Consider the following 115,343-nt stretch of genomic DNA (forward strand, 5'->3'; position numbering starts at 1 on the left):
TGTCTCAGTCCCAGTGTGGCCGATCACCCTCTCAGGTCGGCTACGCATCGTCGCCTTGGTGAGCCGTTACCCCACCAACTAGCTAATGCGCCGCAGGCCCATCCCCAAGTGACAGATTGCTCCGTCTTTCCAGTTTCCTTCAGGCGAAGAAAACAACTATTCGGTATTAGCTACCGTTTCCGGTAGTTGTCCCAAACTTGAGGGCAGGTTGCCTACGTGTTACTCACCCGTCCGCCGCTAACCATCAGAGAAGCAAGCTYCTCTTCAAGTCCGCTCGACTTGCATGTATTAGGCATGCCGCCAGCGTTCGTCCTGAGCCAGGATCAAACTCTCCAATAAAGTATTGAAAAGAGCGATAAGCTCATTTTGAATCTGACGAGATTAAAATCTCATTTGTGCTCCAGTCGATTCAAGCCAAGGCTTGTTTCAAACTTTCGCGTTCATTCTGCAAGCAGAATGTTTACTCACTCGTTGTTCAGTTTTCAAAGATCAAACTTGTTTCGTTATTGCTTGTGTTTCCCGTGTCAACCGTGTGTTTCAGCGGCGACTTAAATAATATATCATATGGCTGAATCTAATGCAACAGTTTTTTTCATTTCTTTTCTTTTAGTAGTTTTGCATTAGCTAAAGCTATATATCCGTTCCCTAGCTTGTCCTATTATAATAGGAGGCTTATAGGGTACAAATAGTTTAACACATTTATGAAAGGGTTTACAATATCTTCTCTATAAAATGCTTTCCATATCCCTAAAAATTCTATCTCCGTTATGCGAAACTCATTGTTCACTCAGAGTTAGTGAGAAGCCAGCTCTCTATTACAGAGCTGGCTTCCCGCTAATATTACAGTCACCTTACTTTGTCATCAATCGCAGTCCTCTGGTTAGTTTTGTATCCATGGATTGCGGCGCTTTTTATTTGATTTCCGTTGGTTGGAAGTAGTTACACCCTCTCTGGATGTTTTCCCTGACACGGATACCTTGGATTTGTTCTTCAGAGGAGCCTTGCTTGTTCTGCGTTTTGTGGCTGTCGCCTTATTCCCGGTTTGCTTGGATTTCGCCTCCGAATCTGATCCAACCTCTTCAATGGCTACCTGACTTAAGTTAGCATCTTCACGTCCCCCCTTTTTGCCACCCGTGCCTAGCCCTTGAGGGGGATACATTTCACCAAATGCTCCAAGCGGGGATGGCGGAACCATGTTCTGTGTAGGATACGGATTCTGATATGCATACTCGATAGGCTGGTTTGGCATCGTTGATGTAGACATTTCAGGTGGCATACCATACGAAGGACCGTACATGTTCATGTTCCAAGCCGGATCCTGATAACCATGAGAAGGATAAGTATAATGAGGGACATGAGTATGTGAGCCACATCCGCATGGAGGATACGGAAGCATCGAGTATGGAGATATGAAAGGTGGCTGATGATTCATATGACTTGGTGCTGCATACGTTGGAAATGGACTATTCACTTCACCAGCTGGTGCAATCGGAAATGAGTTGTTTTGCATTTCTGCGGACAGATTTGGCATAACGTTATTGTGATTATAGCTCTGCTCCGCACCAGTCCACGGGCTGTTAGTCATTTCACTGCCACTGTAAGGACTAACTTCCGAAATCCCTGGAAACGACGCATTGTTACTCACTTCTGCCGTATACATGTCTTGCTGAATACCATACACCTCTTGTGCAGGAACCGGAATTTGGACATAAGGATGTTCCGCAGGCGCATGATGCAACTTGTTACCACAACCACAAGGCTTTTTCGTTGCAGGTGCAACTTCAGTTGGAGACTTTGTATTAGGCATTACAGGCAAAGGCATAATTTCAGGTGAAAGATTAGGCATCGTGTATTTCTTGGATTCCGCAACAGGTTTAACTTGAACTTCGGGTTTAACCTCTTCTTTTTTTGGCGTTTCCTTTTCGGGTTTCACTTCAGGAAGCTCTGGCAACTGCGGCAGTACCTCCAGTTCAGGCTTCACATTCGGCTTTTCTGGCTTAGCTGGTGGTGGAGCAGGTACTGGAACTGGAACCTCTGATACCGGAGCAGGAGGAGTTGGTGCAACTGGAGCAGGTTGTTCCGGTTCTTTGACTCCCGTGTATTCCTTACCTTCAGGTGACAATTTTTCATTTGCAGCAATGTTGCTGGCACCTGAATTAGACATCGTGTTTCCTTGTGCATGCATCGAGGGAATGTAGACCGTTTCCCCCACCAGAAGAGCATTCGGATTTTTCAACTGTGGATTGGCATTGATCATATCTTTTAAAGGAACTCCCCAGGCCTGTGCCAACTTCCATAACGAATCTCCTTGCTGAACCTTGTGACTGTGGAGCACACCCTCCGGCTTCGGTGTTACTGGCTCTGCAGGGATTTTGACCTTCATGCCAATATCCAGCTTGTCGGGATTTGTGATTTGCGGATTAGCCGCAATCAATTTGTCCAGCGCAACATTGTATTTTTGGGACAGCAGATATAATGTGTCGCCTTTTTTCACCATGTGTATTTTCACAGGGAACTAACCTCCTAGACGTCATACTTGGGCAGTACATTCGCCCATACCGTTACTACATCCTATGCAGAAACCGGGCTAATGACATCAACTAAACAAAAAAAATCCTCCTGTCTCTAAAATCCCCATACACCAGGTATGCTGAATTTTATCGAACTAGGAGAATTTTCTGTTCCCTATGCTATGCAATTCTAACTTAAGATTCCCACACTTTATAACCATCTTTGTCAACAATCTGACGGAATGCTTCCAGCAGTCTCAGCGTTACCGGACCTGCTACACCCGTACCAATTGTTCTTCCATCCACTTCATATGCAGCGATAACTTCTGCAGCTGTCCCGGTGAAAAAGACTTCATCTGCGATATACACATCATGCAGGGTGAATGGCACTTCTTTTAATTCAAGCTCCAGTTCACCACATAGATCGATAATAGCTTGACGTGTAATCCCTTCAAGCGCACCCAGATAACAAGGCGGCGTGTACACTACACCATTTTTGATGATGAAGATATTATCACTTGAACCCTCAGTAACGTAACCTTGGGAATTCAACATAATCGCTTCTCCAGCACCTGAATAGTTAGACTGAATTTTAACCAGGATGTTATTCAGATAGTTCAATGATTTAATTTTCGGATTCAAGGCGTCCGGGATGTTCCGGCGTTGGGATACGGACACTGCTTTCAACCCGGTAAGATACGCTTCCTCAGGATAAATCGCTAATTGCTCCACGATGATAATTACGGATGCCTTGGGGCAACGAAGCGGGTCCAAACCAAGATTACCAGGGCCACGTGATACAATAAGACGAATATAACCATTACGCATATCATTGCGGCGCACTGTTTCAGCCATCACTTCCAGCATCTCATCCATGGACAACGGGATGTTCAAACTGATGGATTTTGCCGAATCATACAAACGATCCAAGTGGGCTTTACATCTGAAAATATTTCCGTTATAGATCCGAATACCTTCAAAAATCCCGTCTCCATACAAAAACCCATGATCATATACCGAAACGGTTGCGTTCTCTTTGGTCACATATTGACCATCCAAATAGATCCATTGTTCTGCCACCGATGACTGCACCTCCATAAAATATCCAATTCCCTATACTCCGAAACGTTAATAACCCGTCCATTGTACACCAAATGACAAGCCCTTACTTGTTCATTATACCCAGAATTATGACAACCTTCTAACATTCACAACCATCATACAGGTCGATTACCTCGAAGGATATGTATAACAAGGATAGCTACCAAGAACGCGCACCTGACAATTCAATGCCTCAATCTCAGCCATGGCTGCGGTAAGCAACACCGAATCGACCGTTTCCACAACATCAATGTAGAAATAGTAACTGCCCAATCGTTTCTTCGTTGGACGAGATTCGAGACGGGTCAAATTCAGCTTCCGCCAGGCAAATGCCGACAATACCTGATGCAACGCTCCCGGTGCATCTTCTGGCAATGTCACGAGCAAGCTGGTTTTCACATGATCCGGTTCACGAGGAATGTCCACCGGTTCATGGCCGATGAGCACAAAACGGGTATAGTTGTTGTCATGATCTGTAACGCGTTCAGCCATAATGTCCAGACCATGCTTCTGAGCAGCAAGCTTGGTACCAATGGCTACCCAGCCTTTACCCGGATTTTTCTTCACAATTTCTACAGCTTCGGCTGTACTGTTCACACCTTCAAGGTCCGCCCCAGGCGAATGCAGCCGAATAAAATTCTGACACTGCGGAATAGCCACAGGATGAGACATGATCTTGGTAATTTTACTAAAATCATACTCGCCGCTCTCCGTCTTAAATTCCGAGCCATGTCCAATGACATTCTGGATGGATGGGTATACCCACTCCGCTTGCATTGGAATGTCGACTTCATTCACAAGCCAGTCCATATGAAGGCTAACGGAACCTTCAATTGTATTTTCCATCGGAATGACACTGTATTGTGTTTTTCCACTATCTGTTGCTCGAAAAACATCCGAAATCAGCTTGAAGTGTTGCAGATCTAACGGTCCACCGTTAAATAGGAAATCAATCGCTTCATGAGAAACTGAGCCTTCAGGTAATACCGCAATTCGTTTCATGCTTTAACTTCCCCTTTGATTCTGTCCAGAAAAGGACGTTCTTCTTGATCAGGCAGCACGGTTACACCGTCCAAATCCGGATCGAGCCATAGTGCAGAAGCAGATATGCCCTCCCGCTCCATGGTGTCCAGCAAATATTGTTCCAATTCCGCTTTGCGGGTGTCATGACGATCTACCAAGGTTAATACGGTCGGTCCAGCTCCGCTCAGGGCAGCTCCCAACGCTCCATGATCGACAGCATGTTCTAATATCTCAGCCATGCCTGGCACCAATGATGCCCGGTACGGTTGGTGAATTCGGTCTGACATCGCCTTCTGAATCATATCCAGTCGCCCACTCGCCAAAGCGGCAACGAGCAGTGAGGATCTGCTAATGTTATGCACTACATCAGACATGCCAAATTGCTCTGGAATCACATTCCTCGCTTTGGAAGTAGACAGCTGGAATTCAGGTATAATAACCAATGCCTGCAAATCCTGGTGTGGTTCAATACGAATATGATCTACCCGCACACCATCCCATGCAGCCGTAATAATACCGCCATATAGAGATGCACCCACATTATCAGGATGCTTCTCGAGGGATGTGGCCATATCCAGAAGTTTCGCATCCGATAAAGGAGTACCAATTAATGCATTCGCTGCCGCCAGTGCACCAACGATGGCTGATGCACTACTTCCAAGTCCACGCGTAAGTGGAATATCGGAATACATGGAAATCTCCAATTCAGGTACGGACACCCCAGCTTCATCGAATACCATCTGTGCGACTTCGTAAATCAAATTCGATTTATCCGTAGGCAGGCCTGTCAAATGATCGCCGTGAAGATGAAATGTGGTCTGCTCGGCAGGTTTCATCTCCAACCAGGCATACAGAGACAATGCCATGCCCAGAGTATCAAACCCCGGACCGAGATTGGCTGTGCTTGCAGGTATTTTTACGGTTACCCTTTCACGCAAACTCATACAGATTGCTGCTCCAATTGTGCAATGGCCGCCATTACTGCTTCTTCCGTATCTTCAACAACAAGCGGCTCAGTCGCTACTGTTTTGATCGCAATATTCGGATCTTTCAGGCCATTGCCTGTCAGTACACAAACTACAGTCTCTCCGCCTTTAAAGTACCCTTCACTCTTCAGTTTGTATACACCGGCAAGGGAAGCCGCAGAAGCAGGTTCAGCAAAAATCCCTTCGCGAGATGCAAGCGTACGATACGCTGTCAGGATCTGTTCATCCGTTACATAGTTAATCTGTCCACCAGATTCCTCAGCTGCAGCAACAGCCGTTTTCCAGCTCGCCGGATTACCGATTCGGATCGCTGTTGCTACTGTTTCAGGCTCAAGAATCGGTTCACCTTTGACAATAGCCATTGCACCTTCGGCTTCGAAACCAACCATGCGTGGCAGCGTGTTGGATTTACCAGCCTCTTTATATTCTTTGAACCCTTTCCAATACGCCGAGATATTCCCCGCATTACCGACTGGAATAGCCAGAACGTCAGGCGCTTCGCCCAGTTGTTCAATTACTTCAAACGCTGCTGTCTTCTGTCCTTCAATCCGGAACGGATTCACAGAGTTTACAAGCGTGATCGGATGTTTGGCTGTGATCTCACGCACAATCTCCAGTGCACGGTCAAAGTTACCATTGATCGCAATCACTTTGGCACCATAGATCATGGCTTGGGCCAGTTTACCCAGTGCAATGTTGTTATTCGGGATCAACACGATACAATTAAGGCCACCACGTGCGGCGTAGGCCGCTGCAGCTGCTGACGTATTACCTGTGGATGCACACATGATCGTACGGCTGCCCTCTTCCATCGCTTTGGCAACAGCCATAACCATACCGCGGTCTTTGAAAGATCCCGTAGGGTTCAAACCTTCATACTTGAAGTATACATTTAAGCCGAGTTCCTCGGACAGATTCTCTGCATGAATCAACGGTGTATTACCTTCCTGAAGCGTAAGCAGGGGTGTATTTTCATTAACTGGAAGGTGCTCTCTGTACGTTTGCAAAAGTCCTTGATATCTCATTGTGGGTAAACTCCTTTATGTTTTAATAATCTGATATGATGACCTGATGATACGGATATAATTAACTTGTACTATAACTGAAATAATGGAGATGCAGTTGGGGTACGGACAATTATCCTTCGACCCGGTATACACTCTTAATGCGGCGAATGACGCTGAGCGATTCAAAATGTTTTAACACTTTATCCATGCTTGCCTTACTTGCATTATGCGTAACGATAATGATCTCAGCATCCGGGTTGTGTTCATTCGGCTGTTGAACAACCGACGCCAGACTGACATCATATTCTGCGAAAATTTGTGTAATTTGTGCCAATACACCGGCTTTGTCATCTACGTGCAGCAAAATAAAGTTTTTCGACACGATCTGCTCGTCGCTTTGCATTCGCTTCTGCTTATAAGGCACAATTGCTTTAAGACCGTTCACGCCAAGTTTGAGGTTTTTGGTAACCGCGACAATGTCAGCTACTACAGAAGTTGCCGTTGGCAGTTCTCCCGCCCCCGCACCGTAGAACATGGTCTCCCCTACAGCTTCACCGTGTACATATACTGCGTTGAACACACCGTTGACTGAAGCAATAGGGTGATTCTGTCTAACCATTGTCGGCTGTACGCTAATCGTGATCTCATCGTCAATCCGGTCCGCGATACCAAGTAACTTCATCTCATAGCCCAGTCTTCTGGCATACGTTATGTCTTCACGGGTAACGGAGGATATCCCTTTAACAGTTACATCCTTCAACTCCACATTGGTGCGGAAACCCAGTGTGCTCAAGATCGCCATTTTGCGAGCTGCATCAAGTCCTTCCACATCGGAGGTTGGATCCGATTCAGCGTATCCCAGCGCCTGTGCCTCGGCCAGCACTTCTTCATAGGATGCACCTTCCTGACTCATTTTGGTCAGAATGAAGTTCGTTGTTCCGTTCACAATCCCCATAATGCGAGTAATCCGGTCGGAAGAGAAACCCTCAATTAACGTACGAATGATTGGAATCCCTCCAGCAACACTCGCCTCATAGAACACATCACATTGCTTTTCCTGAGCCTTCGCCAAAATCTCTGTACCATGCAGTGCCATGAGATCTTTGTTCGCTGTTACGATATGCTTCCCACGTTCCAACGCTTCAAGAATATACTCCTTCGTCTGATCAATGCCGCCCATGACTTCAACGATGACATCAATATCCGGATGACGAATGACTTCCCAAGGATCTTCAGTGAGCTTGGCACGGTCTACAGCAATAACACGTTCTTTCTCTGTATTTTTCACTGCGATCTTCTCAATGACAATCGGTGATCCAACCTGACTGCTCAGATCCTCCTGATTCCCTTCCACAATGCGAACGACTCCCGTTCCGACAGTCCCCAGACCCAACAATCCGACTTTTACTGGTTTCACTAACGATCTACCCCCTAATGTCTACTCTTGTCTGTCAGTCCTGTATGTTAAAGCCTAATTAACCTTGGCCTACAATACGCGTGCGTCTTACTCCAGGCATATCTTGCATTCGATCCAGCATTTCACCAATTTCGCCATGAAGATGTGTCGTTTCCACTGAAATGACAACATTGGCTCTTCCCTGAAGCGGTATACTCTGATTAATCGTGAGCACGTTGGCTCCATAACCAGCTACATGTCCAAGCACACGAGACAAGATCCCTGACTGATGCTCCAGATCAATAGAGATCGTTACAATTCTCTCGCGCTCAAGCTGGTTGATCAGATGAATTCCATCCTTGTACTTGTAAAAGGCACTCCGGCTTAATCCGACCTGTTCAACCGCCTCATGCACTGTTTTAACATCACCAGAAGCCAGTAGTTCTTTTACCTGCATGGTCTTCACCACAGCCTCTGGTAAAATATCTTCCCGTACTAAGTAATAGCGTTCGTTCACAGAACGTCCTCTCCTCAAAGACTCATGTATTCATATAGTGGACATTATATAGGATCTATGACAAAAGGGCAATACATGACATGCCTATTTTTTGAAATACGTTCCTCACAGTATACAAGGTTATGCCTCTCCCATGTCAGGAAAAAACAAAAAAACGCAGAGTTGCGGGTCAACTTCCCACTTCTCTGCGTCTGTATATCAATCTGTCTCTCCGCGGAAAACGGCTACTTAGTAGTAACTGCTGCCTTCCACAAATTCGAATTCAAAGTCTCCAATACGCACGATGGTGCCTTCTACAGCTCCACGCTTACGCAACTCTGCGTCCACACCCATATAACGCATTGTACGTGCGAGTTTCAATATAGCTTCATGCGAGTTCAATTGCATCCGTTTCATCATGCGATCAATCTTGGCACTTTCGACAACGAACATTTCATTCTCACGCACAATGCGGAAACCATCGTCCTCTTTTTTGTCCAAGCTGTACACTTTACGTTCGGATACGTCTGCTACCTCTTCAACCACTGGCTCGTCCGGAATCTGATCCAGCATATCAGCAGCACGATACAAGAGCTCTTGAATCCCTTTACGAGTCAGAGATGAAATAGGCATTACTTCAATATCCGGTTGCACCTCACGAACTTGCTGCAAAAATTGCTCCAGGTTTGCTTCGGAGTCCGGCATATCCATTTTATTGGCTGCTACAACCTGCGGTCTCTCAGCCAAAAGCGGATTGTACAGTTTCAGTTCATCATTAATTTTCTGCCAGTCTTCAAATGGATCGCGTCCTTCTGAACCCGACATGTCCACCACATGAATAATAATACGGGTACGCTCGACATGACGTAAAAACTCATGTCCCAGTCCGATTCCTTCATGTGCGCCTTCAATCAGACCAGGCAAATCGGCCATAACGAAGCTTCGGCCTTCTCCTACACCAACTACACCCAGGTTCGGTGTAATGGTTGTGAAATGATATGCACCGATCTTTGGCTTGGCTGACGAAACGACAGAAAGCAATGTGGATTTCCCGACACTCGGGAAACCAACCAGACCAACATCTGCCATCACTTTTAGCTCTAATACGATATAACGCTCCTGGCCTTCTTCACCATTCTCGGCAAGTTCAGGCGCAGGATTGTTCGGTGTGGCAAATCGGATGTTACCCCGACCACCACGACCACCACGAGCAATAACAACTTGTTGACCGTGACGTGTCATATCCGCCAGTACTTCTCCACTGTCTTCATCCAGAATGACAGTTCCTGGTGGAATGCGCACAATCATGTTCTCAGCGTTTGCACCGTGCTGACTTTTATTACGTCCCTTCTCACCACGTGGGGCCTTGAAGTGACGCTGGTAACGGAAATCCATCAACGTCCGCAAACCTTCATCCACGCGGAAAATGATGTCAGCTCCTCTGCCTCCATCGCCCCCGGCAGGTCCGCCGTTTGGTACATACTTCTCACGACGGAACGAAATAATTCCGTCGCCTCCGTCTCCGGCTTTTACATAAATCTTCGCTTTATCTACAAACATTGGTTAACCCCTTCTTCCTATATTCCACACGGCATTCTGAATTGTATAAACGTATCCTCAGACGGAAACTGCTCCGTTCTGACTTTTTTTCCTTTGAGTACGGCAGTAAGCTGCCGCAGTGTTTCCGGATCGGGTGTTTGATCCCCATCCAGTCGGACAACCACATCTCCATGATCCTGTCCGAAGTTCAAGGTCAGTTTGCGAACCTCTCCCCAAGAAGACCGGCCGCCGCCATATTGATAGGCCCTGATTGCATCCGCAATCGCCCCGGTAAGTGACTCGCCATCCTCGGGAGAGACCAGAGCACTAAGCTGCAACTCATCTTCTATTTCCACATGCAATTCCAGCGCCATTCCACTGGCCCGAAAAGATTGAAGATAAAATACGAGGGAGGGAATACCCAATCTGGAGATCCGACTCTCTTCCGTAACCCGCTCTTTTATTCTTTCCACACATTGCAAGGATTTATCAAGTTTGCCCAGCCGAAGATATCCATATAACACCTGAAGGTCGTTCATCCAGTCGTGTCGATGATGATTTAATGAAGCAATTGCTGTCTTTTCCATGGATTGTATGATGGTTCTGCGTTCCGCCTCCGCCTGTTTCTTCATCGCATTCACAGAAATGAACAATACTGCGACGGACCACAATGCGCATACGACGCTTGAGATCATCGCCGGATACAACATAACGAAAACCAAAGGAATCAGAAGTGAACATGCCGCAATCCACGGCACTCTTTTCCAAGATTTCATGGCTTCTCCCCGTTCTACAAAACTCGGTTGGTCTACACCCACCGTATCCAAGTATAACATGTCTTTTCTGCCAGTTCATTACCGAATAACCGTTGAATACAAAAAACCTTCGGCAAAAATGCCGAAGGCTCCTTAGGCGGAATGCCGATATTACGCTTCTACTGCTGCTGCTACAGGAGCAACATTAACAGGATAGATGCTTACTTTTTTGCGATCGCGTCCCCAACGTTCGAATTTTACAACGCCGTCGATTTTCGCGAACAAAGTGTCATCTTTACCGATGCCAACGTTAGTTCCTGGGTGAATTTTCGTTCCGCGTTGGCGAACGAGAATGCTACCACCAGTTACAGTTTGACCATCAGCACGTTTAACACCCAGACGTTGAGCATTACTGTCACGTCCGTTCTTCGTGGAACCTACACCTTTTTTCGATGCGAATAACTGAAGATTTAATTTCAACATGATTGGTTGTCCTCCTTCTTTGCTTATTTGAATTGCTGTATTTTAATATACTTCCCGTATGACTCTGCAATATTAGAGAGCATAACCACCATGGATTCGAGTAACAATTGCACCTGGGACCAGGTTTCCCCTCTCTCTAACAAAGGTAAAGAACCGCTTAAAAAGCCATTCTTCATCTTGGCATCCATTTCGACACCGGTCAATGTTTCAATCGAGTTCACCGTACCCACTGTAACAGCGGATACCCCGGCACATACGATGTCTTCTCCCCGCTTGGCAAAATTAGCATGCCCTTCGATGGAAAAGCGTTCGATGCTCCCGTCCTCATCACGAAAGATTTGAACGATAATCACTTATCGCACCTTCTTTACGCTTTGATTGTTTCGATAGTTACTTTAGTGTACGGTTGACGGTGACCTTGCTTCACATGGTAGTTCTTTTTAGGTTTGTATTTGTATACGATAACCTTTTGTCCTTTGCCATGTTTCTCCACTTTAGCCGTTACAGTAGCTCCAGAAATCAATGGTGTACCTGCTGTCAAACCTTGATCGTTAGATACAGCCAGGACACGGTCGAACGTTACGCTTTCGCCATCGTTCGCAGTCAATTTCTCGATGAACAGAACATCGCCCTCTTGGACTTTGTACTGTTTGCCGCCTGTTTCAATAATTGCGTACATTTGCCTTGCACCTCCTCATGTCTCAGACTCGCCCGTTCTCAGGTGACAGCCTCCTTGCGGAACTGTTCTTATACCCGGCCAGTGCGGTTACAGCATGTGCAAGACCAATAGGCTAAACACATACTTGAAGATTATATCACGCAATATATCAAAAATCAATGCAAAGGTGAAATATATCTTTTTCCCGTTCCATGACAGGAAGAACACGGCTCCACATAAGGCAACGTACTTTCTTCCCGCACTTTCTTACGGGTAAGTTCGAGCAACCCCAGCTTGGTCCAACCCATTACAAACGCTTTGGTCCGATCCTTCTTGAGCTCACCCTCCAAGGTTGACGCGACTTCATGCCGATTCGAGGCTTCCTCCATATCAATGAAGTCAACAATAATCATGCCACCGATATCCCGCAGACGCATCAGACGGGCGATCTCCACTGCTGCCTGCATGTTGGTCTCCGTCACGGTTTCTTCCAGACTGTCACCGCCAGCTCCAGTATATTTGCCTGTGTTCACATCCACTACAGTCAGAGCTTCAGTATGATCAATGACAATATATCCGCCCCCGGGCAGCCAGACTTTACGGGCAAAATCCTTGTTCAACTGTTCCTGCACACCATAGGCAGCAAAGATGGATTCTGTTCCCCGATACACCTGTACTTTGGGTTGATGACCAGGACTAATCTCTTCCAGCAATGCTTTTACCTCACGGGCTTGTCCTTCACTATCGGTGATGACCTCATCACTGCCTGGCGTGTACACATCTCTGATGATTCGCTGCACCATGCTATGATCCCGATGCAAGAGGCTTGGCGAAGGCAGACTGTCCGCTTTTTCACGAATCAGGTACCACTGCGCGCGTAATGTTTCCAAGTCCGACTTGATGGCTTCATGCTGTTCTTCTCCAGATACGGTTCGAATAATAAGTCCTTCTTCATCCCGCCTCAGTTGTTCCCCAAGTGCCTTAAGACGAGAACGATCCCCTTCACGGGCAATTTTCTTGGATACCGCTACATAGTCGGCAACAGGCATGTAGACAAGCCAGCGGCCCGGAAGTGAATAATGAGTCGTCACCCGGGCTCCCTTGCCTCCTACCGGTTCTTTCAGAACCTGAACAATGACTTCCTGACCTGGACGAAGCAACTCCGAGATGGAAGGCTTCACCTTAGGTTGCTTCTCCAGATGGGGATGTAACACATCGTCCACATACAGAAACGCATTCTTTTTCTGACCGATATCCACAAAAGCAGCCTGCATACCCGGTAACACATTAACTACCCGTCCCTTGAAAAAGGAACCCAACAGTCCACGCTCGCGTGTACGCTCTGCCGTAAATTCCACAGCTTTGCCTTCTTCCAGAAGCGCCATTTGCATGAGGTTTTGTTCATTATGTACGATCATCTGTTTCATGGCTTCACCTCTAGAAGACAATTCAATTCATCCACATCCATTTCAGCTCTCTTTATAATTCTCATTGTACATGTATTAACCCATTTCAGAACAGGTCCACCAGAACGCTACAATTTATCGTCATTTTGTTGAAAATAGGAACCGATAATGCGTTGTTCAGGCAATACAGCCATAATTCGTCCCTGTCTGTTCATCACGTATACCATATGGTATCTTTCTCTCTTTAATAGACGCAAAATAGTGTCCAAAGGTTTCGCTGGAAATGAGATTATTGGCTGCGCCAAACTGCCAGTAGCCGCGTGACGAGTGAACGCACCCTCTCGATTCATGAGAAAACGAATAAAGCGATAAGGCACATTTCGGTAATCCGTCAGGTTGGAATAGAACAAAAAAAGGCCGATTAACAGAATGTTTAACGGTAAGCCGTAGTCCCCAGTAAACCATCGGCTGATCGCATACAAAACAACCCCTACGCTACACAGGATGCTAATTCTGTAAGTCCACATTAATGTTGTATAGTACGGTGCCCACAGACTAACAAGTGCCTGAACAATTTTACCTCCGTCCAGAGGAAGTACAGGCAGCAGATTAAAGAGGGCGATGAGCAGGTTCCCCTGAATGATATAATTGAGAAAAACCGGATCGCCCAGATGGCCATACTGCAACAGCAAAACCACACCAACCATCAGCATGTTTTGTAATGGACCCGCCAGAGCAATCATGATTTCCCGATAGGCCGTGATTGTACCTCCATCTTCAATAACCGCCACTCCTCCAAAAGGAAGCATCTGGATCGACAAGACACGATAGCCCAGAAGGGCCGCCGCCGCAGCATGTCCACATTCATGAATGAATACGATGGCAAACAGCGTAATAAGTTCAATGAAATGTCCAGTCAGGAGGGAGGCCATCATGATAATTACAAAAAACGGATGAAACGTAATACGGACTCCCCACACCCTAATCAAGGGCAACAACTTCCGCTGGGTCTACGTACTCCTCACCCTCTTTGACCGCAAAATAGAGCGTGGCCGGTTGTTCACCACCCGTAGTAGCCTTGAGACTGCCCACTGGATTCCCCGCTTCCACCCAATCATTCACGTTCACTTCACTTTCGTTCAGCCGACCGTATATTGCCGTGACATTGCCTGTATGTTGGATCACAACTGTGAATCCACTTGCTGCATCTCCGATAACCTCCATGACACGTCCAGCATCCGAACTTGCGACCTGTACAAGTTCTGCACCTGCGGCATCCGGAACGATCTCAATTCCCTTCATGCTCAGCGCGAATGGCTGAACCACTGTTCCTGAGATTGGTTTACCGAGTAACTGTCGAATGCCCGAACCGTTGACAGCATCCGTCGTATGTCCAAGAACAGGCAGAAACGAAGGCGTTCCTCCAAAATGCCGTTCATACCATGCTGCTGCAGAGGCAAAATCCATATCTCGATGGAGTGCATCGGCAATGACTGTTTTGGGAGATGTCGTCCACGATGTATCTAATTGAAACAGACCCCATACTCCGCCAAATATCAAAGCACTAATGACCGTTCGTTTTAAAAGTGACTTGAACAGGTTGAATCTCGAATGCCCCCCTGGAACGAAATGACCATTCTCTTTTTTCCACAACCATTCTGGGTCTCTTTCTTGTATCCCTTCACTAGACGCAAACGGTTTCCGGTGCATGATCTCATTCTTGTCCTTGTCCAACAGTGAACCTACTTTTTGCTCCTGTAAGACCTCCACAGTGGCACCATCCATCAGTCGTCGAATGCGTTCTTCTCGTCTCTGCTTGATTCTGAGTTTCGTGTTCATGGAATATCCTCCCGCCGAGGCTTGTTTACTACATCCTATGAAGAGGTGGATGATAATATGAACAAGCCTGTCAGCAGATAACAAAAAAGCCGGGCTATGGCCACGGCTGTCATGTATTTAGGTTATGAATAAGTTCGTTTAACGAGTTAACCCATTCCGAAGAACTTTTTGAAGCGAGAAAAAGCACCCTTTTTCTGCTCCAGCTGCATTAATGGGACCGTATCTCCCAGAATGCGTCGTGCGATATTACGATAGGCAATCGCCGCAAGTGAATCTGGATTCATGACCGTAGGTTCTCCTGAATTGGCAGCTTTGATGACCAGTTCATCATCAGGCACGATGCCAATCAGGTCAATATTAAGTACTTGTAAAATACCATCGATATCTAACATGTCACCCGATTTGACCATATTATTGCGAATTCGATTCACCACCAGCTTGGGTGATTGAATGTGTGAACTCTCCAGCAAGCCGATGACACGATCCGCATCACGTACTGCAGCATTTTCCGGTGTAGTGACCACGATGGCCTGATCTGCTCCTGCTACCGCATTTTTGAAACCCTGCTCAATCCCTGCGGGGCAATCAATAATGACGTACTCAAAATCTTTTTTCAATTCAAGAATAATATCCTTCACCTGTTCTGGTGACACCGAGTTTTTGTCTCTCGTCTGCGCCGCAGGCAACATGTATAATTCTTCGAAACGCTTGTCTTTGACCAAAGCCTGATTCAGACGGCAGCGGCCGTCTGCAACGTCGCACAGATCGTAAATAATACGGTTTTCGAGTCCCATCACGACATCCAAATTACGAAGGCCGATATCGGTATCTACCAGACAAACCTTTTTGCCGAGCAGCGCCAGCGCTGTCCCGATGTTTGCCGAGGTGGTTGTTTTACCCACGCCGCCTTTACCCGAAGTGATCACGATCGCCTCTCCCATGAGCTACACTCCTTTAAACACATTAAAATCTCGGCGTAACCGAACGATATTGCTCATTTTGTCTATCTGCATCTGATTGTCCTGTAAGTAAGCAAATTCCATTCCGGTCTCTCGGCTCTCCCATTCATCGGGAGGACGACTGATGATATCCGCAATCCGTAGCTGCGTCGGTGCAAATACCGAAGCAGCAATGATTGCTTCCTCGTCCCCGCCAATTCCGGCATGAGCCATACCTCTGAGTGAACCCAACACATATATATCTCCGGTACACGTCACTGTGCCCCCCGGATTGATATCCCCAAGAAACAGGAGATTTCCTTCATGATGAAGCACCTGACCTGAACGCACCATACCACACATGGTTACAATCGGCGGCGGTCCTTTAACCTCCGGTTGGAGTGCAGGTGAGTCGATGGATCGAATAAGCAGATTCCCTTTTTGTTTCAATATATCGAGAATTGCTTCTTTCTGGCCCTCTGTCACTTCGCGGGCACCCAACTTGATATCCACATGAACAATCGGTCCGGTCAAAATATTTTGATGGCTGTGTTCCAGCTTATAGCGGAGCTCATAGAGCAATTCCTCGAATTCACATTGATCGTCCAACAGGAAAACCAGGCCGTCTCGGATGCCTTTAATCGTTACGTGATTCGATTTTACCGTCATAAGCCTGTCCCTCCCATCTCATTACATTTCGTGCCCGGGGCCCCAAGTTCCTGCTTTGCGCTCCATAAATGTATTTAGGAAGCTTCTTCTGTCTTGCTCCGTCTCTTGCCGATCCGCTCCAGTTGTTTCCGAAGCGGGACATATATGATCAAGGCAAACACAAAATGAATGAACAAATTAGGAATCATGTATTCAATCAACGCCCAGTCAAAGGTCACGTGGTTAAGTTGGAAGAGCTTGTACAGGAAGAATAGCATGGTGTCATTCAGCAGACTTCCCAAAATGACAACCGATACCATAACCGGCAGTGGTGCACGAGGTGCTTGAAAAATGAGTCCCATCATGTATGCCGATAATCCCATCGAAAATCCATAAGGTCCAATCATCTCGCCGTAGAATACAACGTCATGCAATAGTCCAAAAAATATACCGAGCACTAGTGCCGTGTGTCGATGATGATATACAGCGATAAACAAAATGACGATATAGACTAGATTGGCAGAAATACGCATCTGCCAGCCAGAAGGAATGAGCAGCGGCAAAATCGTGCCTTCCGCAATGAACAAAACGAATAACAACAGGAACAAGACTTGCTTGCGCGTCACCATTATTCTTTTACCTCAGGCGGGATAATGACAATCAGCTCTTTCCAATCAAGGAAACTTGCATATGGCTCAATTGTAGCTGTTTTGGTTAAACCATACTCACTTTTCTCGACACTCTTCACTTCACCAATTCGCATATACTTCGGAAAATTGTTAATAATTCCGGAGGAAATGATCTCATCACCCTTTTGGATGTTAGAATCCTCTGAGATTTTGGTCATCTTGAGCATGCCCGTCTTAGGATCATAACTCTCAATCATACCAAACACTTTTTCCTTACCTACTGCCGTTGCTGCAATGGCATTGGATGTTGGATCATTGGCGTCCATGGACGTTAACAGATTAACTGTTGATGTATAGGAGCTGACATGACTAATCACGCCGACCAGCCCTTCCTGCGAGGTTACAGCCATACCCGGCTTTATTCCCGCATTTTCACCGATATCAATGTTAATGGTTCTGCTGTTTGGATCTGAATTGGCACTGATAACCTGAGCAATTCGTGAACCGTAATTATACCGATTCTTCTGTTCTTCGGTGAAATTGAGCGCTTTCTGAAGCTGCTCATTCACTTGCTCCATATCATTGTACTTCAGGCGATCCCGGGTATAGTGCCCCATCGCGATGCGAAGCTCTTCATTCTCATCATATACCGTACGCATGTTCGCTACATCTTTGAAAAAGCCCGCTACATAAGAAGCGGGCTTGTAAAATACGTATTGTACAAATCCAACTGAATCCTTCAGGAATTTCTCCGGCCAGGATAGAGTGGTTCGCGGACTGAGCGTAAAGCCCATTAACGCGATAAATGTAACAAGGCCCACCAGCAAAACAAAAAGTCTTTTGTTGCCTAGCAGTTTAAACAGTTCGAACACCCTCTAACATCCATATTCTCTTCCGAGCCATGCCCGGCGGGGAGACTGTCAGACCTGTAGTCCCTGCGAGAATATCAGCCGATCCTCCCCTGTTAAGCGGGTAATAGCTCATCCCCGGGGTTAACCGGGTCCTCTATAAAGATATCTTGCCACTTAGTCGCTATGCCAAGTTAGGCAAATACCGATTAACGTTTGGAACGAACTGCCGAACTGCTTCTGCTTTTGAACAAATGAATATTCTCTAGCGCTTTACCTGTTCCGATCGCTACACAATCCAACGGGTTCTCAGCCACAATGACAGGCATTCCTGTCTCACCAGCCAGAAGCTTGTCCAGATTGCGCAGAAGCGCCCCACCACCTGTAAGAACGATCCCACGATCCATGATATCGGCCGCAAGTTCAGGTGGGCATTTTTCGAGCGTTACTTTTACCGCTTCAACAATTGCATTCACCGTATCAGCCAATGCTTCGCTGATCTCGTCCGAAGTAATCGTAATGGTCTTCGGCAGACCTGTAACGAGGTCACGTCCACGAATTTCCATCGTTTCTACTTGCTCCAATGGCATGGCTGATCCGATGTCCATCTTCAACTGCTCTGATGTACGCTCACCGATCATCAGATTGTATTGGCGTTTGATGTACTGGATAACGGATTCATCCATCTCGTCACCTGCTACGCGAACCGAACGGCTCGTAACAATACCACCAAGAGAGATAACAGCCACTTCCGTTGTACCGCCACCAATATCGACAACCATACTACCTGTTGGTTCCCATACAGGCAGATCTGCACCAATTGCAGCTGCAAAAGGCTCTTCAATTGTATAGGCTTCACGTGCTCCAGCCTGTTTCGTTGCATCCTCAACCGCACGTTGTTCTACTGCCGTGATCCCGGATGGTACACATACCATCACGTTTGGATGACGTTGGAACATGGAGCGTTGTTTCTGTGCCTCACGGATGAAATATTTGATCATTGTTGCCGTTGTATCAAAGTCAGCGATAACGCCATCTTTCATTGGACGAATGGCACGAATATTACCTGGTGTACGTCCAATCATTTTTTTGGCGGCTTCACCTACTGCCTCAATGCTTTTTGTATCTGTGCGTATAGCGACAACCGAAGGTTCGCGCACCACAATTCCTTTTCCTCGTACATAAACCAACGTATTTGCTGTCCCCAAGTCAATACCCAAATCTTTCGTAAAACCACCAAACATAACATAATCTCCTTTTCTGCCTCATATAGCCGCTCTATTCTGATCCAGAGCGTGATAATTTCATTCCCACGTAAGACGTGGAGCTAATATTCGCATTTGTTTTTTTTGCAATTGTAAAGTGAACCTATCTTTTACGGACAACGCCGTTAACATTCATAGGAAAACATCAACGCCAACCATTATATTATACTAAGCCCTTCTCCTTCAAACTTACGTACGTTCCATCTCCGATAATAATATGATCAAGCACGTCAATGCCAACAATAGCACCTGCTTCAATCAGTCTCTTGGTTATTTGGATATCCTCCGGACTGGGCGTAGGATCACCGCTCGGATGGTTGTGTGCGCACACAATAGATGCGCTGCTGCATTTGATGGCAGCCCGGAACACTTCACGCGGATGTACAATCGAAGCGTTAAGGCTGCCCATGGAGAGTGTTTCCTGGGCAATAATATGATTTTTGCTATTCAGAAAGAGACACACAAAATGTTCTTTTTGCAAGTAACGCAATTGTTCGATCAGGATATCAGCTGCATCACGCGGTGTACGAATTGAAGTCGACTGTGTGAGTCTGCTCTTGGCAATTCGATGCCCCAGCTCAATGCCAGCTTTCAATTGTACAGCCTTGGCATTGCCGATCCCTTTCATCGCAGTCAATTCTTCCAGACTCAAATCCATTAACGAACGAATGCCACCCGTTTCGGTCAGAATCCGCTGTGCCATATGCACCGCGGATTCCTGTCTTGTGCCTGTTCGAAGTAAAATTGCCAGCAATTCAGCATGGCTTAAAGCGCCCGCCCCGTATTCCATCATGCGTTCTCTCGGGCGTTCTTCCTGGGGGATGTCGCGCATCATGTATTGAGGCGACTCCATATGTTCCCTCTTTTCATTTCACAACATCTGGCTTCTTTCATGCTCGTGGCAACACATGTACGCCGAACCCGTCCAACATATCACTTAGCAAGGATAGCGGCAGGCCAACCACATTAAAATAACATCCTTCAATACGGTCGATCAGTGAAGCGCCAATGCCCTGAATAGCATAAGATCCCGCCTTATCCGAAGGCTCACCTGTCTTCACATAAGCACGGATGGTTGCATCCGACAGTTCTTTCATTGTGACATCGGTCTGGCGGTAATGAACTAACGACTGTCCATTGCCCGCATCAATACAGGCGACTCCGGTAAACACCCGATGTACACGGCCCTGCAGCCGGGATAACATACGTTCAGCATCCGCTTCGTCTACGGGTTTGCCCAGAATCTCACCATCCAGAACAACAACGGTGTCACTACCAACAATAATGGCTTCCTGCTCGCGGCCTTCAAGCCCGCGATACACGGCAAGCGCCTTGCGCAAAGCAAGCTCCTGTACCGTCTGTTCAGGGGTCCACTCTGGTGGTGTATCCTCATTGGCATGACTTGGTATTACATCAAACGCTAGGTGGAGTGATGCGATCAGTTCTTTGCGCCGAGGCGATGTGGAGGCCAGAATAATAGGGCGCTGTTGAGTGTTATCCAAAATGAACGGCTCCTTATGCCACGGCAACATCCTGTCCGGATCACGATAATAGATGTCACTGGATTAATTTTTTTCGTCATAACTCGTCATTCTCCTACAGTCTGCGATACAGCCACACAGCGGCAATCATACCGATCAGACTCAGAAGGCTCATTTGAAATTGAAGTGAAATATCATAACTGATAATATCAAGATCAGCCTGCGGTGACCAACGTATGGTCGTGGCTTTCGTAAGAAAGGCTACTGCCTTAACAGGCTGCAGTGCCTTGGCGATCCACGCTCCGGCCATCCAGCCGAGCAGCAGAAACAGCAATAACATGCCGAAGTTTTTTTTCATCGGTAATCTTCCCTCGCCATTTTTTGACACCCACATTATTATACGGGGTTTTGTACGTCAATACAAACACAAATCCGGCAAGGGGAACTATTTCCAGTTCCTTGCCGGATGGGTATTTCCAAGCGTTGTTATGGGAAAGAGCATGTTACTGCTTAATCGCTTCGAGCCATTTTTTCTGCTGTAGTACATATTCCATCAGATCGGACTGCACGGACCACATGTGCACATCATCCGGGTTCTTGTTGTACTCTGCAATAGCCGTTATTGCATCGTTCATTGATTTCTCCATTCCACCAACAATAGGTTGTACCTCCGCAGTCAGGCCGGGTGAGAGGCTATTTAAGCCGGTTAACCATGACTGGTGCTTATTCTGAATCGCGGCCATCGTTTCTGCAGAGACTGCTGTCGGTGCGGATTGTCCCAACTGCTGAATGGACAAGGTAGACAATTGTTCGACCAGTGCAGAACTGTTTGTGAAGAAAAGCTGCACATCCTCTTGCTTGCCACCGAATATAGCCGGATTGATCTCAGGGTTCACAATCTCCTTGACATACAGTTCGACTCCCTGAGATTTTAGCCTGGAGCTAAGTAGCTTGGCCTCTTCACGATCAGCCGAAATGCCTGCATATACTCGATTGCCATCTTCAGGATCAGACCCTGCGGCTATACCTGCCTGAGCCAGCTCAAGCTTGGCCTGCTCAGCTCGTTCAGGAGAACTGAACACACCGTATTGAAGTGCATAATACGTGCTACCAGTCGCCGCTGTCTGTTGCTGCTGCGCTGTACTTGCAGCCCCCTCCTGACCGGTCACTGTGGAAACTGCCTGATTGGCGGGCAGAAGATCGTCTGGCTTGACGGCGCCTTCTTTATTAAAAAATGAAAGAATAACCATGCCAAAAAGTGCTCCGGTAACAAGGGCCCCAGTGACAGAACCAATCATTTTCCAGCCCCTTGGAGGGCGATTGCGCTTATAGGAATAGTTCTCGGAATCTGCAAGCCAGTCGTGGCCCTGATCATCTTGGGCATTAGACAGATGGCGAGGCCCTTCCTCCGGATCTTCTGAATAATTATCATAACCGTAGCCGGAACGGTTCCCCAAATAATGGGGTTCATCCAGGTTCAAGTTCGAATCAGGGCTCACCCGCTCGTCAGGTTCAGGTACAGTAGAGCTGGTCAGCACCGTCTCTCCCCAGTCTCCGGGGATATCCTCAGGCGTCCATGATGGGGTTGTATCCATCTGCTTAGGCGTTAGCGGTTGATTATGCGGTAATTCTTCACTTAACGTCACCAATGGACTGGACGCGGAACTCCTCTTGTTTCCAGGCTTGTCCGACTCATGATCCCCGAAGCGAAACGTCATTCTAGCATTGCTCACCCGTACCCTCTCCTTTGTCCCATTTATATCAGCTATATGCAGAGAAGGTAGAATACATTCCAAATAACGCAAAAAAACGCCTGCTTCATATCGAAGACAGGCATTTTCTCAAATGATTTATTTCAAGCCTTTGGCAAGGGTATCGCCGACTTTCCAGATATCACCCGCACCCATCGTAATCACCAGGTCTCCTGGTTGCAAACGATGCTGCAGATCAGCTACAACTTCTTCTTTCGTAGGAAGGTACCGTGCAGATGCATTACTGTTTTGAACGATTAGTTCAACCAGTTTGGCTGAGGTTACCCCTTCGATCTGTTTTTCGCCCGCAGGAGAATAGATATCCGTAATAAGCACCTCATCCGCTTCCGCGAAAGCACGACTGAACGCATCCAACAGGAAGAACGTACGCGTATAACGCTGTGGCTGGAATACCGCAATAATGCGTTTGCCTGTTGCTTTGGCTGCACTAATGGTCGCTTCAATCTCAGTCGGGTGATGCGCATAATCATCGATGATCAGCATATCACGCGCCTCGCCCAATACCTGGAATCTGCGTTTGGCTCCGTGGAATTGGATGATCGCTGCCACAATCTTCTCAAATGGAATACCTGCTTCCAGACAGGTGATCACAGTAGCCATCGCATTATAAACGTTATGCTTACCTGGCACTGATAATTCCACCGTGCCCATAGCAGCACCCTGATGATTCATCGTGAAGGAGATACGGCGATCACCCAGTACAATATCCGTTGCCGTATAATCCGCAGCACGATCAATACCATAGGTTGTAATCCGTGACTTGAGTTCTGGCAAAATCGCTTGAACATTCTCGTCGTCAGAGCACACAATGGCTGTTCCTTCCGGACGAATCTGGCTCAGGAACTGCACATAAGCCTTTTTGAGCTCCTCAAAATCACTGTTGTAATTCTCCAGATGATCTGCCTCAATATTGGTTACAATACCGAGCCATGGATGGTACTGCAAAAATGAGCCATCGCTCTCGTCCGCCTCAGCGACTACCCAGTCGCCCTGGCCCGCCTTGGCGTTGGTGCCCACATTCATGATCTCTCCGCCAATGATATATGTCGGATCCGTATCACATTTATCCATAACCAGTGCAATCATGGATGAGGTGGTTGTTTTACCGTGAGCTCCAGCCACAGCCACACCTTTACGTTCGTTCAACAAACGCGCAAGCATCTGGGAACGATGCAGAATTGGAATGTTCAGCTCTGCAGCCGCTACCCGTTCCACATTATCAGCAGGCGCTGCCGTAGAGTATACAACCAGGTCTGCTCCAGTGACGTGCTCTGCCGTATGTCCGATATATATTTTCGCTCCCTTGGCTGCCAACTTCTCGGTCAACTCCTGTGAAGCGACATCCGATCCGGTAACGGTGTATCCCATTTCCAACATAACTCTTGCGATGGCACTCATGCCATATCCGCCAATCCCTATAAAATGAACGTGTTCCGATGTATTTAACAAAACTTTCACCAACCTTTTTCAGAATCGGTTTGATGCAAAAGGGCTGCCCGCACATCCGCAATCAGGTACAGTGTGCCGGAGACCACCCCCAGATCTTCCGCTTCCGTCCGTGACTTCAATAGATCAAGTGCCTTTGCCCATTCGGGCTCGACGATGATTTCCAGTTCCTTCTTCGCAATGGCGGGACGTACCCGTTCGACAATCTGCAGCAATTCGGCTGCATCCATTTTGCGTCGGAAATCTGGCTCGGTCAGGATCAGCGTATCCACTAGTGGCAGTATATGCTGCAAATACGCTTCGTGATGCTTATTTGCCAACATACCCATCATCAAAATTAACTTGTTGTGAGGATAGACTTCCGTAATGCTCTTGGCCAGTGACTCTGCCCCTTCCGGATTATGTGCTCCATCGAGCACAATTCGGGGTTCATCGACGACTTTTTCGAATCTTCCCGCCCAGAAAGCATTCTCCAGTCCAAGTGCAATATCGTTGTCATCCAGCATAAATGCCATGTATTGTCTAAGCAATTCAAGCACCATCAGTGCGGCTGCAGCATTGTCACATTGATGTGAGCCCTGCATGCGTATGCGAACGTCCAGATCACGAAACGGGCCGGAAAAATGAAAAGATTGTCCGCTCTCATTACTGTCCAGTCGATGATAAGAGAATTTTTCTCCAGCCAAATACAGGCTTGATTGAAGCTGCTGTGCTTTCTCCTGAATCACTTTCACAGCTTCGGGTTGCGTCGCGCAGGTCACAACGGGTACTCCCGGCTTGATAATGCCTGCCTTTTCTCCAGCAATCTGCTCAATCGTATCTCCAAGCACATCCGTGTGATCCATACCAATGTTGGTGATGACGGACACAACAGGCGAAACAATATTCGTTACGTCCATCCTTCCCCCCAGCCCCGTCTCCCATACCACAACATCAGGGTAGCACTCTTCTGCATAATACAGAAGCGCGAGAGCCGTAGACACCTCAAACATCGTTGGGGAACCAAGCGGAGTAGATGCCATTTCCATAACCAGCGGGCGCAGACGGTTAGAGATCTTCAACAGAGTCTCTTCCGGAATATCCTCGCCGTTGTATTGAAAACGGTTCGTAAACTTGGTGATATAAGGCGACGTAAAGGTACCCACATCATATCCAGCCTGAAGAAGCACTGACGTCAAAAAAGCGCAAGTCGAACCTTTGCCGTTCGTTCCCGCGACATGAATAAATTTGAGACGCTGGTGAGGATTGCCTAACATAGACATCAGACTCTCGATTCGTTCCAATCCAGGTCGGATGCCAAAAGGAATAAGGCCATTGATCCAGTCCACGGCCTCGTTATACGTAAGTAAAGGAGCTGCTGCATCTGTCCCGTCTAATTCCGTCATCTGATTCACCTTCGGTCCCGAGTTTGAGTGAAAAAAGCGGCCGGATGGCATAATGGCTCTCCATCCGACCCAAATATATTAACCTTTCAGTTCCTTGATTCGTGCAATCACTTTATCCCGTTTATCGGAATAGTCTGCTTGCTTGGCGCGCTCTTCCTCAATAACCTTGGCAGGCGCTTTGGCAACAAAGCCTTGATTCGACAGCTTTTTCTCCACACGGAGTACTTCGCCCTCAAGGTTCTGTAACTCTTTCTCCAGGCGAGCCACTTCCTGTTCGATATCAATAAGACCAGCCAGCGGCAAGTATAGTTCTGCCCCTGTGATGATTGCAGTCATCGCCTTATCCGGGGAGCTTAGATCCAGCCCACTATCGAACTCGGACGTGTTACAGAAACGTTTGATGTAATGACTGTTACGTTCGATGATGCTGGACGCTTCAGGGCTATTTGCTTTTACCATCAATTCGATTTTTTTGCTCATAGGCACGTTCACTTCTGCACGAATGTTCCGAACTGCACGAATGGTATCCATGAGCAGGTTCATCTCGGCAACAGCCTCTGGGTTCTCAAAAGCAGGATCATATACCGGCCATGCTGCCAACGTAATCGTCTCACCTTCATGCGGCAGGTGCTGCCAGATCTCTTCGGAGATGTATGGCATAAACGGATGAATCAGGCGCATGGTCTGATCCAGCACATAAGCCAGCACGGATTGTGTTTTCTTCTTGGCAACCGGATCTTCCCCATAGAAGGACAGTTTAGCAAACTCAATGTACCAGTCACACAGGTCATCCCAGATAAAGTTATACAGCACACGACCCGTTTCCCCAAATTCATACGCTTCGATTAGACGCGTAATATCGCGGGAAGTTTCGTTCAGACGGTGCAAAATCCAATAATCCGCTGTACCAAGCTCTCCGCTGATGTCGCGATCCTCATAGGTGAATCCTTCCAGATTCATCAATGCAAAGCGCGAAGCATTCCAGATCTTGTTGGCAAAATTACGAGCCTGCTCCACCCGTTCCCAACGGAAACGGAGATCCTGCCCTGGCGTGCTGCTGGTTGAGATCATGTAACGCATTGCATCCGCGCCATATTTCTCAATCACATCCAGCGGATCTACACCGTTGCCCAGTGATTTGGACATTTTGCGTCCATCTGCATCACGAACAAGACCATGCATCAGCACATCCTTGAACGGAATCTCATCCGTGAATTCCAGTGCAGTGAAAATCATACGTGCAACCCAGAAATATATGATGTCATACCCTGTCACAAGTACACTTGTCGGATAATAACGTTTCAGGTCTTCCGTATCTTCCGGCCAGCCTAGTGTGGAGAATGGCCATAAGCCGGAGCTAAACCAAGTATCGAGTACATCGTCATCCTGTCTGAGCTTGCGTCCAGCATTTTCTGGCAGCGTAGTCGGATCTTCAGCAGATACGATGATTTCACCCGTTTCCTCATCATACCAAGCAGGAATACGATGTCCCCACCACAGTTGACGGGAAATACACCAGTCACGAACGTTCTCGATCCAGTTCAGATAGGTTTTCTCGAAACGGTCTGGAACAAAATTAACCCCTTCGCCGCTCTGTTGTTTCTTGATCGCTCTCTCTGCAAGTGGCTTCATCTCAACAAACCACTGGGTAGACAGATACGGTTCAACAACAGCGCCGGTACGTTCACTGTGTCCAACCTGATGCGTGTGATCCTCGATGTTGATCAATACACCTTGCTCTTTCATATCAGCAACAATCTGCTTGCGGCATTCACTGCGATCCAGTCCCTGATACTTACCAGCTTCTGCATTCATTGTGCCGCTCTCATCCATTACCGTAATCTGAGGCAGATCATGACGAAGACCTACTTCAAAGTCATTCGGATCATGCGCAGGCGTGATTTTAACTGCACCACTTCCAAACTCTTTATCCACATAATCATCAGCGATAATTGGAATTTCTCGTCCAATGATAGGCAGTACAAGTACTTTACCAATCATATCTACATAGCGCTCATCCTTCGGATGAACAGCGACTGCTGTATCACCCAGCATCGTTTCAGGACGCGTTGTTGCCACGGTAACGTAGCCACTTCCATCTTTGAGCGGGTAACGCAGATGGTACAAGTGACCCTGAACTTCTTTATATTCAACCTCAATGTCGGACAGAGCTGTCCGGTTCACCGGGTCCCAGTTAATAATGCGTTTGCCTCGGTAAATAAGGCCTTTTTCATACAGTTGAACAAATACTTTGCGAACCGCTTGGGACAGACCTTCATCCAGCGTAAAACGTTCACGTGAGTAGTCAAGTGACAAACCCATTTTGCCCCATTGCTGACGAATGGTCGTGGCATATTGATCTTTCCAATCCCATACTTTCTCCAGAAACTTCTCGCGTCCCAGATCATAACGGGTCAGACCTTCTTCACGCAGCTTCTGCTCCACTTTGGTTTGGGTAGCAATACCTGCATGGTCGGAACCTGGAAGCCACAGTGCATCATAACCCTGCATACGTTTGGTGCGGATCAGAATATCCTGTAATGTAAAGTCGAGCGCATGCCCGATGTGCAGCATCCCGGTCACATTTGGGGGTGGAATTACAATCGTATACGGCTCGGCATCTTTACGTTGACCGGCTTTGAAATATCCGCGCTCCATCCAGGTGGAGTACCATTTGTCCTCTGCCGCTTTAGGATCGTAAGTGGTCGGCATTTCTGTTGCAGCTGATTTTTTTTCCTCAGACATGTGTCCATTCCTCCGTTACTTCATCTTCATCATCTTCGCCAAAAAAACAAAAAAAACCTTTCATCCATCAAAGGACGAAAGGTTAGCTTTCGCGGTACCACCTTTGTTTCACGCCGACAGCAAGATAGACTTCACCCTCTGTACATGACGTGACACTTCAAGCAGATAACGGCTGCTACCGGCCCATCCTACCTCAGAAATAAATGACGATACATCTCATTCATCCCTTGTATTCAAACAGGCAACTCCCGGGCGACTTCGATCAGTTGGTTCCTGCGGAATCTCACAGCGTTGCGATTCCACTCTCTGAAAGGTCATACTGTCTACTACTCCCGTTCCACGTTGTTCTTCAAAAAACCTACACACATCATACCTTGCTCGTGCGCGATAGTCAACCTGACAACAGCGGATAAAGTGCGCTGGAATGCAGGTTTAGGGCAAATCATGCAAAAACCCGCAATCCTCAAGGGGATCACGGGTCGTAACGAAGGCTTTAACTACGGATTAAGGGATGTACAATATCTGACCTTCTTCCACAACTTGTTCAGATAATCGGTTATACAACTGAAGTTCCCTTGTGCTCAATTGGTATCGATCTGCAATGGCATCCAGTGTGTCTTCCCGCTGGACGATACACAGTTTCACCTTACGGAATGGCGTCTGGTCCACGATCGTTCCCAGGAACAGATTCTTCCATTCCACATCCTCTGGTGCATACGTTTCTTCCTGTATCACACCAGATGGAACCTCTTCGCCTCTCTCCACTTCAACTTCGCGTGCTGATCTGCCAGAGGATAACAAGGAAGAGATACCCACACCCTCCTCTTGTCGTGGTGCAGATTCCTTTTTGCTGCCAAAAGCAACCTTCATCTCCGGCTTGTCTTCCGTCTCAGCCACAGGTTCAGGAACAAATGCTTCGTTCTGCACAAACTCATCTACCCCAGTCGCTTCAAAAGACGGACGTTCTTCCTCTGCGTTGCCTGCTTCGGACGAACCGAATACACCTTGCCAGTTCTCCGCCTGTGGTTCAACCGGAACATCAACTGCCTGATTCTCCTGCTGAGGTACAGATCTCGCTGATTCGAAATGCCATACATCCGGTGCGTCCGGTACATCTGGTGCTGCAAACTCATTAGATGATTGAGCAGTAGGCTCTGGGACTCCTTGATCTGAATTTCTAGGCTCCTCAGGCAATGCATCCCCAGAAGGCTCGGACCACGCTAAAGACTCTTCTTCCAGAGGCAGCACTGGTTCCGACTCAGGGTAAGAAGCTAACCGATCAGCGGTCTCAGCCATAAATGACGAGATCGGAGAAGGTTCGCTGTATTGCTCATGGGATGCCAATTCATCTCCATTCTCTGTCAGAGATGCGGGATCTTCGTCTGTATCAGGTTGTCTGTTTTCGTTAGCATACTCCGCACTTTGCTCCTCAGATTGAAGTGACTCGGCCGATGATAAGTTCGCATATTCCTGATGATATTCCGGGGCACCATATGCAAGTTCTGCTGCATTCGCAAGTCTCTCTTCCTCACTCCGCTGGAGCAGATACTCTTGTGCAAATGTGTTGGGGTCGCTACCTGTCTGTTCTGCTTCATCGGAATTGTTGGATTGCTGAGCATCCGGTGAGTGGACTACCGTAAATTCATCTGCTGACCACACTTGTGGCTCTTCAACAGGAAAGCCCTCGATGCCTCGCAGCGACAACACGCCAGTAATATTCAGACTACGATTGGATAACAGATCCACGTCAAAATTTTCGATCTCGATGGAAATATCCTCAATCGATCTGACCCGGTTCAGCGGCACTGTGATCTCCACGGGAATGAAATGTTTGAGCTCCTCAGAAGCCTCATTTTCTCCTCTGTACGCACCTGTTAATAAAAGATGCCCTCTCAAGGTGGCATGATCATCCTGCCCTATGACTTGAATGCGCGGGTATAGTTCAATTTCCTCCAATTCCTCAATCGCAGGGACTCCCTCAGACAAATGAACGCGCTCATAAATATCGAACCGCAAACCATAAGGTTGATTCAACAAAGGTGGCGTCCTCCTTTCGGCATATGTTCACCATGATCCTTCTCATGGGACTGATCCATGGTCCAAATCCTTCGTTACCCCATCTATATGCCTTGAATGAGATGAGCATGCCACCTTTTGAAAAACCTTGCTATATATGTTCAACTCAGGGTTATTTACACTGTCACTCCAATGACAGAACAACCTTCTGATCAACTGTTATCCCCAGATTTTTTCATTCCTCTTTATAAAAGAGAAAATCCGGGGATAGCTTATGCTTCCAAAGCAGCTTTCTTTCAGAAAGCTTTTAGGCGAACGCGTTGCTTCTTCTGGTTGTTTCTGTCCTTTCCGTTTTCGTGTAAATAGTTAGTCGAACTTAAATAGTGTATTAGTAAGCCACCTCACGCTCTGCCAATTGTGTAAAATCGGACGGCCAAGGGTCATTCACTTCAATCATGGCTCCAGTTAACGGGTGGTTAAACTTCAGCACTTCTCCGTGAAGCGCCTGCCGACCAATGGCATCCGCTTTTCCTCCATACAACTCATCACCGATGAGCGGATGTCCCGCGTAACTCAGATGTACACGAATTTGGTGTGTTCGTCCTGTATCCAGCTTCAATCGTACAAGGGTTGCTCGTTCCCACACTTCGACGATCTCCACATGAGTAACAGCTTCTTGACCACCTTCCGAGACACGTCTGCGCTGTTTGTGATGTCTGTCTTTGCCAATTGGAGCATCAATTTTGTGCAGTTCACGGGATAGTTGCCCCCCTGCAATGGCTACATAATGGCGATCAATCTCTTTGTGACGCATCGCTTCATCCAGTTTGGCGAGGGCAAAAGCATTTTTGGCATACAGGACAGGTCCGGTTGTATCCTCATCCAGTCGATGAACATGGCGTACGCTCGCCTGTATTCCGTTCATCTCATAATAGGAGGCAACCACATGATCCAGCGTGATGGCCTGATCAGCCCGGCTTCCATCCGGATGCAGTTTCATGCCTGCCGGTTTGTGCATAACCAGACAGAAATCATCCTCATACAAGACCTCGACCTCAGCCCAGCGTGGCTCAACATCGATTGGCTGGGACGCAAAAAGGGCCAGCCGAAGCCGGTCCCCTGCGAGTTGTATTCCACGGTTTGCTTTAAGCTGACGTAACAATTTCTCTGGAAACTGAAGCTCAGACAATAGCCATTGCTCAGCAGCCATCTGTTTGTCCGTGCTGCCTGTTACGGCTTTGCCTGGCATCAGCTCAAGCCATTCCCCGCGGCGTTTCCAACTTTTGATCGTCATAGCGATTGAAGAGCTTTACGATTCGCCTCGATCGTATCGTCAATATCCTGCTCCGTGTGCACACCAGAGACAAACATGCCTTCGTATTGCGAAGGCGCAACACTCACACCTTGATCAATCATGGCCGCAAAATAACGACGGAATTGATCCAGATTGCTTTCTTTGGCAATATCATAATTGGTTACTGGAACGGCACTGAAGAATGGACAAACCATGGAACCCACACGGTTAATGGTTATCGCGACACCCGTCTCAGCTGCATTTTTCTCGAATCCTGCTTGCAAACGTGCAGACAGTGTCTCCAGACGGTCATAGACCTCTGGTGTTAACAATTTGAGCGTGGTATACCCTGCGGCCATAGCCAGCGGATTTCCGCTTAGTGTACCTGCTTGATAGATCGGTCCCGTAGGGGCAATCTGTTCCATCAGATCCCGGCGACCACCATAAGCACCAACCGGGAGTCCGCCACCGATAACTTTCCCCAGACAAGTCAGGTCAGGTGTAACCCCATACCGTCCCTGGGCACAGTTCAACCCTACACGGAAACCGGTCATGACTTCGTCAAAAATAAGCAGGCTGCCATATTGCGTCGTCAAACTGCGCAAGCCTTCAAGGAAACCGGAAGCCGGAGGTACAACCCCCATGTTACCCGCCACAGGTTCCACAATAACAGCGGCCAGTTCTTCACCATAACGTTCAAAAGCAAGCGTCACGGACTCTAGATCGTTATAAGGTACCGTAATGGTATTCACAGCTACGCCTTCAGGCACACCTGGGCTATCTGGCAGCCCCAGCGTTGCAACACCTGAACCAGCCTTGATCAGCAAGCTGTCCGCATGTCCATGATATGATCCTTCAAACTTCAGAATTTTACTGCGTCCGGTTACCCCGCGTGCCAGTCGAATGGCACTCATGGTTGCTTCCGTACCGGAATTAACCATCCGCACGATATCGATGGAAGGTACACGCTCACAGACCAGTTTCGCCATCTCGGTCTCCAGCAAGGTAGGTGCACCAAAGCTTGTTCCTTTAAGGGCTGTCTCACGCAAAGCTTCTACAACGTCAGGGTGTGCATGTCCCATGATAAGCGGACCCCACGATCCTACATAGTCAATAAAAACATTGCCATCAATATCGTAGATTTTGGACCCTTCGCCGCGCTCCGCATAGATCGGAGTAAGTCCCACCGATTTGAATGCGCGCACAGGGCTGTTCACCCCCCCGGGTATGTACTGCTTAGCTTCCTCAAACGCGCTGCGTGAGCGCTCATCATTACGACGATTACCTTGTTGTGCAGTCATGAGTATCCTCCTTAATGTAATTTATTTTATTTCTCAGCCAACCAGCGAGAAGCGTCTTTTCCGTAGTAGGTAATGATCATATCTGCACCTGCGCGTTTCATGCTGAGCAGGATTTCCATGGCTACTTTTTTCTCATCGATCCAGCCTTGAATCGCCGCCGCCTTAACCATGGCATACTCGCCACTTACATTATAGGCAACAAGCGGAAGATCAAATTGATCCTTGATGGTGCGCATAACATCCAGATAGGAAAGGGATGGTTTAACCATCAACATGTCCGCTCCTTCCAGCACATCCGTTTCGGCTTCACGCAAAGCTTCACGTGCATTGGCCGGGTCCATCTGATACGACTTGCGGTCCCCAAATTGTGGCGTTGAATCTGCTGCCTCGCGGAAAGGACCATAGAAAGCCGACGCATATTTGACAGAGTAGGACATGATCGGAATGTGACTGAATCCATTTTCATCCAGCCCGGCACGGATCGCTTGTACAAATCCATCCATCATGTTGGATGGCGCAATAATGTCCGCTCCTGCTTTGGCTTGGGACACTGCCGTTTGCACGAGCAGATCAAGTGATTCGTCATTTAACACATCACCGCAGATGTGACCGTCAATCTCCACGGTGTGTACCATACCGCAGTGACCGTGATCCGTAAATTCACACAGACAAGTATCTGCAACAACCAGCAGCTCTGGATACCACGATTTGATTAATCTCGTCGCTTCCTGCACAATGCCATCTTCAGCGAAACCAGATGAACCCACACTGTCTTTGGTCTCCGGAATACCGAACAATAACACGGCTGGAATTCCCAACTCGGCAATTTCTGTTACTTCTTCCTGAAGACGATCCAGCGAGAAGCGGAATACCCCAGGCATGGATTTGATTTCGGATTTGACATTTTCTCCATACGTTACATAAATCGGTTGAATAAAATCATCCACGGTTAGATGGGTCTCTCTGACCATATTGCGAATAGCTGTGGATTGGCGTAAACGGCGATGCCGTACAATTGGAAAACTCATACGTGTAAAACCTCCCTGAAAGTGTAATAGAGCAAAAAGGGAAGCGCGCTGGTATCCTATCGAATTCAGCACGCTTCATATGTCAACATATTACATGTGTATTAATTCCGAAGAACGCCTTCCTTGGTGCTTGTCCGTTTCCAGTCGCATAGAACTGTGATCAAGCTATCCATCGTAGCTTCCTCTGCCATGAGAGTAACCTTTAGTCCAGCGGCTTCTGCGGTCTTCGCTGTAACCGGTCCGATACATGCAACCTCCACATCTTTCAATAAAGGCAGTGGATCTTGCAACCCCATACGTTTCAACATACTCATGAAGTTGGTAACCGTCGATGAACTTGTAAAGGTCACTGCATGAATACCGCCTTCTTCAAGCAGCTTGAGCAGTTCATCATCATCTTCACCCGCGAGGATCGTATCATAGATGATGGCTTCGGTGACTTGAAGCCCCCGTTCTCTCAGCTGGTCACGTAACCACGTACGTGCAAGATCACCGTGCGGAAGCAGTACTTTCTGACCTTCCTTCAATTCACTTTCAAAAGCCTCAAGCATGCCTTCGGCCTGGAAAGGACCTTTGACAACCTCTGCAACGATACCATGTTTGCGCAAAGCATCTGCTGTGGAAGGTCCTACGGCAGCAATTCTTGCTTGATGAATCGAGCGAATATCCTTGCCTTCCTGTTCCAGGTGGCGGAAGAAAAACTCCACGCCGTTCACACTTGTGAAAAACACCCAGTCATAGGTATTTAAAGCACTGAAGGCTTCTTTGACACTTTGCTGCGCAGATTCACTGGAAGGCATGACCGTCTCAATGACCGGAAACTCATACGGTTCGCCGCCAAGTTCCTCAATGCGATTCACCAGTTCACTCGCCTGACTGCGAGCACGGGTCACCAGAATTCGTTTGCCAAACAGCGGCAGCGCCTCTGCCCATTTCAACTGTTCCCGTTGATTCACGACATCCCCCACCACAATAACAGCAGGCGGTTGGAAATTGGCTGCGATCACTTTTGCTTCTATATCTTCAAGGGTACCTGTAATGGTATCCTGTTCCGCTCGTGTTCCCCAACGAATCAGAGCTACTGGTGTTTGCGCTGGACGACCATGACGAATCAACTGTTCGCTGATATAGCCAATTTTGGCAACACCCATCATAAATACAAGTGTGCCCGTTGCATTCGTCACTTTATCCCAATGGATGCTGCGATCGAGCTTGTCCGGACTTTCATGCCCCGTAATAATAGAGATAGAGGACGCATAGTCACGGTGTGTCACGGGAATTCCGGCATACGCAGGTACACTTATCGCAGCTGTTACCCCAGGCACGATCTCAAACGGAATCCCATTTTTGTGCAGCAAATCCGCCTCTTCGCCCACGCGTCCAAAGATAGTCGGATCGCCACCCTTAAGCCGAACCACAACCTTGCCTTCCAGGGCCAGATCAACCAACAGTTGATTGATCTCTTCCTGTTTCATCGTATGCCGATCCGGGCGCTTACCCACGTAAATCTTGACTGCGCCGGGTTTCATTTGTTTCAACAATCTCGGACTTGCCAAACGATCATAGACTACAGCATCGGCTTTACCGATGGATTCCCACCCTTTTACCGTAATCAGCTTTGCATCCCCAGGACCTGCCCCTACCAAAAAGACCTTTCCCACCATGTCTTCATCCCCTAACTTCTGCCAGTATCTGCTCTGCTCCCCGTTCAATCAATCTCCAAGCCACTTCTTCTCCCAGACGAACCGGGTCTTTGCCAGTCAGAGCTTCCTTAAGAATCAGTCCACCATCCGGTGTACCGACCATACCTGTTAATTGTAACGTGTTTTCGCCATTCAGGGAATCTGCATCTTGCTGAGGCAGCCATACCGCATGAGCACCAATCGGAACCTGACAGCCCCCATTCAATACACTGAGAAAACGGCGTTCCGCCTGCACAGGAAATGCTGTCTCGGGATCATTATACAGCTGCAACAAGTGCAACAGTTCTTCATCGTCTTCACGACATTCGATACCAAGCGCACCCTGGCCCACAGCCGGAAGGCAAGCCGTTTCGGTCAAGTACTCGGTAATCCGGTCTTCCCAGCCCATCCGGTACAACCCTGCAGCAGCCAGAATAATCGCATCTAGGCCTTCGGTCTCCAGCTTCCGCAGGCGGGAATCGATATTGCCGCGAAGCGATTCCAATTGCAAATCTGGACGATATGCTTTCAATTGACTGGACCGGCGCAGACTGCTTGTCCCAACTCTTGCGCCTTCTGGCAGTTGATCCAGCGTAAGTCCACCATTGGAAATCAGCGCATCCCTTGGATCTGCACGGCGGGGAACAGCGCCATTGATTAATCCTTCGGGTAACTCGGAGGGCATATCCTTCATGCTATGCACAGCCATATCAATGGTACGATCAAGCATCGCCTGTTCAATCTCTTTGACAAACAACCCTTTGCCTCCCACTTTTGACAACGTTACATCCAGAATGAGATCTCCCTTTGTAACAATCTTATGTACTTCAAAGTCAAAAGCTAATCCTTCCCGCTCACAAATGTCGCGTAAATCCTGAATAACATGGCCTGTCTGGGTTAGCGCAAGCGCGCTCTGTCTACTTCCAACTTTAATTGTACGCATATCTATACTTCCTCCTGATTACGGGATATCCAGTCCCCGATTTCTTCTTCGGTCCACCACCGGAAATGGCCTGTACGAATATCTTCTAATATGTGCATTTCAGTTAACTGCCGAAGCAACGTACTTCTGAGACTAGAAGAAGATACGCGTGACTTCACTTCGGTCCTCATCTGGTGCAAAAACTCAAGGTACGTCTCATACTCATCACCGAACTGTCGTTCGAGTGTGGCACGTATCTCAGCAGCTGCTGCCGGCCCCGCTCCTGCTGTGGATATCGCTATGCTTAATCTTCCACGCCTGACCACGCTTGGCGTAATAAAGCTGCTGTGCTCCGAAGACATCGCGTCATTCACCAATATGCCCGCATCCTCAGCCTCCCGAACCACAGTTGAATTGACCTCTGACCGATCAGTCGCTGCATATACGAGAAAGGCCCCCCGCAAATCTCCATTGCGGTAGGACCGGTCTATCCATTGAATTCGGGATTCATGATGCAGTTGTTTTAATACGGGAGTAAGCTCCGGACTAATGACTGTAATCAGTGCCTCGGCATGCAGCAACCCCTTAATTTTACGCTCGGCAACACGTCCACCACCAACCACGCAGCACTTCTTGCCTGAAGTATTCACAAATATTGGCGTGTAACGCTCCATCCCCTTCACTCTCCCGTCCAACGATGAAACGCTGAATACGCATTGGATAAAAAACTCACAATGACCAATCCGTATCCGATCAGTGTCCATCTTGCCATGATCATCGTAGAGAATTGTTTCCTTCTCTTGAATACGAAGTAACCAACGTAGATGGCTATAGCAAGACCTGTAGCAATAACTTTGAGATCCAAGAGCAAGATCCATCGTCTTTCCGCCACAATGGATAATACGGCAAGCATTACAGAAACACCCAGGAGCGGTGTTCCAATCAACGTAGCACCATCCATATACTTACCGATCACTTCCAGGCTCGGCAGCCGTCGCATCGTATCATTCCACTTTTTTTTCTTCAACTTATGGTGCAAGAACAGATATAACAAGGCAAATACCGTAGCAACAGTTAACGCCGCAAAACCAAGATTCGCCAAGGTGATATGCATGATGAGTAATCCATGTACCGTTTGCCAGCTATGCAGTGATATCTCTCCGGCCGTAAACCACAGTCGGTTTAATACCGTAACGGAAAAACCTACAACATTCAGCAACAAAATCACAAATTCGGAACGCTGGATACGAGTCATGACGAGAGACATCAACACAATACTGAATGAAAATATAAACAAAAAATCAAAGGTGGTGTAGATGGGAAAATGGCCTTCAGTCCACATGCGCAAAATGACATGCGTTACCTGCAGTCCCCCAACAACGACAAGAAACCCTGTGCCTGTCCGCTTCGCCCCCGCATTGCGTCGAATGCAGTCCGAGAAATAGAACAGTAGGCTCAGGGCATACATATAGATTAGAGCTTCATAGACTTGTTCAGCAAGGGTCAAGCTGCCCACCCGCCTTATACGCCTGCCGGAGCATAAGCCGGCACGGGGTCTTGCCGGTTTTCGTTAAGGTGAGCGGCTGGTTTTGCCAAAGCTGTGGCATCACTCTGACTCACTTTTTCAGCAGCCATCTCTACTGCATCTTCCAGAGCGAAAATCTGAGTAAACATGCGCAGAGCTTCGTCACCTTGCTTCGTGCCTGCCATTTCCTTAATCCGATTAATCGGATCTGTCGTCATTTGATTCACAATACTCTTGGTCAAACGACGAATGACTTTACGCTGATGTTCATCGAGCTCAGGCAGTTTATTAAACAGGCTATCCATCGTTTCTTCATGAATGGAGACACCTTTTTCCTGCAAAGCGCGAATAACGGGACGAACACCCAACGTTTTGAGCCAGTGGTAATAATCTTCCATCTCAAGCTCAATCATTCTCTCAATTTTGGCAGCTTCCACCTTACGCATCTCCAGGTTGCTCTCCACGATTCCTTCCAGATCATCAATGTCATAGAGAAATACGTTGGATAATTCCCCAATCGCCGGATCAATATCGCGCGGAACCGCAATATCAATCAGGAACAATGGACGAGATTGACGACGCTTCATGCTCTCCCGTACCACTGCCGCATCCATGACATAACGTTCAGCTCCAGTGGAACTAATCACAATGTCAACTTCATTAAGTCGATCTAATGCTTGTTCCATTGTACAAGGTGTTCCCCGAAATTTGGCTGCCAATTCTTCGGCTCTTGCGAGCGTACGATTCGCCACGATGACTTCGGATGCCCCGTTGGCATAAAGATGTTTTACGGTTAGTTCACTCATCTTGCCGGCACCCAATATGAGCACCTTCTTGTCTGTGAACATGCCAAAGATCCTCTTACCGAGTTCAACAGCAGCATAACTGACAGATACGGCGCTCTCCCCAATGGAAGTCTCCGAATGTGCCCGTTTGCCCAGCGTAACTGCCTGTTTGAACAGCATATTAAACCAGGTACCTGTTGATTTCTCTTCCTGCGCTTTAAGAAAAGCCTGTTTCACCTGTCCGAGAATCTGAGTCTCACCAATGACCATGGAATCCAGTCCGCAGATCACACGGAACAAATGGCGCATGGCTTGGTCATCTTCATATATATATAAGTGTTGCGTAAATTCTTCCCGTGGTACATTAAACCATTGTTCCATGAATGTTCGAATAAAATAACCACACATGTGAAGACGGTCCACCACAACATACAACTCGGTACGGTTACATGTGGCTACGATTACACCTTCCAATACACTCTTGGTCAGCTTGAGCTGCTGCAGCGCTTCAGACAAGTCCTTTTCTGCAAATGTGAATCGTTCCCTAACCTCTACAGGCGCCGTGCGATAATTCAAACCAACGACAACGATGTGCATTGCAAGTTCACCTGCCTAATAAATTTCCAATCAAAGTGCTTACTGCATATGTCTATCCATTTATGATTGACATGGTTAATTATATCACACATCATAGCCTTGACCGGGTCATTTTTATGAAATGTTTATGAAATCACCATGTTCATCATCATATGCACTGTCATTTATTGTAGTGTCTCACCAAAGTTCACCGTTATGCGTTAAAAAGTGTCGATTATGAATATTCATAATGATATGGACATTTAAAACAAATAGCCATGGAATGATTCCATGGCTATTAAAGTTTGGGAGGTTATGCGTCCATCCCGATATGTGAACATTGTGTATGCAATATACTTTTTATTTAAACCCGTTCTGTCTGGTTGTTCATCTCTGGTGTTTCAACTTGCAATTCGCCCAATCCACGTATCAGCTTCTTTGCATACGTTTTTTCAGGCTTTAATACGGATACCAGGTAGTCAATGGCCAGCTGTGGGTCAACGGTATCCCCACAAGTGTAACAATCAATCGCTGCAAAACCTCTCTCAGGATACGTATGAATGGAGAGATGGCTCTCAGACAAGAGTACAAGTACGGTCGCTCCCTGTGGGTCAAACTGCTTGGACTGCACCGACATTACTGTCGCACCACATGCCTCCGCTGCTTCAACCATTTGGGCTTGCAAGTACTCCGCATTGTTCAGTAGATTAAAGTCGACACCCCAAGTATCAACAGCAACGTGTCTTCCGAAAGTTGAATATTCCACCCTTCGGTTCCCCCTTCCTAGGAATAAAATGTTTGAAAAATTTCATCCGCTAGGACCTACGTCATTCACTTCCCGAGGGAAAAATCTCTCGCAACATATAATGTCCTGAGTGAATCCTGGTTCCTATATTGTTTTCAACGAGATTAAAAATAACATTGAATTAGAGTGAAATCAACCCTTTTCCAGAAGATTGTAAAATAAATATTTTCAGTTCGGCATATTCGATCTCACATCAAAAAATCCCCCTGAAACCTCCGCATTGGCAAGTACCACTGCCCGGAAGAAACAAGGGAATCCATTACATTCTTATACGTGTATAAACATACACTTTCAGGTCAATAAGCTTCAAGCTCAAATAACCGTTTTTGATAACGAACAAGAGTCTCATCAATCTGATGAAGCTGATCAGCAGTCGCATCTTTTCTAGTGTCCAGCAGTGAATCAATCTCGGCATACACACGTTTGATTTCGCGTTCTACATCTCTGGCCTGGAACAGATGTTGCAATTCAAGCAACGTATTTTTGTATTCGTAGATCACTCGGGTGTTCTCCCCGGTTTTCTCCACAATTTTGCGGACAGTGCCTTGAGCATAAACATACGTCATGGTGAACCCTTTATATATCCGATGAACGACCCCGTCGCCCTTAAAAGTCATAAAGAGCTTACGGACAACGTTGGTCAGATGCAGATTCACCAGGCGGCAAGATAACTCACAGATATAAAATCCTTCTATGCGGTCAAAAGGGAAATGAACCTCTTCTCCACTTACATCCCCCAGCACAACCTCTTGACATCCATTGTCCAACACCTTAACCCGATGATGGAGTCGGCCGTCTTCTGTCATGCGCAAAAACTGATGCATCTGGGGTTCTGACAATTTCATAGTGGCCTTAACATACTCTGTGGCTAACCGCTGAGCCATACAAATCTCCCCAATTCTTTCCCGATTGTTTTGCCTTCCTGCACATGTAGCAGTAATCTCAAAATTCTTCAGGCCGGCAAAGCCGGTATTTTTGGTACTGTTGGCAACATGCACCTATGCTCATTATACACTACCCTAATGCTATTTTTCTCCAGACCCAGATCATGAATTCTCACGAAATCCCATAAAAAACCGGATTAGTCTTGATCTCATCAAAGATTCACTTAACATGCTCACTTTCCCGCACTAAAACAGTATACTATCTCGGTTATCCGTTAATTTCGTTGTTTTCTTCCTCTTCAGAAGTACCCTCTGCATCCAGCACTGGTGCATACTTATCTATGCGGGCATGGCGGGTAATGATGTCCCATAACTCTTCTTTTCCCAATCCCTCTTCGGATGAAAACGGTACAAACAGATCCCCTGAACGAAGACCTAGCGATTCCTTAATGACTTTGATATGTTTGGCTCTGCGCGTTTTGGGAATCTTGTCCATCTTGGTTGCTACAACTACCAAAGGCAATCCATTATGACGAAGCCACTCGTTCATCATCTTGTCATCCTTGGATGGCTCATGTCTCATATCAACCATCTGCATAACCAGTTTCAATTCCTCACGTCCGAGCAAGTATTTCTCCATCATTTTACCCCAGGCAAAGCGTTGCTCTTTGGAAACTTTAGCGTAGCCATATCCCGGGAAATCGACGAAGTAGAGATCCTGATTAATTTTATAATAGTTGAGCTGCTGTGTCTTACCCGGTGTTGAGCTCGTCCGAGCCAAATTTTTGCGATTGATCAAACGGTTGATCAGGGAAGATTTCCCCACATTGGAACGTCCCGCCAAAGCAATCTCTGGCAGACCGTCATCGGGGTATTGTTCAGGCCGAACGGCACTGATAATAAATTCAGATTGATTTACTTTCATATTGTATCTTTCCTCTCTTGAACGCCTTTGCTATGCATAACCTACTGATGGTATTATGCCATGGATTGTTCTATCATACCAAAAAAACCGTTCCAGCGGACGCCGAAGCCTCCGCAGAACGGTCTACTCTTCATACGAACCTTTCGGATACGTGGATTACAGGTGAATTCCTGCCTGCTCAACAAGTGCATGCTGCAATACCTGATCCATATGGGCTACTGGGACAAACTCCACATCTTCCTTGATGCTGTCTGGAATGTCACGCAGGTCCCGTTCGTTATCCTTAGGCAATAATATTTTTTTATAGCCGGCACGATGGGCTGCCAGTGATTTCTCTTTCAAACCACCAATCGGCAACACACGTCCACGCAGCGTTATTTCGCCAGTCATGGCGATATCCTTAGACACATGTTTGTTCGTCAGGGCTGAGATTAACGCTGTTGCCATCGTAATCCCGGCAGATGGACCATCCTTCGGAATCGCTCCTTCCGGAACGTGAATATGAATATCGTTCTTCTCATGGAAATCAGGCGAGATACCAAGCTGCGTCGCTTTGGAACGAGTGTAACTGAATGCGGCTTGTGCCGATTCCTTCATGACATCCCCCAGTTTACCTGTAAGAGTCAATTTACCTGTTCCAGGCACAACAGTCACTTCAATGACAAGGGTATCTCCGCCTACTTCAGTCCACGCCAGACCCGTTACGGTACCAATCTGATCTTCCAGTTCGGCCATGCCATAACGGAACTTGCCAGGTCCAAGGTAGTCTTTGATCTCATCTGATGTGATGTTAATCTGACCTTCCACACCAGAGACGATATTCTTGGCAGCTTTCCGGCACAACGAAGCCATCTGCTGTTCCAGATTACGCACACCTGACTCCCGTGTATATTCACGAATTACACGCAATAACGCGTCATCCGGGATTTCCAGTTGCTCTTCTTCCAGACCATGGTCCTGCTTCTGTTTGGGCAACAAATAGTTTTTCGCAATTTGCAGCTTCTCCAGCTCCGTGTAACCAGGGATGTTGAGCATTTCCATCCGATCCAGCAATGGACGCGGAATATTGTGTACCGTGTTGGCAGTTGTTATAAACATAACGTTGGATAAGTCAAACGGCAATTCCACAAAATGATCACTAAACGTATTGTTCTGTTCCGGATCAAGGACTTCAAGTAACGCTGCGGAAGGGTCTCCGCGGAAATCTGAAGCCATCTTATCAATCTCGTCCAGCAGGAATACCGGATTAAGTGAACCCGCCGTTTTCATCCCCTGAATGATACGTCCAGGCATGGCTCCTACATAGGTGCGTCGGTGGCCACGAATCTCGGCTTCATCGCGCACGCCGCCAAGAGAGATTCTTACAAACTCCCGCCCCAGCGATCTCGCGATTGAACGGGCAAGTGATGTTTTACCAACCCCTGGAGGTCCAACCAGACAGAGAATTGGCCCTTTGAGCTTCTTGACGAGCTTCTGGACCGCCAGATATTCAAGCACACGTTCTTTGGGCTTTTCCAATCCGTAATGATCTGCATTGAGCACATCCTCGGCTTTTTGGATATCCAGATCATCTGCTGTCATCTGGCTCCAAGGAAGGCCGAGCAGCCAATCCACGTAGTTGCGAATGACTCCGCCCTCGGCTGAACTTGCAGGCATCTTCTCCAGTCGATCAATTTCTTTCTCAACCTTTTCTTTCACCTTGTCCGGCAAGCCGAGTTCTTCCATCTGCGTGCGAAGTTCCTCGACCTCACCCGCACGGCCTTCTTTTTCACCCAGTTCTTTCTGGATCGCTTTCATCTGCTCGCGCAAATAATATTCCTTTTGCGTTTTCTCCATCTGTTTCTTCACACGTTGGCTGATCTTGCGTTCAAGCTCCAGCACTTCGCGCTCATTGTTCAGGATATCCAGCAATTTCTCCAGACGTTCCCGAACGTCGATGGTCTCCAGAATTTCCTGTTTATCCTTGATCTTCAAGGACAGGTGACTCGTGATGACATCGGCCAGACGCCCTGGTTCTTCGATGTCAGACACCGCTGCGAGTGTCTCTGGTGTCACTTTTTTGGACAGATTAATATAATTCTCGAACTGGTTCAGAACGGTACGCATCAAGGCATCCGTCTCCGGATGGGTATTCTCCTCTTCAGGCAGCTCTTTTGCCAGCACTTCATAATATTCCTCGTTGTCCGTATATTCAATAATTTCAGCCCGTTCCAAGCCTTCCACGAGTACACGAATCGTACCGTTAGGAAGCTTCAGCATCTGTCTGACCTTGGCCACGGTTCCGATTCTGAAAATGTCCTCTTGTGTTGGTTCTTCAATATTTACTTCGGCTTGGGAACATAGGAGAATCAAATGTTCTTCTACCATCGCTTTTTCTAAAGCCTTGACCGATTTCTCCCGGCCCACATCGAGATGCAGTACCATACTCGGGTAGACGAGAAGTCCTCTTAAAGGCAGTAAAGGAAAACGACGACCTTTCGCTTTGCTCGGTCCCATCGCTTTCGCACCTCCAATGGCTCTCAGGTTGTAGTCATTCATTATTCTATCAAATGTTCACATAAAAAACCAATTGAAGGGAAGCGTTTAGCAGCTTCCCGAATCTGTAACCTGTCCTGGACGAGGCACGTCAGCACGCAAATAGGAAGCGGATGCCGGTGGAAAAATCTCCGGTGCAGGTGTAACTGCCTCTTCTGCAAGCTTCGTCTGTTCCATCTGTTGTGATTCCGGAACCCAAGCGAACACTTCACGGAATACGTCCTGTACCGTATCTACCGGGATAACGCGCAAGCCATCCAGATTCTCGAAAATGGACTGCCAGTTCTCCGCGGGAATAATAACCGTCTTCGCTCCCGCCTGAAAAGCAGCCTCCACCTTGGCCAGCACGCCACCAATTGGCTTAACCCGACCATGAATACTGATCTCGCCAGTCATCGCTGTCTCATGATCCACAGGGCGCCCCTGAATGGCTGATGTAATGGCAGTCGCCATGGCAATCCCGGCTGATGGACCATCAATAGGCGTCCCACCTGGGAAATTCACGTGTAAATCGTAATCATTCGGACGAATACCCATGGCTTTTAATACGGTTAACACATTTTCAACCGATCCTTTAGCCATACTTTTTCGCCGGAGTGTACGCGAACCGCCTCCAATCTCTTCTTCATCCACAACGCCTGTAATGTTGATTCGGCCTTGATCTTTAAGAGCCGGAACAGCAGACACTTCGATTTCCAAAATGGTCCCCATATTGGGTCCGTATACCGCCAAGCCGTTAACAAACCCCACCTGTGGCTGTGAAGGGACCTTCCGGTCAGGCCGTGGCTGAATCTGGCTGCTACCAGCCACCCACTCTACATCGGACGCCTGAAGCGTCTCACGCTTCTCTGTCAGCGCAAGTCCAGCAGCCAGCTGGATGATATTGACCGCTTCACGTCCATTGGTTGCATATCGCTTGACCACATCAACGGCATCCGGACATGGACTGAACCCTATTTTCTGAACAGCATCTTCTGCAATTCGTCCAATCTCTTCAGGCAACAAAGGACGGAAATAAACTTCCATGCATCGCGAACGCAAGGCCGGTGGCAGTTCATGAGGGGAACGTGTCGTTGCTCCAACAAGGCGGAAATCGGCCGGCAGGCCATTTTGAAAAATATCGTGGATATAAGCAGGAGTATGCGTGTCTTCCGAGTTATAGTACGCACTCTCCAAAAACACCTTGCGATCCTCCAACACTTTCAACAGCTTATTCATCTGAATCGAATGCAATTCACCAATTTCATCAATAAACAGCATTCCCCCATGCGCTTTCGTCACAGCGCCCGGTTTCGGTTGGGGAATACCCGCAACGCCCATGGCTCCTGCTCCCTGATATATCGGATCATGAACCGAACCAATTAAGGGGTCCGCAATACCACGTTCATCAAAACGGGCTGTTGTTGCATCCAGCTCGGTGAATTTCGCGTCTGGTTTGAAAGGAGAAGTTGGATTCTTCTTGGCCTCTTCCAGCACAACCCTTGCGGCAGCTGTCTTCCCGACTCCGGGAGGGCCATAAATGATAACATGTTGCGGATTAGCACTGCATAATGCAGCTTTAAGGGCACGCAACCCATCCTTTTGCCCAACAATATCGTTAATGGTCGCGGGACGTGTCTTCTCCGACAGCGGCTTGGTGAGTGAAATCGAACGCAGCTTGCGCAGCTTCTCCAGTTCCTTGCGAGATTCACGCTCAACGGCACTGCGGTTTGTTTTCTGGCCACGCAGCAGGTTCCAGAAATACAAACCAATCACCACTCCAAAAAATAACTGAATCAACATTATGAACATTCCGAAATCACCCATGTCTCAACATCCTCCTTCTGTCCCTATTCTCATATGAGATCATGCTAATACTTGGTAGTATAGCCTTTTCAACGAGACGTAAACGGGCAATGCAGAATTTGTATACGAGAATATAAAAAGCCCGCCATCGCTGGCGAGCTTTTGTAGTAACAAGATATGAATCAATCAGTGCGAACGACCAGGAATAACACCTGTCTCTTCGTAGGCTTCGACGATTTTGTCGATCTCTTTTTTCAATTCCTCAACCATAATTTCTTCAGGCACTTTACGGATCATCTTGCCGTGACGGAACAAGAGACCTTCTCCACGAGCACCGGCAATCCCGATATCCGCTTCTTTAGCCTCACCTGGACCATTAACCGCACAACCCAACACCGATACTTTAATCGGCACCTTAAGTTTGGAGATATACTCTTCCACTTCGTTAGCAATGGAGAACAAGTCGATATCCAAACGTCCACATGTTGGGCAGGAGATCAAAGTAGCTGCATTCGTAATGAGTCCAAATGTTTTGAGCAGATCACGAGCGACTTTAATTTCTTCTACCGGGTCCGCACTCAGTGAGATCCGCATCGTAGAACCAATACCCATGGACAACAGGGCTCCCATACCTGCAGAGCTTTTGATCGTACCGGAGAACAGTGTACCTGCTTCGGTAATCCCCAGATGCAACGGATACGGAATAATTTGAGCTGCTTTGGTATAAGCCTCAATTGCCATCGGCACATCCGATGCTTTGAGAGACACGATGATATCATGGAAATCAAGCTCTTCCAAAATACCAATGTGATACAATGCACTTTCTACCATAGCATCTGCCGTAGGATACCCATACTTCTCAAGAAGATGGTTTTCCAGAGAGCCTGCATTTACTCCGATCCGGATCGGAATACCGCGGTCTTTACAAGCCTTAACCACTTCTTCCACTTTAGCACGTTTACCGATGTTTCCTGGATTAATCCGTACTTTATCAATGCCGTTCTCAATCGCAAGTAAAGCCAGCTTATAGTTGAAATGAATGTCCGCTACGAGCGGTATATTAATGCGTTTCTTGATTTCCTTGATGGCTGCGGCAGCTTCCTCATTATTCACCGTAACACGTACAATTTGACAGCCCGCTTCTTCCAGTCGCAGAATCTCTGCAACCGTTGCTTCAACATCTGCCGTTTTGGTTGTACACATACTTTGGATAATGACTTCGTTACTGCCACCGATCGTTACGTTTCCCACTTTCACGGGACGTGTATCCTGTCTTAAATACATGAGTGATTTCTCTCCCCACAACGTCAAAGCTCCACCCTGACAGAGACATGAATTCGCCTTCTGCCAAAGTGGAGAACTGACAAGTCTATATTTCAGAGTTCAACGGGATTCCCGGCCACATTTAGGCGCTTTCTTCCTGCTTATCGTCCTTTGATTGGCTTAGTTCAGGCACAACTCTTTTCTCAACAACTTCTTCAGTAATGACACAATTCGTAACATCTTCACGTGAAGGCACTTCATACATGATTTCAAGCATGATGCCTTCAATGATGGCACGTAATCCACGTGCACCTGTGTTACGTTTAATTGCTTCTTTTGCAATCGCGAGCAATGCAGCTGGTTCGAATACCAGATTCACATTATCCAGCTCAAGCAATTTTTGGTACTGTTTGGTAAGCGCATTTTTTGGTTCGGACAGAATCCGTACCAACGTATCTTCATCCAGCGGCTCCAAAGTGGAGATGACTGGCAGACGGCCTACAAACTCCGGAATCAGACCAAATTTCAGCAAATCTTCCGGCAATACCATGCCCAGGTATTCACCTGGTTTCAGATCTTTTTGCTCAGAAACGGTATTGAAGCCAATGACTTTTTTACCGATCCGGCGTTTGATCATTTGCTCCAGACCATCAAAGGCACCGCCACAAATGAACAGGATGTTCGTTGTATCAATCTGAATGAATTCTTGATGAGGGTGTTTACGACCACCTTGTGGTGGTACAGAAGCCACAGTTCCTTCAAGAATTTTCAAGAGAGCCTGTTGCACACCTTCGCCCGATACATCACGAGTAATGGATGGGTTTTCGGATTTACGCGCTACTTTATCAATCTCATCGATATAAATAATGCCACGCTCTGCTTTTTCCACATCATAATCAGCAGCTTGGATCAGTTTGAGCAAGATGTTCTCTACATCCTCACCCACATAACCTGCTTCTGTTAATGACGTAGCATCCGCAATAGCAAAAGGTACATTCAAAATTTTTGCCATCGTTTGTGCAAGCAACGTTTTACCAGAACCCGTAGGTCCTAACAGCAAAATGTTACTCTTCGACAATTCAACGTCTTCAATCTTGCTTTGTGTGTTGATCCGTTTGTAGTGATTATACACCGCAACAGACAATGATTTTTTCGCTTGTTCCTGTCCAATAACATATTGATCCAGAATATTACGAATTTCTTTTGGTTTTGGAATATCTTTGAGGTCTATTTCTTCATCATGACCGAGTTCTTCCTCAACGATTTCGGTGCAAAGTTCGATACATTCATCACAAATGTACACGCCTGGTCCAGCGACCAACTTGCGTACCTGCTCCTGAGATTTACCGCAAAAAGAGCATTTCAGTTGCCCTTTCTCATCGTTAAATTTAAACATGAAACCACCCCTTTAGGAATTGATCGGTCTACTGAGCACCTGGTCAATAATGCCGTACGTCTTAGCTTCTTCAGCGCTCATGAAGAAGTCACGGTCTGTATCCCGCTCAATTTTCTCAAGAGGTTGACCCGTACGATCGACGTATATTTGATTCAGTTTCTGACGTGTTTTAATAATCCATTCTGCGTGTATCTTAATATCCGCAGCCTGTCCTTGAATACCGCCAAGCGGCTGATGAATCATTACTTCGCTGTTCGTCAGCGCATATCTCTTGCCAGGTGCACCGGCTGTTAGCAATAACGAGCCCATGCTTGCTGCCATCCCTACGCAAATGGTAGATACATCCGGCTTGATAAATTGCATCGTATCGTATATACCCATCCCTGCGGTGACAGAACCACCAGGTGAGTTAATGTACAAGCTGATATCCTTCTCAGGATCGTCGGCTGCCAAAAACAAAAGCTGTGCTATGACAAGATTGGCTACATCGTCATCAATCGCACTGGTTAGAAAGATAATGCGATCTTTCAGCAAACGTGAATATATATCGTAAGACCGCTCGCCTCGATTGGTTTGTTCTATAACCATTGGCACCAGACTCATGAGACCAACCTCTTTTCTACATGTAATTAGACATAGGCCACCTGTAAAGCAAACCCAAATTCATTCTAACACTTTCCTGTGACAATGTCATTTTTCACAAGAGGGGTCAGACATCAGTTTGATTACTTTTTTAGCCTGATCATATTTAACCATGTTTTCTATGTATGTGCAAATTGAAGCCATCCTATGCCGTCTTGCCGTTTTTTATTTGCATGAAGTACATAGGTATGTAAAAAGTGTACACCGATCAATAAAATTAGTGTTCATCCATATAATTACTTCATTTTCTATAAAATGGATGTCATAATTTAAAAATAAGGCACGCAATAATTCACGTGCCTTATCGTTTATTCAACTGACAAGATGATAACAGCTTGTCTTATTTTTCGTCAGCTTCTGCAACAACTTCTTCAGCTGGAGCTTCAACTGGTTCAACAACTGTGCTGTTCTCAACAAGAACATCAATCGTTTTACGCAGTTTAACTTCATCGCGAAGGCTGTCCAGGGAACCATTACCTTCGAGGATGCCACGGATCTCATCAGCAGGACGCTTGTAAGATTCAGCCATTTTCTCGAGTTCTTGGTTCACTTCTTCGTCAGATACTTCAATGTTTTCCGCTTTACCTACAGCTTCAAGCACCAGGTTGTTGCGAACACGTTTGGAAGCATCTTCTTGCATTTGTCCTCTCAGGTCAGCTTGAGTCTGGCCGGAGAAGCTCAGGAACATTTCAAGGTTCATACCTTGGTTACGCAGACGGTTGTCGAAATCACGCATCATGTTTTGTACTTCGCTGTCAACCATTGCAGCCGGAATGTCCACTTCAGCGTTCTCAGCCACTTTTTCTACAACTGCATTTTCTTGTGCAGCTTTGGCTTCGTCAGCTTTACGGGATTCCAATTGTGTTTTCAGGTCAGCTTTGTACTCTTCAAGTGTGTCGAATTCGCTAACATCTTTAGCAAACTCATCATCCAATGCAGGAAGCTGTTTGCGCTTGATTTCGTGAATTTTCACTTTGAATACCGCTTGTTTGCCAGCAAGTTCTGCTGCATGGTAGCTCTCTGGGAAAGTCACTTCTACGTCTTTGAAGTCACCTGTGGACAGACCCACAACTTGCTCTTCAAATCCAGGAATGAATGTGTTGGAACCCAGTTCCAGGGAATAACGTTCAGCTTGTCCACCTTCGAAAGGTACACCATCAACGGAACCGTCGAAGTCGATTACTGCAACGTCGCCGTTAGCAGCGGAACCTTCGTCGATTACAACGAGTTCAGCGTGACGTTGTTGAAGACGCTCAAGTTCTTCAGCCACTTCTGCATCCGTTACTTCACCTTTTGCTACAGCAACTTCGATTCCTTTGTACTCACCCAGAGTCACTTCAGGTTTCACAGTTACTTTCGCTTTGAACTTGAATGTTTGTCCTTTAGCGAATTGTTCAACATCTACGTCAGGACGATCAACCGGGAAAATATCCGTTTGGTCGATTGCTTCTGTATAAGCTTCAGGAAGCAAAATGTCGATTGCTTCTTGATAAAGGCTCTCTACACCAAAACGTGCTTCGAAGATGGAACGTGGTACTTTACCTTTACGGAATCCAGGTACGTTTGCTTGTTTAACCACTTTATTAAAAGCTTTGTCGAGTGCTGCAGTTACACGATCCGCATTCACTTCAACCTCAAGAACCCCAAGGTTCTTCTCTATCTTTTCCCAAGTTGCTTTCATTGTATACTTTCCCCTCCAAAATTCACATGTTCACGTAGGCAATCACGTACAAAATAACCATTTTAGTATAAACAAGATTAGATTCTTTTTCAAGGGGAATCCCTTGATACAGTTTAAGGAAAACGTTTCCGGCCTCGATTAGCCGTCCAAACCGGCAGATACAAACTGCTTCATGGAACGATAAGCCTGCTCCAGGCGAAAGCGCATCGCGCCTGTCACAGCATACATTGAGCGTGTATTCTCCTCATCATGCGAACCACCAAGACTGTCTGCAACGGTCATATGTAGAGCTGCTGCCCATATATCTGTCATGGAATCATTTTCTTCCAGCATTGATATATAATCGCGGGTTCCATACACCGCCATGACATATTGTATCCACAGTTCCTGGGCAAAATAAAAGAGCGTAGGTTCATGAACCTCCGTCTGATCTGCCACTCGTTCCAGAATCTGAACAATTTGGAGCGGGAACTCCTCTGGTTTAAGAGGCACGGTATCGATCTCGACTTCAACCTGCTCTTCGCCTCTCGTAAACAGGATCATACCTTGAACACCTCGGCGACGCAAGGTCTGCAGCACCCGGAATTGAAGCAGAGGGTGAAGCGACTTGTCTTTTAACCAACTCGTAAGTGCCTCGTCAATCTTCGGCAGATCCAGATAGGCCAACTGCTCCAAAGCCAGCATCGTCTGTTCGGACAGCGGCTCCTCCATTACTGTGCGAAGCATCTTATCTGCATAGCCATCATCCTGTTCAAGCTTCATTCGAGCATGATGCCGTGCCATGTCTTCCTCACTAATCTCTTCTTCCTCTTCTCGTTCTTCGAGAACGGCAGGCGAGGTTTCTTCATACTGAGGGAACGCTGCCTGAAGCCATTCGAGCAGGGCCCGCCATTCATCATAGTGGCGCTCTTCCTGTCCCTGACATTGCAGCAAAAAGTGAAGCAATTTCATCGCTTCACCATACCGTTCATTTTCAAGCATAACTGTCAATTGAATCTGGTAATAGTCCAGCGTCTTAGGAAACAGCACAATATTGTTGTTATGCTCGGTTTCCGGGGTCGTGGATTCCTTAATGGGAGCACCTCCTCTATATCCTGAATCTCCAGTTGGAATCAACCTAAATAGATGTATATATTAAAACGATTGTCGATCTATTTTTGAGTTCTCCTGATATTCTAACATAACCTTAAATATAATGAAAAACACGTTACTGCCGCCAAATATCATATACGAAAAACAGTTTAAAATAAAATGCTTGATATTCCTGTATGCATATGATAAAATCAGTTTTGCTTGAAAAAATTCATGTCTCAGTAGCTCAGCTGGATAGAGCAACGCCCTTCTAAGGCGTCGGTCGGGGGTTCGAATCCCTCCTGGGACGTAAAAAGAAAACTTCCTTCGGGAAGTTTTTTTTGCGTTCTGGGGATGAGAACCCCAATGGTTCGTCGGAGCATTCGCTTCGGTAGCTCTACTTCGCAGTCTCGACTAGAAGGAGAGTATCCCTCCTGGGACGTAAAAAAGAAAACTTCCTTCGGGAAGTTTTTTTTGCGTTCTGGGGATGAGAATCCCAACGGTTCGTCGGAGCATTCGCTTCGTTAGCACCACTTCGCAGTCTCGACTGCAAGGAGAGTATCCCTCCTGGGACGTAAAAAGAAAACTTCCTTCGGGAAGTTTTTTTTGCGTTCTGGGGATGAGAATCCCAACGGTTCGTCGGAGCATTCGCTTCGGTAGTTCGGTACCTGCTGTGTCGCTGCATTGGAACGTTTGATTCGTTCATTATATGGACGATATGTTGCAGTATCGAAGATCTAACGAATCTAGGAAACTCTATTCCCCCCAAAAATTCAGCATCATGGAATTCTAAGAATCTTAGAGAGCTTATTTCACCATTCCGGGGGATTAACTCACTCAGATTGCAGTAAGTTACCTGATTAACGTTGCTGAGGTTCATTAGAATCTGAACATAGTGGTTATCCGTTCTATAAGACCTCTTCGATTCGTTAGAGTTTGTCAGGTCCAGATGGTCCGAGTCCCGCGTTCTTGTGGGTGCTTTTTTTCATTTCATTGCTCAATGTTGACATAGAATGTTATGCTTGCGGGGTGGATAATGTAACAATCCATACATATCAACTTCTTAGGAAACAGGAGATTTTATCAATGTCATCTTCAGTACAGCAGCACTCGTCCATCCATGCCGAGGAAGAACATTCTTCGACATCCAAAAGATTCGGCCTGTTATTAGCAGGCATTATCGTTATCGCCGCTACCATGAGGTCACCGATCACAGCAACCGGACCTGTAGTGGAGATGATCCGCTCAGATACAGGTATCGGCCATACGATGGCCGGGCTTTTGACCTCACTACCTTTGCTTGCCTTTGCAGCAGTCTCTCCTTTTGCACCACGTCTTGCCAAACGGTTAGGACTCGAATCTGCTCTACTATTGGCTGTTATCATCGTGACCATTGGAGTGGCCTTGCGCTTGTTGCCTTCCGTTCTCTCCTTATATACTGGAACCGCAATATTGGGATGCGGCATTGCATTAAGCAACGTGCTTTTGCCAAGTTTAATCAAACGTGATTTTCCATTGCGGGTGGGTATCGTCACTGGATTATACTCTGTATCCATGAACATATTTGGCGCCATCGCCTCAGGTGTGAGTGTACCCTTATCCGGAGCTACATCTATGGGTTGGCGCGCTTCGTTAGGTATGTGGGCCCTGTTGTCCATACTTGCACTTCTCTTGTGGCTCCCCCAGATCGCCGCAGGACGCCAGCGGATGTTATATGTTACCTCCCGGAGCGAAGGGGCACCCGTGCGTCTAAGGACCTCTAAACTAGCCTGGTTCATTACTTTATTTATGGGTCTGCAATCTCTAATATTCTATACGACGATTACCTGGCTTCCCGAGATTCTCGCTGAGCAAGGATTCAACCCCACTTCAGCAGGGTGGATGCTCTCCTTGATGCAGATGGTTAGTGTACCGGCTACCTTTATCGTTCCGATCCTCGCAGGCCGAACGCGAGATCAGCGTGTTCTAACCGCGATAACGTGCTCTTCTTTGATTGTCGGGTATGCATTATTGTTAAGTGGCATCGGTTCGCTCGTTACCATCGGCGTCACGTTGGCAGGAATAGGTGGTGGAGCTTCGTTTGGACTGGTAACCATGTTCTTCGTCCTACGCACAAACGATGCCAGACAAGCTGCCAGCCTGTCCGGTATGGCTCAGTCCTTCGGATATATGCTCGCGGCAGTGGGACCTCTACTGTTCGGCATGCTTCATGACTGGACAAAAGGATGGACCCTTCCGTTGCTCATACAGGTCATTCTAGCCATTGCTCTACTAATTGCAGGGCTTCAAGCCAGTAAAAATCGAATGATCGGTTAGTCATACCATTCATTTATAAAAACAAAACGGCCTCCATCCTGAAAATCAGGATGGAGGCCGTTTATGCATAGTACAATTCCTTCATTAATTTAATCAGTCTCAATGAGGAGGAACTTACTTCACTTTTACCTTAATCGTGTCTGTACTGGTAACTCCAGCTGCGTTAATTAACTCGGCCCGATACGTATACGTACCCGATTTTTTCCCGGACAGTGTAGTCACGGCACTTTGCGGAAGAGGTGTTACTGCACGGAGTTCTTGCGTGTCGATCAACTTATCATTTTCATAGAGACGATACTCTGTAGCGTTGGTCCCCCACCACAGGTTCATGGTCACTTTATAGTTGCCATCGCCATCCCAGTTATCATGAGAGAGAACTGCTTTGCCTGGCGTTGCGTTGGTCACCCGAACAGTCAACGTCTGACTCCGTGTTGTTCCCTTGTCGTTAGTTAGCTCGGCCACATACGTATATGTGCCATTGGCTTTGCCCGTGATCTTCGTCTGAGCAAACTGCGCCCAAGGCGCGTTGTAAGTCAACTTCTGCGTATCAACCAAAACTCCGTCCTCATATAACTTGTAGCTAGTTCCGTTCTCGCCCCACCACAGGTTCATTGTAACGATATACGAGCCCTCTGGCAGGCCGTTACCTATCCAGTTATTGTGAGACAATACAGGCGTACCTGGCGCCTTGGTAGCCGGAGTTTCAGGTTCGGTCTCCACGGCTTCCAACTTCAGTACCGTATTGGCTGTACCCGAAAGCCCCTGTTGGTCTTTTACCGTAAGTTCAACGGCATACTCGCCTGCTTCAAATCCTTCTAAAGGAAGGCTAAAGGTGGCATCAGCTTGTACTTCAAAGACTCCCTCTTTATAAACCGAACCATCCTCTTTTTTCACAACATACGTTGCTTCCAGAGAAGCTGCCGGATCTAACGTGATGTCCCATCCGCTGGCAAGCGCAGGAGCAACACGGAAGTACAAATCTTCCACGCTACCATTAAGGACAGCAGACTCATCCGCTTTGAACTCCAATGTTTCTGGTGCAGTTACAGCCGGAGCTGTCTTTTTCACCAAAAATGGCGAAGTGTCTTCCTTATAGGTTTTGCCGTCCGTACCAATGGTAGTGATATCAACGGTGTATAAACCATCCGGAATCTCTGTCACTTCATCGGTTGTGTAATCCGCATATGTGCCGTTCCAAGCAAGATTGTATCTTGTATTTGCATTGAAGTTATAATAGTTACCGAAAATGGAGCCGATATAACCATCTTGATAATATCCACCTTCCGGATCAAGACCATCAAAAATCTCAATCAGGGCAAATGTCATCGGATTGTAGAATTCCATCGCTACATTAAGGGCATCCAACGTACCATCAGCCTTCAATGGATAGTGGAATGGATTTTTTTCAGTGCCTTTTACAGTTTCAATATATTTAACTCCACTCAACGTAACGTTGAAATGAGCAACATATGGCACAGTAAACGTATTGGTTCCGTTCGAAAGCTCAATGTATCCTTGTGCTTCTGTAGTCGCAGTAACCCCTCGTGGAACGGTGATTGTTACTGCAAGTTCTTCCTCACCATTCAGTGTGAAGGAACTTTTGTCTACTGCAACAGATACACCAGCGACATTACGAGTAGGATTCACATTTACGGTGTAATCCCCACCACTACCATTCAACGCCTCAACTTTAATCGTTTTGGTGATCGTCTTTTCATCTGTGCTCAGGAAATTACCGTAGTTGATGCTTCCGGTGATATTCTCCTTTTCAACAACAGCGCCACTTTCGGTGTATTGAGTTACATCAAGCACTTTGACAAAAGCAGCAGGATCGATGGTGTTCACAGCCTGAATGCGGCCAGCACCTTGATCAAATACATCAAACTTGGTTGTATCCAGCACTTTACTATTGTTCATGAGCGCAACTTTGATATCAAATGGCGTCCAGTCCGGATGCTTCTCAATCAACAGTGCAATCAACCCTGCTACATGAGGTGTAGCCATACTTGTACCTGATTTACGATCATAAGCTTGTGCGTAATCTGCGTCTGGCTCATCCTTGCCGTAGGCAGGAATCGTAGACAGAATGCTTGTACCTGGTGCAACAATATCCGGTTTGATGTCCAGCGTTACCTTGGCAGGTCCACGTGAACTGGATGAATTCATCTCATCGCCCGGAGTTTGAGAACGTTCAAAATCACTAAAGCTCACTTCAACGGCTTGTCCTGCGTCTAGATCAGCCTTGATAACCTCTCCATCTTCTTTGGACATGCTCAGTGTTGGAATGAGTTCAAAGTTATCGCCCAGACTTACACCGATTGGACCCGGGATGTTGTTATATACGATAACAGCCACGGCTCCAGCCGCTTTGGCATTGGCGATTTTCTCTACAAATGCGAGTTCACCACGCTGTATTAATGCCACTTTACCTGTAAAATCCTTACCTTCAAAATCAGTTGGCTTACCCAGTGCTGCAAATTCAAGCTCATATTTCCCTGTCAAAACAGTTTCAGGATCTGCTGACAGGCTCCATCCCATCAGATCCAGACGGTAAACCGACTCTGTAACAGCCAGTGGAGTTTCAGTTGGAGCAATTACAGACTCTTCTTCCACAGGAGCAGCTTCAGGAGCAGCTTCAACCGGTGCAGAAGGCGATGCAGATGGCGTATTTTCTTCAGTTGCAGTTTCTTCTACATTCGAAACTCCAGCTTCGTCAGAAACCACATCCTCCACAGTTGCTGCACTTTCTTCAGTAGCAGTTGCGGGTACACCTTGCTCTGATCCTTCAGACTCATCTGTTCCAGGTGCCGTCCCCAGTTCAGGAGATGGTTCAACCTCTGGCACCGGTTGTTGTTCAGGCAGGGTCTCTTCGCCTTCTTCACCAATCCAGAAGTGAGTATCCGCTGTAATAAGCTGACTAGGGCCTGTAGAGTTACCTACCGTAATAGCCATGGCAGACGCACCCGGAGAACCGAGTGTATACCGGTTGGGTCCGTCATTGCCACTGGCAACTACTGCTGTCACACCAGACAACATCGCATTATTCAGGGCTACCGAGGTAATATAACTTGGATCGTTAGCGGCATTCCCCAAAGAGAGATTAATTATATCCATGCCATCTTCAACGGAACGATCAATTCCGCCGAGCACCCATGAGGTTTGACCACTACCATACGGCCCAAGTACACGGTATGCATAGATATCTGCTTCAGGAGCAACGCCAACAATCCCGTAATCCCCTGCTTCACGAGCAGCAATGGTACCGGCTACGTGCGTACCGTGGGATGTGTAAAAGGCACTTCCCCTTTCGTTAAACTCAGGTTCCCCTGAACTTTTCCATTCTTGATATGTCGCTTCATACGGATCATTGTCGTTACCAACAAAGTCCCATCCGCCTTTGTAAGCTTCCTGCAAATTAGGATGTTCATAGTCAATCCCTGTATCGATGACACCCACTTTGATGCCATTTCCTTTGTAACCCAGATCCCATACTTCAGGTGCACCAATAAAAGGCGCAGTGTCTTTCATGTACGGGTTCACTTCATCTGTCTCAGGCGCTATTGTAAATTCAAGGTCAGGATATACGCTGACCACGCCAGGTATTTGAAGCAATTGTCCCACTTGGTTTCCTTTAAGCTCAATCGCTACACCATTTAGGGCATATGCATATTCTTCCAATACTTCATGTTTGATTTTCTTCTGAGTGAGGCTATGTACAAATGACTGTTGTTGTTGCTCAACTTGAGTCACAGCCTTTGTTTCCATAGAGGAGGTAAAAGATTTTCCGGAGAGGGTTGATTCACCTTGCGCTACTGCAACAGGTTTATTGGAAAGCTCAACGATCACTCGGGTGTTCTCTCCACCCAGGCCTTCCAAGCTTTTATCCAAAAATGGATCTGCGGCAAGTTTGGCTTCCCGTCCTGCCAGAATCTCTCTCCATTGTTTGGCTTCGGCTGTACTGGGTAAGTTCTCAAGCTGAATAACTGAATCTGCGGGAGCGGCTCCAGCCGCGGGGAGAATAATGGAAAAGACCATCAGAACACTTAATAACGTGGATATCAATCGTTTACTCAAGGCTTTGCCCCTCCTTTTAAATGTGAATACCTCACCACATGATGGGTTCCTGCTGTTCGCACGTACTGCAATACGCACTCCAATTTCACCACCTATCTGCAAGAAGATTGACCCTTGGTAAATTATTCTATCAAAATACCACATTTTCCTTCTAAATACTTACAAAAATGATATAAAAATTACTTATATGGGTCTTGAGTATGATAAAAATTTCAACTTGTAATTATTTGTCGTTTGAATATTTCATTTTTAAAATAATGCATCAAAAAAAAGACCAAGTGCCTCTTTATCAGAAAGAGATTCTTGGTATACAGGTGAAGTTTTTTAGTGCACAAAAGCTAAATGTAATTCGTTTAACATCAATAAATATCACAAAAATCAACTTCATTCTGGCTTCACGGCTTCAATACGCAGACGCTTGTAATCTGCATACAGAGCATCATCTTTCCAAAGGTAAGGCATCACGATTTGACTGGTTTCATGGCATATTTTTTGTATCTCATCATGACTGAAACCTTCAAAATAGTCTCCTCCAAAATGAGCCAACCAGCCTACTATACCCTGCTCACCATCTTCCAATCTGGTAGGACGGTCATAGTGATAGGCATGACGCACCAGAAATCCGCCTTGTTCTAAAATATGGCTATATTCTCCGATCGACGGAAAATACCAAGGATTACGTTCAGAAGCAAGAATGCCCGTGTTTCGCTCGATAACCTCTTCTAATGCGTTCACAATAGTCTGCACGTTTCCTTTACCACCGAATTCTGCTACAAATCGCCCCCCGGGCTTCAAAGATTTCCATATACTATCCACCACTAATCTCGGACTTCGCATCCAGTGCAGGGCTGCATTGGAGAAGACGGCATCATACAGTCTATTCGTCTCAAACTGATGACCGTCTCCTTCCACGAACTCGATTCCAGAGAATTTCTCCCTCGCACGGCGAATCATGTCCGGCGATGCATCCATACCCATAACTTCAGCTTCGGCCAGAGAAATCTCATACGTCAAATCCCCCGTCCCGCAACCCAGATCAAGAATGTATTCCACTTTTTGGGGTTGAAGCCAAGAGATCAGGTTTTTGCCATATCCGGAGACAAAAGCCAGTTTATTGTCATACTCATCTGCTTGCCATTGATTTAATGATTTCATGGATACCACCGTCACTTTCGTTATTGATATCCTCATTGTGGCATAGAATTGTTTATTATTTAAATATATAAATTCTATATTATTTATAGGTATAACCAATAAATGAATTTTCCCCTGAACGCAAAAAAAACTTCCCGAAGGAAGTTTTCTTTTTTACGTCCCAGGAGGGTTACTCTCCTTCCAGTCGAGACTGCGAAGTGGTGCTAACGAAGCGAATGCTCCAACGAACCATTGGGGTTCTCATCCCCTGAACGCAAAAAAAACTTCCCGAAGGAAGTTTTCTTTTTTACGTCCCAGGAGGGATTCGAACCCCCGACCGACGCCTTAGAAGGGCGTTGCTCTATCCAGCTGAGCTACTGAGACAAATATGTATAATAAATTTTCGGCGCGGTTCTTATTATACTCTGATTTCTATATTTTTCAATAGTTTTATAAAAAAATTAATAATTATACTTAAATGCGAGTTCAAAAGGCATCTTCATAATCAACAGCGGATTTTTTGAACAACCTCTATACATGTACTTTACCGTATAATTCTCATACTCCAGTCTCTTTAAGAATATGATAGCTTGAACCAGGTTATATTGAGGAGATTGGGACATTTAGAGCAACATTAACATAAGACATTTTCAATGTCAGAATTGCTGGGTAATCTTTTGCATACATACATTTCAATGATGCATTGAAGGAGTGAATCGTCATGAGACAACTTTTATCTGCCCTATCCTACTTTAGTATTTTCTTTGCCCCGTTCCTATTTCCGATCATCGTATGGATTGTTGCCAAGGATGCATACATTGAGGGACATGCCAAACGCGCCTTATTCTCACATGTATTCCCCTTTCTTGCTGCCATTCCGCTATTTTATTTCTTCGTGACTGCACATAGCCTGGGTTCCGCCGTCGGCTTTGTCATTCTGTTCTTTGTGATCTACGGATTAAGCTTTGTATACAATGTGGTCAAAGGGATTCAAGTGCTGCGTGAGTACGCTTGATCACATCTCACCTGAATCTGACCTCGCATGACAAAACCCGCCCTTCAACAACGGCGGGTTTTTCCAGTCACAGATGCAGTCACAACAACCAGCAACACCAATAGATCACTGTCTAGTATGCACAACATTGAATTCGATCCCGCTATCAACACTTGTGTTGCAGGAACGTTCCACCTGTTAAGCCTTCCCGATTAGATAACGCTGAAGCGTTGGACCAAGCAAACCAAAAGCAAACAACTCATTTTGAAACTGAGCCTTGTCTTCCTCCACTGTCATACCTTCGCTGTTCTCAAATGCGGTTTCTGTCGCCTCTTCAAACGCGGTATGCATATTATTGTTATACCAGTCGATCGCTGAATCAGAGTGATTGCGTACAATCCGAACGACTTCCAGTGAATTTCCAGGTTGAGTAGAGGCTACGTATACAAGTAATGACGGATCTCCTGCATTTCCAGGCTGCACTTCCACTTCTGCACAGGATAATCCGTCTACCTCGGTTAATCTGCGTATTTTAGCATCTTGAATGGCATACATTGCTCATCGCGCTCCTTTTCCTTTGTGCTTATCAAGTAGTTTGTTCAATCTGGTATCGTGTCTCTGGTGTGCCTAATCGGTAAATCTCCCGATACACCTGCTGTAATATCGTTTCATACGCCCGGTTAACGGACTCCTCCGGTGTATCTGGCCATGGGAATACCATGCCAGGAAAGGCCTCTTCCTCCTTTTCCTGCATGAGGTTCAGCAGTCCCAGTAATTGCTCCGCTTCCTGCGGCGTTGCCTGAATGATCCATTCATACGATGTTACCGACGGATCCGGAATAACGGAGCGGCCCATGACAGACACATAATACTTCATACTGTCCATTGCATGTTCTCTCCTTCACAGGCATGTTGAGGCCGTTGTCCCTAGAACTAGTTTCCGAAGAGGACAGACATTTTATGCCTGCATTCGGCATATATTTGTTACGACTTCTGACGAAAAAGACAACATTTGCTGGTTGCCCGTAATTAGCAGCCATACGGATGAATGACTCGACCAAGAAAGGATGAACAAACCATGTGCGGTATTACCGGCTTCATACAGTGGAATCGGGATCTGACCCAGGAATCAGAGCTGCTGGTCCGTATGACGGATAGCTTGTCGAACCGGGGGCCCGACGCTTCAGGTACATGGATCTCCAATCCTTGTGCCTTTGGACATCGGCGTCTTAGTGTAATGGACCCCGAGAACGGGGCACAACCCATGCATGCGTTACAGGGAGATACCTCCTATACCGTCGTGTATAACGGAGAACTATACAATGCACCCGAGTTGAAAAAGGAATTACTCCAGCGGGGGCATCAGTTCCGCACGCAATGTGATACGGAAGTGTTGCTCGCCTCTTATATTGAGTGGGGACCGGCATGCGTTGACCGGTTTAACGGTATTTTCGCTTTTGCCATATGGGATGGGGGACGCGAACAGGTTTTTATGGCACGAGATCGCCTTGGTGTGAAACCTCTGTTTTACAGTAATGCAAAAGACATACTTGTATTCGGCTCCGAGCCCAAAGCTCTGCTCATTCACCCCGATGTGGAAGCGGCTGTTGGCCCGGAAGGATTGGCCGAAGTGTTTATCGTAGGACCTGCACGGACACCAGGACACGGCGTGTACTCTTCACTGAGCGAACTCAAGCCGGCACACGCGTTGATCTATAACCGAAACGGGATCCGAACCTATGCCTATTGGAAACTGGAAAGTCAGCATCACGAACATAACCTGGAGGAGACGGCAGCCGAGGTGCGAACGCTCTTGCAAGATACACTGGAGCGCCAGTTGGCTTCGGATGTTCCCGTATGCTCTCTTTTATCGGGGGGACTGGACTCCAGTGCATTATCAGCATTAGCCGTGGATTATTACAACCGGACCGGGCAAGGCCAAGTCAGTACGTATTCTGTCGATTATGTGGATAACGCCAAGCATTTCCAGGCGCATTCCTTTCAGCCGGGTGCAGATGGACCCTGGATTAAGCGAATGGTGGATGAACTCAAGACCGATCATCACTGGATTGAGATCGAGAACGGAGAACTGGTTCATGCACTGACACAGGCCATGCTAGTAAGAGATCTGCCAGGCATGGCAGATGTAGACTCCTCGCTCTATCTGTTCTGTAAAGAGATCAAAAAAGGGGCCACGGTTGCCATTTCAGGCGAAGCAGCGGATGAAGTGTTTGGCGGTTACCCCTGGTTTCATCGAGAAGATATGCTGAACTCCGGTACGTTTCCGTGGTCTGTAGCACCTGATATGCGAGCAGCGCTATTATCCCCGGATATTCGGGAATGGATTCGGCCACTCGACTATTTGGCAGACCGTTATTCCGATGCAGTGGCTGAAGTGCCTCTTCTGGATGGGGAAACGGGTAAAGATGCACAAATGCGGGTGATGTCCTACCTGAACATTACACGTTTCATGCCTACACTTCTGGATCGCAAAGATCGGATGAGTATGGGGGCTGGGTTGGAAGTGCGGGTTCCATACTGTGACCATCGCCTGATTCAATATGTGTTTAATATCCCTTGGGAAATGAAAATAACGGGTGGGCGGGAAAAAGGTATTCTGCGTAAAGCACTCGAAGGTGTCCTGCCTGACGATGTGTTATATCGCAAAAAGAGTCCATACCCGAAAACACATAATCCGCAATATCTGGCCGCGGTTAAACAACAGGTGCTTGACATACTGGACGATCCAACCTCGCCAATTTTGCCTTTAATCGACAAAACCCAGATTCGTAACTTAGCTTCTTCTCCAGATGCGGCATCCAATCTCCCGTGGTTCGGGCAATTGATGTCTGGTCCACAACTGTTCGCATATCTGACGCAGATCAATACCTGGTTGCGGACGTATAAAGTCGCTATTCGTTAACCTACCTTATCCTTGCTGCACATTGTTTCTTTATCATGACCAAAAAGGGTGCCCAGACAGCGGTTAGCTGTATGGACACCCTTTATTATACGAAAGGCTATATGCACCTACGCCCAACCTTCACCCACACTTTCTCTCAAGCCGGAGTTTCATTCAACTTTGAATTGACGGACAGTCTGTTGCAACTGCTCTGCCATGGACGAGAGATCATTGGCTGCAGAAGCGATCTCCTGCATTGCAGACAACTGTTCCTCTGAAGAAGCACTCACCTCTTCCGTTCCCGCAGCTCCACTTTCCGTCACTTCCATAATGGTTTTCATGGAAATACTAATCTGCTCTACACCTGCTGACATCTGCTCGATTGAAGCAGAGACTTCTTGTGTTTGACCCGCTACATTACCAACCGCTTCCCGAATTTCATTAAATGTAGCACCTGCTTGGTGAACAAGTTCAATTCCCCCTTGCACCTCTGCCGTGACTAAACTCATGGATTGAGCAGCGTTCCGCATCCCTTTCTCCATGGCTGCCACCAAAGGGACAATCTGTTCCGCTGAACGTGCTGATTGTTCAGATAGTTTACGAACTTCTGTTGCTACAACCTGGAACCCTCTTCCATGTTCACCAGCTCTAGCAGCCTCAATTGCAGCGTTAAGGGATAAAAGATTGGTCTGAGCCGATATTTCAGAGATGCTATCCACCATTTTCACAATATCCCGAGAGTGTCTGCTTAATTCTTCAATAACTGCCGACAAACCTGAGACCGTATCATGTATGGAATTCATCTGTCCTACAGCGGATTCAACGGACTCACTTCCAGATACCGTCTTCGCTGAAACTTTCGTCGCTTCCTCGGACATATTCAAGGTGTTCACCGTAACCTGCTGGAAACCTGTCGTTAACTCATTCATCGTCTGGAATCCGTCACTGACCATCCGAACCTGATTATCCATACCCGTCGCAATCTCCCCCATCGTGATGGCCACTTGTTCCGTGGCGGTTGATGTCTGCTCCGTACTTGCGGTCAGTTCCTCCGAAGAAGCAGCTACGTGTTCTGCGCTATTGCCAACCTGATGAATAAGTGTACGCAGATTCCGGGACATGATATTGAAGGCTTGGGCAAGATCACCAATCTCATCCTTGTTACGAACCGCAATGGGTTCACCAGTCAGATCCCCGTCCGCAATGCGACTCGCGGCTTGAGCAACTGCAGCAACAGGCAAGGAGATCAGTCTGCCAATGATGAACGCTACGAGTGTTCCGATCAGAATGGAGGCGACTCCAATAATAGTAATCCAACGAAGAACTTGAGCAATCTGAAGATTGGCATTCACAATGCCAGTATTCATGGAGTCTTGTTGGTGTTTCTCCATATTATTGACAATGGCTTCAAACTCACCGATCAGATCTGGAGCTGTATCCTGCATTAATCTGGTGATCTCGCTGTTATTCCCCTGTCTTGTCAGTGTCATAATATTCTGAGCAAATTCATAGTACTTACTCATCGCTTCATCTGATTGGGTTAGGTAGTCTTTCATGCTCTGACTTGTAACCGTTGATTGTAATTCCTTGCTTAACGCTATGTAATCTTCATATGCCTTATTGAATTCATCCTCGTTAACGTCATTATCTTCCATCACAAAATTCCTCAAAGCAATCTGTTGTGATTTAAGATCTATCGTCATATTTTTGATGAGCAGTAGTTTGCTTGTTCTATTATTAATTAATTCTGTATACGTTTTCTCAATGGATACAAATTGGGTATAGGCTATAATCGTTACAGCCACCAGTAACAACAATACAGATGAGAATCCCAAGAGTAATTTTCGGCTAATCGATATTCTTTTCATGTTTATTCCCCCGAAAGTTAAAATAAAGTACATGGTGTTTCCTACTTTTGCATCTGGCCTCCCATAGGAATTATTAAGTCTTTAGACCCATTTTTAAATATATACAGCGACTATAGATGCCCATACAATTTGAATAAAGGTCTTTGTTCCTAAGATCACTAACCCAATAACTATGAAATTTGAACCATGAAAAACTTATGAAATATTTTCAGGAATTTTCAAAGGAATTCAAGACTTATCCAAGAGAAAACAAATTCACCTTCCACACGAAGATACAAAAAATACACCTCCATTATGGCGTGTTCAAACCACTGTGGTTTGTTTCACGTTCACTCCGAAGATGTACTTTATGCCGATCAATATCGTTTGTGAGCAATGAAGCTCATTCACTCATAATTCTGTTCAAAAAATTGCATTCGATTAAGGAATCAGGACCGGATTACGCTCCAGCAGCCCACTACCAAATGTTTCTCTGAAGGGTGAATCCTCCATATGAATATAGCCGATGTAACAGCCACATTTTTTCATGCGACAAGGCCGATCCTCGGCCAAAGCTTGCAGACCATCGCGATACAGATGCCCAATGATCCGGCGATCCTTGTAACACCGCTTCACATGCCCTGACCCTTGTACATAAAATACTTCCGAACCGGCAGCACAACGTTTGCCCAAACTCTCATAGTCCTGCAGATTACCTTCAAAAAGCGGATCAAGCCCACGTAAAAACTGAATTTCCTCCGGCGTGTAATACTTGGGCCGATCTTTGAATGCATTAACCCACATATACACATCATCCGGCAAAGCCTGTCTCATGGACTCAATAGCGGAAAAAGCACTACGAAGTCCTACAGTACCGACACTAAAAGCAAGCCCCATCTGACGCAGGGTCAGACATTGTTTTACAAAAGAAGCCTCTTTTGTCTCACGAGGATGATACGTCGCCCAAAAAGCTGATTTATTGGCATCCAGCTCCTTCGCCCAATCCAGCTTGACGGACAGGTTGGTTTGGATCGCAACTTTATCCACATGTGGCATATGTGACAGCTCAACCATAGCTTCCCGATACCAGCGTCGTACCAACGCTTCACCATAAGGATTGAAGAAAATGGAGAAGCGGTGACCTTCGTCTTCCTGCGCCTTAACCCAATTCACAAATTGACGCAATTGTTGTTCATCCACTTCCAGCGTCTCTTTGGAATCGACGGTTTTGCTAAAAGGGCAGTATGGACAGTCGTAATTGCAGGAAGACAACTTGCCGCGATAATATAACGTCGCTCTCATGAGAAAACAAACCCTTCCATCTGTTCACGAATTTCGGCGGATATAAGCCAATCTCCAATTGCATCGGAGTAACCCAGTCCTTCTTCTGTCAGACGTAATACGCGTTCGCCTTCCTCCAGTTCAACCCGTCCCATATCTTCCGTAAACAACTCGCTAAGCCAAGGATAATCGGACATCACATCGGTACCGAAGCGCTCTTGGTAGTCAGACAATGTTAATCCCTCCCGATGCAGCAAGGCTTTCAAAATAAAGCGACGTCTCTGTTCCTCACGGCTTAACACGATACCATAATCCGCCACATCGTAGCGCTCAGTCGCCACATAATCGGCAATGATGCTCTGTGTGGCCTTGTAACTCACGCCGTATTTGGATGCATAGTGTACTTCACTCGTATAAGAGCGTGCGCCGCATCCCAGACCAACCATGCCCTCCTCCTGACAGCTATAAGGCAGAAGCACTTTGGAGGACGACTGTTCCTTGGCAAATCTGCGCATCGAATATTGCACATAACCTTTGCTTTTCAATGTCTCACGTGCAGCTATATACAGCTCCATCCGAATGTCAGGTCCCTGACGGCGAATATCATCAGGCTTCACGATTGTATTTTCCCGTGTATACAAGGGATAGATAAAGATTTCGCCCGGTTCGTAGGCCAGCACTCTTTCCACTGAATAGATCCACGATTCCACCGTTTGTCCTGGCAGACCATAGATCAGATCCAGATTTAACAATGGGAAATCATACCGAGATAGCTTCTCAAGCGCTCGTTCGACCTCCTGCGGTTTTTGTGGACGATAGATGGCAGATGCTTCAGCTTCAATGAAACTCTGGATGCCCATACTAATACGATCAACACTTCGCTCCTTCATAATGGCCAGCTTGGCGTCCGTAACGGTATCCGGCGACGTTTCCACCGAAATCGATGCTTGCGCAGGGTCCAGCCCCATCACATGTTCAGCAATATCAAACAGACGATTCAACTGAACCTCATTTAGTAATGTAGGCGTTCCTCCACCAATCGCGAACCGGGAATACGGTCTTCGAGATGTAATGGGTGCCCACTGCTTCGCCTGACGTTCCAGCGCATCTACATAACGTTCATGCGTATCATCCCGTCGATCCGGCAGGGTGAACAGATTACAGAATCCGCAACGAGCAGCGCAGAAAGGAATGTGCATATATAAAAAATACGTATCGGTATTTTCTCGTTCCCACATTGGTCCCAGCGGCAGTGGTGGGTCAAGCTCCCGATATGCGGTCTTGTGCGGGTATGAGTATAAATACGAACGATAAGGGAATGCGAGTACTTCACGAAGACCTGTAGTCGTTGTATTGGATCCGGACTGATCGGAATGGCCTGTTGTCATGGGTTGTGAATGATTGTCCATCGGTCTCCTCCTGTCTCCGGTTGTTATCATCATCATAAGATTAATACGTTAAGAGCAATACGTTCTATACTAAAAATTCACGGTATGGCACCGTCCAGACGACATCATGCGCGAGCCGGTGTCCTTGATACCCATCTTCACCGTAAGCTGTACCATGATCGGAAAAAGCTAAACAAAAGGCAGGCCGGACGCGTTTCCTCATTGCCTCGAACAATGGCCCAAGTGCCTCATCCACATATCGAAGTGCAGCCCGCTGAGTCTCTACCGAGTCCTCCCTGGCACCTTCTACAAAGTACTTATTGGGACCGTGAATGGCAGACACGTTCAAGAACATAAATATCTTTTCATCCAGCGGCGTCTGTTCAAGCAGCTTTAATGCATGCTGTACCTGATGTTCTGTCGATTTGGGATTGGTTACCCCAAAGTTCATTCGCCAGTAGCTCTGTTGGAAATAGCCGGGCAATACTTTCGCAAGCGGGTTTTTTTTCGTAAAAAAAATGACGCCGCCAATACAGATGGTACGATAACCTTCAGCTGCGAACCCGGATACGATATCCGGTGTATCAAACAGCCAGGTATGCGGATGTGTCTTGAGTCCGGTATTCCGGGAATGGAACAATCTTACATGAGATGCCTTATCCGTATTGGCAGGAGTGGGCATAAAACCACCAAAAAAAGCATGGTGCGCCGCATATGTAAAACTGCCCGGGGTATGACGCTTCTCCCATGGACCCGAACCACACAGATTGGGACAATTCGCCTCTTCCAGCTTGGCTACGTCATATCGTAACGTGTCCAAGGTAATCATTAACAGATCATGGGAGCCTACAATGGTGTTCATATCAGGCATGTTGAATAGGCTCCTTTCGTAAAAGTTCCATTTCCCACTCATAGGTTCCGAGGCCATGATGCTCAACCCTGTATAACAGATCTCCAAACGGATTCACATCCAGCACATAGGCACGCGGATTCGAACCACTCGTAAGCATCACATCAATTCCGGCTGACCACGAGTTGGGAAATGATGACATGGCTGCCTGCGCTGCCGTCCGAACCAGCGACATCCGCTGTTCATCCAGACCAGCTTCAGCAGGCAACATACGTTCATTGCGCAGATGCAGATTGGTTATAGGGGTACGACTTAGTCGCATAATCGCATGGCCTGCCTGTCCACCCGCAACCAGTTGGCGAATATCATAGGCCCGCTGATCAAACGTGGCTTTGGGCATCCACCGTTCAATCTGTGCGCCTTCTGCACATAACCAGTTCATTAACGCAGCAACCTCGCCATTACGGGTATACTTGCGTAAACGTCCTTCATTATAAAAAATTGTCTTGCCTTGCGCCTGTTCCATTCCCATCGTCGTTATGGCGATTTCGTCACCCGTACGTGGGTTAATCTGATACGCGACAACACCTGAGGCACCCGAACCGCACGCAAGCTTCACAAATACACGGTTCATACCGGCCGATTGCATCGCTGTACGCAAGTCAGTGTAACTTCGAATCGGCTGTGAAGACTGGAGTGCAGGAGGTACATTAACCCCCTGAGAGTATAGATGCTGCTGACATGTTCTCTTGTCAAACATCAATTGAATGTCAGCAGGATCATTCATGAATCGAACTTCAGGCCATATTTCCCGAGTCTCACGGCCGATTCGATCCAGACATGCTTTCCAGCCGCGGAACCACTGAGCAGGGGCATGGATTCTTCCCCACTCCTGTTCCAGCGCAAGTACCTGCTCTGCTGAGAATGCCTCTGTTCCCATTTCATCTGTTAAGCATGACGTAGCGTTTATAACTCCAAGGAATAACAATTCACGTTCTACTTCCCAATCCTCACCAGGAGCATCAATCCGAACGAGGGGCACAGGTAGATTGGAATCTACTATATCAACGATCGTTCGCCCCTGTCTCCAGTTCTGGAGCAATTGGGCATAAGGCAATACAACGGCAGGTTTCATCCCTAATCTATGCCTGGCCTCTTGCATCCCTTGCGTTCGCCGATTATGGGGATTTCCGATCAATAATAATGGCTGCTCTCGATCAAAATCAGGGACATCATCTGATTGATGCAGACTTTCAACTATTTTCGTAAAACCTGACATCTTCTACTCCGTTAACGACGGGTAACGCCAGTCATCCTCATCACTTTGTTGCTGGTCGCTAACATCTACGGATATACCCGATTGGTTCCAGCGACGGATCATTTCATCGGTCATGTAATGGTAACTTAGATCGAGATGTTTCAGCTGCTTGATCTTGTCACTGGCAAGTAACGCCTCTGCCCCTTCATCGGACAACGTTCCTTGCGATAGATCCAGTACTTCAAGTTGCTCCAGAATAGATGCTTCAGCTGCTGCTTTCGCAATCTCATCCTGAATTTCACTGTCTTTCAGACCCAAGTACACCAGCTTTGGAAATAATCCTTTTTCTAACAAAGGCAGTACATCTTCAAGTGATCCATCGAAGCCATAATTATCGACGCCCAGAAATAATTCCAGTTTACGCAATTCAGGCAATTTGGCATGGGTGATCGAAGATAACACTTCTTTCGGGAGACCGCCACAGATAATAATCAATTCTTCAAGCTTGGCATGCTGGAGCGGTTCCAGACTAAGGCCGCTACTGCCCTTGATCGAGAATGATGTTAATTCTGGAAAGGCGCCCAATAAGGGAGTAAGATTCGTCTGAATAATCCACGACACTTCACATTCTTCGAATCCCATATCCCCGATGAACAGTTTCTTCAATGACGGAAAGCTTGAAGCCGACTCGATGAGTGTGCTCATGAACTCTTGAGGTGAGCTCTCATAAGCCTGTCCCCAATCTCCGATGACCAGACTTTCCAGTGAGCCGGCCTCAGGTTTAGCGGCCAAATCCTTAATTAATTTTTCCATACGAATGCCGTCCTCATAATCATCGTAGGATACAACAAGCTTCACTTCTTGCATGGGCAATTCCCTCCGTTTTAGGTTCATATATGATTCGTTATTTTGAATGTTAACCCATACTACACATAGCTTGCAACTTCTTCCAACTCCAGTCCCAATGGGATTCCCAATCATGCAACGTGAAGCATTTCTTATGTAGGTACAGGAACATACGTTCTGTAATAAAGTCGCGGAAATAGCCCCCATCATTAGGTATATCGAAGGAGCTTACCTAACCCCATTTGACAACTTCAATTCATATAAAAAAAGCGTTAATGGCCGGTGAATCATCCCATCGGAATGCTCCTGTCCTTCCATTAACGCCTTGATGTTCGCATCTGATTAAACTAAATCAAAAAGTCTCGTTTCGACTCATCCTTCAAGTCTGGATACGAGCGCTCTCAGCGCATGACCACGGTGGCTAATCGCCTGCTTTTGCTCCAGTGTCAGCTCTGCCATTGTCATCTCGTATTCAGGTACATAGAACAGTGGGTCATATCCAAAACCGCCAGCACCTGCAGCTTCAGCCGTGATCCAGCCTTCCGCAGTGCCTTCTGCTTCATATTTGTCTCCGGTTGTCGGATCGTACAGTACCAATGCACAGACGAATCGAGCGGGACTGAGGAGCGGCTGCTCGGTGTCCTCACCGGATTTCAACGATTCCAGCGTCTCCAGCAACTTCGCATTATTTTGTGCATCCGTTGCTCCTTCGCCTGCATATCTCGCTGAATATACTCCTGGCTCGCCGTCCAGCAGATCTACGCAAAGTCCTGAATCGTCTGCCAGAACGGGCAAACCAAGCGCATCACCAACCGCTTTGGCTTTCTTCCAGGCATTCTCCGCAAACGTTACACCGTCTTCCACCACATCCGGCAGCTCCGGGTAGTCAAACATACTCTTGACCTCTTTGCCAAGCGGTGCAAAAGCATGAGCGAATTCACGGACTTTACCCGCATTGCGGGTTGCGACAATGAGGATCGGGCTGTCCAAGCTCATCTTACGCTTCCCCTAATCCACGTGCGCCAATCTTAAGCGCAATCGGTCCGAGTACTTCTTTTTGACGCTCGATCATCTCCAAAATTCCCTGCTCGCCCAGTTCCAGCATTGCGTTCAGCTCACGGCGATCAAATGGAGCTTCCTCACCTGTTCCCTGCAGCTCAACGTATTTACCGCCGCCTGTCATCACCAGGTTCATATCCACCTTGGCTTTGGAATCTTCATCATAGTTCAGATCCAGTACAGGCTGTTCACCAACAACGCCCACACTTACCGCAGCAATGAAATCCGTAATCGGGAATACTTGCAGTTTGTGTTGTTGGGAAATCTTGTTCACCGCAAGCGCCAGCGCTACAAACGCACCGGTAATGGATGTTGTGCGTGTGCCTCCATCGGCTTGAATAACATCACAGTCCAGCGTAATGGTACGCTCACCAAGTGCCTGCAAATTGACCACTGAGCGCAGTGCCCGGCCAATCAGACGCTGGATTTCCATGGTGCGACCAGTTAATTTGCCGCGATTGGCTTCACGTTGGTTCCGGGTGTGTGTTGCACGTGGCAGCATGGAATATTCCGCTGTTACCCAACCTTTCCCTTGCCCTTTCATAAAGGGAGGAACACGTTCCTCCACTGTAGCTGTACAGATCACCTTTGTATCTCCAACTTCAATCAGTACAGAGCCCTCGGCGTATTTATTCGTGTTCACTGTTAAATTCAGCGGGCGCAGCTGTTCGCTGTTTCGTCCGTTTGATCTCATTTTTTCTGCCTCCTACGACTTAAGCATCCTGTAATGTTGAACTTATTCACACTTTTAGAGATTGTTCAAAAAGCTCGCTTTTGATTACGAAAGATGCCTTAAGGCATCATCAGCATCGAATATGGAATTCAGCCGAAATGTCCGTTGCTCACGTAGTTTGCCTACGCTCCGCTACTCCATTTCTAGCTTCATCCCATCTTCTCGGTACTGAAAACCGATCTTTTTGAACACTTATTTTTACGAATCCCTTATATTTTACCAAAGAGTTCGGTTAAAAGCATCCTTATGCATTCTGCGTTCATTAAATCGGAATTTCGTTGATATATTCAGGCTTGGAAACAGGCGCACTATAATCCCGGTTGTCGTCACCCTTGACCGTTTTTTGGCCGTTCCATTCGATCTGCACTTTGGCATCCTTGCTGGCTGTATTCTCCGCAGTCGTTAATACGACAGACTGTAATAACTCACTTGGTACGATATCCCCTTCGGCAAACATATCATCTTTCAAGGCAACCGTTACTGTGCCATCCTCGGCCGTTTTGACCGATTGCAGCTCTGTTCCGCCTGTCATGACTTCTTCCAGTTCGCCGCCTTTGTCAGGTCCCTTGATCAGCTCATTCAATGCTGCCTGCACCCGATCTTCGCCAGGGGTAACGAGACGTGTAACTGGAACATAATATTGGATGCCTGCTGGTGAAGCTGCTGAGAAATAGACCGTGACCGGACTGCTGTTTGCCACCAATGTATCACCCAGATCCAGATTGATTCCCACAGCCCGATTCAGCGGTTCAGGCAACGGCGTGCTGTTCACCGGCATTTGTGTTAACTTTTTGCCATCCACCCAGATCTGCACATTCTCCACATCAGGAGTTCCCGTCAATGTCCAGGTAACAGCTTCTAGCATTTTCCGTTCTTCCTTCGCATCATACTTGGCAAAATTACCCGAGAACTCAACGACCGCCAGCTTGTCATCCGCGTGAATCGTTACATTCTGTACAACCGTTCCCTGCGGGAGAACGCCCTGGAATCCTTCTGGCAACATACCCGCGTAGGCCCCGCCTGTGACAAGTGTATCCAGTGCTGTCTTGGGACTGCTGGCATCTGTTCCAGAAGGAAGAGTCAGGGATACCGGAGCGAGCAGTCCCTGCTGGTCTTGCAGATATACTGTCGTTAACGGGAACGTTGTGAGTGCCCCATTCCCTTCGGCTGCCTGAATCATGGCTGCTTCCTGAATGGGCGGTGGCGGATCAACAGCTTCGGAAGACTGGGCTCCAAACATGCCACAACCTGACAACACCATAGGAATGCTCAGCAGCGCAGCTGCCGATACCGTACGCAAAGATTGGATCTTTCTCATGATCACGTTCCCCCTCATCATTTTTACAGTTTGTACTACCATGTATACGAGCCTTTGTCCAAAAAATAACTAAAAGATAAAAGCTTCGCTGAAAAGTTATACGTTTGATGATCTTAAAGAAACGTAAAACCGGTTAATACGTATTAGGAAGCAAGAGTAGGGACATTGCTAACTTCAGAGGAGGAATCGCCCATGGAACATCCTGAGCAAGAAAAAATCCCTTACAGCCTGAATAGCCGCAAGGTCGCGGAGGCAACTAGGGAATGGCTGCATAAGCGGGGCGTCACGATCCCTGAGATCGCAGAACTGGTCATGTTATTGCAGAAAAAATATTACCCAGGTCTTACGATGGAAGAATGTATCGAAAATGTGGAGATGGTTCTACGCAAACGTGAGGTACAGAACGCTGTCCTGACCGGGATTCAGCTTGATATTCTGGCAGAACAGGGACAGCTCATATCTCCTTTGCAGGAGATGATTGAGAACGATGAAGGACTATATGGTGTGGATGAGATTTTGGCGTTCTCCATCGTCAATGTATATGGCAGCATCGGATTTACGAATTATGGTTATGTGGACAAGCTGAAACCAGGGGTGCTCGAACGACTGAATGACAAGAGCCTGGGCCCTGTCCATACCTTCTTCGATGATATTGTCGGTGCGATTGCATCGGCAGCGAGCAGTCGGATCGCCCATCGCAAACAATCCGAGCTTGAAGAAGCACTGGGAGAAAAACCTGTCAGCGATGACACGGTATAACACGTAACTCGTTTCATATCTGAAATCATGTGGGACAATGGACATGTGTGTGGATGCTTATTGAAATAACTGTTTATGAAAAAAGCGGCCTGATGGCCGCTTCTTTTGCATGTGTACCATGATAATTGGATGATCCACATATTATTATTTCAGATGTTTAGGTCGTACCGTTCCTGCCAGACCATAACCTTCAACCCACTTCTGCTCGGCAGCTGGCTCAGATGATGTCCATTTCGGTCCAATCGTGATTTCGGGGCCTTTGCGCTCTCGTAACATGCCACGCAGCACGGTGATTCCGATTATGCTGAGTCCCGTAAATACATACATCATCCGCAGGATGATATTACCAGCATCTGATCCCGTTACCATGCCGTGAACCAGCAGACCAATGAACACCGGATAGGACAGCATATGGAACAAGAACCACCATTTGCGGCCCAACTTGCTCCGCAGGTCACTGGATAATAGGACGATCACTAATCCGTAGAAGGATAACGTTCCCAGACCACTGCCAATCGGATGCACGGAGGCGGTAAAAGGAATCAGAAGTTCTCCCCAGGTAAATGGGCTGTAATGATCAATATATAACGTTAACGCATGCACGAGTCCAAGTCCGAAGGCAAGCCAGGTCGTTCGTGTATGCCATTTGAACATGGCCGCTTTTGGTTTGCCTTTGGCCATCGGCATCCCTTGAGCAATGCCCAGAAATACACCAGCAAAGAGCAGCACATAAGCAGCAATTCCACTAATTCGAATGATATTCCACGTCGGCAGGTAATCTACAATCCATTGTGCCATAACCGGCTCCCCCATATCTGTTCGACTTGTCCCCCGTTTAAATCAGACTGAAGCGATGATCCGGATCAAAACCGGGCCAGTGCTCAGCGAGCGTATCCGTATTTCCTCTAAAATAAGTGCTTCCATCCTGTGTTATCCACAGGACGTCATGCCGATCATAATGTCGGTTTAACCAACTCACTGCCTCGGCACTCCCCATAATGCAGACCGTCTTGGCAATAATCTCGCATTGCGACGCATGCTGTCCCAAAACGGTACACTGCAGCACATCCGTATCCGCCGGATCCATCGTCCGGGGATCAATGAGATGATGCGCAAGGCTTCCGTCTGAATTATGCCATTGTCTATGCGAAATACCCGAAGTGGCAACAGCTCCTCGCTGTAAGCGAACCGTACCTGACGCATCCCCCTGGCCTTGCAAAGGATCTGCTACTTTCAAGGTCCACTGGGGATAGTCCGGTGTACCCCATACCTGAATATCTCCACCCGCGTTAATTAAGCCCGCCGGGATATGCAATGTTCGCTGCAACCAGCCCGCAATGCGCTCCACCGCCCATCCCTTAACGATCCCTCCCAGATCCAACTCAGCTCCAGGGTCCAGATGAACCATCCGGCTACCTTCCCGCTGAATCCATCCCGGACGACTGTGGTCATGCCCATCTTCCATCATTCCTGAACTTTCAGGTGTTCTTGTTCGCAAAATGCGCTCAAGCAGCGGACGTTGCGGTTGTCGTTGTTGCACCTTCTCGAAGCTTATATCATATCCCGAAGCCTGAAGAGCCTGCGAGATACCCGGTTGGAAAATTCCTTCAGTCAGTCCAATATATCCATAGGCCAGACTCAGCACTTCATCCATCGCAGCGGAGATGGGTATCCATCCGGTTGCATGATTCAGACGATTCAGTTCACTGTCTGCCACAAATCTGCTAAAGCGCTGCTCTTGCGTCTCAAACCAATTCTTCACCAAGGTTGCTGCATGTTCAGCTTCTTCCTGCCCAGCGGACAACTGCACTTCAACATCCGTGTTCATTGCACGGAATTGAAACCGGAGCGGACGAACGACTTGCTCTGTGCGGCTCATGATGCACCTGTGCGTGACTGATAGCTGCCACTGCTGGTTCCGGAATCTGAATCCTGATTATGTTGGCTGATACGTTCAGAATCTGAGTAACTTCTCTCGTTACTCATGCTCTGATCAGGCCATGCAGATTGTGTACTATCGGATGTACCATTATATTGACTATCATCATTATCATTGTCCTGCGTATTCCAGTTGTTGCTGTCCGTTGTGCTGTTGATCCATTCATCCATCACATCATCATGCGTATCCACTTGGCTTGAAGCAGTAACGCTTGTATCTGTGCCATTCGCTGCTGCATAGGCCACATCAAAGGCATCCGAAGTTCTTACATATTGAAAGAGTGCAGCCACGGTCAACGTTGCTGCCGCTGAAGCTTGCCATTTTCTCCATTGATTCTGTTTTCTTCTGTTCATCGCTCTTCCCTGCTTTCTTTAGGGTGTGTCTCAAGACACCCCTAGCGAAGTTCATAGTTGTATGATAGACGCGCTGGCTTAAAAATAGATGAATGAACTGTTAAGAGAGGCTAAAAAGACCCCGAACAGGTGAGTTTCCTGTCCCGAGTCTCTATATAAGATCGCATTATCATTTCATATCGATATCAATTATTCCATTTAGATTTGAAAATAGAACGTACCATCCGATTGCTGCACTTGCTTCACTACTTCGCGTCGAATTAACTCCTGCAAATGAGCCAACGTCTCACTCATGGCAAACCTTAGTTGATGGGTACCAAGCCGATTGCCAAACATGTGTACACAGATGTCATACGCATTCGCTGGTGACTCCTGCATTCGATCCGCCAGCTTCTGAAGTCGTTCCTCATGGTGTGCGAGCAGTTGAACGGTCCGTTCGTTGAATGTGGAAAACGGATTCCGATGCCCCGGATATGCCTGCTTGACGTTCAGCTCCCCGAGACGTTGCAATCCTTCCATATAAGACAATAATGGCTGAGGGTCACTGCCAGGTTGCAGACTGATATTCGGTGAAATCTGTGGCAAAACTGCATCTCCGCATAGTATCTCCATGGACTCCGGCGCATAAAAGGATAAATGGCCTGGAGCATGTCCACCCGTCTCTACAGCAACCCAACGTCTCCCGCCCATACCGAGCCACTCGCCATCTTCAATGGGTGTCACATTCGGAAGTGGCGTGATCTGCGAAGTAAATGTCTTCATATGTTCATATATCTGTTCAGTCTTGTCTTCCGGCATACCATGACGACTATAATAATCAGGTAATATTGTATTAATGTGTGAATCAGGTCCCCACATATAATCGGCTTCTTCGCGTGAGCGTGTGGACATTCGAACGGGTGCCCCCGTCATCTGTTGCATCCAACCCGACAACCCAAGATGATCGGGGTGATGGTGGGTCAGTACAATTTGACGAATATCACCAAAGGTCAGGCCGAGATCTGCCAGCGCTTCATTCCACTCCTGTTCTGTTTCCAAATTGCGCGGTCCCGGATCTATAATCGTTATCTTTCCATCCGGTTCTGATAATACATAACTATTCACCCATCGCAAGGGAAACGACATGCTGATCTTGACCCGGTATATGCCCTCTGTCATGGACATCTCTTCTGTTCGCTTCATGTTATCCCCCTTCCTGACGATCTCTGTTCACTCCACAGGACGACGACCAACAAAAATCATGCGTGGAGAAGTCTGCTCGTCATATTTCTCTTCATCATAGCCGCCGTGAACCTGATCCACCCGGAGCCCGGCTGCACTTAACATCTGACTCAGTTGATCCCGTGTGTACAACTTCACACGCTCCTGATATACCCGCGGTTCATGTCCGGATGCGGTATCGGTAATGCGAATTTCCTTTTGCACAAATCCATCTTCAATCTTGCGAAATTCCTCAATTCGCTGCCCTTCATCCTCTCGGACAGAGTGCGGCACCAGATGACGAGTCACATAAGCCGTATTCATAAAATCAATAATATAGCTGCCACCCGGGCGAAGCATGCGATGAATGGCACGTAATACTTTCAGTTGTTCTCCGTCCTCCAGGAAATAACCAAACGATGTGAACAGATTAACTACGGCATCAAAGCCACCTTTCAGTGGGAGTTCACGCATGTCCGCAAGACACCACGATACTCGGTGTTCAGTGTCCATTAGACGCGCTTCGCGTAAAAGCACATCGGACAGATCAACTCCGGTCACTCGCAATCCTGCATCAGCAAGTGCCATGGAGTGCCGTCCCATACCGCAGCATAGATCCAATACTTCAGCATTAGGCTTAAGCTTCAACCAATTGATCATTTTATGTACTTCCTGATAGGCACCGTGCACATCCCTGTGCTTGTATACGAGAAGATAATCTTCTCCAAAACTCTTTTCATACCATTCCGTCATCCATTCTCGCCCTCCACATGGTCACTGATCCTCTCTCTGTAGTACGCTTTTGTTACAGGTCTGATCATCTCCCCTAGCTTTAATGTATTGTAACGTCTTTATTCTGCAAACTCAAAAAAATTCCGGTACATTGCCTACATTGAAGAGCCAAAATGTACACGATATAATGTTAGACATACGCCCGCAAATCGGTTAATTATAAGAGGTTGTTCAAAAAGCAACAGGAGGTGTTCTTATGATTCACATCGGACTTACCGGATGGGGGGATCAGGAAGATCTCTATCCGAACCGTACCAAAGCCAAAGACAAGCTCAGTCTATACGGACAATACTTCTCCACCGTGGAGGTGGATAGTTCCTTCTACGCCGTACAGCCGCGGGATCGCATGGCTCGATGGGCCGCAGAGACGCCCGAATCCTTTGCTTTTATCATCAAAGCCTATCAGGGGATGACCGGGCATCTGCGAGGCAAACCCTACTTTTCCAGTACGTCGGAGATGTATAAAGCTTTTCGAGAATCACTGGAACCCGTCATAGAAGCAGGCAAAATGCAGGCAGCCTTATTTCAATATCCGCCCTGGTTCGAATGTAGTAAGGACAATGTGAAAGAGCTTCGTGAAGTGAAACTTCGAATGGAGGGTATTCCTTGCGCCCTCGAATTCCGCCATCGCAGCTGGTACGAAGATGGCATGCGTGAGCGAACGCTTGCGTTCATGAAGGAGCAAGGCTGGATTCACAGCGTTTGTGATGAACCTCAGGCGGGTTTAGGTTCCATTCCCATCGTGCCCCAGGCCACGGATTCGGACATGACACTGGTTCGCATGCATGGACGCAATGTGTCCGGCTGGCATCAGAATGGTGCACCCAATTGGCGCGAGACCCGTTACTTGTACCGTTACAACAAGGAAGAGCTGTTGGAGTGGAAAGGGTATCTGGAGCAATTGCAGGAGCAGAGCAAGGACGTATATGTTATTTTTAACAACAACTCCGGAGGCGATGCAGCGGCGAATGCACAGATGATGATGGACCTGCTGGACCTGCCAATGAAGCCTTTTCCTGACCGTACTGAACCGGAGAAGGAAGAAGGACCGGAGCAGTTGGAATTATTTTAATGCTTGCTAAAAACAGAGTTATTCATATTATTGGGTAAAGGTAAGTGTATTTATCATTGCTATTATGCAGATCGGAATTATAATCAGGTAAAAGCGGCAAGCCCAGGGGCATGCCGCTTTCTTTAGCTGGTACTCAACCTATAGAAAGCTATCCACATACATCCGTTCCGTTGCGTCAAACTTCAGCGCTGCGCGGCCGTAACCGAAGAATCGATGGACGCCTTGCGAAGCTGCTGGTTCATTCTATGCGCTTCAATGCCTGCTAAAAGCACAATGCCAATCCCATGGGTGTCGTTCAGATTCCACCCCAGATCATCACGATAATACAAGGCGGTAAACGAGTACCCGGAACCCCGGCATACCCCATATACATTGCCCTTATAGTCAATTGACAAGCGTGTCATGCCTTCCCATCCTTTGCGTACCGCCTCCAAATAAGGCTCCGGCTGTTCCAGCCATCCTTCCCGAATACCACGGGCATAAGCGTAGATGAACATGGATGTGCAGGAGGTTTCTTCATACGAATCCGGGCGGTTCAGCACCTGATGCCAAAGCCCATTTTCCCCTTGCAACGCCAGATAACCTTGACTTAGATCACGATAGAAACGTAACAGTTCCGGCCGCTTCACATGATCATGTGGCAAGATGGTTAACAATTCGGTCAATGAAAAGAGCACCCACCCGTTCCCGCGTCCCCATGGAATACCTGTTGCCCGACCACGCACAAAATCGTACACATGGGACATGATCTGTTGTTCGGGAAGGTAGAGGTATTTACGGAACATCAGGAACTGATTGATCGCATCATCCCAGTACGCGCTATCTCCTGTCAACTGACCATAACGCATTAGAAAAGGTGTACTCATGTACAAGTCATCACACCACATCGTCTCCTGACGCATCTCCCCACTGCCGCGAACCCGGTAAAAGGCACCATCCTCCAGACGTTCCTGCTCATCCGTTATGTAACCCGCAATCCGATCCGCGGTATCTCTTCCACCACGAATATCGCCCAACTCCATCGCAGCAAGCAGCGTAGATCCGAACGAACCACAATCATCCAGACTGTCGATGGCAGACAGTTGATTATTGATTCCTGCCGCCCCGTACCCTTCCCGATCCCACAGACCATAGCGGTCGAATGAAGTACTCAGTTCAATATGTTGCCGAACATACTGAATGTAATCATCCCGTCCCAAATCCTGTCCTGTCTGGAGCAGTCCAAGCAGGGTAACACCAAGCGGATAATTCCACTTCCCGTAATGTGTATTCTCCAGGTAAGGACGAACATGGGTATCTGGAAGATCTACCCGCCAATAGACACCTTGTGCGCCATCATCAAACACGGTATCTGTTCGCACGATGTCGGTGTGGGATGGCTCAGCGCCGGGAGCAAACACACCTGTGTACAGCCAGGGGTCAGAGCACCCCGCAACCGGATGAGGTGATTTTAGTCTCCAGCCTGTGGAACCCGAACTTTCGTCCTCTTCCAACGTGAATCCCCAGAAGCCACCTTGTGCCTGGATTTCACCTTTCACGACTAGATCCCATGAACCGTAATGGCGCGGGAGTTCAACGTGAAAGTTACCGCTACCTCCAGCAAAGTATACTTCCTTGCCACCCACATACAGAGTCAAAGCACTATCATGACGGCCTATTAAAATAATTGGCGTTGATCCTGGCAAGGTTACATCCAGTTTGGACCATGCGTAGGCCACTGCCGGTTGTTCATTACCAAAGATTCGAGCAAATGAACCCTTACTCTGTTCCTCCCCCGTCCAGCTCCTGCGTGGATACCAGGTAAGACCTGTTTCTTCTTCCGTCATGCCGTTACGAGGAAGAGACAATACAGGTTCATCGACAGGTTCTGAATATAACCAGCCTTCCTGACCCTGACGAACTGTCCCAGGAGTAAGGAAGTGCAGCGGGAAATTTTTGAATGAGGCTGTTCCGTAGATCCCGCCGAATCCGACTTCTGTTTTGACAAAACACAGCAACACATCATTCCAACCATAGTTCACGGAGATCGGAATCTGGGTTCTTCGCTCGGGAAATAATTCCTGCAACAACTCCGACTTGAATACCTCTTCGCCGTTCACATAGATCGTCACTGGACTATAACAGTTCAGGCCTGTATTTAACGTTGCATTCTGCTCGCTCCATAACTTGCCCCATATATACACGTACTGCCCTGCACGCGCCTCTGCACATTTCTCATTCAGATTCAGGTCGTAGCGATAATCCCCCAGCCTGCGAAAACCTTCCTGATGATAAGCTCTGAACAAAAAGGAATGTTGCGGATGATCGCCAATATAACGCTGAGCCACCGTAGTCAATATATCCGGAATTGAATCGTACACCTTGCCTGCAATCGCCTCGTTCTCATGAAAATAACGAATGATCGTCAGCTCCCTTCCTTATACCTTGATTCGTTCGCTTAGCCGCAATGTCTCCCCACCCTGCACTTCAATCACCTGCTGATCAGCCGTGAACCAAACCGGGATGGCAGACGGATTGTGGATGATGGATCGATCGGCCGAACACTCCAGTCGTTGCACGGCTTTCCAATAGGCAATCACTTCGATGTTCGTGGCGTACCAGATGTCGTTCCTGCCACCAATCCGCTCACCAAACTGTTCGATAATCTCCCAGTTGTCGTTATCATTGAACTCATAACTGTGGCCCCAGACGTAGAGTAATAGTGGTGTACCTGTTTTGGAATGTTGGATAAAACGTTCAGCATGCCCCGCCAGATCATGGTTATGATGACAGGTCGGATGCCATTCAAGCGGCCGGTCTGGCAGTGTGTATCTGCCATGAGATTCAACGGTACGAGCATAATCGATGCCGAGCCACGCCAGCTTTGTACTTAACGCACGGTCGTACCCTCCATTGGGATAAGCCATGCCTCGAACCGGATAACCGACAAGCTGCTCCAACGCTTTTCGGTCCTCGATAATCTCTTCGGTCAATAATTCATTCGGAACATAAGGCAGCGTAGGGTGAGTAACGGTATGAACGGCTACTTCATGTCCGGCGTAGAGTTCTGCAACTTCTCCTGGATCAATGCGGCCTGGAGTGCCTAGCGTACCCGAGTTCAGATTAAATGTTCCCCGCAGTCCATACCGATTACAGATCTCCACCAGTCTTCGATCATGAATCACTCCATCGTCATAACTGAGCGTCAGCGCTTTCATCACACCACCTGGATAACGGTCAAACTGAATTCGATGTCCCATCCCCTATTTCCACTCCTTTATCCGAATACTTCAGCAGGTACATGACCTGCATCCTGTAATCGATGATGTTCTGAATCAAAATACGTGCCTTCCAGCAAACCAATCAATGTGTTGGTAATCCGCACCTCAATGTCGTTATCCCCAGGACGCAAACATGAGGCATCTCCCTTCCAACGATACGGAGACCAGCATCTTACCCCCAGGCTATGTCCGTTTACCCGCACTTCCACCACATCCTGCACACGCCAATCGCTAAATTCCAGTTCAAACGAGGTAACTTCTTCCCCAGGCTCATCCAGCCAGACGGTGCGTTTATAACTCATCTCCCCGGCAAAATGAGGATACAGCGGCTGAGGTTCAGGTCCGATGCGAAGTGCCATGTCCGGCTCCCGTACGAGCGAAGCCATGCCTTCATGATGGAACTCCACCCCGAATCTTCCCTGTAGATACAGGGGATCCACGATACCATCCTCATCTTTCGTTACCTGTACGATGACCGTCATTTCGTTGTGACCGCTGTGCAGCAGCTCCGTAATGTCACAAGCGATGTTATTGTGGTCGGTTATTTCGATTGGATCGAATTGTTCTATTTGAAGCGGCTGCCCATTAATCTCCATCGACCAACTGCCTGAGATCGCCGCTCTGTCCATGAATAACAGGCATGCAGGCAATGCCGTTCTTAGCTCAAATGTGGTTGTATATCGGCACTCGATCGGATAAGCAACGGATGCCTTTTTCGGTGTGCCAAATACCTGACTAAACTCGACTGGCAGATGCTGCTGCTTCGATAATTCTGCCGCCTGATCAATAAACGGTTTCACAGCTACATGCTGGCTTTCCAGTATTATTCCGTTAGCATTGGAGGCCTCAAGATGGAATTGTCCCATTCGCAAGATGTTAGGCTGCACCGTTTCCAGTCGCCATGGCCCTTCCGCAGGAATTCTGATCTTAGTGGCTTGCTGCACTCCTGCCGAAACATCCGTTTTGAATGTCGAACCTATTTGGTCTGTAACATCCACCTTCGTTAGTACCGTCTCTACCTTCGCAGGTTGTAAAGTAAGGCGCACAGCATGCGCTTCGTAAGGCGCTAACCTTAGTGTGATGCACCATTCCCCGCCACTGCTCGTATACGGCAATGCCTGAAGCTGTCCCGTCTCCAGATCGAGTCGTTCTGCCACCAGACAAGTGTTCTCCGCCAGCTCCGCTCCATCCCACAGCTGTCTGGAGACCAACTTCAATTGTCCCTCCAACTCCTGACCCTCCTGATTGGTCAAAAAAACCATATGCTCCCCAGCCGACAATAGACGGGTATGCATCAACAAAGAAGAACTTTCCTCCTCCATGATCCAGCAGATGGGTTCCGGCAATACCTGATCGAGCAGGAGGGAGATCAGCTCCAGCGAAAAGTCATCTCCTTGCCCCGTTCCGGCAGGTAAGAAATACGTATTGCCCTCGCCCTGATGCCACATGGATTCACGGTGATCATGATCAGCTGTCCCGCTTCGACCCCAGTACACTTCTTGCGGCTGTTCACCCGCACCAAAGAACTGAGCAGCTTCATCTCCCTCCGGACTTCCCGGCTGGATGGCAATATGCGGAGGCATCCCAACAGAAATAACAGTTCCTCCCTGCTGAACGAATCGCTTCACCTGTTCCCAGGCCTCGGCCTCCAGGTTCAGCATCGGTGGCAGAATCAATACGTCATAACGGGCAACGCCGATCTGAATGATACCATCCGTTAAGTCAGCTTCAGCCAACAATTCGGGATCAAGGTGGTCATAGTCACGTCTGTTTTCAAGCAGATGGGTCGTGATTCGCATCCAGTCCTTCGTCAGACGCTCCATTTGCACCCGTTCTGCTTCGTCTTCGCCGCTATACTCAAATCCATGCAGCGGATTGCCCATCAGACTCCAGAATGTCGTCGTTGGGTCAAGTACAGCAATACGAATGTCTGCTGCTCCGGTGCTCATGAGATAGCTCAACCGTCCGGTGTAATCCCCTAACTGCCGGAAATGCTTCCAGTAGGGATTCTGCAAAAATTGAGACGGCGGTGCATCATGCTTCGCAAGCCCACCGATCGTATAGAAAAAGGCGTGAAAATTATAGAAATTGGTGCCCATGGCGGCCATGCGATCAATCATCCATTTTGCATCCTGTAACGTCATAGACCAGCCTACACTATGAAAACATTCAATCAGATTGCGACTTCGGCCCAATTGCCTGGCAAGCGAACTGACCATCTTGGGATTGTCACGCATCTTTTGGCCGTAGCGTTCCAGAATCCACGATAAGGATCGTCCGATTTTCTCATGTGCCGAGTCACCACCTGGCATATGGCTGAATAACTGGGTGGTCATCCGTACGCCAGGCACTTCAGCCGCATACTGGATTCCTGCTTCCTCACACCAGTCATGCACCTGTCTGTGATAGGACTCCCTGAGAAGCAGATGCAGTGACTGGTAATAGTCATACCGGATTCGATGCGCGTCCGGAACATCACCGTATAGCAGAGCCGGTAGCGAATCGATCAGACTATAACCACAACGCTCACTGAAATAACGGGGAAGCTGGGGTGACCAGGGGATACGGCCCAGTGGCGCGATCTCATCCGAGAACACGCCTTTAATTACGCTTTCAAATCGATCTCCAACTGCTGACTTATAACGCTCATGTGTCAGTTCAATAAAACGACTCATCGCTTCCTTATGGCAAGGATCAACAAAGTTGCCGTAATATTTGAAATCATCGATCTCCATCTCTTGAAATATAATCAACTCCCAATCACCCTCGGGCACATCCCACAACAATTGAAATGCTGTTCGGTAGGTGAAGAACCTCTTCCGGTTATACGATGTGAGCCCTGTCTCCTGATACACCTGATCCGTTTGAATATTACCGATTTTGCTGCGCAGATCGATGGATTCATGCCATAACCGTTTACCCTGTGCATCCTTGGGAATCGCCTTGGCAACCAAGACTCGTCCCCATGGCAACTCCAGATCCACAGCTTCTCCGCCCTGAACCACCAACTGATGATGCACAAGCTGACGCTGCTTCGCTTCAGGAAAATCAAGAGTCACTTCCCCGCCAGCCATTCCACTCGGATAAGGATACTCGTCATATAACCATACCTGCATGCCGTGAGTGGCCGCCGCTTCCACTGCAATCCGCACCTTATCAAACCACGCTTCGGAGAGATAGGGAATTTGCAGTCCTTGACGTGGACAGATAAAGAATCCGCCCACACCTTGCGCGGCCATCTCAGCCACCTGCCGCTTCATCTGCTCTTCTTCCATATCCCCGTTCCAGAACCAAAAGGGATGGACCCGGTACTGCGCCTCGGGATTACTAAATGCATCCCCGTTCCACATGTCGCCTTCCTCCCTGCCTGTTCAAAAGTATCGTTGGTCTCCAACTACTTCAGTGCAGCGTACAGTTCATTGACTTCTTTCACATAATCGTCTCCGCCGTTGTTCTTCCACAGGGCAACCGCATCTTCGAATCCTTTCTCATCAATCTGCCCTACGATATATTTGATCCGTGCATCATTAATGATATTATCCAGCTGCGGTCCTTTCTGGGCGTACACATCAGAGATCAGTGGTTCGCCAGGATTAGCGATGACAATCTCTTCATTGGCTTTCTGCACCTGTGCAACTTTTTCACGGACAGGTGTCTGTTGTACACGAAGTGTTCTGTCCTCCGGCACAAACATCAATATCTGATTCAATCCCTGCAGATCGCGGAGGGCAAGCTTGTCAGTGGAAGGGATGATATAGTTTTCTTTTTTCTCATACTGCTTGCCTTCCAGTCCATTCCCGAGTAGCGCCTGCAATTCTGGTTCATTGAGTTGATCCAGGAAACTTAGTACCTTCTTCAGTTCCTCTTCCGTTTTGACACTGCCTTTGGAGATGGCAATCATTCCGGAATATCCGGACGTTGGCATATCACGGAGCCCCTTCGGACCTTCCATGGCTTGCAGCACATCCACACGTCCTGTCGCATTCGGATCTTTATCCAGTATCTTCTGATCCATACGCTGCGCATTATCTGCTACATCCACCATGACACCCGCTTGCCCATTCACAAATGGATCAGGCAGTTTCGTCGCATCCATCACGGCAAAGTCCTTGTTCACCAGACCCTCGCTGTAGATCTGGCGGAAAAATTTCAGGGCTTCCATGTATTCTGGTGTCTCATGCGCCGGAATCAGACCTCCGCTGCCATCATCTCCCCATTTGTTAGGGGCACCGAACCAGACCTGCATGTTATCCCATGGGCCCGTGAATTTGCTGGCTACCAGACCGTACGTATCATCCTTTCCGTTACCGTCCGGGTCATCCTTCGTGAACGCTTTCAATACATTGTAAAATTCATCCATCGTCTTCGGCTCTTCCAGCCCCAGATTCTCCAGCCAGTCCTTACGGATAGTCACCCCATTACGTCCCAGAGGGCGAGCCCGATATATTCCATACGTTTTGCCATCGATAGAGGCATTGTTCGTGATGATTTCATTCATCTGGCTCAGGTTCGGATAGTCCTTCAGATAAGGACCGAGTTCCCAGAATGCCCCTGTCCGGGCTGCATTGATAAAGCTTGGCGATTTTCCTAATACGACCATAATTTGCGGAAGTTTGCCTGAAGCCAGTGTGATATTGAATTTGTCCTCATAGGAACTGCTCGGCACCCATTGTAGATTAACATCAACCTTGGTCAACTCCTCCAGCTTCTGAATCACAGGGCTGTTGTCCGGCGGATTCTCCGCTTCAAAGTTCGGCAGCATAATCGTGAGCTGATCGGTGCCACCCGTAGCGGTTCCTGAATCTGCCTTGTCCGTGGAGCATGCGCCCAGAATTGTACTCAGTACCAGTGACGCAGAGAGTAGCAGTGCCCCTTTTTTGAATCCCGTTTTTTGTCCCATACGTTCTCCCCCTTGGCTTTAGCCTTTGATTGAACCTAACATGACACCTTTGGCAAAATGCTTCTGCAAAAACGGATACACCAGCAAAATCGGAATCGTACCTACAACGATTACTGCCATTTTGATCGACTGCTCTGGTGGCTGTACAAAATTGGGGTCCATGTTCGCCATATCTCCGACACTGGCTTGCGAGAGCAATACAATCTGTCTCAACATGACTTGCAACGGCCATTTGTCACTGTCGGAAATGTACAGTAGTGCCGAGAAAAAGTTGTTCCAATGTCCCACGGCATAAAATAAGGCAAACGTGGCAATGACCGGCTTCGATAAAGGCAGTACAATTCGCCACAGCACGCCGAGATCCGAACAGCCGTCGATGCGGGCCGCTTCCTCCAGCCCGGGCGGCATTTGCTGAAAAAAGTTTTTGACTACTATTAAGTTAAACGCGCTGATCGCGCCAGGAAGCATAAGGGCCCAGTAAGAATCGAGCAGTCCCAGTCCACGAATAACGAGATACGTTGGGATCATGCCACCACCGAATAACATTGAGAAGATCACCATGTTCATCATGACGTTACGGCCCCAGAAGTCACTTCTGGACAGTGGATAAGCCATCGTTAAGGTGAAGAACAGATTCACCAGTGTGCCTGCCACCGTGATGAAGATGGAAACGCCAATGCTGTGAAAGATCGTGGAAGAAGAGAAAATATACTCATATGCACTGAAGGAAAATACCTTCGGAATGAGGAAAAAACTGCGTTCGGTGATCTCGGCTTCCGTTGCAAAAGAATTCCCTATAATATACAGGAAAGGAAGGACAGTTAATATGCCCAGAATCCCCAGCATGACGTAATTGAAGATATCAAATACCTTGCCGGCAGGGCTGTTGTATAGACGGCTGTTCATGGGCGCTCCTCCTTAATAAATTCCGGGGTGACCAAATTTTTTCGCAAGTTTATTACTGCCGAGCACCAGAATGATCCCCACCACAGACTTGAATAGTCCAACAGCGGTACTGTAACTGAATGCACCTTGCGTAATCCCCACCGTGTACACATACGTATCAAATACGTCTGCGACATCCCGGTTGAGGGAGTTGGTCATCAGATAGATCTGCTCAAATCCGGTATCCAGAAAATTCCCCAGTCTGAGAATGAGCAAAATGACTATAGTCGTACGAATCGCGGGAAGCGTAATATGCCACATTCGCCGGAATCGTCCTGCGCCATCCACAATGGAGGCTTCATACTGTTCCGTATCCACACCTGCGAGCGCCGCCAGGAAGATAATTGTGCCCCACCCCATCTCTTTCCACATCATCTGAACAATAATGAGCGGCCGGAACGAACCCGGACTGGAGAGCACATCAATAGGCTTGCCTGTGATCCAGGCGATCAGGTCGTATAACACGCCGCCTTGCGGGGTCAGGAACACGTAAGTGATACTAGCAATAATAACCATGGATACAAAATGAGGTACATAGACCAGCGTTTGAATCGTTCTTTTGAAGAAAGCGACCCGAATTTCGTTTAATAACAAGGCGATAATGATCGGTGCCGGGAAAAAGAAGACAAGATCATACAGCGCAAGGACCAGCGTATTGCGTAATAGTCGGAAGAAGTCCGGGTTGGAGAAAAAGTTCGTAAAGTTCTCTAGCCCCACCCAATTACTCTCCCGAATGCCCAGGAAAGGCTGGTAGTCCTGAAAAGCAATGATGATCCCCCACATAGGCAAATATTTAAAGATGACAAAGTACAAAAAGCCGGGAAGCACAAGCACATATAACCATTTGTTTCGTTTGATCTGCCTTTTCCAGTTCGACTCTCGTCTCATGGGCCTTGTTGCCATATCCGCTTGAGCAGTTGCCGTGGCGTTGGTATTCCAGTTCGTCTTCCCGTTCATCACGTCTCCCCTTCCGCAACTTTGTAAGCGTTATCAATTTATCTGTTATTCAGACTATACAGCCCCTTAGTTTCCGGCAACCTTCATTTTTTGCATGGCTACGACATGATGGTCGGGAAGCCCGCTATAACGCCATTTTCACAAGAAACTGAACATAACGTAGCAGGTAGAATTGCACATTTTTGCAGGTTTATCCTTCTTTGTATCACGGTAAAAAAAAGAAAAAACCGACATCCGCTAAAGCTGAATGCCGGTCTGAAATGACAAAGATATAAACGGTTATTGTCCAAACCAATGTTCACGATACTGACTCGGGGTAATTCCCTCCTGTTTCTTGAAGATCCGATTAAAATAACTATGCTGATATCCTACAGCCACGGCAACATCATTGATTTTCATCGTTGTCTCCCGTAACAATTGCTTCGCCGCCTCCATTCTCACACGTGTCAGATAATCAATAAAATTGATGCCAGATACCTGTTTGAATGCCTTGCTCAGTGCATAAGGTGTCATCTGCTCCGCGTCAGCACAGTTTTCCAGCGAAATATCGCTGAGATAATGTGTATCGATATACAACATCGTTCGTTCCACCACAAGCTTCAGCGGTTCCTGGGATCGTGCTTCGATCGCTTGGATATACGGTGTGAATACCTCATTCATCATCCATTGTCTCATCTGAAAAGGTTCACGAATACCGGATAGCCGTTCATACATGTTGCAACCACCAAACAGCTTATAAGGTGTCACTCCCGTTTGCAGCATCATGTGCTGAATACTGCCGAGTAATTGCAGCATCATCTGCTGCACCTGAAATTCGGTACTGCCCGCCCGTGTAATCTCACTCATGAATTGTTCCAGCACACGTTCTGCTTCGACTTGCTTGCCCAGCCTGACTGCCTGTAGCAACTCACGCTCCAGCCCAAGCGGATAGGAAGCTGCTTCGTTTCTACGGAAACACTCCTCATCCTCCAGATCGAGTATCTGACTTCCTTCCTCCACACTGCGATATGCCACGGCCTGTTCCATCTCCACGAATCGTCCAGGCAATTCCTGAAGTGAAGCTGCTGGGCGACTGATCATCAAGGTCACCTTCATTCTGAGTGTTCGTCCAATGACCTCCACTAGCTCCTGTCCCCATAACATCGCTTGTGACTTCACAGGTTCGTCCTGAGGAGCGATCACAAGCATGGCGGAAGACAGGTCATGAAAGTTCATAACACTGATCTGCCTGAAATAATTTTTCGCCACTTCCTGAGTAATATTCACTGCTGCAAAGGTAACTAATCCCGTGTCCTGGCTTCCAAATCTGCCTTGCAGCTGCTCGTACCCCGTAAAATACATCTGCACCAGCAAATACTGCTGGCCCTCCAGCTCAAATCCGAGATGACGCATGCGCTGCTGGAGATCCTGCTCGTTATAGGCATATAGATGTCCCTGTACAAGCTGTAAGACAAAGCTGTCGCGCAGATGCGGAAGTTGCTCCTGCAATTGGCGATGTGCCATTACACTGCGGGAGGTCAGTTCGTTCCATTGTTGCTCTAGCAGCTCAAACTCGTCCAGCTTCTCATCCGTTGGTGTTGTCTCGTTTCGGCCAGGCGTAAGCAGGTGCAGCATCCGTGCTACAGGCGAATAGATGCGGCGGGAAGCAAACCAAGATAACAATAATCCCAGAATGAGACTGCCTGCACTCGCAATGACGATGATTTTGGATACCAGCTTGACTGGCGAAGTGACTGAGGTCAAAGGTGCTGCGGAGACGTAAGTCCAGTCCGAATCGATCCGACTCAATGAGCCGTACGAGACAGAATAGGTCTGATCCTCATATCGGAACAGGAATGAGCGGCTATCGGCATGCAGGGTCACTTCTTTTTTTAGCTGCTGCTCAAAAGCAGAAGTCTCTCCCGCCGTTCCCGGATTCCCGGTAACCAGTGTGTTGCCTTCCTGATCCATAAGGAACGTTAAACCTTCATCATAAGGAGTAAGCGTTTTCAACAAACTGGCGACTTTCTCGTTATCCAGCGTGATGATTAGTGCTCCAAATGGATTCATGCTTTCGCCCGGGATCTTATGTACAAGAACGAGTGCATTACCTGCATCCGTATGCAGTAGACTATTGTTGGTCGAAGGTGCCGTATCTCTGTTGATGCCCGAAACCCAGTCTGTCCAGTACACGTGGTTGCCCATGGAGAGGTAACGATCATACGCTTGTACTTTGGCATCATCGTTCAACTCGTTATAATCCCGATTAAATAAGATCGGCTTCGGTTCCTGCAAATACAGCTGGGCTGACTTGATCAACGGGTGGGAACCTTGTAGTACATATAATGTAGTCACAATCTCCTGCGTTTCATTGAAGTAATACACAAAATCCAGCGTTCGTAGTGCATTGCCAAACCTCGGTTCAAAAGCCCAATGAGATAAGTTCATCTCCAGATAGGCCAGTTGATCATCCACGTTGCGTGCCCGATTCTCGATCTGGTTCTGATGCATCCGATTGAATTCGGTTTCCATCCGGCCAACCACCTGTTGATACATGACGATACCTGTGATTAGCCCAGGAATGCTGGCAATGAGCAAAATAAGCATGAGGCTGTTTCGATAAAATCGTCCTTTATATCTTCCTGCCTTGAAATCGGATAACCGCTTGAATCTGCCAAATATTCGACCATTCCTAGTCGGTTCCATCGCTGCTCACCTGCCTGCTTGCATCGGGTCTGACTGTCATGGAAACTTCCTCAACTCCCTTGAGAATATATGGATGAAATCCTTTTCTTGTATTATACGCACAATCTTCAGGTGAATGAAACGATCTGTAACCGATCATTTTTTTAACCAATGTTTTATTAACATGACAAAATGGATTACAATGAGATAAAGCAAACATGAAGGAGGCCTTTTTAATGAAAGAACAGACTTATTTTGAACAAAATAGAGAAAAACACCTGGCAGAACTGAATGAATGGTTGTCCATTCCAAGTATCTCCGCCATTTCAGAGCATAAAGAGGATATTAATCGTGCAGCACAATGGGCAGCAGATGCGCTCACACGTGCAGGCATGGAAAATGTAGAGGTCATTCAAACGGCTGGACATCCAATTGTCTATGCAGATCACCTGCATGCACCCGGCAAACCGACAGCTCTGATCTATGGTCATTATGATGTACAACCTGTAGACCCCCTTAACCTGTGGGACACGCCTCCTTTCGAACCGACTGTTCGTGATGGCAAGCTGTTCGCTCGTGGTGCAACGGATGACAAAGGACAGATCTTCCTACATATCAAGGCTGTAGAAGCCATTCTCGCCGAAAACAAAGAACTACCGGTTAACATCAAGTTCTGTATCGAAGGTGAAGAGGAAATCTCCAGTCCGAACCTGCCCATCTATCTGAATGACAATACGGACAAGCTGCGTGCAGACATGATACTGATCTCGGATACGTCCCTGCTTGAAAAAGGGAAACCGGCGATCTCCACTGGCCTGCGTGGTCTATGTTCGCTTCACGTAGATCTGAACACAGCCAATACCGACTTGCACTCCGGTTCATTTGGTGGTGGTGTACCCAACGCACTGCATGCACTCGTATCCCTGCTCGCATCGTTGCATGATGAGCAAGGCCGTGTGAGTGTAGATGGATTTTACGATGGCGTTCTGCCACTGTCTCCTGAGATGAGAGAAGAATTTGTGAAACAGGGCTTCAATGAAGAACAGCTTCGTCAAGACCTCGGACTGGAGCAATTGTACGGCGAAGAAGGTTATTCGTTCGTGGAACGTGTTGGCGCTCGTCCAACATTGGAACTGAATGGGGTATGGGGTGGTTTCCAGGGTGAAGGCAGCAAAACGGTTATTCCGAAGGAAGCTCATGCCAAAATCACCTGCCGCCTCGTAGCGGACCAAGACCCACAACATGTATTGGATCGTATCGAAGCACATCTGCGCGCTCACGTTCAACCGGGTGCAACCCTGCATGTGAAACAGATCGAGAAAGCTTTTGCTTTCAACACCGATCCTTCCAATCCAATCCTGCAAAAAGCGGCAGATGCGTATGAGCACGTGTATGGTGTTCGTGCCCTCTTTACCAAAGATGGTGGCTCCATTCCGATTGTTGAGAAGCTCTCACGTGTACTCGAAATCCCTGCTGTCATGATGGGCTTTGGCTTGCCGGATGAGAATCTGCATGCACCGAACGAGCACTTCAACCTGGAGAACTTTGATAAAGGGTTGTTGACGATTGTTCGGTTTTTGAAGAGTTTGTAATCATCGTGTTTAAAACCAGTTCATGAGAGAGTGCTGAGTGGACGTTCCGATGCCGAATCGTTCTTTTGATCGCTGTTATCGTCGGATTTTTTGGATTCCCCTTCTCTAAGGGTAAAATCCGACGATAAAGGCGAGCGCTCCGCTTCTTCAGAATCGATTTCGTCCCCTTCACTACGTTGCAGCTCTCGCAGACTGATTTTAAGATTGATCCTAACTTTTTATATGGGTTAGGTAATAGGGAGAACAAAAGAACGGCCTTCGGGTCGTTCTTTTTTGATTTGATTTTTTTTCATTTGTTTTCTTGTGTTTTTGTTGCTTTGCTACTTTGGGGCTTTGAGGCTTTGAGGCTTTGGTGAAGATGTAGTTTTTTTTCAATGGCTGCTTTTTATGAATGGAGACGATGGAGACTTACTTTAAATGGTTTAGTGTATTAGTGATAACAATATGGTGACTTATAGGCTGTTTCTTTGAATTTATTTTGTATCGATCATTGCGTACAGCTTGCTTTATTATGGCTTCTTTAAAGGTATGGGTTTAACTTTGAAGGTTAGTGTGATAGATCACAAAACGATGGGCTACTGAACAGTTTTTCGATTTTTTCGATTTTTTTCTCGATAACTTCGTTATCGTTCTTCCTATGACTAATTTTATAGACGGGGTCCCGCTTTTAATGGTTTAGTGTTATAGAGATAATATACGCGACCTTATCAGCCGTTTTATTAGATTAATTACGTCTCCTTCACTAGGTTTCAGGCTTTTACCTTGGCTGCTTTTATTGTGACTGATTTTAATGAGGGTTAACTGGGCTAACTTTTAAGGGTTTTGATAGTGACAAGACAAGCGGTGCCCTTTGGAGGTTTGTTTGGGACGGTTGATATCTAGAATATCCCCTGCTGGAGTCATGGTGCGGATCGGGTAACAAATGTCGTTGATAGCTATAGGTGCCCTGCTTCATTACAAGGGTGGTCAGCCACGGGGATATTTGAATGGGAGGATCTTTCGGGATTCTTGCGTTTTGACCTGGTTATGTTAAGTGACTTCGCTGCGGGACTTTTGGCCATGGGGTGTTTACCTCCTGTTATGCCCCGGCAAGCTAATCCGAATGATGAGGTGATTGTTGTGTCTGCTTCTCACCTAACCAAACATGCGCTAGCTCACTCGCTTAAATCACTGATGGAGCATATTCCACTGAACAAGATTACGGTCAAACATCTGGTTGATCATTGCGGATTGAACCGGCAAACCTTTTATTATCATTTTCAGGATATTTACGCGCTGCTTGGATGGATCTATCAGACTGAAGCGGTGGAAAGTCTTACCGAGTACCGAAGCTACAGCACATGGACGGACGGATTCTATAAAATCTTTTGTTACATCGAGAACAATAAATCATTCTGCTGCAATACACTTGACTCGCTCGGGCGCACCCACTTGGATACATACCTCTATGAAGTAACCCATGATCTGATTATGGGTGTTATTGATGAGCTGGCCTGTGGGATAAGGGTCCGCAGTGAAGATAAAGAGTTCGTCGCCAACTTCTATACCCTGGCCTTCACAGGGCTGATCATTCAGTGGATGAGGGGTAACATGCAAGAACCGCCAAAACAAATTATCGAGAAGCTCAGTGAGCTGATCGAAGGCAATGTCCTGAGGGCATTGCACAGGTATGAGGATAAGCTGCCACCCTCTTAAGGATGAGCGGCTTTTTTTACATGTGATCTAAGCATAATCTTTAGACACTTTTTCAAAAGTGACCAAAAATTGGACACTCCAGTTCTTTTGATCATACCTTACGTGACCTTCAAGGTTTACATTAGGGATGTGATTACAGAACCTTTTGGAGGCGAATGATCGTGAAGAAAGAACACGGTAATAAACAGGTCTATTTTGTAGGCGGCGGTATTGCATCTTTGGCGGGTGCAGCTTATCTAGTCAGAGATTGTGGCTTTCCAGGAGAACACATTCACATTATCGAAGAAATGCCGATTCTCGGTGGTAGCAATGATGGGGCTGGTAATCCCGATCAAGGATATATCATCCGCGGCGGGCGAATGCTCAATGACGAGGCGTATGAGAATCTGTGGGAGTTGCTGGCTTCCATTCCTTCCATCGACCGTCCGGGCATATCTGTCCGACAGGAAATTACCGAATTTGACGATGCCAATCCCACCCATTCCAATGCGCGGCTCATCAACCGTGACGGCAAGGTCGAAGATGTGCTCTCCATGGGTTTTGATATGGCCGATCGTCTGGCGATGGGCAAGCTGATTATTACTCCTGAAGACACGCTGGGTAAACTGCGAATCAACGACTGGTTTGGTCCTCACTTTTTCCAAACGAACTTCTGGTATATGTGGGCGACCACCTTCGCCTTCCAACCTTGGCATAGCGCCGTGGAATTCAAAAGATACATGCTCCGCTTTTTTCACGAATTCCCGAGAATTCAAACCCTGGAAGGTGTCACTCGGACACCCTTCAACCAGTACGACTCGATCATCCTGCCACTGTATAACTATCTGGAACCGTTTGGCGTAGATTTCACGCTGAAATGTACCGTCACGGATCTGGACTTCAAAGACGGCGAGGGCATTACGGTGAGTCGGATGCATGTGCTCAAGGGAGGTAAAGAGGAGGTCATTGACATCGACGAAGGCGATCTGGTCATTGTCACCAATGGCTCGATGACCGAAGGGGCCGACCTTGGCTCCATGACTTCCGCACCGAAGCTGAACGGCAAGGGCAGCTCATGGAAGCTGTGGGAGAACATTGCCGCCAAGAAACCGATGCTGGGCAATCCTTCTTCATTTAATGATCATGTGCATGAGTCCAAATGGGAGTCGTTTACGGTCACCTTCCAGGATTCGGTTTTCTTTGATCTGATGGGGAAATTCACACGTAACCGGGCAGGTACCGGCGCTCTGGTTACGTTCAAGGATTCCAGTTGGTTTATGTCTGTCGTTCTGGCTTTCCAGCCGCATTTCCGCGGTCAGCCCGAGCATGTCAAGGTGTTCTGGGGTTACGGATTGTACCCGGATAACGTAGGTGACTATGTGAAGAAAAAAATGAGCGATTGCACCGGAGAAGAGATTATGCAGGAGTTGATCTGCCATCTCCATTTTCAAGAGCATCAAGAGGCGATCATGGCTACCGCCAACTGCATTCCTTGCATGATGCCCTACATCACTGCCCAATTCATGCCTAGACTGAACAGTGACAGACCGAAAGTTGTGCCTGAGGACTCCACCAACCTGGCCTTTATTAGCCAATTCTGCGAAATTCCCGATGACGTGGTATTCACCGAGGAATATTCGGTCCGGGCAGCACGTATCGCCGTCTACACCCTTCTTGGAGAGAACCGTCCGATTGAGCCGATTAACCAGTATCAGTATGATGTCCGGACGCTGTTCAGTAGTTTTGTGACTTCGTTTAGATAACTGTTTAGGATGGGGATTCAGACATAACATAAGACGAATGAAGGAATGGTTGGATGAGTTACTAAATGAATTACTACATGAGTTACTAGAGGAGTGAACTACAGAAGCTTGTATTCCCGTGAACGAGTCAATGAGTGAATCTTGGGGAATATGGTTGTTGCTGAATTGAAGAGTCGATTTATAAGGCAAAAAGAGATTTCCGTCAGTGATGACAGAAATCTCTATTTCGTTGAGTATGGAGCCACACACATAATCTACATCGAGATTGCCAACTGTCGTCTAAAGAACCGCACAAGCCTTATTGCTCGAAATTTCGCAGGTTTGAGAATCTAACGAATCGTAGCCGCCTTATTTTGAGTATAAACATAGTTCTGTAACGTAATATCGCTCATTTTCATTAAATAGCGTGTCTGAGATTCGTTACATTTTATATGACAGCAAAATCTTTGAAATAAGACTTCGCAGGTTCGTTAGAACAAGCGTCCCTTTGGAAAAGACTACTTAGGAGAGCCATTTACTATAATTTGCTTATGTGCGAAATGATGTAAACTTCAGCATGTGCACAAGCTTGGATAAGTGTGCGATTTCCTGCTGGACGCCAGAAGTATCAGTCCCCGCCATGGCCTGATTCGCCCGCAGTGTTCTGCGGGTGTTCAGCATTCCTTCGATCAGTTTCATGACCGTGTTGCGTCCACGATGATCGACAATCATATACTTTTTGCGTATATCCAGCTCTACCCACACGATGTTGCTGAATGATGTGAACAGATGCTTGCGGTACTGCTCCATATCGGTCTCATTGTAATGCTCGCCATAAAAGGCATAGTATCCGTGTATGTGCAACTTCTCCGCCAACACTGCGATGAACGGATCATTTTCGAGCATAGCGTTACGTTCCATGTTTCACGCCTCCGTTATGCGTGATCCGCAGATCCCGTCTTTTTGAGATCTATTTTAACATATTGTGCAAGGTGTTGCCTCTCTGCAAACAAATCCACGCTACAATTTACTCGCCGACCCGTCTGCCCTTCACCCACACACCCTCAATATCCAGCTCCGCATTCAGCAAAACGATATCTGCCTGTTTTCCTTGAGCCAGGGAACCTGTTCGGTGATCAATACCCAGCAGGCGTGCGGGGGTCAGACTTGCTGCACGTGATGCAGTGTTCAGACTCAAGCCCACTTCCTGCACCAGGTAACGGAAACCGCGAATCATCGTCAGTGTACTTCCCGCCAGTGCGCCGCCGTCCTTCAGTCTGGCCTCGCCATGCTTCACGATTACAGGCAGGTCGCCGATCTTGTATTCCCCGTCATCCAGTCCCGCGGCAGACATGGCATCTGTGATCAACACCAGTTGATCGTTATGTTGCTTCAATTGAGCGAGGATTGAGATCGCCGCAGAGTGTACGTGAATACCATCGGCAATCACCTCAGCACTGATGCGTGGATCACTCAGCACGGCTCCGGCAGCTCCCGGTAGCCGGTGATGCAGCGGTGTCATCGCATTGAACGTATGCACCGCATGATGAAGTCCGGCTTCCACTGCCCGTTCGACCTCTTCATAGGTCGCATCGGTGTGGCCGAGTGCCGCTGTAATCCGCCGTTCACGCAACCATGAGATGACTTCCAGTGCGCCTTCACGTTCCGGTGCCAACGTAACTTGACGGATTAGACCGGGATATTGCTTCTCCCATGCTTCAAGCCAGGATACATCAGGCAGAATGATATGTTCCGGATTTTGCGCACCAGGCCATTTCGGACTGAAAAACGGACCTTCCAGGTGTACACCCTCAAGCTGTGCATATGGCATCTCACCGGAACGGTAGCGGTCCACTTCAGCAAGTACGCTGTCCAGTCGCTCTTTCGGAGCGGTCATCGAAGTCGCAAGCATCGCTGTTGTGCCCTGTGTACTATGAAAAGAAGTGATCTTGTCCAACACCTCGGGGCTAGCGTCCATAAAGTCTTCTCCGTTCCCACCATGCACATGGATATCAATGAATCCAGGCACAATGAGACTACGGTCCGGTACAGACAGCGGCAAAGCTTCTCGCCGAATCTGTTCAGGCAGACCTTCCGGTATCCCAGCATAAAGGATTTTTCCATCCCTCCAGGCTAATACACCGTCTTCCAATATCTCATTGGAAAGGAGCAGCTTGCCCCGAAGAAGAGAAATATTTTCATCACGCTGGCTCCCAGGTTCATGGCTATTCGCTCCGGTCATCTCACCAGCCTCCCTGCTGCACGGTCCAGCAACACCACCACATTTGGATGACATTGCAACAGCGATGCAGGACAGGCCGTTGTGATTGGGCCCATAAAAGCTTCGCGAATAATATCGGCTTTTTCCTCGCCACGGGCTATGAGCAGAATCTGTTTGGCTTTCAAAATGGTACCGACACCCATCGTAATCGCCTGAGCCGGAACCTCATCGATGCTGTCGAAGAAACGTGCATTTGCCTTTCGCGTCTCTTCTTTCAGATCCACGACATGCGTTCGTCCTGTAAGTTCGGTTCCCGGTTCATTGAAGCCAATATGACCATTATGTCCAATGCCCAGCAGTTGCAGATCTACTGGTCCACGATCATCCAACCGCTGTTCATAAGACTTACATTCCTGTTCCAGATCGGCAGCCTGACCATCAGGCACATGCGTTCTGGCAAGATCTATATCGATATGATGAAATAATTGTTCGTTCATGAAACTGCGGTAACTTTCGCGATGCTCTGTTGGAAGTCCGACATACTCATCCAGATTGAATGAAGAAGCCTGCGAGAAGCTGACCAGTCCCTTCTGGTACAACGTAATAAGTTGTTTATATATGCCTACAGGCGAACTTCCCGTTGCAAGTCCGAGGACTGCACGTGGTTTGGTCTGCAATAAACTGGCGATGACTCCTGCACCCGTGGCATTCAAATCTTCTTCATTTTCAAAAATACGTATATTCATCTGTTTAAGCACCTCCGTTGTGTTGTACGCGATAGGACTGCACGTTGTGATAGGATTGTTCCAATCTGGGGATGAAACGGTCGAAGTCGGCACTTACCATGCCTGTGAACAAAATATCGACCACATGCAGCAGTGCAATGCGGGAAGCCATATCTCCACGTCTCATGCCTTCCTCCAGAGAAGAGGTGAACAGTGGAATGTCGGATACCGTTGCGAGTGTATTACTTCCATAGGAAGTCAGTGAAATCGTAGAAGCTCCGGCCTGTTTGGCACAATGCAGCGCATCAATGGTTTCGGGTGTTTCGCCTGAATAGGATACGGCCATCGCCACATCTCCCTCAGCGAGCGAAGATGCGGATGTGATCTGCATGTGTGAGTCTGAGAAAGCAGTACAACTTTTGCCAATCCGCACCAATTTCTGATAGAAATCCTGTGTAACAATCGACGAGGTCGCCACACCGTACAGATCAATACGGCGAGCCTGGCACAATAATTGCACCGCCTGCTCCAATCTGCCCAAATCCAGCAAACGGGTAGTATCAGCAATAGACGCGAGGTGGTTAGCTTCGATAGCTTCAACAATTTTGGATAGTGAATTGCCCGCTACAATATCCTGATACGCTGTTTCATCAGATGCGTGTGACAATTCTGCGGCGAGCTTCATTTTGAAATCGGGGAAGCCTTTGAAATGAAACGACTTGCAAAAGCGGGTCACCGTCGCCGCACTTGTGCCACTCTGCTCTGCCAGATGACTAATCGTCCAGCCGGGAATATCCGATGGAGATTGCATAATGACTTCGGCAATACGTCGCTCCTGAGACGGAAGATTATTCAGTTCTTGCTGCAACGCACGTAATATGGCTGCCATAAGGACCTCACTTTTATGAAAATTATTTTTATATATTTTTAAATAAATAAGAAAATGATTTTTATAACTTCATTCTAATCAAGACGATCCTGCAAATCAAGAGCAATTTCTCACGACTTTCGCAATGATACTGAACGTGTATAGACACTCACCTGCTTGATACACATAGTGAGTATCCTTTATATTGAGAATCGAGATATGATCGTATTAAAAGAAGGAGCCATTCAATGAATCGAAGACAACGGAAAAAATTTATTCCTTCCATCTGGATTATTGCTACCAAACAAACAGAAGGACATGCCTATTATGCCCTCTATGCCATCGACTGGAAACGCGGAGGTAGGCTCAGTTGGGAAGGCTGGAATCAGCTCGAAGATCTGCTGCAATTTCATATTCCGATCAAACGAAAAGCTGGCGGGCGGAAATCTTCTTCCACGCCTGCCGCCAAAATAGCGAAAAGAGCGCTCCATCTTCATCTGAATGAAGCACAGTTCGAAGAACTGGAGCAGCTCTTTTATCAGCCATTTTCAAAGAAAAGCTGGAGGACGTTTATTCGAATGAATAGGAATCAGTACGTGATAAAGTGATATGAATTCGTTTGTTTCATTTTTTCATGCTAAAACAAAAAAGCCTCTTCCCTTCTTTAGATAAAGAAATAGGAAAGACTTTCGCGGTATTAAAATTCAATTCGTTTTCATTCAATTTCCATTTAACTCAAACCTCAACTCAAGTTAACTCGTTCTAATTCATGTCATCATATCGTTTTAGGAACGTGCTGACTAAGCCGGGTACAGTCATGTGATGAACCGATTGATTCTCAATCTCCTCCGCCAGATCGTCATCTGAGAGAGAAACGAAGAACGTAATGTCTGCTTTGCTTTGTCCATATCGAGCAAAAACGTCATCCGCTGTCTCATTCACAACTTTGGCGATGATTCGAATGATCTCATCCTTATACGCCTGAACTTCCTCAGTTGCATACAACAATCGGCTGATATGGTTAAAGTGCGTATCCTCGCCATACTGATATTCGGAGCAGCCCCATCGGTAATAGATCTCGTCCTCCTCACTGTCGCACAGCCCTTGCTCTTTCATTCTCGAAATGTGCGCTGCCAGGGATTCCTCGGTATTCACCGCCATAAACAGCGTTACCCAATCACTGTCCGTTCCAAATGCACAAGCATATACTTTCTCATGTTGCACCTTAGCCAGCGTCTGTTCCAGATCGGGTAGAAAACCCGCTCGAAATTGGTCTTCGAATTCATTTAAGAAACGTTCCATTCAGCTCATCCTTTCATGTTTTATATAAGAATACCGAATCGTTACACTTGCCACTTCGCTGACAGAATAACCTTCTGATCGCTGTTATCCCCAGATTTCTTGAATCACTTTTATATAAGTGGAAATCTGCGGATAAAGGCGAACGCTCCGCTTCTTCAGGTCATTTCTGCCCTCTCCGTTCTAGTGTAAATATGTAGTTTAACTTATATAGATGTAGTACAAAAAAATCCCAAACCCAATTTGTCCAAACCATTGTTTCACTTTCAAGCCTTACCTACAATCTCATCTGCTTGATATATGTAATCATTATGGTCTACTAAAACAATGAAAACAAGCGATGCTACGTTTCGGATATTCCCTCAATTTATTGTTAGTTCCCTCAATCCATGGTCCATACCAGCAAAAAAGCCTTGCCCCATTCTTCATGACAAAGAATAGAGAAAGGCTTTCATGCTGCTACTTAATCCTAACTGTAATCCGCAACTAAATCTTCAGCTCTCCAAGCTTAATCAGCTCGACAACTGCCTGCGAACGACCCTTAACATTGAGTTTCTGCATCACATTCGAAATATGGTTACGCACCGTTTTCTCGCTGATGAATAACTGCCCTGCGATGTCACGCGTTGTTTTGTCTTGAACCAGTAATTCGAATACTTCGCGTTCACGGTGGGTTAACAAAAATTTGCTTTTATGATCGATACCCTTCAATGTTCACCCCTCCTTGCTCGGGTTGTGTTGGTGTAACAAGGTTAAGGGGATACAGTCAACTCATCTTATGTCAGATCAAGGGCGTTGGTTCAGTTTTATAAGAAAAATGGGCAGGAATTATGTGTTTTATTGTCCCAAAAGAATCTGTGTAGTGGCATATGTAATCAAACATTTGAATTACCGATCATTAAAACAAACATGCCTCTGCAGCGGATGTTACCATCTGCGCAAAGGCATACTTGTTCAACTGTCTTAAGATCTACCGGTTCATTCGGTTCATGACCCCACCGTTGTGATTACGGTTCATCAGGCCATCGTCAAGGATGCCATCGCGGTGATTCATACCTGCTCCATTCGTTGGGAAAATGCGCTCCACCATCGATTGGAACGTATCGATCATGCCGCTGACCGGCTTACCATTACGAATATCTGTGGCATAGTTCTCCACATGTTCCACAAATTCCGGATTGGCTGATACATATACATTCTCAATGTTCGGTGCAAACTGCTTGATTTTGGCTGAAATCTTGCCTTTAATCTCAGCTGATGTGTTATCATCCGTGCTATCTACACGTTGTCCTTCACTTTTCATACCATAATGCCCATCGTCCGTCCCACGTGCTTTGCCGCCGTTTGTCAGACCACGCATCATGCCAATTGTACCTGTGCCCATGGTTCCATAGATGCTGCGGTCATTCCCCATATGGCTGCGATCCGTTGCTGAATTCGTGTTCAGCCCTGGAGCAATTCCGCTAGTGCTGTACGGAGACATTGTGCCCGTACCGCCATTCACACGCATACCACCCATATCGTGATTCATGTTGCCCCCACGCATGGTATCACTGGCATGATTACGCATCGTTCCATCCAGCATGCTTGTACGACCGTTGGACTTGCTTTCCAACTTGCCTGCATGACCATCTGCCAAACGAACTGCGACATAAGCATTACGATCCGTTAACATGACACGGGCGGATTTAACTTCCTTCATCTCCGCGATGCGCTTTGCCAACTCTTCACTGGATTTCAGGTCGGTGACATTATGCATGCGATAACTTTTCGCACGGATGCCATCCATGCCATTCGTTTCCACACCATAACGGTTAATGCCGCTCGCTTGCTGACGAACGCTTTGCGTATGAAGATTGTTGGTATCCCGATTCGTGCCACATCCTGTCAAACCGGCCATTACAAAGATTGCAGTAGACAATGATAACGTAATAGCTGTTGCCTTTTTGACTGCTGGCATGTACTCATCCTCCAATGTATGTTGGTTTTGGTCACAAAGATAGGATGCACTTCTGTACGTACCGATATGCTGAAAGGATATGGTACCTTTCCCTGTAGATTTGGGTGCTCGGTTTTTGCTCTTTGCTTATTGGTCTTTGGATTTTGAACTGTGAACCGTAAGGTCTTCGCTATAAAATAAAAAAACAGTACTGCTTGTTCGCAGTACTGTCTCCATGTAACTTGAATTTATTTAAAAATAGATATTACTTGTCTTTTGAATTACTTATCTTCCGTAGCAGTTGTTGATGCCTTAATTGTATCCGGGAATTTCTCGGCTTCCGTTAGACTCGCCGTCTCCATGGCATATGCCCATTGACCATCCGGCGTAATGACCCAGATCTGATCCGGTGCGGATGGTACGGTAAGTCCCCGATACACATCTCTAACTTGTTGCCCATTGACCGTCTGTTCAACAGACAGGGTGAATCGTGGAACAGTACCTTTCAGCTCGGAAGCTTTGCGCACATCATCTGCTGTCGACAGGTTTTTGATTTTACCAATAAGAGATACGGCGTCTGTGGCTTCAATCGTTTTTCCATTCAGTGTCCAGGTCTGCTCTGCAGCACCGTTCTCCGATGTCGATGTTAACATCCAGGTAGCTGCTTCACCTTCCCACTCCAGAGATCCAACATTTGTCTCATCCATGTTGAAAGGTGTAGTATCCAACAGATCACGACGAGACAAAGCTATGTTGGTAATCGCCTCTGTCTGTACGGCAACTACGGGACCTTCATCTACGCGCACATATCGTGCGTCATCTGCTGGAAGCTGGCCACCAATAGCCAGTTTGATCTCCCGATTATCTTTGAGTTTGATATCCATACGTGTAGCATTTGTTCCTAATCCGTACTTATCCAGATCTGTCGGCGCTTCTTCCACCACCAGTTCCTGGTTCGCACCACTCAGAGCATCTAGCCAACTGCTAACACTATAACCATTCAGAGGATAGGCTTTTGGCTCAACCATCTGCCATACGCCATTTTCAAGCGTCAAAGTCGAAGATGCTGCTGCACCGGATGTTTCTACGGTTGTGTCATGTATTGTGATGGATTGAATATCTTCGGATTGAATCCCGAGCAACTTGGCTTGCACCGCTTCTTCTTCCCGAAAATAATTTTGACTGGCCGCGTACACCCAGCCCACAATGAGTACAATGACCACTAGAATTGTTGGGACCCATTTTCTCATACCCGTCTGCGCCTCCACCATAAGAGTACACCGATAATCACAAAGATGAGTGGGAATGCTACAATAGCCACGAAGAAAATCGTTCTGGCCTGTTCGCCATTCAGGTATGCCGTCTCATACCCGGCTTGTACCCGTGGACGAATCGTCAATCCATTTTCTTTCTCACTCAAATAGTTTACGGTATTCAAAATAAAGTCCCTATTTCCGCCATTCGCAATTTCCGAATCCTGCATGAAAATGGACGAGCCCAGAATAACCGCCTTCGGTTTGCCATCCGTCGTATCGGCTGCATACCCTAATTCCACTGGCCCCTGAATGTCCTCTTCAGCATCATTGGTTGTTTCATTTTGCAATAAGCCGCCGATATTCGTCTCCCCATAACTGTCATTCGAAGAATGAATTAATGGTGAAAGGGTATATTTATCCTGTTCTTTGCTGGTCAACGCAATCGACAGCGACAACATCGGGTACAATTGGCTTGCAGCAAGTTTGTCCGTAATTGCATGTGTACCATACTCCGGTACCACCCAGAGTGGTCCCATCGTACTGGCTTGTTGATTATCCACCATCACCGCATGCTCATCAACGACACCATAGTCTGCCATGAGGGCATCGATGTTTTTCCAACTGGATTTCATATCTTCTACGAATCCGAGGGATAATAACAGCTTGCCTCCATTACTCAGATAGGTACGAATGGCCTTCATTTCTGCATCACTGAGATCACGTTGTGGACCTATGATGGCAAGCACATCTGCATCTTCCGGAACCTTCCCAGCCTGATTCAGCTGCAATTCTTCCGTCTGCACATTGTTTTGTTCCAAAGAGGATTGCAGCGTAGTCATCTGATCGAGACTCAGCTCTTCATGTCCGGTCAGAAAGACCATTTTATGCATCTCGGTGGATGACATATTCATGAGCGCCTGTGTCAGCTTTTCCTCACCTGTGAACTGATAGGATCCGTCACTGCCGTCACCTGTCGCGGTGAACAAACTGGCGATATCAATCACTTTGTGTTGATCTCCCTGCTCCAGCACAATGGAGCTGCCTGTTATGCCGTATTTGGATGCAAGTGCAGGTTCCTGCGTCAGATTATACTGTTTTAATTTCAACTTGCTGTTACGTTTCGTGTATTCCTCCACCATATCCGTGACTTCACGGTTCAGCACGGTGTTGTTGGCATTTTCGACGGTTAACACCAGAATGTTGACGTCATCCTTCACGTCTTTGATCGCAGTAAGGGACTGGTCAGACAACGTGTATTGTTTGTTCGAGGTCAGATCGAGCTGGAAGCCGCCAAGTGAATTCAGGAACAGTGTCAGCAAAATAAAGATGCCAATCACCGCTACAGACAGCACGGTACTGTTGGTATGACTTAACCATTTTTTCATCTTCTCACCTCCACCGCTTCCGTTCCACAATTTGAATGCTTAACAGCAGAAACACACCTGAAAGTGTGACATAGTACAATATATCCGGTCCGCTAAGCACGCCTTTCATGAAGCTGTCAAACCGATTAGTTAGGGCAAACGGATCGAGCCACTGCTGCAAAGCAGATCCTGTATTACCTGCGAATGAATCAAGCATCCACAAAACGAGCAAAATAATAAAACCCGCCACCGCAGACACCATCTGATGCTGGGATAACGTGGAAGCGAACAGTCCAATCGCCATCATGCTTCCGCCCAGGAAGAATAAACCCAGCGCAGACATCCATACCGTCGTCATATCCAATGTTCCATAGAACGACATGATGAAAGGGTACACCAGACTGCACAGGATGAGCACGACCAGAATGGCCAGAGAAGCAAGGTATTTGCCAAAAATAATTTCTGTTATACGTGCCGGGGAAGTCAGCAACAATTCATCCGTTCCTTGTCTGAATTCCTCCGCAACAAGCCGCATCGTTAATAAGGGCACGACAAACAGCAGCATGGATAACGTATCTCCCAGTACGAGTCGATAATCGACAATACTCGGCTGGTAATATACGAAACTGGAGTAGAACAGCAAACTGGTCATCAGTACATATACGGCAAAAGCAAAATAGGACGTCGGAGACAAAAAATAAGCTTGCAGCTCTTTGTTGCATATCGCCATCATTCGTCTCATTTGGAGTCCTCCCCTTTGCTGGAATGGGACGAAGCATCCGTTGATGGACTCAGTGATGTTCCCGATATACTCGACAAGTCGTTGTCCGAAGATACGTCCTCCTGATCCATCTCTGCGTCAGCAACCTTATCCACATCTGCCGAATTTGCGTCTGTGTCTGTTGCCTCGGTTGTGGTCAGCTTCAGGAAGATTTGCTCCAGACTGAGATTCTCCTTTTTCATCTCCAGTATCGGCAATCCTGCACCGGACAAAAGGTAGAATAGCTCCTCCCGGAAATCTTCCGAGTTCTCTCCAGTAAGAAGCATTTTAACCGTAGTCGCTGAAGCTGAAGTAAATGAAGTATCTTTGGTGGTATTCGCATCTGATGCTTGAATAACTTCACTCCGCACCTTCTCCCATGGTGTCAGCACATTATGTAATTGCTCCGCAGTGGCCTTCACTTCAATCGACACCTTGAACTCATCCCCCATAGCTGATCCGAAATGCTGAGGTGAACCATCCAGCACGAGCTGTCCCTGATTAATAATCAACATTCGATTACAGAGTGTGCTCACTTCAGGCAAAATATGCGTACTAAGCAGCACCGTATGGTTCTGCCCCAGTTCCCGAATCAGATCTCGGATCTCGATAATCTGATTTGGATCAAGGCCCGATGTTGGCTCATCCAGGACCAGCAGATCCGGCTTGTGAATAATGGCTCCTGCCAGCCCGAGGCGTTGCTTGTATCCTTTGGATAACCCACGTACCATTTGTCTTTCCCGACCCTGAAGTCCCAATCTGCTAACCATCTCACTGACCCGCAGCTTAACTTCACGTGCCGGAACATCTCGCAAATTTGCTACGAATTTAAGATAGGACTGCACCGTCATATCCGGATACAGTGGGGGAGTTTCAGGCAGATACCCAATCTTGGAACGAACACGCTGACCCTGCTCATGCACCGATACCCCATCCACCAAGATGGAACCCGCCGTTGGATGCAGATAGCCCGTAATCATACGCATTGTTGTTGTTTTTCCGGCACCATTAGGACCGAGAAACCCGACTATTTCACCACGTTCCATGGTGAAATCCAGTTGATGTACGCCGCGCTGCCCTTCGTAAACTTTGCTGACCTGTTTCACTTCGAGCACATCATTCATCCTTTCCCGTTAAAATACCCGTGCACCATCGTTCTTGCTTAGATGATCGACACGGGAAGTTCCTTGTATAATACGTGATCTATCCTAACCTCAGCTTAATGTCACTTAAAAGAAAGCTTAAAAAAATTTGTCCAAAATGTGAACACCCTGAACAACACCCACACCCTATACTTCAAGCCAACGTAACATAGAGTACAGGAGAATGTGCTCCTGACCAAAAGTCAGAGGGTGAATCGTGTGAAAGTATTATTCACGTTTTATGTTCCAAGCGGTGGCGTGGATACGTTAAACCGACTGCGCACCGCTGTTCTGAAACGCCATGGCATTGAAGCGCACCTATTGTATCTCAACACAGGCTCGGGATTGCAGAACAACAGTGATACACCCATTTTCACCGCATCCAGTGACGAAGATATCCATCACATCATTCATACTCATCATTATGATGCCATCATCGCCACTTCAGACATCGCTATGCCCGGCCGCTTGAGAGCACTTGGCTATACAGGAAGAATTATTTTTGAGGCGCAGGGGCTTGGAACACGCGATCAGGCCCTGGAAACGATACAGATGGGTGTACCTTACCTTCAAGCCCATTGCGACGCTGCCGTTATCCCCCCCACAGACCACCTGCTGGATATGTTCATTCATATCTGTCCTTGGCTTCATCGATTTGTTATTCCCAATATGCTGGATACGGACACCTTTGCACCGATCTCGGTGGATACCCCACCCTATCCGGTGCTGGCTTGGGTAGGACGACTTGAACACAACAAAAACTGGCGTGAATATCTAATCATTTCGAGAGAAATCATCAAAAAAAATCCGCAAGCCAGACTATGGTTATTCCATGATCCTACTTTGGCTAATCCAGAAGATGAAGTCATGTTCCGACACATGCTGGCAGAATACGGGCTTGAGGATCGGATTGGCATCTTCATTAATGTTCCTCATTCTCAGATGCCTGCATACTATTCGATGATTGCCGCTTCAGGGGGGATCATGTTATCCACTTCCCTGTTAGAAGGATTCGGCTATGCCGTCGCTGAAGCCATTAGCTGTGGCTGCCCGGTGCTCAGCACAGATTCAGATGGTGTGCGCTCATTTATCACACATAATAAGACTGGAAAGTTTTATCCAATTGGAGATGTAAAGGCGGCCGTAGCCGAAGCAAGGGACCTCATGAAGAACAAGAAACTGCGGGAATATATCCGCATTCATGGCAGACAGCATATGAGCTTGTCTTTCTCACCCGATCGATATGCCATTTCTTTCCGTGAAATGATGACAGCACTGCGAATTTTCCATTGAGCATAGCAAAAAGGCAGTTCAGCAAGATTCTCTGAACTGCCTTACTATGGTTTATAAAAAGTCTTAGTGTCCCATCATCATCGCGGGATCAGGCTTGTCGCCATTTTGAAGTTCTTGTTCCGGCATCGGTTTTGGTTTGCGCAGAATCAGACTGAGCAAACATCCGAACAATGCAATACAAGCGGCCAGGAAGAACGTATCATTGAAGCCACCCACCAGACCTTGAACTATAGCGGTCGGCTCTGTACTTGTTGTATTGTCTGCAATTCTTGAAGTAAGGAAACCTGTAAGCCCTGCAACCGCAAAGGACACGACCACTTGCTGTGCAGCAGCGGTGAGCGGTGTAACCCGTCCAACCAACTTACGCGGTGCAGCATTCAATACATGAGTATTGAGTGGCATCATGGACAAGCCCATACCCAGACCCATCATAACAAGAGCCGTGATAATCAGGCCAAGACCTGTCTCTGCCGTGATGGAGGAGAGAATAAACAAGGCTCCCGAGATAATTCCCAGACCCACGAAGGCCAGAGGTCTAGCACCAATTTTATCAAACAACCGACCACCAAGCGGCATGCCCACTCCGGAAGCCAGAGCCTGCGGAAGCAGAATCAATCCCGTTTCCAATGCAGTGTACCCTTTGATCTGCTGCAAATAAAGCGGGATCAGGATCATCGCACCGAACAGCGCCACTTGTGACACCCATGCGAGAATAATTCCCCGTGAGAAATCAGATGATTTGAATACCCGGAGTTCAAGCAATGGATTTTGATGACGAAGTTCTACAATAATGAATAAGATGAGCGCCACACCACCTACGATTACACCAGTCAGTGTTGTTGCAGATGTCCAGCTCGTTCCACCCTCGCTCACACCATAGGCAAGCATCGAAAACGCAATTGGCGCCAGAATCATACCGAGCAGATCCAGTGCAGGCGTGCGTCCACGATCTGTATCAGGTAAAAATTTGATACATAGAATGAAAGCTGCAATACCAATCGGCAGATTAATCAGGAAGATCCAGTGCCAGCTCAGTGATTCAATAAACCAACCGGACAATACCGGGCCCAGTGCAGGGGCAAGCAGCATGGGAATTCCGAGCATACCCATGATGGAACCTCTTCGTTCAGGAGGTGCCAGACGAAATACCATCGCCATACCAATAGGAGCAACCATGCCTCCCCCAAGGCCCTGAATGACACGGTAAATGATTAATTGCTCAGGTGATTGGGCAATGGAGCATAACACAGAACCCAAGGTAAACATCGCAATCGTGAACAGGAATACTCTTTTGGCACCGAAACGATCAGTTAACCAGCCTGCCAGTGGAATAACCGCAGACAAAGCCAGGGTGTATCCCGTAACCGTCCATTGGATGGTCTTAAGATCCGTCTCGAAATATTGAACGAGATTCGGAATGGCCACATTAACAACGGTACTGTCCAGAATAACCATGATCATTCCGACGATAATAGACAGGAGTGGCAAAATAATGGTTTTAATCGAAAACTCTGCCGGCTCCTGTGATACTGCTGTTTGTTCTTTCACGTTCTCCACTCTCTTTTCCGGCCAGCAGATCACAGGCTGCTGCCTGCGTCTCACTAAGCCTATATTCTCTCGACTGATTTCAAACTATCGTTTTAAATCGTCGTTTTAAACTTTCGTTTAACACTGATCTAATTCTAATGAAAATACCTTTGCTGTCAAGCTATTTTTTCAGAAATTTCTACTATGGATGCAATATAAAAAAATGGAACAGGCACTTCCCTGCTCCACACGTTGGTTAATCATGAATTTTCAATTATGTCCATATCAATCTGCAAGCTTCATCATCTGATATTCTGACAGTATGCCCAATGTCTGCCCGTGAATACTTCTATAATACATGCGAATAACCAGATGATTCGGTGAAGAGCTGTTGCTGATGATCCTCAGCTCATAAGGCTCGGAAGATACATCCAGATTATGAATGACCTGATTACCGCCCGCTCCCCCCGAATTCGAATTTATATGAAAAAGATGTCGGTACAGTTCTCCGTGAGTACTGGCTCCGCCAACAAATACATCCGTCCCTTCCTCGCCCCCCACATAGGCCAACTCCACGTCCATGTATTTAATGGGAACAAACGTCTGTAACATATTTTCATGAATATTAAGCACATATATAACCACTGTAGATCCCTCCTTCGGCGTATGAGCCTTTCTATACATAGGATATGCTTCCCCTTGTCTATTGTCATTTGCTTTCACCCATTTTCAACCAATTACGCGGAAATGCCCGACCTTCCGGTCCTCTTTTTTCATAGAATAAAAGCATAGAAGCTCGGCTGGTTCAGGCCGTGACAAGGGGGTAGCTATGAGAGTTCTGCTCGTTACGTATTGGGAGCTTACACATATGGGAGGCATATGGACATATGTTAAACAACTGGCCGACAGGCTAATTGCACTTGGTGTAGAGGTTGATATCATGGGCACAAATGGTGCCAAAAACGAGGTATATGTTCGTAATCTGAACCGCGCTTTCTCCAAGGATACGGTGTGGCCCATGCTGCAAGCCAAACTCAATCCGACCGATCTGCCACAATTCACTGCCGATCCGCTTCTTGCTTATTATGAACTGAATAGATATGCCTTCGAGATGGCCGCCGCTTATCTGGGGGTGGACCACTATGACGTAATTCATGCGCAAGATCCCGTAGCCGCCGTGGCCATAAAACGCATCTTAAACCGAAATATCCCACTGGTTACCAGTTATCATGGGGCACTTGCCCGCGAGGCCTTTTACGATGCTCAAAATTCCAACCCGCAACTTACTCTCTCCTCCTATCTGCAATCCAAACGCGGACGTTATTTTCTCTCATTGGAAGAGCGAAGTGCAGCACAGTCTGAGCTGATTCTGGTGTCCAGTCACTGGATCAAAAGTACACTTACAGAGCTCGCGGTGCCAGAGTCGAAGTTCAGACAGATTCCCTATGCTATCGACCTTCCAGCCTACCGTGCCTCAGCAGCTGTGAAGTTCCGCCAGCGACCACCTGCGGGCAAAAAAGTCATTGCCTTTACCGGAAGGCTCGAATACATCAAGGGCGTTCATGTATTAATCAAGGCTCTAGCCAGTCTGAAAAGTATACGTTCCGATTGGGTATGCTGGATCGCAGGAGAAGGCAATCTATCCGATGAGTTGCGGGCACAGGCCACAGCGGCAGGCATTGGAGCGGATGTTGTGTTCTGGGGCAAACTCGATAATATTCCTTCCTTCCTGCGTCATGCAGACATCTATGTCCAGCCCAGCCTGCAGGACACCCAGCCGTTCTCCGTGACCGAAGCACAACTGGCGGGTATACCTGTTATCGTCAGTGGTACAGCCGGCATGCCTGAGATGGTTGAACCTGGGCGTACAGGCTGGGTTGTTCCTCCGCAGGATGTCGACTCGCTCCGTGAACTGCTGAATGCATTACTCGAGGATAACGTTACTCGGAGAACAGTGGGTGCTGCGGCGAAAGCTTGGGCTGAACAACATCGTTCGCTGGAAGAAATGGGATTGCGTACATTTCAAGTCTACCAGGAAGCTATTTACAGAGGAGGACAACCGATATGACATTGCTTGTACCGAGTGATCTCTACAATCGCTGGTTTTCGACTCCGGTTTCCACACCTCACATCGACGTGGATTACGCTATCATGAATCAATTGATGCAGAAGTTGCCCAAAGGCTATGTATTTCCCGATCCTGTGTCGATGGAGATCATGTATTCAAAGGATTAAGTTGTCCCATTATATGCTGTCTTCATTTAACATGCCGGAATATTGTACAAGGGATGTCCCACATGTCATATGAATGACTGAGGACACCCCTTGTTCGCTTCAAATGTGTTCTAACGGACCGAGAACACGCTATTCACTCCATTTTACAAAAGTCTGACATGTAACGAATCCCAGAGACGTTATTTCATCCATCGCGGGGGAAATCAAGATCTTATTAATCTGTCGCCAACTTGGAATACATATTCAGATCACTGAACGTTTCGCCTACCCTCTCGTATGCTCTGAGAGTGCCCTCATATGTGAAATTGAGCTTTTGCAATAGCTTGATAGAATTCACATTATCGGGGTCAACCTTTGCCTCAATACGATTCAGCTTCATAGTTGAGAAGGCAT

Annotated in this window: 97 protein-coding genes, 2 tRNA genes, 1 rRNA gene and 2 other annotated features (1 of these 102 running past the window's edge); of the genes, 13 read left to right on the forward strand and 87 right to left on the reverse strand. The window is 47.3% G+C overall.

The annotated features are described in order from the left end of the window. The 47 genes from AB4111_RS22420 to AB4111_RS22650 form a co-directional block, all read right to left on the reverse strand. Positions 1-339: ribosomal RNA gene (locus tag AB4111_RS22420) — 16S ribosomal RNA — on the reverse strand; the annotation flags it as partial. A 541-nt stretch (positions 340-880) separates the two neighbouring features. Further along, positions 881-2,509, reverse strand: coding sequence for a LysM peptidoglycan-binding domain-containing protein (locus AB4111_RS22425; RefSeq protein WP_442033301.1), 1,629 nt, complete (start codon positions 2,507-2,509; stop codon positions 881-883). 196 nt (positions 2,510-2,705) lie between these two features. After that, positions 2,706-3,590, reverse strand: coding sequence for a branched-chain-amino-acid transaminase (ilvE, locus tag AB4111_RS22430; protein WP_421885651.1), 885 nt, complete (start codon positions 3,588-3,590; stop codon positions 2,706-2,708). 150 nt (positions 3,591-3,740) lie between these two features. Continuing rightward, complete coding sequence (pheA, locus tag AB4111_RS22435; protein ID WP_442033302.1) at positions 3,741-4,613, reverse strand: prephenate dehydratase; 873 nt, start codon at positions 4,611-4,613, stop codon at positions 3,741-3,743. Continuing rightward, a complete protein-coding gene (thrB, locus tag AB4111_RS22440) occupies positions 4,610-5,578 on the reverse strand; it encodes a homoserine kinase (RefSeq protein WP_442033303.1) in 969 nt (322 codons plus the stop codon). The genes pheA and thrB overlap by 4 nt, the downstream gene beginning before the upstream one ends. Further along, positions 5,575-6,645: a threonine synthase gene (gene thrC / locus AB4111_RS22445; RefSeq protein WP_036605915.1), complete on the reverse strand. Its 1,071-nt coding sequence runs from the start codon at positions 6,643-6,645 to the stop codon at positions 5,575-5,577. The genes thrB and thrC overlap by 4 nt, the downstream gene beginning before the upstream one ends. Before the next feature lie 112 nt (positions 6,646-6,757). Beyond that, a complete protein-coding gene (locus tag AB4111_RS22450) occupies positions 6,758-8,044 on the reverse strand; it encodes a homoserine dehydrogenase (RefSeq protein WP_339237060.1) in 1,287 nt (428 codons plus the stop codon). Between the two features lie 58 nt (positions 8,045-8,102). After that, positions 8,103-8,540, reverse strand: coding sequence for an ACT domain-containing protein (locus AB4111_RS22455; protein WP_017692625.1), 438 nt, complete (start codon positions 8,538-8,540; stop codon positions 8,103-8,105). 228 nt (positions 8,541-8,768) lie between these two features. After that, the gene (gene obgE, locus AB4111_RS22460; protein WP_442033304.1) at positions 8,769-10,079 is read right to left on the reverse strand and encodes a GTPase ObgE; all 1,311 of its coding nucleotides are present in this window, start codon (positions 10,077-10,079) and stop codon (positions 8,769-8,771) included. Between the two features lie 17 nt (positions 10,080-10,096). Continuing rightward, positions 10,097-10,894, reverse strand: a complete 798-nt coding sequence (locus AB4111_RS22465; RefSeq protein WP_442033305.1) for a Spo0B domain-containing protein — start codon at positions 10,892-10,894, stop codon at positions 10,097-10,099. Positions 10,895-10,984: 90 nt separating this feature from the next. Then, positions 10,985-11,296: a 50S ribosomal protein L27 gene (rpmA, locus tag AB4111_RS22470; protein ID WP_017692622.1), complete on the reverse strand. Its 312-nt coding sequence runs from the start codon at positions 11,294-11,296 to the stop codon at positions 10,985-10,987. Positions 11,297-11,319: 23 nt separating this feature from the next. After that, entirely contained in the window at positions 11,320-11,649 is a 330-nt protein-coding gene (locus AB4111_RS22475; protein ID WP_342570893.1) for a ribosomal-processing cysteine protease Prp, read from the reverse strand. A 14-nt stretch (positions 11,650-11,663) separates the two neighbouring features. Then, entirely contained in the window at positions 11,664-11,975 is a 312-nt protein-coding gene (gene rplU, locus AB4111_RS22480) for a 50S ribosomal protein L21 (RefSeq protein ID WP_017692620.1), read from the reverse strand. A gap of 14 nt (positions 11,976-11,989) precedes the next feature. Then, positions 11,990-12,074, reverse strand: a sequence feature (ribosomal protein L21 leader region). 56 nt (positions 12,075-12,130) lie between these two features. Then, positions 12,131-13,381, reverse strand: coding sequence for an Rne/Rng family ribonuclease (locus AB4111_RS22485; RefSeq protein ID WP_442033306.1), 1,251 nt, complete (start codon positions 13,379-13,381; stop codon positions 12,131-12,133). 107 nt (positions 13,382-13,488) lie between these two features. After that, on the reverse strand, positions 13,489-14,349 hold the full coding sequence (locus AB4111_RS22490; protein WP_442033307.1) for a M50 family metallopeptidase: 861 nt from the start codon (positions 14,347-14,349) through the stop codon (positions 13,489-13,491). Further along, positions 14,342-15,199, reverse strand: a complete 858-nt coding sequence (locus AB4111_RS22495) for a peptidoglycan DD-metalloendopeptidase family protein (protein ID WP_442033308.1) — start codon at positions 15,197-15,199, stop codon at positions 14,342-14,344. The genes AB4111_RS22490 and AB4111_RS22495 overlap by 8 nt, the downstream gene beginning before the upstream one ends. Before the next feature lie 146 nt (positions 15,200-15,345). After that, a complete protein-coding gene (gene minD / locus AB4111_RS22500) occupies positions 15,346-16,140 on the reverse strand; it encodes a septum site-determining protein MinD (RefSeq protein WP_024633965.1) in 795 nt (264 codons plus the stop codon). A gap of 3 nt (positions 16,141-16,143) precedes the next feature. Further along, positions 16,144-16,806 carry a septum site-determining protein MinC gene (minC, locus tag AB4111_RS22505; RefSeq protein ID WP_124117732.1) on the reverse strand — a complete coding sequence of 221 codons (663 nt, stop codon included), beginning with the start codon at positions 16,804-16,806 and terminating at the stop codon, positions 16,144-16,146. 74 nt (positions 16,807-16,880) lie between these two features. Then, positions 16,881-17,414, reverse strand: coding sequence for a rod shape-determining protein MreD (mreD, locus tag AB4111_RS22510; RefSeq protein WP_036605906.1), 534 nt, complete (start codon positions 17,412-17,414; stop codon positions 16,881-16,883). Further along, positions 17,414-18,286 (reverse strand): rod shape-determining protein MreC, encoded by an 873-nt coding sequence (mreC, locus tag AB4111_RS22515; RefSeq protein WP_340028529.1) that lies wholly within the window; start codon positions 18,284-18,286, stop codon positions 17,414-17,416. The genes mreD and mreC overlap by 1 nt, the downstream gene beginning before the upstream one ends. A gap of 185 nt (positions 18,287-18,471) precedes the next feature. After that, complete coding sequence (locus AB4111_RS22520) at positions 18,472-19,506, reverse strand: rod shape-determining protein (protein ID WP_024633969.1); 1,035 nt, start codon at positions 19,504-19,506, stop codon at positions 18,472-18,474. A 184-nt stretch (positions 19,507-19,690) separates the two neighbouring features. After that, on the reverse strand, positions 19,691-20,380 hold the full coding sequence (gene radC / locus AB4111_RS22525; protein WP_442033309.1) for a RadC family protein: 690 nt from the start codon (positions 20,378-20,380) through the stop codon (positions 19,691-19,693). 37 nt (positions 20,381-20,417) lie between these two features. Then, positions 20,418-21,029 (reverse strand): Maf family protein, encoded by a 612-nt coding sequence (locus tag AB4111_RS22530; protein ID WP_442033310.1) that lies wholly within the window; start codon positions 21,027-21,029, stop codon positions 20,418-20,420. A 94-nt stretch (positions 21,030-21,123) separates the two neighbouring features. Beyond that, positions 21,124-21,366, reverse strand: a complete 243-nt coding sequence (locus tag AB4111_RS22535; protein ID WP_047841183.1) for a DUF4321 domain-containing protein — start codon at positions 21,364-21,366, stop codon at positions 21,124-21,126. Positions 21,367-21,511: 145 nt separating this feature from the next. Next, the gene (locus tag AB4111_RS22540) at positions 21,512-22,741 is read right to left on the reverse strand and encodes an SPOR domain-containing protein (RefSeq protein WP_442033311.1); all 1,230 of its coding nucleotides are present in this window, start codon (positions 22,739-22,741) and stop codon (positions 21,512-21,514) included. Positions 22,742-22,858: 117 nt separating this feature from the next. Further along, complete coding sequence (gene murC, locus AB4111_RS22545) at positions 22,859-24,178, reverse strand: UDP-N-acetylmuramate--L-alanine ligase (protein WP_253442774.1); 1,320 nt, start codon at positions 24,176-24,178, stop codon at positions 22,859-22,861. A 56-nt stretch (positions 24,179-24,234) separates the two neighbouring features. Beyond that, entirely contained in the window at positions 24,235-25,611 is a 1,377-nt protein-coding gene (locus tag AB4111_RS22550; RefSeq protein WP_442033312.1) for a bifunctional folylpolyglutamate synthase/dihydrofolate synthase, read from the reverse strand. 78 nt (positions 25,612-25,689) lie between these two features. Then, entirely contained in the window at positions 25,690-28,356 is a 2,667-nt protein-coding gene (locus AB4111_RS22555) for a valine--tRNA ligase (RefSeq protein ID WP_442033313.1), read from the reverse strand. Between the two features lie 67 nt (positions 28,357-28,423). Further along, positions 28,424-28,705, reverse strand: a binding site (T-box leader). A gap of 155 nt (positions 28,706-28,860) precedes the next feature. Next, a complete protein-coding gene (locus AB4111_RS22560) occupies positions 28,861-30,393 on the reverse strand; it encodes a LysM peptidoglycan-binding domain-containing protein (RefSeq protein WP_442033314.1) in 1,533 nt (510 codons plus the stop codon). A 367-nt stretch (positions 30,394-30,760) separates the two neighbouring features. Next, a complete protein-coding gene (locus AB4111_RS22565; RefSeq protein ID WP_442033315.1) occupies positions 30,761-31,666 on the reverse strand; it encodes an RluA family pseudouridine synthase in 906 nt (301 codons plus the stop codon). Next, on the reverse strand, positions 31,663-32,967 hold the full coding sequence (hemL, locus tag AB4111_RS22570) for a glutamate-1-semialdehyde 2,1-aminomutase (protein ID WP_074096251.1): 1,305 nt from the start codon (positions 32,965-32,967) through the stop codon (positions 31,663-31,665). Before hemL ends, AB4111_RS22565 begins: the two co-directional genes overlap by 4 nt. Before the next feature lie 26 nt (positions 32,968-32,993). Further along, positions 32,994-33,995, reverse strand: a complete 1,002-nt coding sequence (hemB, locus tag AB4111_RS22575) for a porphobilinogen synthase (RefSeq protein WP_442033316.1) — start codon at positions 33,993-33,995, stop codon at positions 32,994-32,996. Between the two features lie 101 nt (positions 33,996-34,096). Beyond that, positions 34,097-35,659, reverse strand: coding sequence for a uroporphyrinogen-III C-methyltransferase (gene cobA, locus AB4111_RS22580; RefSeq protein ID WP_442033317.1), 1,563 nt, complete (start codon positions 35,657-35,659; stop codon positions 34,097-34,099). Between the two features lie 4 nt (positions 35,660-35,663). Next, positions 35,664-36,620: a hydroxymethylbilane synthase gene (hemC, locus tag AB4111_RS22585; protein ID WP_253440311.1), complete on the reverse strand. Its 957-nt coding sequence runs from the start codon at positions 36,618-36,620 to the stop codon at positions 35,664-35,666. Between the two features lie 2 nt (positions 36,621-36,622). Next, positions 36,623-37,273: a precorrin-2 dehydrogenase/sirohydrochlorin ferrochelatase family protein gene (locus AB4111_RS22590; RefSeq protein ID WP_442033318.1), complete on the reverse strand. Its 651-nt coding sequence runs from the start codon at positions 37,271-37,273 to the stop codon at positions 36,623-36,625. A gap of 5 nt (positions 37,274-37,278) precedes the next feature. Further along, entirely contained in the window at positions 37,279-38,106 is an 828-nt protein-coding gene (locus tag AB4111_RS22595; protein WP_442033494.1) for a cytochrome c biogenesis protein CcsA, read from the reverse strand. Between the two features lie 14 nt (positions 38,107-38,120). Continuing rightward, on the reverse strand, positions 38,121-39,506 hold the full coding sequence (gene hemA, locus AB4111_RS22600; RefSeq protein WP_036605893.1) for a glutamyl-tRNA reductase: 1,386 nt from the start codon (positions 39,504-39,506) through the stop codon (positions 38,121-38,123). A gap of 343 nt (positions 39,507-39,849) precedes the next feature. Further along, entirely contained in the window at positions 39,850-40,251 is a 402-nt protein-coding gene (gene speD, locus AB4111_RS22605) for an adenosylmethionine decarboxylase (protein ID WP_253440316.1), read from the reverse strand. A 335-nt stretch (positions 40,252-40,586) separates the two neighbouring features. Beyond that, the gene (locus AB4111_RS22610; RefSeq protein ID WP_442033319.1) at positions 40,587-41,174 is read right to left on the reverse strand and encodes a non-ribosomal peptide synthetase module; all 588 of its coding nucleotides are present in this window, start codon (positions 41,172-41,174) and stop codon (positions 40,587-40,589) included. 268 nt (positions 41,175-41,442) lie between these two features. Next, entirely contained in the window at positions 41,443-42,099 is a 657-nt protein-coding gene (gene yihA, locus AB4111_RS22615; RefSeq protein ID WP_442033320.1) for a ribosome biogenesis GTP-binding protein YihA/YsxC, read from the reverse strand. A 156-nt stretch (positions 42,100-42,255) separates the two neighbouring features. After that, positions 42,256-44,595 (reverse strand): endopeptidase La, encoded by a 2,340-nt coding sequence (lon, locus tag AB4111_RS22620; protein WP_442033321.1) that lies wholly within the window; start codon positions 44,593-44,595, stop codon positions 42,256-42,258. 87 nt (positions 44,596-44,682) lie between these two features. After that, the gene (gene lonB / locus AB4111_RS22625; RefSeq protein ID WP_442033322.1) at positions 44,683-46,440 is read right to left on the reverse strand and encodes an ATP-dependent protease LonB; all 1,758 of its coding nucleotides are present in this window, start codon (positions 46,438-46,440) and stop codon (positions 44,683-44,685) included. Positions 46,441-46,605: 165 nt separating this feature from the next. Continuing rightward, positions 46,606-47,703: a flavodoxin-dependent (E)-4-hydroxy-3-methylbut-2-enyl-diphosphate synthase gene (gene ispG, locus AB4111_RS22630; RefSeq protein ID WP_091011869.1), complete on the reverse strand. Its 1,098-nt coding sequence runs from the start codon at positions 47,701-47,703 to the stop codon at positions 46,606-46,608. Between the two features lie 121 nt (positions 47,704-47,824). After that, positions 47,825-49,078 (reverse strand): ATP-dependent protease ATP-binding subunit ClpX, encoded by a 1,254-nt coding sequence (clpX, locus tag AB4111_RS22635; protein WP_253440333.1) that lies wholly within the window; start codon positions 49,076-49,078, stop codon positions 47,825-47,827. Positions 49,079-49,090: 12 nt separating this feature from the next. After that, positions 49,091-49,681, reverse strand: a complete 591-nt coding sequence (clpP, locus tag AB4111_RS22640; RefSeq protein WP_036605886.1) for an ATP-dependent Clp endopeptidase proteolytic subunit ClpP — start codon at positions 49,679-49,681, stop codon at positions 49,091-49,093. A 379-nt stretch (positions 49,682-50,060) separates the two neighbouring features. Beyond that, entirely contained in the window at positions 50,061-51,401 is a 1,341-nt protein-coding gene (gene tig, locus AB4111_RS22645) for a trigger factor (protein ID WP_442033323.1), read from the reverse strand. A 138-nt stretch (positions 51,402-51,539) separates the two neighbouring features. After that, positions 51,540-52,475, reverse strand: coding sequence for a hypothetical protein (locus tag AB4111_RS22650; RefSeq protein WP_442033495.1), 936 nt, complete (start codon positions 52,473-52,475; stop codon positions 51,540-51,542). Between the two features lie 233 nt (positions 52,476-52,708). On the opposite strand from AB4111_RS22650, the gene AB4111_RS22655 reads away from it, so the two are divergent. Beyond that, a tRNA-Arg gene (locus tag AB4111_RS22655) sits at positions 52,709-52,782 on the forward strand. A 776-nt stretch (positions 52,783-53,558) separates the two neighbouring features. Then, a complete protein-coding gene (locus AB4111_RS22660; protein ID WP_442033324.1) occupies positions 53,559-54,788 on the forward strand; it encodes a CynX/NimT family MFS transporter in 1,230 nt (409 codons plus the stop codon). A gap of 114 nt (positions 54,789-54,902) precedes the next feature. On the opposite strand, the gene AB4111_RS22665 is transcribed toward AB4111_RS22660, so the two are convergent. From AB4111_RS22665 to AB4111_RS22675, 3 genes are all read right to left on the reverse strand, one after another. Then, positions 54,903-58,862 carry a S8 family serine peptidase gene (locus tag AB4111_RS22665; protein WP_442033325.1) on the reverse strand — a complete coding sequence of 1,320 codons (3,960 nt, stop codon included), beginning with the start codon at positions 58,860-58,862 and terminating at the stop codon, positions 54,903-54,905. A gap of 384 nt (positions 58,863-59,246) precedes the next feature. After that, entirely contained in the window at positions 59,247-60,017 is a 771-nt protein-coding gene (locus AB4111_RS22670; RefSeq protein ID WP_442033326.1) for a class I SAM-dependent methyltransferase, read from the reverse strand. 289 nt (positions 60,018-60,306) lie between these two features. Next, positions 60,307-60,380, reverse strand: a tRNA-Arg gene (locus AB4111_RS22675). A 337-nt stretch (positions 60,381-60,717) separates the two neighbouring features. Between AB4111_RS22675 and AB4111_RS22680 the strand changes: the two genes are divergently transcribed. After that, positions 60,718-61,011, forward strand: a complete 294-nt coding sequence (locus tag AB4111_RS22680; protein ID WP_442033327.1) for a DUF4870 domain-containing protein — start codon at positions 60,718-60,720, stop codon at positions 61,009-61,011. A 177-nt stretch (positions 61,012-61,188) separates the two neighbouring features. Here the strand turns inward: AB4111_RS22680 and AB4111_RS22685 are convergent, their stop codons facing one another. Together AB4111_RS22685 and AB4111_RS22690 are read right to left on the reverse strand one after the other, a co-directional pair. Further along, entirely contained in the window at positions 61,189-61,545 is a 357-nt protein-coding gene (locus AB4111_RS22685; protein ID WP_339237134.1) for a hypothetical protein, read from the reverse strand. Between the two features lie 31 nt (positions 61,546-61,576). Further along, positions 61,577-61,876 (reverse strand): hypothetical protein, encoded by a 300-nt coding sequence (locus AB4111_RS22690; protein WP_253440349.1) that lies wholly within the window; start codon positions 61,874-61,876, stop codon positions 61,577-61,579. A 192-nt stretch (positions 61,877-62,068) separates the two neighbouring features. Here AB4111_RS22690 and asnB point away from each other — a divergent pair, with 192 nt between their 5' ends. Then, the gene (gene asnB / locus AB4111_RS22695) at positions 62,069-63,913 is read left to right on the forward strand and encodes an asparagine synthase (glutamine-hydrolyzing) (RefSeq protein ID WP_442033328.1); all 1,845 of its coding nucleotides are present in this window, start codon (positions 62,069-62,071) and stop codon (positions 63,911-63,913) included. Between the two features lie 149 nt (positions 63,914-64,062). On the opposite strand, the gene AB4111_RS22700 is transcribed toward asnB, so the two are convergent. From AB4111_RS22700 to AB4111_RS22740, 9 genes are all read right to left on the reverse strand, one after another. Beyond that, on the reverse strand, positions 64,063-65,760 hold the full coding sequence (locus AB4111_RS22700; protein WP_442033329.1) for a methyl-accepting chemotaxis protein: 1,698 nt from the start codon (positions 65,758-65,760) through the stop codon (positions 64,063-64,065). Between the two features lie 420 nt (positions 65,761-66,180). Next, complete coding sequence (locus AB4111_RS22705) at positions 66,181-67,041, reverse strand: STM4011 family radical SAM protein (RefSeq protein WP_442033330.1); 861 nt, start codon at positions 67,039-67,041, stop codon at positions 66,181-66,183. Then, positions 67,038-68,429 carry an STM4012 family radical SAM protein gene (locus tag AB4111_RS22710; protein WP_442033331.1) on the reverse strand — a complete coding sequence of 464 codons (1,392 nt, stop codon included), beginning with the start codon at positions 68,427-68,429 and terminating at the stop codon, positions 67,038-67,040. The genes AB4111_RS22705 and AB4111_RS22710 overlap by 4 nt, the downstream gene beginning before the upstream one ends. A 64-nt stretch (positions 68,430-68,493) precedes the next feature. Next, positions 68,494-69,279 carry an STM4013/SEN3800 family hydrolase gene (locus AB4111_RS22715; RefSeq protein WP_442033332.1) on the reverse strand — a complete coding sequence of 262 codons (786 nt, stop codon included), beginning with the start codon at positions 69,277-69,279 and terminating at the stop codon, positions 68,494-68,496. Continuing rightward, positions 69,272-70,537, reverse strand: coding sequence for an STM4014 family protein (locus tag AB4111_RS22720; RefSeq protein WP_442033333.1), 1,266 nt, complete (start codon positions 70,535-70,537; stop codon positions 69,272-69,274). The genes AB4111_RS22715 and AB4111_RS22720 overlap by 8 nt, the downstream gene beginning before the upstream one ends. Positions 70,538-70,540: 3 nt before the next feature. Further along, a complete protein-coding gene (locus tag AB4111_RS22725; RefSeq protein ID WP_442033334.1) occupies positions 70,541-71,383 on the reverse strand; it encodes an STM4015 family protein in 843 nt (280 codons plus the stop codon). A 351-nt stretch (positions 71,384-71,734) separates the two neighbouring features. Next, a complete protein-coding gene (locus AB4111_RS22730) occupies positions 71,735-72,358 on the reverse strand; it encodes an XTP/dITP diphosphatase (RefSeq protein ID WP_336765422.1) in 624 nt (207 codons plus the stop codon). A 1-nt stretch (position 72,359) separates the two neighbouring features. After that, a complete protein-coding gene (gene rph, locus AB4111_RS22735) occupies positions 72,360-73,115 on the reverse strand; it encodes a ribonuclease PH (protein WP_253440370.1) in 756 nt (251 codons plus the stop codon). A gap of 301 nt (positions 73,116-73,416) precedes the next feature. Further along, positions 73,417-74,472 carry a GerMN domain-containing protein gene (locus AB4111_RS22740; protein WP_442033335.1) on the reverse strand — a complete coding sequence of 352 codons (1,056 nt, stop codon included), beginning with the start codon at positions 74,470-74,472 and terminating at the stop codon, positions 73,417-73,419. Between the two features lie 192 nt (positions 74,473-74,664). On the opposite strand from AB4111_RS22740, the gene AB4111_RS22745 reads away from it, so the two are divergent. Next, entirely contained in the window at positions 74,665-75,231 is a 567-nt protein-coding gene (locus AB4111_RS22745) for a phosphatidylglycerophosphatase A family protein (RefSeq protein WP_105601152.1), read from the forward strand. A gap of 144 nt (positions 75,232-75,375) precedes the next feature. Here AB4111_RS22745 and AB4111_RS22750 read toward each other — a convergent pair whose 3' ends face one another. The 5 genes from AB4111_RS22750 to AB4111_RS22770 all read right to left on the reverse strand — a co-directional run bounded on the left by AB4111_RS22750 (position 75,376) and on the right by AB4111_RS22770 (position 79,476). Beyond that, complete coding sequence (locus tag AB4111_RS22750) at positions 75,376-76,029, reverse strand: ferric reductase-like transmembrane domain-containing protein (RefSeq protein ID WP_442033336.1); 654 nt, start codon at positions 76,027-76,029, stop codon at positions 75,376-75,378. A 37-nt stretch (positions 76,030-76,066) separates the two neighbouring features. Continuing rightward, positions 76,067-77,110 carry an FAD:protein FMN transferase gene (locus tag AB4111_RS22755; RefSeq protein ID WP_442033337.1) on the reverse strand — a complete coding sequence of 348 codons (1,044 nt, stop codon included), beginning with the start codon at positions 77,108-77,110 and terminating at the stop codon, positions 76,067-76,069. Beyond that, entirely contained in the window at positions 77,107-77,523 is a 417-nt protein-coding gene (locus AB4111_RS22760; RefSeq protein WP_442033338.1) for a hypothetical protein, read from the reverse strand. The genes AB4111_RS22755 and AB4111_RS22760 overlap by 4 nt, the downstream gene beginning before the upstream one ends. 198 nt (positions 77,524-77,721) lie before the next feature. After that, a complete protein-coding gene (locus AB4111_RS22765) occupies positions 77,722-78,705 on the reverse strand; it encodes an MBL fold metallo-hydrolase (protein ID WP_442033339.1) in 984 nt (327 codons plus the stop codon). Between the two features lie 27 nt (positions 78,706-78,732). Next, complete coding sequence (locus tag AB4111_RS22770; RefSeq protein WP_442033340.1) at positions 78,733-79,476, reverse strand: class I SAM-dependent methyltransferase; 744 nt, start codon at positions 79,474-79,476, stop codon at positions 78,733-78,735. 235 nt (positions 79,477-79,711) lie between these two features. On the opposite strand from AB4111_RS22770, the gene AB4111_RS22775 reads away from it, so the two are divergent. Then, the gene (locus AB4111_RS22775) at positions 79,712-80,587 is read left to right on the forward strand and encodes a DUF72 domain-containing protein (RefSeq protein WP_442033341.1); all 876 of its coding nucleotides are present in this window, start codon (positions 79,712-79,714) and stop codon (positions 80,585-80,587) included. A gap of 182 nt (positions 80,588-80,769) precedes the next feature. Here AB4111_RS22775 and AB4111_RS22780 read toward each other — a convergent pair whose 3' ends face one another. The 7 genes from AB4111_RS22780 to AB4111_RS22810 form a co-directional block, all read right to left on the reverse strand. Next, positions 80,770-82,947: a glycoside hydrolase family 88/105 protein gene (locus AB4111_RS22780; protein WP_442033342.1), complete on the reverse strand. Its 2,178-nt coding sequence runs from the start codon at positions 82,945-82,947 to the stop codon at positions 80,770-80,772. A gap of 57 nt (positions 82,948-83,004) precedes the next feature. Further along, complete coding sequence (locus AB4111_RS22785; RefSeq protein WP_442033343.1) at positions 83,005-83,826, reverse strand: polysaccharide deacetylase family protein; 822 nt, start codon at positions 83,824-83,826, stop codon at positions 83,005-83,007. A gap of 17 nt (positions 83,827-83,843) precedes the next feature. Continuing rightward, positions 83,844-87,197, reverse strand: coding sequence for a glycosyl hydrolase (locus tag AB4111_RS22790; RefSeq protein WP_442033344.1), 3,354 nt, complete (start codon positions 87,195-87,197; stop codon positions 83,844-83,846). Positions 87,198-87,241: 44 nt separating this feature from the next. Further along, a complete protein-coding gene (locus AB4111_RS22795) occupies positions 87,242-88,747 on the reverse strand; it encodes an extracellular solute-binding protein (protein WP_442033345.1) in 1,506 nt (501 codons plus the stop codon). A gap of 18 nt (positions 88,748-88,765) precedes the next feature. Continuing rightward, positions 88,766-89,653 (reverse strand): carbohydrate ABC transporter permease, encoded by an 888-nt coding sequence (locus AB4111_RS22800; RefSeq protein WP_442033346.1) that lies wholly within the window; start codon positions 89,651-89,653, stop codon positions 88,766-88,768. Between the two features lie 12 nt (positions 89,654-89,665). Then, positions 89,666-90,595: an ABC transporter permease gene (locus tag AB4111_RS22805; protein WP_442033496.1), complete on the reverse strand. Its 930-nt coding sequence runs from the start codon at positions 90,593-90,595 to the stop codon at positions 89,666-89,668. Positions 90,596-90,928: 333 nt separating this feature from the next. Continuing rightward, on the reverse strand, positions 90,929-93,334 hold the full coding sequence (locus AB4111_RS22810) for an AraC family transcriptional regulator (protein WP_442033347.1): 2,406 nt from the start codon (positions 93,332-93,334) through the stop codon (positions 90,929-90,931). A 215-nt stretch (positions 93,335-93,549) separates the two neighbouring features. On the opposite strand from AB4111_RS22810, the gene AB4111_RS22815 reads away from it, so the two are divergent. The 3 genes from AB4111_RS22815 (at position 93,550) to AB4111_RS22825 (ending at position 98,342) form a co-directional block, all read left to right on the forward strand. After that, complete coding sequence (locus AB4111_RS22815) at positions 93,550-94,905, forward strand: dipeptidase (protein ID WP_442033348.1); 1,356 nt, start codon at positions 93,550-93,552, stop codon at positions 94,903-94,905. 1,008 nt (positions 94,906-95,913) lie between these two features. Beyond that, on the forward strand, positions 95,914-96,600 hold the full coding sequence (locus AB4111_RS22820; protein ID WP_442033349.1) for a TetR-like C-terminal domain-containing protein: 687 nt from the start codon (positions 95,914-95,916) through the stop codon (positions 96,598-96,600). 155 nt (positions 96,601-96,755) lie between these two features. Next, on the forward strand, positions 96,756-98,342 hold the full coding sequence (locus AB4111_RS22825; protein WP_442033350.1) for an oleate hydratase: 1,587 nt from the start codon (positions 96,756-96,758) through the stop codon (positions 98,340-98,342). Positions 98,343-98,870: 528 nt separating this feature from the next. On the opposite strand, the gene AB4111_RS22830 is transcribed toward AB4111_RS22825, so the two are convergent. The 4 genes from AB4111_RS22830 to AB4111_RS22845 form a co-directional block, all read right to left on the reverse strand. Next, positions 98,871-99,242 carry a hypothetical protein gene (locus AB4111_RS22830; RefSeq protein ID WP_442033351.1) on the reverse strand — a complete coding sequence of 124 codons (372 nt, stop codon included), beginning with the start codon at positions 99,240-99,242 and terminating at the stop codon, positions 98,871-98,873. Positions 99,243-99,348: 106 nt separating this feature from the next. Beyond that, positions 99,349-100,563 (reverse strand): N-acetylglucosamine-6-phosphate deacetylase, encoded by a 1,215-nt coding sequence (nagA, locus tag AB4111_RS22835; protein ID WP_442033352.1) that lies wholly within the window; start codon positions 100,561-100,563, stop codon positions 99,349-99,351. Continuing rightward, a complete protein-coding gene (gene nagB / locus AB4111_RS22840; protein WP_442033353.1) occupies positions 100,560-101,288 on the reverse strand; it encodes a glucosamine-6-phosphate deaminase in 729 nt (242 codons plus the stop codon). Before nagB ends, nagA begins: the two co-directional genes overlap by 4 nt. 4 nt (positions 101,289-101,292) lie before the next feature. Next, positions 101,293-102,156 (reverse strand): MurR/RpiR family transcriptional regulator, encoded by an 864-nt coding sequence (locus AB4111_RS22845; RefSeq protein WP_017692537.1) that lies wholly within the window; start codon positions 102,154-102,156, stop codon positions 101,293-101,295. A gap of 227 nt (positions 102,157-102,383) precedes the next feature. Between AB4111_RS22845 and AB4111_RS22850 the strand changes: the two genes are divergently transcribed. Then, positions 102,384-102,743, forward strand: coding sequence for a hypothetical protein (locus AB4111_RS22850; protein WP_442033354.1), 360 nt, complete (start codon positions 102,384-102,386; stop codon positions 102,741-102,743). A gap of 154 nt (positions 102,744-102,897) precedes the next feature. On the opposite strand, the gene AB4111_RS22855 is transcribed toward AB4111_RS22850, so the two are convergent. The 7 genes from AB4111_RS22855 to AB4111_RS22885 form a co-directional block, all read right to left on the reverse strand. Then, positions 102,898-103,437, reverse strand: coding sequence for a DUF4303 domain-containing protein (locus tag AB4111_RS22855; RefSeq protein WP_442033355.1), 540 nt, complete (start codon positions 103,435-103,437; stop codon positions 102,898-102,900). Between the two features lie 483 nt (positions 103,438-103,920). Further along, positions 103,921-104,145 carry a helix-turn-helix domain-containing protein gene (locus AB4111_RS22860; protein ID WP_017692532.1) on the reverse strand — a complete coding sequence of 75 codons (225 nt, stop codon included), beginning with the start codon at positions 104,143-104,145 and terminating at the stop codon, positions 103,921-103,923. Positions 104,146-104,404: 259 nt separating this feature from the next. Further along, positions 104,405-105,394 (reverse strand): YhcN/YlaJ family sporulation lipoprotein, encoded by a 990-nt coding sequence (locus tag AB4111_RS22865; protein ID WP_442033356.1) that lies wholly within the window; start codon positions 105,392-105,394, stop codon positions 104,405-104,407. 260 nt (positions 105,395-105,654) lie between these two features. Continuing rightward, entirely contained in the window at positions 105,655-106,623 is a 969-nt protein-coding gene (locus AB4111_RS22870; RefSeq protein ID WP_442033357.1) for a DUF4340 domain-containing protein, read from the reverse strand. Continuing rightward, positions 106,620-108,014: a GldG family protein gene (locus AB4111_RS22875; RefSeq protein WP_442033358.1), complete on the reverse strand. Its 1,395-nt coding sequence runs from the start codon at positions 108,012-108,014 to the stop codon at positions 106,620-106,622. The genes AB4111_RS22870 and AB4111_RS22875 overlap by 4 nt, the downstream gene beginning before the upstream one ends. Before the next feature lie 4 nt (positions 108,015-108,018). Continuing rightward, positions 108,019-108,735, reverse strand: coding sequence for an ABC transporter permease subunit (locus AB4111_RS22880; protein WP_442033359.1), 717 nt, complete (start codon positions 108,733-108,735; stop codon positions 108,019-108,021). Further along, positions 108,732-109,868 carry an ABC transporter ATP-binding protein gene (locus tag AB4111_RS22885; protein ID WP_442033360.1) on the reverse strand — a complete coding sequence of 379 codons (1,137 nt, stop codon included), beginning with the start codon at positions 109,866-109,868 and terminating at the stop codon, positions 108,732-108,734. Before AB4111_RS22885 ends, AB4111_RS22880 begins: the two co-directional genes overlap by 4 nt. A gap of 246 nt (positions 109,869-110,114) precedes the next feature. On the opposite strand from AB4111_RS22885, the gene AB4111_RS22890 reads away from it, so the two are divergent. Further along, positions 110,115-111,188 (forward strand): glycosyltransferase family 4 protein, encoded by a 1,074-nt coding sequence (locus tag AB4111_RS22890; protein WP_442033361.1) that lies wholly within the window; start codon positions 110,115-110,117, stop codon positions 111,186-111,188. A gap of 63 nt (positions 111,189-111,251) precedes the next feature. Here the strand turns inward: AB4111_RS22890 and AB4111_RS22895 are convergent, their stop codons facing one another. Continuing rightward, on the reverse strand, positions 111,252-112,736 hold the full coding sequence (locus tag AB4111_RS22895) for a DHA2 family efflux MFS transporter permease subunit (protein ID WP_442033362.1): 1,485 nt from the start codon (positions 112,734-112,736) through the stop codon (positions 111,252-111,254). Positions 112,737-113,000: 264 nt separating this feature from the next. After that, entirely contained in the window at positions 113,001-113,360 is a 360-nt protein-coding gene (locus AB4111_RS22900; protein ID WP_442033363.1) for a hypothetical protein, read from the reverse strand. Between the two features lie 184 nt (positions 113,361-113,544). Here AB4111_RS22900 and AB4111_RS22905 point away from each other — a divergent pair, with 184 nt between their 5' ends. Both AB4111_RS22905 and AB4111_RS22910 read left to right on the forward strand, forming a co-directional pair. Continuing rightward, complete coding sequence (locus AB4111_RS22905) at positions 113,545-114,783, forward strand: glycosyltransferase family 4 protein (RefSeq protein WP_442033364.1); 1,239 nt, start codon at positions 113,545-113,547, stop codon at positions 114,781-114,783. Continuing rightward, complete coding sequence (locus AB4111_RS22910) at positions 114,780-114,950, forward strand: hypothetical protein (protein WP_253440469.1); 171 nt, start codon at positions 114,780-114,782, stop codon at positions 114,948-114,950. The genes AB4111_RS22905 and AB4111_RS22910 overlap by 4 nt, the downstream gene beginning before the upstream one ends. A gap of 214 nt (positions 114,951-115,164) precedes the next feature. Here the strand turns inward: AB4111_RS22910 and AB4111_RS22915 are convergent, their stop codons facing one another. Continuing rightward, positions 115,165-115,343: the 3' end of a GNAT family N-acetyltransferase gene (locus AB4111_RS22915; protein WP_442033365.1), read on the reverse strand. Its footprint extends 352 nt past the window's final position; the window shows 179 of its 531 coding nt (coding positions 353-531); its start codon lies beyond the right edge, outside the window; it ends in the stop codon at positions 115,165-115,167.

Source organism: Paenibacillus sp. 2KB_22 (assembly GCF_052115745.1).
Taxonomy (GTDB): domain Bacteria; phylum Bacillota; class Bacilli; order Paenibacillales; family Paenibacillaceae; genus Paenibacillus.

Excerpts from the sequence above, each read along its gene's own strand:
- nagA (WP_442033352.1), bottom strand. The coding sequence starts at position 100,563 with ATGACCGGAGCGAATAGCCATGAACCTGGGAGCCAGCGTGATGAAAAT.
- AB4111_RS22485 (WP_442033306.1), bottom strand. The coding sequence starts at position 13,381 with ATGAAACAGATGATCGTACATAATGAACAAAACCTCATGCAAATGGCG.
- AB4111_RS22705 (WP_442033330.1), bottom strand. The coding sequence starts at position 67,041 with ATGAGAGCGACGTTATATTATCGCGGCAAGTTGTCTTCCTGCAATTAC.
- clpP (WP_036605886.1), bottom strand. The coding sequence starts at position 49,681 with ATGAGTCTGGTGCCAATGGTTATAGAACAAACCAATCGAGGCGAGCGG.
- minC (WP_124117732.1), bottom strand. The coding sequence starts at position 16,806 with ATGACGGTAAAATCGAATCACGTAACGATTAAAGGCATCCGAGACGGC.
- AB4111_RS22770 (WP_442033340.1), bottom strand. The coding sequence starts at position 79,476 with ATGACGGAATGGTATGAAAAGAGTTTTGGAGAAGATTATCTTCTCGTA.
- mreD (WP_036605906.1), bottom strand. The coding sequence starts at position 17,414 with ATGGTGACGCGCAAGCAAGTCTTGTTCCTGTTGTTATTCGTTTTGTTC.
- AB4111_RS22730 (WP_336765422.1), bottom strand. The coding sequence starts at position 72,358 with ATGAGCTTGGACAGCCCGATCCTCATTGTCGCAACCCGCAATGCGGGT.
- AB4111_RS22765 (WP_442033339.1), bottom strand. The coding sequence starts at position 78,705 with ATGAAGCGAACAGAAGAGATGTCCATGACAGAGGGCATATACCGGGTC.
- AB4111_RS22520 (WP_024633969.1), bottom strand. The coding sequence starts at position 19,506 with ATGTTTGGTGGTTTTACGAAAGATTTGGGTATTGACTTGGGGACAGCA.
- AB4111_RS22535 (WP_047841183.1), bottom strand. The coding sequence starts at position 21,366 with ATGAAAAAAAACTTCGGCATGTTATTGCTGTTTCTGCTGCTCGGCTGG.
- AB4111_RS22910 (WP_253440469.1), top strand. The coding sequence starts at position 114,780 with ATGACATTGCTTGTACCGAGTGATCTCTACAATCGCTGGTTTTCGACT.
- AB4111_RS22870 (WP_442033357.1), bottom strand. The coding sequence starts at position 106,623 with ATGAGAAAATGGGTCCCAACAATTCTAGTGGTCATTGTACTCATTGTG.
- tig (WP_442033323.1), bottom strand. The coding sequence starts at position 51,401 with ATGAAAGCAACTTGGGAAAAGATAGAGAAGAACCTTGGGGTTCTTGAG.
- murC (WP_253442774.1), bottom strand. The coding sequence starts at position 24,178 with ATGAGTGCCATCGCAAGAGTTATGTTGGAAATGGGATACACCGTTACC.
- AB4111_RS22810 (WP_442033347.1), bottom strand. The coding sequence starts at position 93,334 with ATGGAACCGACTAGGAATGGTCGAATATTTGGCAGATTCAAGCGGTTA.
- AB4111_RS22590 (WP_442033318.1), bottom strand. The coding sequence starts at position 37,273 with ATGGAGCGTTACACGCCAATATTTGTGAATACTTCAGGCAAGAAGTGC.
- rph (WP_253440370.1), bottom strand. The coding sequence starts at position 73,115 with ATGAGATCAAACGGACGAAACAGCGAACAGCTGCGCCCGCTGAATTTA.
- AB4111_RS22740 (WP_442033335.1), bottom strand. The coding sequence starts at position 74,472 with ATGAGAAAGATCCAATCTTTGCGTACGGTATCGGCAGCTGCGCTGCTG.
- nagB (WP_442033353.1), bottom strand. The coding sequence starts at position 101,288 with ATGAATATACGTATTTTTGAAAATGAAGAAGATTTGAATGCCACGGGT.
- AB4111_RS22880 (WP_442033359.1), bottom strand. The coding sequence starts at position 108,735 with ATGAGACGAATGATGGCGATATGCAACAAAGAGCTGCAAGCTTATTTT.
- hemC (WP_253440311.1), bottom strand. The coding sequence starts at position 36,620 with ATGCGTACAATTAAAGTTGGAAGTAGACAGAGCGCGCTTGCGCTAACC.
- AB4111_RS22830 (WP_442033351.1), bottom strand. The coding sequence starts at position 99,242 with ATGGAACGTAACGCTATGCTCGAAAATGATCCGTTCATCGCAGTGTTG.
- AB4111_RS22845 (WP_017692537.1), bottom strand. The coding sequence starts at position 102,156 with ATGGCAGCCATATTACGTGCGTTGCAGCAAGAACTGAATAATCTTCCG.
- rplU (WP_017692620.1), bottom strand. The coding sequence starts at position 11,975 with ATGTACGCAATTATTGAAACAGGCGGCAAACAGTACAAAGTCCAAGAG.
- hemA (WP_036605893.1), bottom strand. The coding sequence starts at position 39,506 with ATGCACATCGTTGTCGTTGGTTTGAATTATCGCACGGCGCCTGTAGAG.
- asnB (WP_442033328.1), top strand. The coding sequence starts at position 62,069 with ATGTGCGGTATTACCGGCTTCATACAGTGGAATCGGGATCTGACCCAG.
- AB4111_RS22495 (WP_442033308.1), bottom strand. The coding sequence starts at position 15,199 with ATGAACACGAAACTCAGAATCAAGCAGAGACGAGAAGAACGCATTCGA.
- obgE (WP_442033304.1), bottom strand. The coding sequence starts at position 10,079 with ATGTTTGTAGATAAAGCGAAGATTTATGTAAAAGCCGGAGACGGAGGC.
- AB4111_RS22855 (WP_442033355.1), bottom strand. The coding sequence starts at position 103,437 with ATGGAACGTTTCTTAAATGAATTCGAAGACCAATTTCGAGCGGGTTTT.
- clpX (WP_253440333.1), bottom strand. The coding sequence starts at position 49,078 with ATGTTTAAATTTAACGATGAGAAAGGGCAACTGAAATGCTCTTTTTGC.
- AB4111_RS22795 (WP_442033345.1), bottom strand. The coding sequence starts at position 88,747 with ATGGGACAAAAAACGGGATTCAAAAAAGGGGCACTGCTACTCTCTGCG.
- AB4111_RS22775 (WP_442033341.1), top strand. The coding sequence starts at position 79,712 with ATGATTCACATCGGACTTACCGGATGGGGGGATCAGGAAGATCTCTAT.
- hemB (WP_442033316.1), bottom strand. The coding sequence starts at position 33,995 with ATGAGTTTTCCAATTGTACGGCATCGCCGTTTACGCCAATCCACAGCT.
- lonB (WP_442033322.1), bottom strand. The coding sequence starts at position 46,440 with ATGGGTGATTTCGGAATGTTCATAATGTTGATTCAGTTATTTTTTGGA.
- AB4111_RS22875 (WP_442033358.1), bottom strand. The coding sequence starts at position 108,014 with ATGAAAAAATGGTTAAGTCATACCAACAGTACCGTGCTGTCTGTAGCG.
- AB4111_RS22690 (WP_253440349.1), bottom strand. The coding sequence starts at position 61,876 with ATGGACAGTATGAAGTATTATGTGTCTGTCATGGGCCGCTCCGTTATT.
- yihA (WP_442033320.1), bottom strand. The coding sequence starts at position 42,099 with ATGAAAGTAAATCAATCTGAATTTATTATCAGTGCCGTTCGGCCTGAA.
- AB4111_RS22865 (WP_442033356.1), bottom strand. The coding sequence starts at position 105,394 with ATGCCAGCAGTCAAAAAGGCAACAGCTATTACGTTATCATTGTCTACT.
- AB4111_RS22555 (WP_442033313.1), bottom strand. The coding sequence starts at position 28,356 with ATGTCTGAGGAAAAAAAATCAGCTGCAACAGAAATGCCGACCACTTAC.
- AB4111_RS22670 (WP_442033326.1), bottom strand. The coding sequence starts at position 60,017 with ATGAAATCATTAAATCAATGGCAAGCAGATGAGTATGACAATAAACTG.
- thrB (WP_442033303.1), bottom strand. The coding sequence starts at position 5,578 with ATGAGTTTGCGTGAAAGGGTAACCGTAAAAATACCTGCAAGCACAGCC.
- AB4111_RS22550 (WP_442033312.1), bottom strand. The coding sequence starts at position 25,611 with ATGACGGAATTAGACGGGACAGATGCAGCAGCTCCTTTACTTACGTAT.
- AB4111_RS22800 (WP_442033346.1), bottom strand. The coding sequence starts at position 89,653 with ATGAACAGCCGTCTATACAACAGCCCTGCCGGCAAGGTATTTGATATC.
- AB4111_RS22790 (WP_442033344.1), bottom strand. The coding sequence starts at position 87,197 with ATGTGGAACGGGGATGCATTTAGTAATCCCGAGGCGCAGTACCGGGTC.
- AB4111_RS22465 (WP_442033305.1), bottom strand. The coding sequence starts at position 10,894 with ATGTTATACTTGGATACGGTGGGTGTAGACCAACCGAGTTTTGTAGAA.
- ispG (WP_091011869.1), bottom strand. The coding sequence starts at position 47,703 with ATGTATTTAAGACAGGATACACGTCCCGTGAAAGTGGGAAACGTAACG.
- AB4111_RS22750 (WP_442033336.1), bottom strand. The coding sequence starts at position 76,029 with ATGGCACAATGGATTGTAGATTACCTGCCGACGTGGAATATCATTCGA.
- AB4111_RS22660 (WP_442033324.1), top strand. The coding sequence starts at position 53,559 with ATGTCATCTTCAGTACAGCAGCACTCGTCCATCCATGCCGAGGAAGAA.
- AB4111_RS22715 (WP_442033332.1), bottom strand. The coding sequence starts at position 69,279 with ATGCCTGATATGAACACCATTGTAGGCTCCCATGATCTGTTAATGATT.
- cobA (WP_442033317.1), bottom strand. The coding sequence starts at position 35,659 with ATGGTGGGAAAGGTCTTTTTGGTAGGGGCAGGTCCTGGGGATGCAAAG.
- AB4111_RS22850 (WP_442033354.1), top strand. The coding sequence starts at position 102,384 with ATGAATCGAAGACAACGGAAAAAATTTATTCCTTCCATCTGGATTATT.
- AB4111_RS22700 (WP_442033329.1), bottom strand. The coding sequence starts at position 65,760 with ATGAAAAGAATATCGATTAGCCGAAAATTACTCTTGGGATTCTCATCT.
- AB4111_RS22815 (WP_442033348.1), top strand. The coding sequence starts at position 93,550 with ATGAAAGAACAGACTTATTTTGAACAAAATAGAGAAAAACACCTGGCA.
- thrC (WP_036605915.1), bottom strand. The coding sequence starts at position 6,645 with ATGAGATATCAAGGACTTTTGCAAACGTACAGAGAGCACCTTCCAGTT.
- AB4111_RS22680 (WP_442033327.1), top strand. The coding sequence starts at position 60,718 with ATGAGACAACTTTTATCTGCCCTATCCTACTTTAGTATTTTCTTTGCC.
- hemL (WP_074096251.1), bottom strand. The coding sequence starts at position 32,967 with ATGACTGCACAACAAGGTAATCGTCGTAATGATGAGCGCTCACGCAGC.
- AB4111_RS22755 (WP_442033337.1), bottom strand. The coding sequence starts at position 77,110 with ATGAGCCGCACAGAGCAAGTCGTTCGTCCGCTCCGGTTTCAATTCCGT.
- AB4111_RS22905 (WP_442033364.1), top strand. The coding sequence starts at position 113,545 with ATGAGAGTTCTGCTCGTTACGTATTGGGAGCTTACACATATGGGAGGC.
- AB4111_RS22610 (WP_442033319.1), bottom strand. The coding sequence starts at position 41,174 with ATGGCTCAGCGGTTAGCCACAGAGTATGTTAAGGCCACTATGAAATTG.
- lon (WP_442033321.1), bottom strand. The coding sequence starts at position 44,595 with ATGGGACCGAGCAAAGCGAAAGGTCGTCGTTTTCCTTTACTGCCTTTA.
- AB4111_RS22725 (WP_442033334.1), bottom strand. The coding sequence starts at position 71,383 with ATGCAAGAAGTGAAGCTTGTTGTATCCTACGATGATTATGAGGACGGC.
- AB4111_RS22685 (WP_339237134.1), bottom strand. The coding sequence starts at position 61,545 with ATGTATGCCATTCAAGATGCTAAAATACGCAGATTAACCGAGGTAGAC.
- AB4111_RS22805 (WP_442033496.1), bottom strand. The coding sequence starts at position 90,595 with ATGGCAACAAGGCCCATGAGACGAGAGTCGAACTGGAAAAGGCAGATC.
- radC (WP_442033309.1), bottom strand. The coding sequence starts at position 20,380 with ATGGAGTCGCCTCAATACATGATGCGCGACATCCCCCAGGAAGAACGC.
- AB4111_RS22745 (WP_105601152.1), top strand. The coding sequence starts at position 74,665 with ATGGAACATCCTGAGCAAGAAAAAATCCCTTACAGCCTGAATAGCCGC.
- AB4111_RS22720 (WP_442033333.1), bottom strand. The coding sequence starts at position 70,537 with ATGTCAGGTTTTACGAAAATAGTTGAAAGTCTGCATCAATCAGATGAT.
- AB4111_RS22565 (WP_442033315.1), bottom strand. The coding sequence starts at position 31,666 with ATGACGATCAAAAGTTGGAAACGCCGCGGGGAATGGCTTGAGCTGATG.
- rpmA (WP_017692622.1), bottom strand. The coding sequence starts at position 11,296 with ATGTTGAAATTAAATCTTCAGTTATTCGCATCGAAAAAAGGTGTAGGT.
- AB4111_RS22785 (WP_442033343.1), bottom strand. The coding sequence starts at position 83,826 with ATGGGACATCGAATTCAGTTTGACCGTTATCCAGGTGGTGTGATGAAA.
- pheA (WP_442033302.1), bottom strand. The coding sequence starts at position 4,613 with ATGAAACGAATTGCGGTATTACCTGAAGGCTCAGTTTCTCATGAAGCG.
- AB4111_RS22825 (WP_442033350.1), top strand. The coding sequence starts at position 96,756 with ATGATCGTGAAGAAAGAACACGGTAATAAACAGGTCTATTTTGTAGGC.
- AB4111_RS22710 (WP_442033331.1), bottom strand. The coding sequence starts at position 68,429 with ATGGACAATCATTCACAACCCATGACAACAGGCCATTCCGATCAGTCC.
- minD (WP_024633965.1), bottom strand. The coding sequence starts at position 16,140 with ATGGGAGAGGCGATCGTGATCACTTCGGGTAAAGGCGGCGTGGGTAAA.
- AB4111_RS22760 (WP_442033338.1), bottom strand. The coding sequence starts at position 77,523 with ATGAACAGAAGAAAACAGAATCAATGGAGAAAATGGCAAGCTTCAGCG.